The sequence below is a fragment of the Microbacterium lacusdiani genome, from assembly GCF_054779895.1.
Genome location: NZ_BAAGXJ010000003.1, coordinates 1 through 114630 on the forward strand (window position 1 = coordinate 1; position 114630 = coordinate 114630).

Consider the following 114630-nt stretch of genomic DNA (forward strand, 5'->3'; position numbering starts at 1 on the left):
CGGCCGGCGCGGCCTCGGCGGCCGGGGCCTCCTGCGCCGGCGCGTCGCCGGCGGGCGCGGCGCCCGAGCCGTCGCCGATCTTGGCCAGGACGGCGCCGACCTCGACGGTCTCGTCTTCCTGAACGAGGATCTCCTCGATCACGCCGGCGACGGGGGACGGGATCTCGGTGTCGACCTTGTCGGTCGAGATCTCCAGCAGGGCCTCGTCGACGGCGATCGTGTCGCCGACCTTCTTCAGCCAGCGGGTGACCGTTCCCTCGGTGACGCTCTCGCCGAGCTCGGGGAGGACCACGGAAGTACTCATGTCGGAGTCTCCTTCAGGATTTCGATGACGTGAACAGCTTAGTGAGTCGGTGTGGCGATCTGGTCGGCGCGGGCGGGCGCGGCGGGCGGCGGGGCCGCTCAGATGGTGTGGAGCGGCTTTCCGGCGAGCGCCAGGAACGCCTCGCCCAGCGCCTCGCTCTGCGTCGGATGGGCGTGGATCAGCGGGGCGATGTCCTCGGGGTGGGCCTCCCACGCGACGGCGAGCTGGCCCTCGGTGATCAGCTCGCCCACGCGGTCGCCGATCAGGTGGACGCCCAGCACGGGGCCGTCGACGCGGCGCACGACCTTGACGAGGCCGCCCGTGCCGATGATCTCGCTCTTGCCGTTGCCCGCGAGGTTGTACTCGTACGAGGTCACGCCGGCCGCGCCGTGCGCGTCCACGGCCTGCGCCTCGGTGAGGCCGACGGAGGCGACCTCGGGGTGCGAGTAGGTGACCTTGGGGATCTGGGTCTCGGGCACCGGCACCGGGTCGAGGCCGGCGATCGCCTCGGCCACGAACACGCCCTGCTGGAAGCCGCGGTGCGCCAGCTGCAGGCCCGGCACGATGTCGCCGACGGCCCAGACGCCCTCCGCGCCCGTGCGCAGGCGCTCGTCCACCACGACGAAGCCGCGGTCCAGCGCGACGCCGGCCTCCTCGAAGCCCAGACCGGCGGTCGCCGGCCCGCGCCCCACGGCCACGAGCAGGTAGTCGGCCTCCAGAGCCGTCCCGTCCTCGAGCGTCACCGTTACGGACGACGCGTCCTGCGTCGCGGACGCGAACCGCACCCCGAGCCGCGCCTGGATGCCGCGCTTGCGGTAGGCGCGCTCGAGGCCCTTGCTGAGGGCCACGTCCTCGTTCGGCACGAGGTGCTCGAGCGCCTCGACGATCGTCACCTCGGCGCCGAACGAGCGCCACACGCTCGCGAACTCCACGCCGATCACGCCGCCGCCCAGGATCACGACGCGCGACGGCACCTCGTCGAGGGCGAGCGCGGTCTCGCTCGTGAGGATCCGGCCCCCGGGCTCGAGGCCCGGCAGGGAGCGGCTGTACGAGCCGGTCGCGAGCACGATGTCCGGGGCGGTGTAGACCTCGTCGCCCACTCGGACGGCTCGCCCGGGCTCCAGGCGGCCCTCGCCGGCCACGACCGTGATGCCACGGCGCGCGACCAGGCCCTCGAGTCCCTTGAACTTCTTCGCGACGATCCCCTCGCGGTAGGCGCGCAGGCCCGCCGCGTCGACGCCGCCCAGCGAGGCCGTGATGCCGTATGCGGAGGCCTCGCGCACCGAGTCGGCGATCTCCGCGGCGTGCAGGAGCGCCTTGGTGGGGATGCAGCCGCGGTGCAGGCAGGTGCCGCCGAGACGGTCCTTCTCGATCAGCGCGACGCGCTTGCCGAGCTCGGCGGCGCGCAGGGCCGCGGCGTAGCCGCCGCTGCCGCCGCCGAGCACGACGACGTCGAACTCGTGCGCGCTCACTGGACCTCTCCGCCCGCCGCGACGAAGTCGATCAGGGCGCGCACCGTGGCCCCCGTCGGCCCCTTGTCCGTGAATCCGTACGCCGAGGTCGAGCTCATGGCCGAGCCGGCGATGTCGAGATGCACCCACGGGATGCGCGGGGCGTCGTCGGCGTCGCTCGTGCGGCCGATGAAGCGCTGCAGGAAGAGGCCGGCGAACAGCGAGCCGCCGTTGCGGTTGCCCATGTCGGCGTTGCGCATGTCCGCGATGCGGGAGTCGAGCTGCTCGGCGATGTGCTCCGGCAGCGGCAGCGGCCAGGCGAGCTCGCCGGTGCGGTCGGCCGAGCGCAGGAACGCGTCGACCGCGTCGCCGTGGCCCATCACGCCGGTGTGGCGCGTGCCCAGCGCCACCAGGATGGCCCCGGTCAGGGTCGCGACGTCGACGATCACGTCGGGATGCTCGCGGCTCGCCGCGACCAGGCCGTCGGCGAGCACCAGCCGGCCCTCGGCGTCGGTGTTCGTGACCTCGACCGTGGTCCCGTCGAGCATGGTGAGGACGTCGCCGGGGCGCGTCGCACGACCGGACGGCATGTTGTCGGCGATGCACATCCACGCCGTGACGCGCACGGGCAGGCGCAGCTGCGCGGCCGCCCGGATGACCGCCAGCACCTCGGCGGCGCCGGTCATGTCCTCGTTCATGCCGACCATCGATGCCGCCGGCTTCAGCGAGAGGCCTCCGGTGTCGAACGTGATGCCCTTGCCGACGAGCGCGATGTGGCGCTCGGCGTCCTCGGGGGCCCACTCGAGGCGCACCAGGCGGGGCGGCCGCTCCGAGCCCTGGCCGACGCCCAGGATGCCGCCGAAGCCGCCCTCGGCCAGCGCCTGCTCGTCATAGACCGTGACGTCGACGCCCAGCCCCTCGACCGCCGTGACGGCGGCCTCGGCGAGCTGTGCGGGGCTCTGCCGGTCCGCGGGCGTCGAGACGAGGTCCTTCACGAGCGCGACGGCCTCGGCGCCGGCGCGCACGGCCGCGAGCGCGGCGTCGTCCACGGGGCCGGGCACGTGGATCAGGAAGGAGGAAGCGCGGCGCCTGCGCGCGGACTTCTCGGCGCTCTCGCTCTTGTACCCCTCGAACCGGTATGCGCCGAGCGCGGCGCCCTCGGCCGCGGCGCGCCACGCGCCGTCGACGTCGGCGAGCACCGACACCGCGACGGTGTCGAAGCCCGTGAGCTGCCGTGCCCCGGCGCCGACGGCCTCGCGCACGGCGTTCGCGTCCGGCTCGGCGCCCAGCCCGACCACCGCGAGCGGGCGCGGCGACACGTCGGGCGCGTAGACCCGCGCGAACGCGTTCTTCGCGCCGGTGAACCCGATCGCCTCGAGCGCCGTGCGCAGCCCCGGGAAGCCCGCGGCGGGCTCGTCGCCCTCACCGAACGAGGGGATCGCCAGGATCGCGGCCTCGGCGCCGCCAGCGGGGAACGGATCGGTGGTCAGCGCGAGAGCGGGAATCGGCATGTCGTCCATCCTAGGTACGCGCCGTCCGCGCGGGCGGAGCGGGCTCGCGCGCGCCGCGTACGCGCTCAGCGGAACCGGACCCGGGGTCCGTCGCGGCTCGTAGCATGGATGCATGCCCTCGACTGGTGACATCTACGAGCGGGTCGCGAACGCCCCAGTGGTGCCGGACGGCCTGCCGCTGGTCATCCTGATGACCGGCTTCACGGACGCCGGGGGAGCGGTCGCAGGGCTGATCGACTTCGCCCGCGACGAGCTGGATCCACGGCCCGTCGTCGTGTTCTCGAACGACACCCTGCTGGACTACCGCGCGCGTCGTCCCATCGTCACCTTCGAGCAGGACCACCTGAGCGACTACCGGCCGCCGCGGCTGGAGCTCTCGCTGGTGCACGACGCGCTGGGGCAGCCGTTCCTGCTGCTGTCCGGGTACGAGCCGGACTTCGCGTGGGACGCGTTCGCGGAGGCCGCGCTGGACTTCGCCGACCTGTTCTCGGTCCGCTCCATGACCTGGGTCCATGCGATCGCGATGCCTGTCCCGCACACGCGCACGCTGGGCGTCACCGTGAGCGGCAACCGCGCCGACCTGATCGAGGCGCACTCCATCTGGCACCCGCGCACGCAGGTGCCCGCCACGGTGGGCCACCTGCTCGAGTACCGGTTCGTCGAGGCGGGCTTCGACACGGCGGGCTTCGTCCTGCTCGTGCCGCACTACCTCGCCGAGACCGACTACCCCGCCAGCACGATCGCCGCGCTCGACAAGGTCATGGCGGCGACCGGGCTCGTGTTCACGATGGACGACCTGTACGCCGAGAACCGCGAGTACCTGGGCAAGGTCGAGGAGCAGATCGCCGGGAACGACGAGCTGGGCCGCATGGTGCAGGGGCTCGAGGAGCGCTATGACGCCTACGCCGCGGGCCTCTCGGGCGGCGGGGTGCCGACCGGAGTCGGCGGCTTCCGCGAGGGCGAGCTCCCGAGCGCCGACGAGCTCGCGGCCGAGCTGGAGCGCTACCTGGCGACCCGCCAGACGGGCGACGAGGACAAGCGCGGCAGCTGACGCGCCGGCCGCGCGCGGGGAATACCGGAAGACGTGACGTCGTTCTCATCCGGTGACGCACCACGCGTCGTCCGGCGCGCCGCTCGACCTATGAGACAATGGATGTCCGACCCGTTGTCGAGGGGCGCGTGAGACGGCGCCGGACTTGACAAGGGTCTTACTAGTGCCCGAACACACCCGGGGGCGCGGCGCGCGGCGCCGCCGGTGAAAGGCGAAACGTGACTACTGCCACGAAGACTCCGCGGAGCACCGCGAAGAACAACGACACCGCCGAGGTGGACGAGGCCGCAGAGGCCGCCGCCCCGAAGAGCGCGGCCGCGAAGAAGCCCGCCGCGAAGACGTCGGCGCGCAAGACCGCCGCCGCGAAGGCGGAGGGCGAGGCCGCCGAGAAGCCCGCCCGCAAGGCGCCGGCGCGCAAGCCCGCCGCGAAGGCCGCTCCCAAGAAGGCCGCCGCCAAGAAGAAGTCGGACGAGCCCGAGGACGACGAGGCCGTCGAGATCGAGGACGTCGCGATCGACGACGTCGCCGACGACGAGGCCGGCAAGGACGAGTCCGCCGAGACGTCCGACGACGACGACGCGCCCAAGAAGGTGGTGACCGAGCCGCTGCCTACGGGTGCGATCGTCATCACGTCGAGCGACGAGGACGAGGTCCCCGTCTACTCGACGCAGATCACCGGCGCGACCGCCGACCCGGTCAAGGACTACCTGAAGCAGATCGGCAAGGTCCCGCTGCTGAACGCGGCGGAGGAGGTCGACCTCGCCATGCGCATCGAGGCGGGCCTGTTCGCCGAGGAGAAGCTCTCCAAGATGTCGGCGGCCGAGAGGTCGAGCCAGCTGGGCCTGGACCTGCAGTGGGTGGCCCGCGACGGCCAGCGCGCCAAGTCGCACCTGCTGGGCGCGAACCTCCGTCTGGTCGTCTCGCTCGCCAAGCGCTACACGGGCCGCGGCATGCAGTTCCTGGACCTGATCCAGGAGGGCAACCTCGGTCTGATCCGCGCGGTCGAGAAGTTCGACTACACCAAGGGCTTCAAGTTCTCGACGTACGCCACCTGGTGGATCCGGCAGGCGATCACGCGCGCCATGGCCGACCAGGCGCGCACGATCCGCATCCCGGTGCACATGGTCGAGGTCATCAACAAGCTCGCCCGCGTGCAGCGCCAGATGCTGCAGGACCTGGGTCGCGAGCCCACACCCGAGGAGCTCTCGAAGGAGCTCGACATGACCCCCGAGAAGGTCATCGAGGTGCAGAAGTACGGCCGCGAGCCGATCTCGCTGCACACGCCCCTGGGTGAGGACGGCGACAGCGAGTTCGGCGACCTGATCGAGGACACCGAGGCGGTCGTGCCGGCCGACGCGGTGGGCTTCACGATGCTGCAGCGCCAGCTCGAGAGCCTGCTCGACTCGCTGTCGGAGCGCGAGGCGGGCGTCATCCGCATGCGCTTCGGCCTCGGCGACGGCCAGCCGAAGACGCTGGACCAGATCGGCGACACGTTCGGCGTGACGCGCGAGCGCATCCGCCAGATCGAGTCGAAGACCATGGCGAAGCTGCGTCACCCCAGCCGCTCGCAGTCGCTCCGGGACTACCTCGAGTGAGCGCCGCGAACGAGGGCAAGGCCCTCGAGGTCGAGATCGACGGCGACCGCGTGCAGCGAATCCCGCTGCGCACGCGCGTGGTCATGCCCGAGGACGACCTCGACGAGATCATCACCACCTACGCCAAGGACGCGGTGCAGCCGGGCGACCTGCTGTTCGTCACCGAGAAGATCGTGGCGATCACGCAGGGCCGCTCGTACCTGCTGTCGGACATCAAGGTCCGTCCGCTGGCCCGCTTCCTCTCCCGGTACGTCGTCAAGACGCCGTACGGCATCGGCCTCGGCATGCCCGAGACGATGGAGATGGCGCTGCGGGAGTGCGGCACGCCGCGCATCCTGTTCGCGGCCGCGGTCGCGGCGGTGACGAAGGCGTTCGGGCGGAAGGGCGACTTCTACCGGATCGCCGGCGACAGGGCGCGCGCGATCGACGGCCCCACGAGCGGCACCATCCCGCCGTACAACCAGGCCGTCGTGCTCGGTCCCGAGCGGCCCCGCGAGGTCGCGACGCACCTCAAGGCGCTGCTCGGCGGCGACCTGGACGTCGCGGTGGTCGACATCAACGACATCGGCGGGAACATCCTGGGGTCGACCCTGGACAAGGCCGGCGAGAAGCGCCTCGTGCGCATCCTCGGCGACAACCCGCTCGGTCAGGGCCACCAGTCGACGCCGCTCGGCATCGTCCGGCCCGCCTGACCCGGTTCCACGCGAAAGGCCCCTCCTCGCGGAGGGGCCTTGTTCGTATGGGAGTGGGCCGTTTCGTCTCCGCTGCGCTCCGCTCAACGACCGGTCGTTGAGCGGAGGCGACGAAGGAGCCGGAGTCGAAACGGGCCGAATCCTGCCCGCGTCAAAACCCGATGGCCTTGCGGTAGCGGGGCTTGTGACCGGTGCGGATGCCGGTGACGCTGGGCTTGTTCTCGTACACGCCGGCGCCCCAGTTGCCCTCGACGAGGACCGGACCCTCGGGGGAGACCACGACGTCCCAGCCCACGTACTGCACCTCGGGCACCACGCGGGCGACCTGGTCGATGAACGCGCGCACCTCGTCCATCATCGGCAGGCGGAAGTCGGCGATCGGGAAGCCCGTGTCGGGGTGCTTCTCGTGCACGTGGCCGTGCGAGTCGTAGCCCGGCCCGAAGGCCTTTCCGTCGTCGTGCAGCATCGTGTAGAAGCCGCCGTACGACATCTGGTCGCTCACGGCACCTCGACCGAACTTCTGCGCGATCGCGAGGATGTGCACATCCGTGCCGTCGAAGAACGCCGTCACACGCGTCGTGTTCACGGTGCCGGGGCACACGGCCGCGAGGTCGGCGTGCTGCTCGATGACCTGCTCCAGGAGCACCTCGTCGCGCTCGATGAGACCGCGGTGGAACGCGTCCCAGTCGGACACGTCCGCCGCGTGATAGCGGCGCACGCCCAGGCCCATGTGGCTGACCGGGACCTTCGCGATGATCGTGCCGTGCTTCTGAGCGAACTCCCGCACGGCGTCGGCGCCGCCGGGCTCGACGATCATCCAGTCGCGCTTGAGGAAATCGGCGAAGACCTTGTTGAACTCGATCTTGTTCTCGAACAGCACGCGCTTGTCGCGGCGTGCGAAGCGTGCCGCGAGCTGCATCGAGACCGGGTGCGTCATGTAGGTCGCGCGCTCCTGCTTCGTGAGCATCGCGAAGTCGTAGTCGACGTAGTCCTGGAACGCGACGTCGTGTCGCGCGGCGGACCAGAGCATGTCGGCGAACACCTTCGGCGTCCAGGTGCCGTGCTGCTCGTGCACCTCCTTGGCGCGCTCCGCGACCGACTTGAGGTCGATGCGGCGGGCGCGCTCCGCGAGGTAGCGGAACTTGCCGGCGAGGCCGAGGCGGTTGTCAGTCATGCACACTCCGAAGGGGGTCGACGGGACCTGGTTAGTCTAGATGGGTGACCTGGCCGAACCCCCGGCGCCCCCTCTCCGAGGACGTGGCGCACCCGGATGCAGCGGCCGCCCTGTCGCCCTCCCGCAGCGCTCCGCTCGCGCGCGTCTCCCGCGCCGCTCTGCGGGCCAACGCGGCTCGGATGCGCGCCGCCGGCGGCGATCCCGTCGCGGATCTGCGGCGCGACGCGTGGGGCCACGGCGTCGAGACGGTCGGGCGCGCCGTCTGCGAGGCGGGCATCGTCTCGGTCGCCGTCGACGCGCGCGACATCCCGGTCGTCGAGGCCCTCGGCCTGCGCGCCGTGGACGTCGAGCCGGACCCGTCAGACGTGCTGTACGGCCTCCCGGGCACGGGCGGGGAGCCGGCGCTCGAGCTCGTCACGCCGGTCCTCTCGACCAAGCCGCTCCTCGCAGGGGAGGCCGTGTCGTACGGCTACACCCACCGCGCCACGGCGGACACCACGATCGCGCTGATTGCGGGCGGCTACGCCGAGGGCGTCGTGCGCGCGCTGGGCAACCGGGTCGGCGTGGAGCTCCGCGGGCGTCTCTGCCCGATCGTCGGCCGCGTGGCCATGGACGTGTGCGTGATCGACGTGGGCGACCTGGACGTGGCCCCCGGGGACGAGGCCGTGTATTTCGGGTCGGGAGCGGTGGCCGACGCCCTGTCGGCCTGGGCGGGCGCGACCGGGCTGACCCCGGCCGAGCTCGTGTGCGCGGTGGGGCTGCATGTCGAGCGCGAGGCGGTGTCCTGATGGAAGCCGAGCTGCGGATCTCCCGGTCGCGCCTCGCGGCGAACATCGCGGCCGTGCGCGCCCGGATCGCTCCCGCCGAGCTGCTCATGGTCGTCAAGGACGACGCGTACGCGCACGGCGTCGACGCGGTCGCGGCCGTCGCCGTGGAGGAGGGGGTGCGCTGGCTGGGCGCGATCGACCCGCGCAGCGCGCTGCGCGCGAAGGCGGTGGCAGGGGACCGGGCCCGCGTGTTCTGCTGGCTCACGCTGGGCGCCGACGAGGCGGCCGCGACGCTCGAGGCGGGCATCGAGCTCGGGGTGGGCGACGCGGGATACCTCGAGCGGATCGCGCGCGTCGCGCGGACCACCGCAGTCGTGCACCTCAAGATCGACACGGGCCTGCACCGCAACGGCGTCCGCCGCGAGGACTGGCCCGCGTTCACGGCGCGCGCCGCCGAGCTCGAGCGGGCCGGGCGCATCCGCGTGGCGGGCATCTGGAGCCACATCGCCGAGGCGAGCGACGAGGAGGACGACGTCGCCCGCGCCCTGTTCGACGCCGCGGTCGACACGGCCCGCGCCGCGGGCCTGGATCCCGAGGTCCGTCATCTCGCCGCGAGCGCGGCCGGCTGGGCGCGGCCCGAGTTCCGCTACGACCTCGTGCGCCTGGGCGCGTTCTGCTACGGCATCCGATCGGCCGACGGCCCCGAGATCCCGGGCATCGCGCCGGCCGCCACCCTGGTGGCGCGGGTCACCGCGGTGCGGGGCGGCGATGTCGAGATCGGCGTCGGCTCGCTCGACGGCCTGCCCTCGAGCCTGGGCGGCAGGGTCGACGTCGGCACGCCCGCCGGGCCGCGCGCGCTGATCTCGGTGGGGCTGACGACCAGCCGCGTGGCGGGCTGGCCGGACGCCGTGCCCGGCGACGACGTCGCGGTCTTCGGGCCGGGCGGCGCGGGGGAGTCGTCGCCCACCACGCTCGCCGAGGCGATCGGCACGGTGGGCGAGGAGCCGGTGCTGCGGGTCTCCCCGCTCATCCCCCGGGTCGTCACGCCCTGACCGCCGACGAAACGGACGAGCCCGCCGCCCTGAGGGCGACGGGCTCGTGAAGCCTGTGGGCTGTCGGGATCAGTCCGCCTCGGCGAGACGCGCGGTCTCGTCGTGCCACGAGGTCGCGACGGCGCGGAGCTTCTCCTCGTACTTGCGGCCGTGGTGCGCGCAGAACAGCAGCTCGCTGCCGTTGACCTCGGCGGCGATGTACGCCTGAGCGCCGCACGAGTCGCAACGGTCCATGGCCGTGAGGCGGTAGACAGCGGGGGCTTCGGGTGCGGTCGTCGTCATGTCTGCCTCCTCATTCGTTCGATCCATCCACGTGTGGCGGGATTCGTCACATACAACCACGGGATCCTGACATTCCTGCCCGCGTCGCGGCATGTTTCGCTCACCGCGTACGCGAGCGCCGATGGCCGGGCATGACGGTGTCTCCGAGGCGCCATGGAAGGGAGTGTCACCCCGGCGTTCCGGGCCCGCGCGGATAGCATCGAAGATTGTGACCGCCGAGTACTCCGCCCATCATCTCCAGGTGCTGGAAGGCCTCGAGGCCGTCCGCAAGCGTCCGGGCATGTACATCGGCTCGAACGGCTCGCCGGGCCTCATGCACTGCCTGTGGGAGATCATCGACAACGCCGTCGACGAGGCCGTCGCCGGCAACGGATCGCGCATTGACGTCATCCTGCACGCAGACGGCAGCGTGGAGGTGCGCGACCGGGGGCGTGGCGTCCCCGTCGACGTCGAGCCCCGCACCGGCCTGTCCGGTGTGGAGGTCGTGTACACCAAGCTGCACGCGGGCGGGAAGTTCGGCGGCGGCTCGTACGCGGCATCCGGTGGCCTGCACGGCGTCGGCGCCTCGGTCGTCAACGCGCTCTCGGAGCGCCTCGACGTCGAGGTCGACCGGGGTGGCAAGACGTGGGCCATGTCGTTCCGTCGCGGCGAGCCCGGCGTGTTCGCCGACAAGGGCGAGCCCCGCCCGGATGCACCGTTCACGCCGTTCGAGGAGCGCAGCGAGCTGCGTGTGGTCGGCAAGGTCGCCAAGGGCGTCACGGGCACGCGCGTGCGCTACTGGGCCGACCGGCAGATCTTCACGAAGGACGCCGCGTTCCAGCTCGATGAGCTCGTGACGCGCGCCCGCCAGACGGCGTTCCTGGTGCCGGGTCTCGAGATCGTCATCCGCGACGAGCGTGGCGAGGAGCCCAGCGAGACGGCCTACCGGTTCGACGGCGGCATCTCGGAGTTCGTGGACTTCCTCGCCACCGACGCCCCCGTCACCGACACGTGGCGTCTGACCGGGTCCGGCACGTTCACCGAGACCGTGCCGATGCTCCAGCCCAACGGCCACATGGTCTCGACCGAGGTCGAGCGAGAGTGCCAGGTCGACATCGCCCTGCGGTGGGGCACCGGCTACGACACGACCATCCGGTCGTTCGTGAACATCATCTCCACGCCCAAGGGCGGCACGCACCAGCAGGGCTTCGAGCAGGAGCTGCTGAAGCAGCTGCGCGATCAGGTCGCCGCCAACGCCCGGCGCCTCAAGGTCGGCAACGACAAGCTCGAGAAGGACGATGTGCTCGCGGGCCTGAGCGCCGTCCTCACCGTCACGGTGCCCGAGCCGCAGTTCGAGGGTCAGACCAAGGAGGTGCTCGGCACGCCCGCGGTCCGCTCGATCGTCGCGAAGGTCGTGCGCGAGGAGCTCAAGGCCCGCTTCGCGTCGTCCAAGCGCGACGACAAGAACCAGACGTCGATGCTGCTCGACAAGGTGGTCGCCGAGATGAAGGCGCGCGTCTCGGCGCGCGCCCACAAGGAGACGCAGCGCCGCAAGAACGCGCTCGAGAGCTCGTCGCTGCCGACCAAGCTCGTCGACTGCCGCACGCAGGACGTCGCGCAGTCCGAGCTGTTCATCGTCGAGGGCGACTCGGCCCTCGGCACCGCGAAGCTGGCGCGCAACAGCGAGTACCAGGCGCTGCTGCCCATCCGCGGCAAGATCCTGAACGTGCAGAAGGCGTCGATCAGCGACATGCTCTCGAACGCCGAGTGCGCGTCGATCATCCAGGTCGTGGGCGCCGGCTCCGGCCGCACGTTCGACCTCGAGTCGGCGCGCTACGGCAAGGTCATCATGATGAGCGACGCCGACGTCGACGGCGCGCACATCCGGACCCTCCTGCTCACGCTCTTCTATCGCTACATGCGCCCGCTCGTGGAGGCCGGCCGCGTGTTCTCGGCGGTGCCCCCGCTGCATCGCATCATCGTGATCAACCCCGGCTCGAAGCCCAACGAGACGATCTACACGTACAGCGAGGCCGAGCTGCACCGCCTGCTGGACAAGCTGCGCAAGGCCGGCAAGCGCTGGCAGGAGCCCATCCAGCGCTACAAGGGCCTGGGTGAGATGGATGCCGACCAGCTGGCCGAGACCACCATGATGCGCGACGGCCGCCTGCTGCGCCGCGTGCGCCTTGAGGACGCCGAGGCCGCCGGACGCGTGTTCGAGATGCTCATGGGCAACGAGGTCGCGCCGCGTCGCGAGTTCATCATCGAGTCCGCCGACCGCCTGTCGCGCGAGGCCATCGACGCCTGAGCGGATGCGCGATCGCGCTCAGTCGTCGGATCCGTCGCTCACTCGCAGGAGACGTGGGGCTGGTGTGACGCACGATGAGTCATGACGCAGCACCCGTCCCAGGGATCCGACCACTGAGCCGCTGATCCGGCGAGTGAGCCGCATCCATGGCGCTGCCGGATCAGACCAGCGTGCGGCCGATCGAGCCGACGACGGCCTCGAGCGGCTGGCCGGACGCGTCGCGGCGCGACAGCGACTCGGGCAGCTTCCGCACGGCGCCGGACGGGTCGACGGCGCGCGCCGGATCCGGTCCGACCCACGCCAGCGTCAGCCGGTCCTCGCCCTTCAGGAACGCGTGCGCGCGCACGCCGCCCGTGGCGCGTCCCTTGGCCGGGAACTCCGAGAAGTCGGTGATCTTCGCGCGGCCCGCGTCCATGCCCGGGAGGGCCTCGGACGCGCCCGACACCGTGACGACGACGGTCTCGTCGCCCGCCGCGGCGCCGAAGAACACGACCTCCGCCTTCGCCGCGAGCTTGATGCCCGCCATGCCGCCCGCGGGGGCGCCCTGGGGTCGCACCGAGGACGCCGCGAACCTCAGCAGCTGGGCGTCCGATGTGACGAACACGAGCTCGTCGTCGTCGCCGGCCTTCGCCGCGCCGACGACCGAGTCGCCGGGCTTGAGGCCGATGATCTCGAGCTCGGGCTTGGCCGGGAGGGCGGACGGCACGATGCGCTTGACGACGCCCTGCGCGGTGCCGAGCGCGACCGGCGTGTCGTCGCCGAGCGCGATCAGGGTCACGATGCGCTCGTTCCGGTCCGTCAGCCCGATGTAGTCGTGGAGCCTGGCGCCGACGCCCAGCTGCACGGAGTTGGCGGGGACCGACGGCAGATCGACGGGGGAGAAGCGCACCAGGCGCCCCTTCGACGTGACGGCCCCGACCTCGCCCCGGATGGTCGCGGGCACCGTGACCAGGATCGCGTCGTGCTTGCTCCGACGCGCGGGAGCCGACAGCACCTGACCCTCGGCCACCTCCACGCGCACCGCGCGCCCCGTGGTGGACAGCGCGATCAGCGTCGGGCCGTCGGCGATCTGCAGGTCGGGAGCGGCCTTGCCGGCGCCGCGCCGCGCCGCGGGCGCGGCGGGCCTGCCGTTCATGAGCAGCGTGCGGCGGGGCGTGGCGTGCTTGTCGGCGGTCGCCTCCAGCTCGCGCGCGACCTGCGCCCGCAGGAGCGCCTCGCTGCCGAGCAGCTCCTCCAGCTGGGCGATCTCGGCCAGCAGCGCGTCGCGCTCCTGCTCGAGCTCGATGCGCGAGAACTTCGTCAGGCGGCGCAGCCGCAGCTCGAGGATGTACTCGGCCTGCACCTCGTCCAGGTCGAACACCGTGCACAGCCGCGTGCGGGCCTGCTCGGACGTGTCGGACGAGCGGATGACCTGGATGACCTCGTCGATGTCGAGGATCGCGATCAGGAGGCCCGAGACCAGGTGCAGCCGCTCGCGGCGCCGTGCGAGACGGAACCGGCTGCGCCGGGTCACGACCTGCAGGCGGTGGTCGATGTAGACGCGCAGCAGGTCCTTCAGGCCCAGCGTGCGCGGCTGGCCGTCGACCAGCGCCACGTTGTTGATGTTGAAGGAGTCCTCGAGCGGCGTGAGCCGGTACAGCAGCTCGAGCACAGCCTGCGGATCGAAGCCGGTCTTGACGCCGATCACGAGCTTCAGGCCGTTGTTGCGGTCCGTGAGGTCGGTGACGTCGCTGATGCCCTGCAGCTTCTTGGACTGCACGGCGTCCTTGAGCTTCTCGATCACGCGCTCGGGGCCGACCATGTAGGGCAGCTCCGTGACGACGATGCCGGTCCTGCGCGGCGCGATCTGCTCGATCGAGACCTTGCCGCGCAGCTTGAACGCGCCGCGGCCCGTCTCGTACGCGTCGCGGACCCCGTCGAGGCCCACGAGGATGCCGCCCGAGGGGAAGTCGGGTCCCGGCACGGACTCCATGAGCTCCTCGGTCGTGGCCTCCGGGTGCTCGAGCAGGTGGGTGGCGGCCGCGACGACCTCGCTGAGGTTGTGCGGGGCCATGTTGGTGGCCATGCCGACCGCGATGCCGCTCGCGCCGTTGACGAGCAGGTTGGGGTACGCGGCGGGCAGCACGGACGGCTGCTGGAACTGGCCGTCGTAGTTCGGCACGAAGTCCACGACGTCCTCGTCGAGGTCCTCCGTCAGCGACAGGGCCGGCGACGCGAGCCGGGCCTCCGTGTAGCGCGCCGCGGCCGGGCCGTCGTCGAGGGAGCCGAAGTTGCCGTGGCCGTCCACCAGCGGGACCCGCAGCGCGAAGTCCTGCGCGAGGCGCACGAGCGCGTCGTAGATCGCGGTGTCGCCGTGGGGGTGGAGCTTTCCCATCACCTCGCCGACGACGCGGGCGCTCTTGACGTGGCCGCGGTCGGGGCGGAGCCCCATCTCGGCCATCTGGTACAGGATGCGCCGCTGCACCGGCTTGAGGCCGTCCCGGGCGTCGGGCAGGGCGCGCGAGTAGATGACCGAGTAGGCGTACTCGAGGTACGACCCCTGCATCTCCGCCTCGAGGTCGATGTCCTCGATGCGCTCCTCGACCGGGACGGCCGAGCTCGGGGATGCGGAGGACTTGCGGGCCATACTGCTCTCTCGACTGCTCTCTCGACGGAAGGCGGGGACTTCGGGTCCGGCGGCCCGTGTCCCTCACCAGGGGCGGGCGACGCGCGCTGTGCGAGACTTGCCCGGATGCCCCCCATCGTACCGACGGGCCCCGCCACCGCCCGGAGCCTCACCGGAGTTGCGCCGGAGATCCTCCTGTCGCTCTCCGGCGCGTCCGGGATTCTCGCTCCGGCGCGCTCGGCCGTCCTGTTCGTGATCGACGGCCTCGGCGCGCTGCAGCTGCGGGCGCACGCCGGGCACGCACGGCGCCTGGCGGCGGCGGGCGGGAAGAAGGACGTCGCCCGGTCGGTGTTCCCCTCGACCACGGCGGCCGCGCTGTCCTCGATCCTGACCGGCGCGGATCCGGGTCGGCACGGGCTGGTGGGGTATCGCGTCCTGGACCCCGCGCAGGGCCGGGTGATCAATCAGCTCAGCGGCTATGAGCGCGACGGCCTGGACCCGATGACGTGGCAGCGCCGCCCCACGGTGTTCGAGCGCGCGGTCGCCGAGGGGCGGCGCGCGTTCACCGTGGGCCTCGCCGAATACGCCCGCAGCGGGCTGACGGCGGCGATCCTGCGCGGCGCGGAGTACGTCGCCTCGGACGAGGTCCACGCCCGGGTGCGCCTCGCATACGAGCTCGCGGCCGCCGAGCCCGGCGCGCTCGTCTACTGCTACCTGCCGGAGATCGACAAGGCGGGGCACCGACACGGGGTGGACTCCGCGGAGTGGATCGCCGCGCTCGAGGAGGTCGACGCCGCCTTCGCGGCGCCGGTGCCGCCCGGCGTCGGCGCGATCGTCACGGCCGACCACGGCATGATCGACGTGCCGCGCCACCGCCATGTGCTGCTGCAGGACGGCGACCCGCGCCTCGACGGCGTGGCCCATGTCGGCGGCGAGCCGCGCCTCCTGCACGTGTACCTCGAGCCGGGAGCGGACGCGGCGGCGGCCGCCGCGGTCTGGTCCGCCGAGTCGGGCCGCAGCGCGGACGTGGCGACGCGCGACGAGGCGATCTCGGCCGGGCTGTTCGGCACGGTCGACGACGAGGTCCGTGCCCGGATCGGGGACCTGCTGGTCGCGGCCCGCGGCGCGTGGGCCTTCTACGACGACCGCCTCGAGGACAAGCGCCCGCAGGGCATGATCGGCCAGCACGGCTCGATCTCCCCGGAGGAGGTCACCGTCCCGCTCCTGCGCCTGGGCGCCTACGCGGCCTGAACGGCCGCGGGCGGGCTCGACCCTCTAATCCTCGCTGCGGGCGCCGAAGACGATCTCGTCCCACGAGGGCATCGAGGCGCGGCCGCGGCGGCGGGGCGTCTCCTCGGGCTCGGCCGGCTGCTCGGGCTCCTGCGGCTCCTCGGCGGCGGGGAGGGTCTCGAACAGCGCGACGGGGCTGCCGCCGCCGCGCTCGGGGCCGGGGCGCTCACCGCTCCGCTCGAGGTGCGGGCTCTCGGGGTGCGTGGGGTCGAAGGCGTCGAACGACGGGGCGGGCTCGCGCTGGCCGCGGCGGCGGCGCAGCGCCTCCAGCAGGTCGGCGGTGTCGGGGTTCGGCGCCGCGGAGGTCGTGCCGCGCTTCGTCGCGAGCTCGCGCACGGCGGGAGCCGACTCGGCGTCGGGCTCCGGGAGGCGGCGGGGGCCGAACGCCCCGGAGTCGAACCGCGCGTCCTCGCGCTCGGCGGGCTCGGCCGGCGCGACGGTGTCCAGCGCGCGCAGCCGGGGGATGAGCCCCTCGGGCATCGGCCCCTGGCGCGACAGCTGGGTGGCGTCGCTGTTCAGCGGCGAGAGCGCGCTGCGGCGCGGCTCGAAGGTCCAGCGCGCATCGTGGTCCACGTCGGACGCCGTGAACTCGAGCTTGACGATCCAGCCCGAGCTCTCCTTCCAGCTCGTCCACCGCTCGTTCACCGCGCCGAGCTCGGCGAGCTTCGCCCGGATCGCGACCCCGAAGGTGGGGTTCTCGTCGTGCTCGAGGTCCACGCCCATGAGCACGGGCACCGCGAGGGCCTGGTCCACGATGTGCTCGCGCTCGGCGATCACCGGGCCCTCGAAGCGGCGGATGTCCTCGACCCGCGCGCCCAGCAGCTGCGCGACGTCCTCGGCGGACATGCCGGAGCGGATGTGCGCCTGGATCTCGCGCGGGCTCGGCAGCGGGGGACGCGACTCGGCCGGCGACTGGTCGCGCTGCGCCTTGCGGATCTCGGAGCGCAGCACGTCGTCGATCGCGAGCGTGAAGCGCTGACCGGCCTCGGTGGCCAGGACGAGACGGCCGTCCTCGGTTCCGATGATGGTGAGCTGATCCATGCCCATGCTCCTCTGGCTTGCCTGGCGCCGCTGGCATTCACGACGTCGTCATGGTTTCACGGGCCCGCCGGAACAGCCGGGAATACCGTGGGCGTGCCGCGAGTTCCGTCGGGGAGTCCGCGCGCATTTGCCAAACCGGCGGAGGACGTGCAGACTATCGCCGCCCCGCCGCTCGGCGGGGCACGCACCGCAGCTGATGAAAGAAGCGTGACCCACTCACATGGCTACCGATTACGACGCCCCCCGCAAGACCGAGGACGACAGCAACGAGTCGATCGAGGCCCTGAAGGCGCGCGTGCCCGACAACCTGTCGGGGTCGGTGGATGTGGAGGACTCCGACAACCCGTCGAGCTTCGACCTGCCGGGCGCCGACCTGTCCAACGTGGAGCTCGACGTCGTCGTCCTCCCGCCGCAGGATGACGAGTTCACCTGCATGAACTGCTTCCTCGTGAAGCACCGCTCGCAGATCGACCACGAGGAGTCGGCCGGCCCTATCTGCCGCGACTGCGCAGCCTGAGCTGCTCGTGACGCACGGCCGCCGCGAGGCGGTCGGGCGTGCGCGACGACAGCGTCCACGACGTCACGGGATCGTCGGGATCCGAGTCCGGAAGGACCACGATCCCGGCGATCCCTCCGCGTATCAGGTGCCATCCGCGCGGGTCGAGCCCCGTGCCGCGCGCGGTGCGCGCGTCCTCATCCGTCAGCGCGACGGGATCGCCCAGCAGGGAGACGTCGATGTGGGCGCGTCCCGCGCGGAGCTCGCCGTCGCGCACCTCGATCACGGGCGAGAGCGCGATGAGCCCGGCGACGACGGCCACGCCGACCGCGAGGCCGATCGCGAGCGAGAGCGCCGCGTCGATCTGGACGAACACGAGGCTCGCCATCGGAGCGACGACGGCCGCGGATCCGAGGATCCACAGCGAGGGCGAGAGGCGCTCCCGATAGAGGGGAGCGGTCGAGGCGGGCTCCCTGACGGGCCGTTGTGTGTTCTGCATTACCCTCGTGGAGTGACCGAAACCGTGGACGTCCCCATCATCGCATCGGTGCCGCCGCTGTACGCCCACCCCGGAGACGCGGGCGCCGATCTGGTGGCGTCCGAGGCCGTCCGGCTGGAGCCGGGGGAGCGTGCCCTGGTCGGCACGGGCGTGCGCATCGCGCTGCCGGAGGGGTACGCGGCGTTCGTGGTCCCGCGCAGCGGCCTCGCGGCCAAGCACGGCATCACGATCGTCAACGCGCCCGGCACGATCGACGCGGGCTACCGCGGGGAGATCAAGGTCGCGCTGCTCAACACCGACCGGACCGAGGCCTACGACATCGAGATCGGCGATCGCATCGCCCAGCTCATCGTGATGCCGGTGCCGAGGGCCCGCTTCCTGCCGGTCGAGGAGCTGCCCGACAGCACGCGCGGCCACGGCGGCTTCGGCTCGACCGGCTACCAGTCCCAGGGAGGGAACCGATGAGCGACGAGCTCGAGATCAGCCGCAAGGCGGCGCCGGCGGACCGCGCGACCGCGGGCCCGCTGGACGAGAACGAGGCCAACCCGGTCCGCCCCTACATCGACCTGGGCGGCATCAAGGTGCTGCCGCGCGAGGGCCTCAACCTGCGCCTCGAGGTCGAGGAGCAGAGCAAGCGGATCGTCGCCGTGGGCCTCGACTACGCCGACTCCACGCTGCAGGTGCAGCCGTTCGCCGCGCCGCGCACGTCGGGCCTGTGGGACGAGACGCGCGCGCAGATCCGCGACCAGGTCCGCCAGCAGGGCGGCCGGGTCGAGGAGCGCGAGGGTCCCCTGGGCGCCGAGCTGCTGGCCGAGGTGCCGGTCGTGGCCGGCGAGGATCCGCAGATGCGCCTGGCGCGGTTCGTCGGCGTCGACGGCCCGCGCTGGTTCCTCCGCGGCGTGATCGGCGGGGCCGCGACCAGCGACCCGGCCGCCGCCGAGCAGGTCGAGGACCTGTTCCGCTCGATCGTGGTCGTCCGCGGCACGGCGCCCATGCCCCCGCGCGACCTGATCCCGCTCACGATGCCGTCGACTCCCGCGTCGGCCTGACGCGGCCGCATGACCACCCAGTCACCCGGTCCCGACGACGACCGGCCGGCCGACGAGCCGCGCGCGTCCGATCTCGTGGGCGCGGCGATCGGCGGCGCCGCGCGCCGTGCCGGGATCGACCCCGCCGCGGAGTCGACGACCGGGGGCGTCGTGTGGAAGGCGATGGGCGGCATCCGGGGCGTGCTCGAGTCCGTCCTGCCGAGCCTCGTCTTCGTCGTCGTCTACACGCTCGCGCCCGAGCCGCTCATCCTCTCCCTGGGGCTGTCGGTCGGAATGGCCGCGGTCTTCACTCTCGTCCGCCTCGCGCAGAAGTCGCCGCCGGCCGCGGCGCTGGGCGGTCTGATCGCGGCCGGCGCCGCGGCCGCGCTCGCGCTGTTCACCGGGCAGGGGCGCGACAACTTCGTGATCGGCCTCGTCACGAACGGGGTCTACGGCACCGCGTTCCTCGTCTCGGCGCTCGTCGGCTGGTCGCTGATCGGGCTCGCGGCGGGCTTCCTCATGAACGAGGGCACGTCGTGGCGCCGGGATGCGCGCAAGCGCCGCGTCTTCTTCTGGCTCGCGCTCGCCTGGGCCGCGCTGTTCTTCGCCCGGCTGGGGGTGCAGCTGCCGCTGTACCTGGCGAACGAGACCACGCTCCTCGGGACGCTCAAGCTCCTGATGGGGCTGCCGCTGTTCGCGCCGCTCGTCGCGGTGACGTGGCTCGCCGTGCGGGCTCTCTATCCCGCGCCGCGCGCGTGATAGATTTATCTTGATGTCAAGATAAATCTGCGCTCCTCGCGGGTCCGCTCGCGGCCCCGTCCGGGTTAGGCCCGCCTTGCTGGCCTGGTGCCCCGGATGCGGGCAGGATAAGGAGCGCAAGCGCGGTCGACCCAGGAGGAGACAGCCCGTGTCAACGGTGAACAGCTTCGGTGCCCAGAGCACCCTGACGGTCGGCAGCACCGACTACGAGATCTTCCGCATCGACGCGGTCGAGGGGTACGAGAAGCTGCCCTTCAGCCTCAAGGTGCTGCTCGAGAACCTGCTCCGCACCGAGGACGGCGCGAACATCACCAAGGAGCAGATCAGCGCGCTCGGCTCGTGGGACCCCTCGGCCGAGCCGAACACCGAGATCCAGTTCACGCCGGCCCGCGTGGTCATGCAGGACTTCACCGGCGTGCCCTGCATCGTCGACCTCGCGACCATGCGCGAGGCCGTCACCGCGCTCGGTGGCGACCCCGACCGGATCAACCCGCTCTCGCCGGCCGAGATGGTCATCGACCACTCGGTCATCGCCGACCTCTTCGGCACCGAGAACGCGCTCGAGCGCAACGTCGAGATCGAGTACGAGCGCAACGGCGAGCGCTACCAGTTCCTGCGCTGGGGCCAGACCGCGTTCCAGGACTTCAAGGTCGTGCCCCCGGGCACCGGCATCGTCCACCAGGTGAACATCGAGCACCTGGCCAAGGTCGTCTACGACCGCCAGGTGAACGGCGTGCTCCGCGCCTACCCCGACACGTGCGTCGGCACCGACTCGCACACGACCATGGTCAACGGCCTCGGCGTGCTCGGCTGGGGCGTCGGCGGCATCGAGGCCGAGGCCGCCATGCTCGGCCAGCCCGTGTCGATGCTCATCCCGCGGGTCGTCGGCTTCAAGCTCACCGGCGAGATCCCCGCCGGCGTGACCGCGACCGACGTCGTGCTCACGATCACCGACATGCTCCGCCAGCACGGCGTGGTCGGCAAGTTCGTCGAGTTCTACGGCGAGGGCGTCGCCTCGGTGCCGCTCGCGAACCGCGCCACGATCGGCAACATGAGCCCCGAGTTCGGCTCGACGGCCGCGATGTTCCCGATCGACGACGTCACGCTCGACTACCTGCGCCTGACCGGCCGCGACGAGCAGACCGTCGCGCTCGTCGAGGCGTACGCCAAGGAGCAGCACCTCTGGCACGACCCGGCCCGCGAGCTCGTCTTCAGTGAGTACATGGAGCTCGACCTGGCGACCGTGGTGCCGTCGATCGCCGGCCCGAAGCGCCCGCAGGACCGCATCCTGCTGTCGGAGTCGAAGCAGCAGTTCCAGAAGGACATCCTGAACTACGCCAACCACGCCGAGGAGGCGGTCGAGGTCGAGGGCACGTTCCCCGCCTCCGACCCCGGTGTCGCGCCCGGCGTGGAGCACGAGCACATCCAGCCGGACGGCGCGTCGTACCAGCACGAGCACGAGGAGTCGGTGGTCGTCGCGAGCGGCGAGCCGCACGCCGCGTCGAACCCCGTGCGCGTCACGACGCCCGAGGGCGACTCGTACCTGCTCGACAACGGCGCCGTGACGCTCGCGGCGATCACGTCGTGCACCAACACGTCGAACCCCTCGGTCATGATCGCGGCCGGCCTGCTGGCGCGCAACGCGCTCAGCAAGGGCCTCAAGCGCAAGCCCTGGGTCAAGACCACGCTCGGCCCCGGCTCCAAGGTCGTCACCGACTACTACGAGAAGTCGGGCCTCGACAAGGACCTCGAGGGCCTCGGCTTCTACACCGTCGGCTACGGCTGCACGATCTGCATCGGCAACTCGGGCCCGCTCATCGAGGAGGTCTCCGAGGCCATCAACGAGCACGACCTGGCCGTGACCGCGGTGCTCTCGGGCAACCGCAACTTCGAGGGCCGCATCAGCCCCGACGTGAAGATGAACTACCTCGCGTCGCCCCCGCTGGTCGTCGCCTACTCGCTGGCCGGCTCGATGAACTTCGACTTCGAGACCGACGCGCTCGGCAAGGACGCGGACGGCAACGACGTGTTCCTGAAGGACATCTGGCCCTCGCCCGACGAGGTCCAGCAGATCATCGACTCGTCGATCTCGCGCGAGCAGTTCATCAAGCAGTACGCCACCGTGTTCGACGGGGACGAGCGCTGGAAGAACCTGCCGACGCCGACGGGCCCGGTGTTCGAGTGGGACGAGAACTCGACCTACGTCCGCAAGGCGCCGTACTTCGACGGCATGACCATGGAGCTCACGCCGGTCGAGGACATCACCGGCGCGCGCGTCCTGGCCACGCTCGGCGACTCGGTCACGACCGACCACATCAGCCCCGCGGGCAACATCAAGGCGGGCACGCCGGCCGCGCAGTACCTGACCGAGCACGGCGTCGCGCAGCGCGACTTCAACTCGTACGGCTCGCGTCGCGGCAACCACGAGGTGATGATCCGCGGCACGTTCGCGAACATCCGCCTGAAGAACGCGCTCGTCAAGGCGGTCAACGACGGTCAGCAGATCGAGGGCGGCTACACGCGCGACTTCACGCAGCCCGAGGGCCCGCAGTCGTTCATCTACGACGCGTCGCAGAACTACCAGGCCCAGGGCACGCCGCTGGTCATCTTCGGCGGCAAGGAGTATGGCTCCGGCTCGTCGCGCGACTGGGCGGCCAAGGGCACGCGCCTGCTGGGCGTCAAGGCGGTCATCACCGAGAGCTTCGAGCGCATCCACCGCTCGAACCTCATCGGCATGGGCGTCGTGCCGCTCCAGTTCCCGGCCGGTGAGAGCTGGGAGTCGCTGGGTCTCGACGGCACCGAGATCGTGTCGATCCAGGGCCTCGAGCAGCTCAACGAGGGCGTCACCCCCAAGACGGTGCACGTCGTCGCCGAGCCGAGCGAGCACTCGCCCGAGGGCAAGCAGACGATCGAGTTCGACGCGATCGTCCGCATCGACACCCCCGGTGAGGCGGACTACTACCGCAACGGCGGCATCCTGCAGTACGTGCTGCGCAGCCTCGTCTGACGCACCGCATCGAACGGCCCCCGGGAGCTCCCGGGGGCCGTTCGGCGTTCCCGGGAATCCCGGGGACCGGCGTAGGCTCGGAGCATGAGTCTTCTCGACCGGATCCGCGGCCCGCGCGACCTGGACGGCCTCACCGAGGCGGAGCTGACGGACCTCGCCGCCGAGATCCGGGAGTTCCTCGTCGAGAACGTGGCGCGGACGGGCGGCCACCTGGGGCCGAATCTCGGCGTGGTGGAGCTGACGATCGCGCTGCACCGCGTGTTCGACTCGCCGGACGACCCGATCATCTTCGACACGGGACACCAGTCGTACGTGCACAAGCTCCTCACGGGCCGACAGGACTTCTCGGCCCTGCGAGCGCGCGGCGGGCTCGCCGGCTACCCGCAGCGCTCCGAGAGCGACCACGACGTGGTCGAGTCGTCGCACGCGTCCAGCTCGCTGAGCTGGGCCGACGGCATCTCCCGCGCGTTCCAGCGCACCGGCCGCAACGACCGCCACGTGGTCGCGGTGGTGGGCGACGGCGCCCTCACGGGCGGCATGACGTGGGAGGCGCTCAACAACATCAGCGACGACAACGACCGCAACCTGGTGATCGTCGTGAACGACAACGGCCGCTCCTACGCGCCCACGATCGGCGGCATGGCGCGCCACCTCAACCGGGTGCGGACCGCCGAGACGTACCGCGACCTGTCGCTGCGCTCGTCGCGCATCGCCGGCCGCTTCGGCGCGGTCGGGCGCGCGCTGTACCGCGGCGTCCGCGGAGGGACGCACGGCTTCCTGTCGCGCTTCACAAACAACACGTCGCTGTACTCGAACCTGGACGTGAAGTACCTCGGTCCGGTGGACGGGCACGACCTGGGCGCCCTGATCGAGACGCTCGAGCTGGCGAAGTCGTACGGCGCTCCGGTGATCGTGCACGCCATCACGGAGAAGGGCCGCGGCTACCAGCCGGCGCTCGACGACGAGGCCGACCAGTTCCACGCCGTGGGGCGCATCGACCCGGTCACGGGCGGGCCGCTCGGCTCCTCGATCGCGGGATGGACCGACGCGTTCGCCGAGGAGCTGGTCGCGATCGGCGAGCAGCGTCCCGACGTCATCGCGATGACGGCCGCCATGCTCCGGCCGACGGGCCTCGCGCCGTTCGCCGAGCGGTTCCCCGACCGCGTGTACGACGTCGGCATCGCCGAGCAGCACGCGGTCGCGTCCGCCGCGGGTCTCGCCTACGGCGGGCTGCACCCGGTCGTCGCCCTGTACTCGACCTTCGTGAACCGCGCATTCGACCAGGTGCTGATGGATGTCGCCCTGCATCGCGCGGGCGTGACGTTCGTGCTCGACCGCGCGGGCGTGACGGGCCCGGACGGCCCGAGCCACCACGGCATGTGGGACCTCGCCCTGCTGCACATCGTGCCCCGCATCCGGATCGCGGCTCCGCGCGACGAGGCCCGCCTGCGCGAGGAGCTCCGCGAGGCCGTCGACGTGCGCGACGCGCCCACGGTCATCCGGTTCCCGAAGGGGGCGGTGGCCGAGGACATCCCCGCGCTCGAGCGTCTGGCGGACGGCGTGGACGTGCTGGCCCGGGGTGACTCCTCGGACGTGCTGATCGTGGGCATCGGCCCGTTCGCGCGCCTGGGCCTGGACGTCGCGGAGCGGCTGCGCGCGCAGGGCATCGGGGCGACGGTCGTCGACCCGCGCTGGGTCGTCCCCGTGCCCGGATCGATCGTCGAGCTGGCCGCGCGCCACCGGCTCGTCATCACGCTCGAGGACGGCATCCGGGTGGGCGGCATCGGCACCCGCGTCCGGCAGGTGCTGCGTGAGGCCGGCGTCGACACCGCGGTGGACGAGCTGGGCCTCCCGGACGAGTTCCTTGACCACGCGACGCGCGAGCAGATCCTGGAGGACGCGGGCCTCACGCCCGCCAAGATCGCGCAGGACGTCGTCGCCCAGGTGCTCGGCACGCGCGTGCCGATGGCCCGCCGCGACGAGGGCCGCGGCCTGCCCGCGATCACGGGCGAGTTCGACCTGCACGCGCCCGGCCGCTAGGCACATCGGCCCGCGCGACGGCGCGAGTGTTACGCCGTGTTGGGAAGTGTTACCCCGGGTTTAGCGAGAGCGGCGGGGTCGCGCGCGAATCCATAGTGTCGGGCGCATGCAGACCATACTCGTCCTCGCATTCGTCGGACTCGCCGCCCAGCTCGTCGACGGGTCGCTCGGGATGGCCTACGGCGTGACGTCCACGAGCCTCCTGCTCGCGGCGGGGGTCGCCCCCGCGGCGGCCAGCGCCTCGGTGCACCTCGCCGAGATCGGCACGACGCTCGCCTCGGGCCTGTCGCACTGGCGCTTCGGCAACGTCGAGTGGCGCGTGGTCCTCAAGATCGGCATCCCCGGGGCGATCGGCGCCTTCGCCGGCGCGACGTTCCTGTCCGCGCTGTCGGCCGACGTCGCGGCACCGTACGCCAGCGCGCTGCTGCTGGGCCTGGGCCTGTACATCCTCGTGCGCTTCACGGTGCGCGGCCTGCCGCAGCGCCGCACGGACCGCCGCCTTCCGCTGGCGTTCCTCGCCCCGTTGGGCCTGTTCGGCGGCTTCCTCGACGCGTCGGGCGGCGGCGGGTGGGGACCCGTCGGCACGCCGGCGCTGCTGTCGAGCGGGCGCCTGGAGCCCCGCAAGGTGATCGGCACGATCGACGCCAGCGAGTTTCTCGTCGCGGTGGCCGCGTCGGTCGGCTTCCTCATCGGCCTGGGCGGCGCCGGCATCGACTTCACGTGGTTCCTCGCGCTGCTGCTCGGCGGCGTCGCGGCTGCGCCGATCGCGGCCTGGCTCGTGCGGCATCTCCCTGCCCGCATCCTCGGCTCCGCCGTGGGCGGCGTGATCGTCCTCACCAACCTGCGCACGATACTGATCTCGCTCGAGGTCGACGGCGGCGCGTTCGCGCTGTGGATCGCCGCCGCGGCCGTGCTGTGGGCTGCGGCGGTGGCGTGGTCGGTGCGCGCGCACCTGGCCTCCCGCGCCGCGGCACGCGCCGAGGCGGGGGCCGTCGCGGAGGAGATCGACGACCTCGACGACCGGGTGCTGGTCGCGGACTGACCATCCGCGCCGACCACGCACGGAAGGGCGGGACCGGATGATCCGGTCCCGCCCTTCCGTCGGTCTGTGGCGGCTGGTTCAGGCGTGTGCGTCGCCCTGCGGGGGCAGGGCCGCGATGATGGGGTGGTCCTTGGGGATCACGCCGACCTTGGCGGCGCCGCCGGGCGAGCCGATCTCGTCGAAGAACTCCACGTTGGCCTTGTAATAGTCCTGCCACTCGTCCGGCAGGTCGTCCTCGTAGTAGATCGCCTCGACCGGGCACACCGGCTCGCACGCACCGCAGTCGACGCACTCGTCCGGGTGGATGTAGAGGCTGCGCTCACCCTCGTAGATGCAGTCGACCGGGCACTCGTCGATGCACGCGCGGTCCTTGACGTCCACACACGGGAGCGCGATGACGTACGTCATGAGACGGCGAGCGCGCCGGCGCGCGCGATCTCGACCTGCTCCTCGCGCGGGACCAGCTTGACGCGCTGACGGGCATGCCGGTGCGTCTCGCCGAGGTGCCGCTCGTGCGCGTCCAGCGCGCGCCAGCCGTCCCACGTGGTGAACTCCACCTCGCGCTCCTCGAGCAGCGCCACCAGGTCGCCCTCGGCGGGAGCCGGCAGGAGCCCGGCGCGCGCGTCGGCGACGAGGTGGCCGACGGTCTCCATGGCGTCCGACTTGGTGTGGCCGATCAGGCCGACGGGGCCGCGCTTGATCCAGCCCGTCGCGTACAGTCCCGGGCTCTCGAGCACGCGGCCGGCCTCGTTCGGGATCACGCCGCGGGCCTCGTCGAACGGCGCGCCCTCCACGCGGGTGCCGTAGTAGCCGACCGCGCGGTACACGGCCTGCAGCGGATAGTCCACGAACTCGCCCGTGCCGACGACGGCGCCGTCCACGCTGCGCGTGCGCTCGAAGCGCACACCCTCGACCCGCTCGTCGCCGAGGACCTCGACGGGTGCGTGCCAGAAGTGCAGGTGCAGTCGGCGCGACGCCCCCGTGGGCTCCTTGCCGCGCCAGGACTGCAGGGTGCGCAGCATGACCTTCAGCTGGTTCGTCGGCGCGGCGGCCGGGTCGATGCCCTCGAAGTCCGCGTCGTCCAGCACGATGTCGACGTCGGGCACCTCGCCGAGCTCGCGCAGCTCGATCGGCGTGAACTTGATGTCGGCGGGGCCGCGGCGTCCGAACACGTGCACGTCGGTCACGGCCGACGCCTCGAGGCCCTCGAGGACGTTGTCGGGGATCTCGGTCGTGACGAGGTGGCGCGCGTGCTTGGCGAGCATGCGCGCGACGTCGAGCGCGACGTTGCCGTTGCCGATCACGGCGACCTGCCGGGCGTCCAGCGGCCACGTGCGCGGCACATCGGGGTGCCCGTCGAACCAGGCGACGAAGTCGGCCGCGCCGTGCGAGCCGCGCTTGTCGATGCCGGGGATGTCGAGCGCCGCGTCGCGGATCGCGCCGGTCGCCAGGATGACGGCGTGGTAGCGCGCCTTGAGGTCGTCGATCGTCACGTCGCGGCCCACCTCGACGTTGCCGAGGAAGCGGATCCGTCCGGAGTCGAGCATCTCGTGCAGCGAGTCGACGATGCCCTTGATGCGGGGGTGGTCGGGCGCGACGCCGTAGCGGATGAGTCCGTACGGCGCGGGCAGCGACTCGACGAGGTCGATCGTCACGCTGCCGCCGGCCGCCTCGACGGCGTCGGCGAGCAGGTTGCCGGCGTAGATGCCGGCCGGGCCCGCGCCGACGATCGCGACGCGCAGGTTCTCGAGGCTCATGTCAGGACCTTTCGATCGGGGAGGAGGTGCCGCACGTCGGCGGACAGGTCCTCGGGGGAGTAGGGGCTGAGGGTCACGACGTCGCCGACCACGACCACGGCGGGGTTGCGCACCTGGCGCAGGGCGGCCTGGTACGGGATGGTCGCGAGGGTGCCGAACGTGACGCGCTGGCCGGGGCCGTAGCCGTCCTCGACGATCGCGACCGGGCAGTCGGCGCCGCGCTCACCGGATGCGAGGACGTGCGCCGAGTGCGCGAGCGTGCCGACGCCCATCAGCAGGACGACCGTGTGGTCGCGGCCGCCGCCGACGACCTGCGTGAGCTGGTCGTGGCCGGTGACCACGGTGAACGCGGTGGCGAGGCCGCGGTGCGTCAGCGGGATGCTCGCGATGGCCGGCACGGCCACCGCGCTCGTCACGCCGGGCACCACCTCGACCACGAGACCCGCGGCGCGGCAGTGCAGCAGCTCCTCGCCGCCGCGGCCGAACACGAACGGATCGCCGCCCTTCAGGCGCACGACGTCGCGCCCGTCGCGGGCGAGATCGACCAGGAGCTGCGAGATCCTCTCCTGCGGCACGGGATGCAGGCCCGGGGTCTTGCCGACGTCGATCACCTCGGCGTCGATCCGGATGCCCTGCTCGCGCAGCTGATCGAGAACGGCGCGCGCGCCGAGGCGGTCGGCGACGATCACGTCCGCGGACTGCAGCGCCGCGAGGCCCCGCAGCGTGAGGAGGCCCGCGTCTCCCGGACCGGCGCCGACCAGGGTGACGCGACCCTCGCGCGCCTCATCCATCGACGGTGCCGGCCGCGATCGTGTGGCCGTCGGCCGGCCGGATCACGAGGAAGGAGCCCGACTCGCGCGACACGCGGTACGGCTCGACGGGGAGCGCCTCGGCGAGGCGGATACGCGCCCGCCCGATCTCGTTGACGTGGAGCCGGTCCGCGGGGACGTGGGCGAGCGTGTCGAGGTCGCGGCGCTCGGTGATCTCGGCGACGATCCCGGGCACGGTGCTCGTGCCGTGCTTGACGAGCACCCGATCGCCCGTGGCGAGCGGCCGCTCGTCGAGCAGGAACAGCTGCGCCGAGATCTCCTTGGACGGCTCGGGCGCGGTGCCCTCCGCCACGATCGTGCTGCCGCGGGCGACGTCGACGTCGTCGGCGAGGCGGATGGCGACCGACTGCGGCGCGGCGGCCTCGGCGAGCGGGACACCGCCGAGCTCGACGGCGGCGACGGTGGTCGCGATCCCCGAGGGGAGCACCTGGACGCGGTCGCCCACCCGGATCCGGCCCGACGCGATGCGACCGGCGGCCGCACGGTAATCGCGCAGCCGGTCGACGGCTCCGGGATCCGCGGCGACGAGCTCGGGCGACAGGGCGCCCTGCGGGCGCAGCACGATCTGGACGGGGAGGCGCAGCGGCTCCTCGTCGCGGTCGAGCTCGTCCGCGGAGGGCAGCGTCTCGAGCAGCTCTACGAGCGCGGGCCCGTCGTACCAGGGCGTGCGGCCCGAGCGATCCACGACGTTGTCGCCCTCGAGCGCCGAGACCGGCAGGACGTGGACGTCGGACAGGCCGAGCTCTCCCGCGACGGCGCGCACCTGCGCCTCGACCGGGCGGTACGCGGCCTCGGCGTAGTCGAGCAGGTCGATCTTGTTGACCGCCACGATCACGTGCGGCACGCGCAGCAGCGCGGTGACCGCGAGGTGCCGGCGCGTCTGCTCGAGCACGCCCTTGCGTCCGTCGATCAGCACGACGACCGCGTCCGCGGTCGTGGCGCCCGTGACCATGTTGCGCGTGTACTGCACATGGCCGGGGCAGTCCGCGAGCACGAAGCTGCGCTGCGCGGTGGCGAAGTAGCGGTACGCCACGTCGATCGTGATGCCCTGCTCGCGCTCGGCCCTCAGGCCGTCGGTGAGCAGCGCGAAGTCGATGCCGTCGGCGTGCGCGAAGCCGCGCCGGCGCGAGACGTGCGCGATCTGGTCCAGCTGGTCCGACAGGATCGCCTTGGAGTCGTGCAGCAGGCGCCCGACCAGGGTCGACTTGCCGTCGTCGACGGAGCCGGCGGTCGCGAAGCGGAACAGCGTCGCGGGGGCGAGAGTGGTCATCAGAAATACCCGTCCTTCTTGCGGTCCTCCATGGCGGCCTCGCTGATGCGGTCGTCCGCGCGCGTCGCGCCGCGCTCCGTGAGCGTGGACAGCGCCACCTCGGCGACGATGTCGGCGACGCCGGCGGCCGTGGACTCCACCGCGCCCGTGCAGCTCATGTCGCCGACCGTGCGGTAGCGCACGAGACGGGTCTCCACCTGCTCGCCCGCGCGGGGCGGCGACGCGGGGCCCTCGGCCATCCACATGCCGTCGCGGCGGAACACGCGGCGCTCGTGCGCGAAGTACAGCGGAGGCAGCGCGATGCCCTCGCGCTCGATGTACCGCCAGATGTCGAGCTCCGTCCAGTTCGACACCGGGAACACGCGGACGTGCTCGCCGGGGGCGTGCCGGCCGTTGTAGAGGCTCCAGAGCTCGGGGCGCTGGTTGCGCGGGTCCCACTGGCCGAACTCGTTGCGCAGCGAGATGATGCGCTCCTTGGCGCGTGCCTTGTCCTCGTCGCGGCGTGCGCCGCCGAAGACCGCGTCGTGGCGGCCGGCGGCGATCGCGTCGAGCAGCGGCAGGGTCTGCAGCGTGTTGCGCGTGCCGTCGGGGCGCTCGGCGAGCCGGCCGTCGTCGATCCAGTCCTGCACGCGCGCGACTTCGAGCGTGAGGCCCAGCCGTGCCACGGTCTCGTCGCGGAAGCGGATCACCTCGGGGAAGTTGTGCCCGGTGTCGACGTGGAGGACGGGGAACGGCACGCGCCCGGGCAGGAAGGCCTTGGCGGCGAGGTGCAGCACGACGACCGAGTCCTTGCCCCCGGAGAACAGCAGCACCGGGTTCTCGAACTCCGCGACCACCTCGCGGATGATGTGGATCGCCTCGGACTCGAGGAGGTCGAGCGAGCTGAGGCGCGTGCGCTCGAGCGTCGCGGCGGGGGTGAGGGGCTGGAGCGTCATACGTGGAGTCCGCATTCTGTCTTGTCGAGGCCCGACCAGCGGCCGGCGCGGGGGTCCTCGCCCGGCGCGACCGGGCGCGTGCAGGGGCGGCACCCGATCGACGGGTAGCCGTGGGCGAGCAGCAGGTTCATGGGCACGTCGTGCGCGGTCGCGTACGCGGACAGGTCATCCGCGGTCCAGGCCGCGACCGGGTTCACCTTGACCAGGCCGTTCTTCGCGTCCCACGTCACGAGCGGCGTGCGGGCGCGGGTCGGCGCCTCTTCGCGGCGCACGCCCGTGAACCAGATCTCGTAGCCGGCGAGGGCCGCGTTCAGCGGGGCGACCTTGCGCAGGGCGCAGCAGGCCGCAGCATCGCGCGCGAACAGATCCCTGCCGTGCGCCGCGTCCTGCTCGGCGACGGTCTGCTCGGGGAGCACGTCGACGACGCGCACGGGCAGCCGCCGCGCGACCTCGTCGCGCGTGGCGATCGTCTCCACGAAGTGGTAGCCGGTGTCGAGGAACAGCACGTCGACGTCCGGGATGCGCTCGGCCACGAGGTGCGGCAGGGCGGTGTCCGCCATCGAGCAGGCGACGGCGACCGCCTCGGGCGCGAACGTGCGGGCGACCCAGTCGACGACCTGCTCGGGAGTCGCTTCGGCGGCCGTGAGGCTGCCGAGCTCGGCCGCGCCGGCGGCGGCGATCGCCTCGAGCTCGGCGGCCGTGCGCCGGCGCGCGATGCGCGGGGCGAGGGAGACGGTCATCGCAGGGCCTCCTCGTCGGCGCGGTGCGCCCACTGCGCGAACGACTCGTCGGCGTCGCGCTCCTGCGCGTAGCGCTTCGCGACGCGCTCGACGTAGTCGGCGATGCCGTCCGCGGCGACCTTGAGGCCTCGCACCGTGCGCCCGAGGCCCGGCTCCTCGCGATCGTACGAGGCGAGGCCGCCGCCCAGGTGCACCTGGTAGCCGGGCACCTGCTTGCCCTCGTCGTCGGTGATCAGCTGGCCCTTGAGGCCGATGTCGGCGGTCTGGATGCGCGCGCACGAGTTGGGACAGCCGTTCACGTGCACGCTCAGCGGGGCGTCGAGCTCGACGCCGGCGAGGCGCTCCTCGAGGTCCAGGACGGCGCGCCGGGCGTTCGCCTTGGTCTCGACGATCGCGAGCTTGCAGAACTCGATCCCGGTGCACGCGATGGTGCCGCGCCGGATGAGGCTCGGGCGCGCGCTCAGTCCGATCGCGTCGAGTCCGCGGACGAGCGACTCGACGCGGTCCTCGGGCACGTCGAGCACGACGATCTTCTGATGCGGCGTCGTGCGCAGCCGGGTCGACCCGTGCTCCTCGATGAGGTCCGCCAGCTGCGCGAGCTCCGGTCCCGACACGCGGCCGACGATCGGGGTGGCGCCCACGTAGAAGAGGCCGTCCTTCTGCCGGTGGATGCCGACGTGGTCGCCGGGCGCGGTGGGGCGCGGCGCGGCGGGACCGTCGGCGAGGGCGTACCCGAGGTACTCGGTCTCGAGCACCTCGCGGAAGCGCTCGGGCCCCCAGTCCGCCAGGAGGAACTTCAGGCGCGCCTTGTTGCGCAGCCGCCGGTAGCCGTAGTCGCGGAAGATGCGGGCGACGCCGTGCCAGACGTCGGCGACCTGCTCGGGCGCGACCCACGCGCCCAGCCGCTCGGCGAGGCGCGGCACCGCCGACAGGCCGCCGCCGACCCAGACGTCGTAGCCGACGCCGAGCTCCGGGTGCCGCACCGCGACGAACGCGACGTCGTTGATCTCGTGCACGACGTCCTGGCTGGGGTGCCCCGTGATCGCGCTCTTGAACTTGCGCGGCAGGTTCGCCAGCTCGGGGTCGCCGATGTAGCGGCTCGTGATCTCCTCGATCTCGGGCGTGGGGTCGATCAGCTCGTCCGCGGCGATCCCGGCGACGGGGGAGCCCAGGACGACACGGGGCACGTCGCCGCACGCCTCCGTCGTGTGCAGCCCGACGGCCTCGAGCCGCCGCCAGATCTCCGGCACGTCCTCGACGCGCACCCAGTGCAGCTGCACGTTCTGACGGTCGGTGAGGTCCGCGGTGCCGCGCGCGAAGTCGTTCGAGATGTCGGCGATCACCCGCAGCTGCTCGGTCGTGAGCTGACCGCCGTCGATCCGCACCCGGAGCATGAAGTACTCGTCCTCGAGCTCGTGCGGCTCGAGCGTGGCGGTGCGGCCTCCGTCGATCCCGGGCTTGCGCTGGGTGTACAGCCCCCACCACCGGAAGCGGCCGTGCAGATCGGTCGGATCGATCGACGCGAACCCGTCGCGCGCGTAGACGCGCTCGATGCGCTCGCGGACGTTGAGACCGCCGTCCGCCTGTTTGAACTCCTCGTTGGCGTTCAGCGGGGCGGTGCCGTCGATCCGCCACTGCCCGTTCGGCTTGCTGGACGGTCGCGGCGCCCGGATCCGCGCGCCGCGCACGGGGACGGGCGACGCCTCGGTGTCGCTCGATGTCATCGGACGCTCCTCCTGGTCGGGTTCGCGCCACAGCCTAGGAAGAACGTGTCCGCGCGCGAGCGCAGGAGACGCGCTGTTACGGACCGAGTCGCGATGTTACGACGCGCCGCGTGTCGCGTCGCGGCGCGCATGACATGCGGTCGGCGGGTCCGTATCATGACGAGGCGCCGGACCCGTGGGATCCGGCGCCTCGTGCGACATCAGCGGTTTGCCGCTCCGCGGAGGGGCGGCGTGTGGAACGTGCCCCCGAACGCGCGCTCCGAGGCGCCCGAGCGGTCCAGGTAGGCCGAGGCGCCGCCGTCGATGAACGGCCAGCCGGCGCCCAGGATGAGGCAGAGGTCGATGTCCTCGACCTCGGGGACGACGCCCTCGTCGAGCATGAGCCGGATCTCGCTCGCGAGGCCGTCCTCGACGCGTCGCAGGATCTCCGCCTCGGCGGCGGGGCTCTTCCCGGTCACGAGCGTCTTCTGCGCCTGCTTGGTCCAGCCCGTCACGCGGCCGTTCCTGTCCTTCTCCACGACCTGGTCGAGCTCGGCGAGGCGATGGAGGTTCTCGGACGCGAAGAACCGGTCGGGGAAGTGGCGCACCATGGTGTCCTGGACGTGCGCCGCGACCTTCCAGCCGACCAGGTCGATCAGCTGGAACGGGGTCATCGGAAGCCCGAGCGGCGCGAACGCCTTCTCGACCGTGAGCAGCGGCGTGCCCTCGTCGACCGCGCGCGCGGCCTCGCCCATGACCTTCGCCAGCAGCCGGTTGACCACGAAGCCGGGTGCGTCGGCCGTGAGGACGGCGTTCTTGCGGAGGTTCTTCGCCACCACGAACGCGGTGGACAGCGCCACGTCGCTGGACTGCGGCGTCTTCACGATCTCGATCAGGGGCATGACCGCGACCGGGTTGAAGAAGTGGAAGCCCACGAGCCGCTCGGGGTTCGCGAGGACCGAGCCGATCTCCTCGACCGACAGCGACGACGTGTTGGTCGCCAGGATCGCCTCGGGGGAGACGATCGCCTCGATCTCGCGGAACACCTGCTGCTTGACGCCGGTCTCCTCGAACACCGCCTCGATCACGAAGTCGCAGTCGGCGTACTCGGCCTTGTCGATCGTGCCGCGCACGAGCGCGCGCAGCCGGTTCCCGGTGTCGGCGTCGATGCGCCCCTTGGCCTCGAGCGCGGCGATCTCGTCGCGGATGTACGCGAGGCCCTTGTCGACCCGAGCCTGGTCGATGTCCGTGATGAGCACGGGCACCTGCAGGCGCCGAGCGAAGAGCAGGGCGAACTGGCCGGCCATGAGGCCGGCGCCGATCACGCCGACCTTGGTGACCTTGCGCGCCAGCTCCTTGTCGGGTGCGCCGACCGGGCGCTTCGCCCGCTTCTGCACGAGATCGAACGCGTACATCGACGCCACGAACTGGTCGCCCGAGATCAGCTCGGCGAGAGCCTCGTCCTCGCGCTCGAAGCCCTCCTCGATCGAGCCGGAGCGCGCCTTGTCCATGAGCTCGAGCGCCAGGTACGGCGCGCGCGGCACCGTCCCGATCCGGCTCTCGAGCATGCCGCGGGCGACCTTGATCGCGATCGGCCACTTGGTGAGCCGCTCGATCCTGCCCGGAGCGTTCTTCCGCTCGACCTCGATCTCACCCGAGAGCACGCCGTCGGCCCAGCGCAGCGAGTCCTCCAGGTACGCGGCGGGCCCGAAGACCGCGTCGAACATCCCCAGCTCATAGGCCTGCTGGGGCTTGAGGGTCCGGTTCTGCTTGAGCGGGTTGGAGATGATCACCTCGAGCGCGTTCTCGATGCCGATCAGGTTCGGCAGCAGCGTGACGCCGCCCCATCCGGGCACCAGGCCGAGGAAGACCTCGGGCAGCGCGATCGCCGCCGCCGACGAGTCGACCGTGCGGTACGTCGAGTTCAGGGCGATCTCGACCGCGCCGCCGAGCGCGAGGCCGTTCACGAACGAGAACGACGGCACGCCCAGCTTCGACAGCCGGCCGAGGACGTGGTGCCCGAGCTGGGCGATCAGCCGCGCGACGTCCTTCGAGGGGAGGTCGCCGACCCCGGAGAGGTCGGCGCCCGCGGCGAAGATGTACGGCTTGCCGGTCACGGCCACCGCGTCGATCTCACCCGCGGCCGCGCGCTCCTTGAGCTCGTCGAGCCGTTCGCCGAGCTCGAGGAGGGTCGCGGGGCCCAGCGTGTTCGGGCGCGTGTGGTCCTTCCCGTTGTGCAGGGTGATGAGCGCGATGGTGCGGCCGCTCGGGAGCTTCACGTCGCTCACCAGCGAATGGGTGACGACCTCGTCGGCAGTGAGCTGCTGGAGGGGGGAGAAGTCGATGGTGGTGTAGTCGGTCACTGCAGGGCTCACTTCTGCTTCTTCTTCTTGCCGGTGTAGTGGGGGTTCTCCCAGATGACGGTGCCGCCCTGACCCAGACCGACGCACATGGCCGTCAGCCCGTAGCGCACCTCGGGGTGCTCCGCGAACTGCGCGGCGAGCTGGATCATGAGGCGCACGCCGGAGGCCGCGAGCGGGTGGCCGACCGCGATCGCGCCGCCCCACGGGTTGACCCGCGGATCGTCGTCGGCGATGTCGAAGTGGTCCAGGAGCGAGAGCACCTGGATGGCGAAGGCCTCGTTGAGCTCGAACAGGCCGATGTCGTCGATCGTGAGGCCGGCCTTGGCGAGCGCCTTCTCGGTCGAGGGGATCGGGCCGATGCCCATGATCTCGGGCTCGACGCCCGCGAACGCGAACGACACCAGCTTCATCTTCGGGGCGAGGCCGAACTCCTTCACGGCCGCGCCGCTCGCCAGCAGGCTCACGGTCGCGCCGTCCGTGAGCGGCGACGACGTACCGGCCGTGACGCGCCCGTGCGGGCGGAACGGCGTCGCGAGCGTCGCGAGCCCCTCCATCGTCGTCTCTGGGCGGCGGCCCTCGTCCTCGGTCGCCAGGCCCCACTGTCCGTCGGGGCCGATCACGGCGACCGGCACCAGGTCGGGCTGGATCTTCCCGGCCTCGTAGGCAGCCTGCAGCTTGTGCTGGCTGAGCATGCCGTAGCGGTCCGCCCGCTCCTTGGTCAGGTGCGGGAACCGGTCGTGGATGCGCTCGGCGGTGACACCCATGTTGAGCGCGCCGCTGTCGACGATGCGCTCCGCCACGAAGCGGGGGTTCGGGTCGGAGTTCGAGCCGATGGGGTGGCGCCCCATGTGCTCGACGCCGCCCGCGATGGCGACGTCGTACATGCCGACGCCGATCGACGCGGCCATGGTCGTCACGCTCGTCATGGCGCCCGCGCACATGCGCTCGACCGCCAGGCCGGGCACGGTCTGCGGAAGCCCCGCGAGGATCGCGGCGGTGCGCCCCAGCGTCAGGCCCTGGTCGCCCGTCTGCGAGGTCGCGGCGATCGCGACGTCGTCGATCCGGTCCTTCGGGATCTCCGCATTGCGCTCGATGAGACCCTTCATCGCCTTGACGACGAGGTCATCCGCACGCGTGTTCCAGTACATGCCCTTCTCGCCGGCGCGCCCGAACGGGGTCCGCGTGCCGTCGACGAAATAGACATCAGAGAGCTCGGCCACTCTGCCTCCCAGTGTTGATTGCTGTTCAGCCTAGGGAGCGGCCCGGTGCGCCTGGAACCGGTTGGCCAGGATCGACTAACGCGCTTCGACGGCGTCGTCGGGGGATTGAACGGCCCGCACAAACGCCTCCGCGATCAGCTCCGCGGTCTGCTCGATCTGCCACTCGCGGGCGCCGAGCGCGCGCAGCGCCCCGGCGATCGCGGCGGCATCGGCGGGCGCGGGCGGCTCCCACGCCACGCGGCGGAGCGTATCCGGCGTGAGCAGGTTCTCGGTGGGCATCGACAGCGCGGCGGCGCGCTCCTCGACCGCGGGACGCGCCTGCTTGAGGCGCGCGTCCGCCTCGGGATTGCGGTCGGCCCACGCCCGCGGCGGCGGCAGCGTGTCGCTCGGCACGCGCTCGACCGGGAGGTCTCCGCTCTCGCGCCCGGCGACGATCGCGTTCCACCAGCGGTCGAGCTGCGTCCGGCTCGCGCGGCCGTTGAACGCCTTGAGCGCGGCCAGCTCGCTCTTGGAGCCGGGCGCGGCCATCACCGCGGCGACCAGCGCGCGGTCCGGAACCAGGCGGCCGGGGGAGACGTCCTGCTGCTGCGCGTACTCCTCGCGGGCGAGCCAGAGCTGGCGCGCGATCGCGAGATTGCGCCGCCCGCGCACGGTGTGCAGGCCGCTGAGGCGGCGCCACGGCTCGGCGCGCGGCGGCTTGGGCTCGCGGTGCAGCGTGGCGTCGAACTCCTGGGCCGCGAACTCGGTCTTGCGGGCCTCCGCGAGCGCCGCCACGAGCGCGTCGCGGACGTCGACGAGGTGCTCCACGTCGAGCGCCGCGTACTCGAGCCACGCCTGGGGGAGGGGGCGCGTCGACCAGTCGGCCGCCGAGTGCTCCTTCTTGAGCGAGATCCCGAGCGTGGCCTCCACGACCGCCGCGAGGCCCACGCGCTCCCAGCCGAGGAGGCGCGCCGCCAGCTCGGTGTCGAAGATCCGGGCCGGAACCAGGTCGAGCTCGCGCAGGGAGGGCAGATCCTGGCTGGCCGCGTGGAGCACCCACTCCTCGCCGCCGATCGCCTCCTGGAGCGGGGCCAGGTCGTCGAGCGCCGGCGGGTCGAACAGGAAGACGCCGGCGCCGCGACGGAACACCTGCACGAGGTAGGCCCGCTGCGAGTAGCGGAAGCCCGAGGCGCGCTCCACGTCCACGGCGACGGGACCCTCGCCGGCTGACAGCGCCCGGCTCGCGGCCGCGAGCTCCTCCGGGGTGTCGATGACGTCGTAGTGCGCGGCCTCAGCCATGCAGGTTCCTCCGCTCTCCGAGGACCGCGATGCCCTCCGACCCGGGCGGGAGACCCGCCAGCATGCAGACCAGCTCGGCCCACGCCTCCACGTGCGCGCCGAACGGGCCGTCGGGCGTCCACGACGCGCGCAGCTCGATCTGGGCGCCATCGCCCTCGTCGGCCAGCGAGCCGAAGCCCTTGGACAGGATCTTGGTGGCCGTGCCCGAGGCGGAGTGGTACTGCGCGTGACGGGAGTCCAGCGCGTCGACCAGCCACGACCAGGCGACGTCGGCGAGCAGGGGATCGGTGCCGATCTCGGGCTCCAGCGGAGCCTGCGCGAACGCCACGATTCGCCAGGCGCCACCCCAGGCGTCGGGTTCGGCCGGGTCGTGCAGCAGGATGAAGCGGCCGGTGCCGTACGGCGACTCGCCCTCGGCGGTCGGCCGGACGTCGCCCGCGAGCGCGAGGCTGAACGGCGCGACGCCCTGCGGCGACGGGATCTCGCGCACCACGAAGTCGCTGCGGAACGTCGACGCGCGCAGCTGCTCCTCGGCCGCGGCGAACGCCGCCGGGGCGCCTCCTTCTCCACTCACGACGTCAGATTAGAGTGGGAGGGTCATGAAGCACCTCAGGCGCGCCGCTTCCCCAGCCGCCGCATCGGCGCTCGTCTCGATGGTGGGCCTCGGAGTGCTGTTCACCGGCGTTGCGACGGCGCTGAGCGTGCGGATCGCCGACGTGGCGCGCAAGGTCGTGACCCCGGCTCCCCGCGTCGCCGACGTCGAGATCGTGGGCATCGACCGCGCGGCCCAGACCATCACGCTCTCGCACACTCCCGACACGGTGCTGCCGGGGCGGTACGGGGTGTTCACGAACGGCGCGGGCTACGTGAAGCTGGGGGCGGTCCTCGCGCTCGACGATCGCGGTGTGACGCGCAAGCTGCTCAGCCACATCGCGGCCGGGACCAAGGTCGGCCCGTACGCGTCGTTCAGCGGCTGGTACTTCGACGCGCCGGAGCAGCTGCACCTTCCGTACACCGAGGAGTGGGTCGACACCCCCGTCGGCCACGCGCCGGCGTGGCTGTTCTCCGCCGGACGCGGCGACGTGTGGGCCGTGATCGTCCACGGCCGAGGCACCACGCGTGCCGAGGGCCTGCGCGCCGTGCCGGTCCTCCACGCGGCGGGGATCTCGTCGCTCGTCGTCTCGTACCGCAACGACGGCGAGGCGCCGCCGAGCCGCACGGGCAAGTACGGACTCGGGGCGCGGGAGTGGCGCGACGTGGACGCCGCGATCGGCTGGGCGCGCGAACACGGCGCACGGCGCATCGTGCTCATGGGGTGGTCGATGGGCGGCGCGATCGCGCTGCAGACCTCGGTCAACTCCGCGCACCGCGACGTGCTCGAGGGGCTCATCCTCGAGTCGCCGGTCGTGGACTGGCGTCTGGTGCTCCGCCACCACGCCCGGGAGCTGGGCGTGCCGCCGTTCGCCGCGACCGCCGCCATCGGCACGCTGTCCACGCCGCTCACGGCCCGCGTCGTCCGTGCCGGGCGCGGGATCCCGTTCGACGAGCTCGACATGGTCGCGCGCGCGGGCGAGCTGGACGTGCCGATCCTGCTCATGCACAGCGACGACGACGGCTACGTGCCGTCCGACGCCTCGCACGCGCTCGCTGCGGCGCGCCCCGACCTTGTCACGATGGAGACGTTCGAGGTCGCGCGGCACACGAAGCTCTGGAACTACGACGAGCGACGCTGGACCACCGCGATCCGCGACTGGCTCGCCGCGCGCGGGCTCGGCACCACCCGCTGAGCGCCGGCCGGATCGACGCGCTCAGCGCGCGTCGAGGCGTGCCTGGACCTGCCGCTTGGCTCGCATCAGCATCCCGGTCATGCCCGCGATGCGCAGCGGCGAGACCGCCCGCGTGAGCCCGAGGGACTGTGGATAGTCACCCGGCACGGCGAGCACCTCCTGGGCCGTGAGCCCGCTGATGCCCTGCGCCAGGATGCTCGCGAAGCCGCGGGTCGTGGGCGCCTCGGCGGGTGCCAGGGCGTGCATGGTCACGGTGTCGTCCTGCGCGACCTCCACCACGATGTACACGGGCGACTGGCACTCCGCCACCCGCTCCGTGAGCTCGGGGTGGTCGCGGTACTCCTCGGGAACGTCGGGCAGCTCCCGCGAGAACTCCAGCAGCAGCTGCAGGCGCTCGGGCTCGTCCAGCTCGAGGAACTCGTCGCGGATGTCGGCGAGCGGCGCGGGAAGGGACTCGGAGCTCATCCCCTCATCCTCCCACCGCCGCGGACCGGCCGGTCAGCGCGCGGGCGCCTCGCCGGGCTCGGCGCCCGTGACGATCGGCACGCGCACGGCCGAGCCCCACTCGGTCCACGATCCGTCGTAGTTGCGGACGTTCTCGAACCCGAGCAGGTGCTTCAGCACGAACCACGTGTGGCTCGACCGCTCGCCGATGCGGCAGTAGGCGACGATGTCATCGCCGTCGCGCAGTCCGACCTCGTCGCGGTAGAGCGCCTCCAGCTCGGCGCGGGGCTTGAAGCCGCCGTCCTCGCCGACCGCGCGGGCCCACGGCACGTTGCGGGCCGTCGGGATGTGGCCGGCGCGCAGAGCGCCCTCCTCGGGGTAGGCGGGGGCCGTGGTGCGCTCGCCCGTGTACTCCTCGGGGGAGCGGACGTCGATCAGCGGGCTCCCGAGGTGGACCAGGACGTCCTCCTTGTACGCGCGCAGCACGGAGTCGTCGCGCTCGACCACCGGGTACTCGGTCGCGGGGCGCGCGGCCGGCTCGGTCGTCAGGGGACGGCCCTCGGCGATCCAGCGGTCGCGCCCGCCGTCCATCAGCCGCACGTCCTCGTGCCCGAACAGCGAGAAGACCCACAGGGCGTACGCGGCCCACCAGTTGCTCTTGTCTCCGTAGATCACGACCGTGTCGTCGCGGGAGATGCCCTTGGCGCTCAGCAGCCGCGCGAAGCCCTCGCCGTCGACGTAGTCGCGCACGACGGGGTCGTTCAGCTCGGTGTGCCAGTCGATCTTCACCGCGCCGGGGATGTGCCCGGTCTCGTACAGCAGCACGTCCTCGTCCGACTCGACGACCACCAGGCCCTGCGCGCCCAGGTGCTCCTCGACCCACGCGGTCGACACCAGTCGACCGGGCTCGGCGTAGTCGGCGAAGGCGGGGGAGGGATCGAACTCGACGCTCACGTGTGCTCCTGGGATGTCGGTGGTGCGATGCCGGGTGGCGGGAGGCCGGATGGGCCGGCGGGCGGCGCGCGATTAGGCTGTGCACGTCCCTGTTCCGAGGGTAGGCGCCCCCGCGCGGGCGCGCATCGGGGCCCCGGCAGCGCGCGTAACGATCGGAAATCCATGACCTCCACCGCGACCGGCATCGTTCACCTCACCGAGCGTCAGCCGCAGCTCAGCGGCGAGGAGATGCTGGCGAGCCTCGTGCCGCCGCCGCAGTTCGACGACGCGACTTTCGACACGTACCGCGCGGATCCGTCGTATCCGTCCCAGCAGGAGGCGAAGGAGCTGCTCACGACCTTCGCGGTGGGCGCCCCGCCCGCCAAGCGGGGTGGGCTGTTCTCGCGCCGGCCGAAGACGCCCGAGATGAAGCCGGGCGTGTACCTCGACGGCGGGTTCGGCGTCGGCAAGACGCACCTGCTCGCGTCGATCTACCACGCGGTGCCCGCGCGCCGGAAGTACTTCGGCTCGTTCATCGAGTACACCGCCCTCGTGGGGGCCCTCGGGTACCGGCAGACCGTGGACCTCCTGCAGGGCTCCGCGCTGCTGTGCATCGACGAGTTCGAGCTGGACGACCCTGGCGACACCATGGTCATGACGCGGCTGCTCGGCGAGCTCGTGAAGGGCGGCACGCGCCTCGCGGCCACGAGCAACACTCCGCCGAACGCGCTCGGGGAGGGGCGCTTCGCCGCTCAGGACTTCCTGCGCGAGATCCACGCGATGGCCGACAGCTTCCAGACCATCCGCATCGACGGCGTGGACTTCCGCCAGCGTTCGCTGTCCGGGCACGCGCCCGTCCTGGACGGGGCGGCGTACGAGGCGGCGCTGGCAGCCTTCGGCACGGCCAGCGACGACGGGTTCGACGCCCTCATCTCCCATCTCGCGCGCGTGCACCCTTCGCGGTACATCCGCCTGATCGACGGGGTCGACGCCATCGGGCTGCGGGACGTCCGCCAGCTCACGGATCAGTCCGAGGCGCTGCGCTTCGTGGCGTTCGTCGACCGCGTGTACGACGCCGAGCTGCCGATCCGCGCGACCGGGCTGTCGCTCGACCAGGTCTTCGGCGACGACATGCTCGCCGGCGGGTACCGCAAGAAGTACCTGCGGGCGATCTCGCGCCTGGTGGCGTCGACGAACGCCTGAGCCCACGACCGGTCGCGGGGCCATCGTGAGGCCCGCGAAACGCGATGTTTACATCCGGGCGGGGTGCGTAACACCCGGGAAACATCCTTCGAGACCTCTGTGAAACGGGCGGGCGCAAGACTGCGGGGACCCGACGCTTCTCCCTGCGCGTCCCCTTCCAGAGAGGTACCCGCCCGATCATGGATCAAGGCAACACCGCATTCATGCTCATCGCAGCAGCCCTCGTGCTGCTCATGACCCCCGGACTGGCGTTCTTCTACGGCGGCCTCGTCAAGGCGAAGAGCGTCATCAGCATGATGATGCTGAGCTTCGGCGCGCTCGGCCTCATCGGCGTGCTGTGGGTGCTCTACGGCTACGCGATCGCGTTCCCCGGCGCCGAGGGCCTCCTGGCCCCGTGGTCGATCGACGCCAGCGCGTTCGGCCTGAACAGCCTCCTCGAGACCCCCGAGGACGCCGCCTACCCGCCCATGGCCTTCGTCTGCTTCCAGGCCACCTTCGCCATCCTGACCGTCGCGCTCGTCTCGGGCGCCATCGCCGACCGCGCGAAGTTCGGCGGCTGGATGGTCTTCGCCGGCCTCTGGGCCACCATCGTCTACTTCCCGGTCGCCAGCTGGGTGTTCAACTTCGGCCTCGCCGACGACGGCAGCTTCGCCTACGGCGGCTGGATCACCTACGGCCTGCAGGAGGCCTTCGGCGTCGGCGCGATCGACTTCGCCGGTGGTACCGCGGTCCACATCAACGCCGGTGCCGCGGCGCTCGCGCTCGCGCTGGTCCTCGGCAAGCGCGTCGGCTTCCAGAAGGGCGTCCACGTCCCGCACAACCCGCCGTTCGTGCTGCTCGGCGCCGCCCTGCTGTGGTTCGGATGGTTCGGCTTCAACGCCGGCTCGGAGCTCGCGGCCGACGGCGTCGCGGCGCTCGCCTTCATCAACACGATCGGCGCCCCGGCCGCGGCTATGCTCGGCTGGCTGATCGTCGAGAAGGTCAAGGACGGCAAGGCCACTTCGGTCGGCGCCGCCTCCGGTGCGGTCGCGGGCCTCGTCGCCATCACCCCGGCGTGCGCCTCGCTGCACCCGATCTGGTCGCTGCTGCTCGGCTTCATCGCCGGTGTCGCCTGCGCCTATGCGATCGAGCTGAAGTGGAAGCTCGGCTACGACGACTCGCTCGACGTCGTGGGCATCCACCTCGTCGGCGGTCTGATCGGAACGCTGTACCTCGGCTTCTTCGCCAACGGCACCGGCCTGTTCATGGGCGGCGACGGCACGCAGCTCCTCGTGCAGTTCATCGCGGCGGTCGCGGTGCTCGTGTACTCGTTCGTGCTGGCCTACGCGATCGGCTTCGCGGTCGAGAAGACGATCGGCTTCCGCGTCAAGAACGAGGACGAGCTGGCCGGCATCGACGCGGTCGTGCACGGCGAGACGGGCTACACGCTCGCGGACTGACCCCACCACCGGTGTCCCCAGCACCGGCCCCACCCCACCGAGCGGAGGGCGTCGCGGCTTCGGCCGCGGCGCCCTCCGTGTGTTGCGGCGCCACGCGAGGATCGGCGGCCGACCCGGCCGATAGGCTCGGGCCATGGCACGACAGAGCTTCCTCGGCACGCTCGCGAAGCTGGCGCTCGGCGCGCTGGAGACGGCGACCCGCCGGCCCAGGCGGGGGCGCGACGACGGCCTCCGCGGCCCGCGGCCCGGATCGCGCGGGCAGTCGGGCGGCCTCGGCGACGCGCGTGCGGAAGCGGCCCCGAGCGGCATCCAGACCGTGGAGCTGCGACCGGAGGACGTCCCCCGGCTGCGGCTCTCCTACGCGCCCCAGCACGACGGCGAGGCCGACGCCGGCGAGGTGGTGTGGACCTGGGTGCCGTACGCCGAGAACGACGGCCGGGGCAAGGACCGCCCGGTCCTGCTGATCGCCCGCCACGGCGCCGATCGCCACTACGCGGTCAAGCTCACCAGCAAGTCCAAGGACGGGGACCGCGAGTTCCTGCCCCTCGGCTCCGGACCGTGGGATCCAGCCGGCCGGGAGTCCTGGGTCGATCTCGACCAGCTGTACAGCGTGCACGCGGACGGCATGCGGCGCGAGGCGGCGGCTCTCGATCTCGACCGCTTCACGCGCGTCGCGGCCGCGCTGCAGCGGCGCTACGGATGGGGCGCGGGGAGCTGACGCGCGGCGCGCGCCACGCCCGGTGCGGGCGCGGTTCGGACGCGCAGGCAGGATCGGGTAGTATGACTTCTCGGCGCGCAAGGCCGAGGAACTGAACAGCACGGGCGATTGGCGCAGTTGGTAGCGCGCTTCCTTCACACGGAAGAGGTCATCAGTTCGAGTCTGGTATCGCCCACCGCAGAGAGCCCCCGGCACGCCGGGGGCTCTCGCCGTCTCCGGCGACGGTCAGGCCTCGGGATCCTCCGTGGGGTCGCCGGGTCGCACCGGGGCGTCGTCGGCGATGTCGATGCGCTTCACGCCGTCGTGCTCGGAGACCTCGATGCGGGGCCGCGCGTCGTCCTCGGTCGCGCCCGGGGCGGAGGTCAGCTGGTCGTGGCGCTTCTCTTCCGGGGTCATGTCATCCGTGGTTCCCATGGGCTCGAGGCTAGGCGTGGCCGCCGCCGCGGGGGAGCGGCTTGACACGGCGCCCCGGCCGTCGGCGGGCAGCCGCCGGACACGCCCGGACACCGGTGCTGGTTTGGCTCTGCCGCCGTCGTCGGCTAATGTGTAACAAGTGCCCGGCGCAATCGGGTGCGATGCGGATGTAGCGCAGTTGGTAGCGCATCACCTTGCCAAGGTGAGGGTCGCGAGTTCGAGTCTCGTCATCCGCTCGAGTGCAGGGGTCTCACGACCCCGGCATGCGGGTTTCGATCCCCCGCGGTGGCGTGGCCGAGAGGCGAGGCACCGGCCTGCAAAGCCGTTTACACGGGTTCGAATCCCGTCGCCACCTCGTCATAATTGAATACAGCTCTTGATGAGCGCGATTGGCGCAGCGGTAGCGCGCTTCCCTGACACGGAAGAGGTCACTGGTTCGATCCCAGTATCGCGCACGAGCGGATCCCGTATCCCGCTCATGCGGATGTAGCGCAGTTGGTAGCGCATCACCTTGCCAAGGTGAGGGTCGCGAGTTCGAGTCTCGTCATCCGCTCCACACCGAAGCCCGGCGGCCCTCAGGCCCCGGGCTTCTCCGCGTCCGGGGATGGTTGACTGAGGGCATGACGGATGAGATGCCGGCCGACGTCGCCGAGTTCGCAGACCGCCTGTTCGACATGGCGCGCACGGGTCAGTCCGCGCCGCTGCTCGACCGGATCGACTCCGGGGTGCCGGTCGATCTGGCGGACGCGCAGGGATCGACGCTCCTCATGCTCGCCGCGTACCACGGGCACGCCGAGCTGGTCGCGGCGCTCGCGGAGCGCGGTGCCGACGTGGACCGCGTGAGCGGCCGGGGGCAGACCCCGCTCGCCGGCGCCGTGTTCAAGCAGCACGACGACGTCATCCGCACGCTCCTGAAGGCTGGCGCCGATCCGGATGCCGGCAACCCGTCCGCCCGCGCCACCGGCCAGATGTTCGGGCGCACCCTGCCCGAGGTCTGAGGCCGCGTCGGCGGGGGAGCGCGCGACGGCGAACTAGGATTGACGGGTGACCACCGGATTCGATCTGCACCCCGAGAAGAACGTCGTCGCGATCCGCGTCGACGGTGAGCTGAAGGACCTCGCGACCGAGGTCACGGAGACGCAGACGGTCGAGCCGGTGACCATCGACAGCCCCGACGGGCTGAACATCCTGCGCCACTCGACCGCGCACGTGCTCGCGCAGGCCGTGCAGAAGCTGCGCCCCGGCGCGAAGCTCGGCATCGGCCCGTTCATCACCGACGGCTTCTACTACGACTTCGGCGTGGACGAGCCCTTCACGCCCGATGACCTGAAGGCGATCAAGAAGGAGATGCAGCGCATCGTCCGCGACGCGCAGCGCTTCCGCCGCCGCGCGGTCAGCGACGACGAGGCGCGCGCCGAGCTGGCCGACGAGCCGTTCAAGCTCGAGCTGATCGGGCTCAAGGGCGGCAAGAAGGAGGCCGCCGAGGGCGCCGGCGTCGAGGTCGGCGAGGGTGAGCTGACGATCTACGACAACATCGACGGCCTCACGGGCGAGACCGTGTGGAAGGACCTCTGCCGCGGGCCCCACGTGCCCTCCACGCGGATGGTCGGCAACGGCTGGGACATCCTGCGCGTCGCCGGCGCCTACTGGCGCGGCAGCGAGAAGAACCCGCAGCTGCAGCGCATCTACGGCACGGCGTGGCCGTCGAAGGACGAGCTGCGCGCCTACCAGGAGCGCCTCGAGGAGGCCGCGCGCCGCGACCACCGCAAGCTCGGCAAGGAGCTCGACCTGTTCTCGTTCCCCGACGAGATCGGCTCCGGCCTGTCGGTGTGGCACCCCAAGGGCGGCATCGTCCGCGGCGAGATGGAGCAGCACGCCCGCCGCCGCCACATGGCCGAGGGCTACAGCTACGTCTACACGCCGCACATCACGAAGAAGGACCTCTTCGTGACTTCGAACCACCTCGTGACCTACGCCGAGGGCATCTGGCCGCCGATCCGGATGGACGAGGAGCGCGACGAGCAGGGCAACGTCACCAAGCAGGGCGTCGACTACTACCTGAAGCCCATGAACTGCCCGATGCACATCCTGATCTACAAGGAGCGCGCCCGCAGCTACCGCGACCTGCCGCTGCGCCTGGCCGAGAACGGCACGGTGTACCGCAACGAGCTGTCCGGCGCGCTGCACGGTCTGACCCGCGTGCGCGGCTTCACGCAGGACGACGCGCACCTGTTCGTGACGCCCGAGCAGCTCGAGGCCGAGACCACGAAGGTCCTCGAGTTCGTGCTGTCGCTGCTGAAGGACTTCGGCCTCGACGACTTCCGCCTCGAGCTGTCGATGCGCGACGACGAGAAGGGCAAGTGGATCGGCGAGGAGGAGGTCTGGGCCACGGCGACCGACGCCCTGCGCCGCGTCGCGCTGAAGACGGGGCTCCACCTCGTGGAGGAGCCCGGCGAGGCCGCGTTCTACGGACCCAAGATCGACCTCAAGGTGACCGACGCGATCGGCCGCTCGTGGCAGCTGTCGACCGTGCAGCTCGACTTCAACCTGCCCGAGCGCTTCGACCTCGAGTTCACCGACCGCGACGGATCCAAGCAGCGCCCCATCATGATCCACCGGGCCCTGTTCGGATCCATCGAGCGGTTCTTCGCGATCCTGCTCGAGCACTACGCGGGCGACTTCCCGCTCTGGCTCGCGCCCGTCCAGGTCATGGGCGTCCCCGTAGCGGGCGAGTACGCGGACTACCTCGACGAGGCCGTGGCCCGGCTGCGCGCCGCCGGCGTGCGCGCCGAGGTCGACCACTCGGACGACCGCATGCAGAAGAAGATCCGCACGCACACGACCTCCAAGGTGCCGCTGCTGCTGATCGCGGGCGAGCAGGACCGCGCCGCCGGCACGGTGTCGTTCCGCTTCCGCGACGGCTCGCAGCGCAACGGCGTGCCGCTCGACGAGGCGGTCGCGCTCGTGACGGGGGCGATCGCGCGGCACGCGCTCATCCAGACGGCAGAGGACCTGGTGTGACCGCGGAGGCGGGCGCCGAGGGGCACGTCCACGTGGACGGCCGCCTCGAGCACGCCTCCGACTTCAGCGGGGTGCCGGATCAGTTCCAGCGCCTGTGGACCCCGCACCGGATGGTGTACATCGCCGCCGGTGCGGACGTGAACCGCGGGTCGGGCTGCCCGTTCTGCGCGGCGCCCGGCAAGGACGACGAGGCCGGCCTGATCGTCCACCGCGGCCGCACCGCGTTCGTGCTGCTGAACCTGTTCCCGTACAACTCGGGTCACCTGCTCGTGTGCCCATATCGCCACATCGGCATGTACGACGAGGCCACGCCGGAGGAGGTCGCCGAGATCGGCGAGCTGACGCAGACCGCCATGCGGGTGCTCAAGGAGGTCTCGCGCTGCGACGGCTTCAACATCGGCATGAACCAGGGCCACGTGGCGGGTGCGGGCGTCGAGGAGCACCTGCACCAGCACATCGTGCCCCGCTGGGCGAGCGACGCGAACTTCTTCCCGATCATCGCCCGCACCAAGGCCCTGCCGCAGCTGCTCGGCGACGTCCGCCGCACCCTGTTTGACGCCTGGCCGGTTTCCTGACTTCCTTGCTCGCGACGCTGGATGACGTGCGAGCGTAGCGAGCGTGGAGCGAAGCGACCCTGCGGGCGCGAAGCGCACGCCTCCGACGGAGCGGAGCGACGGCGTGTCGCTCGCCGAGCGGCATCCGCGAAGCGGGTGCCCGAGAGCGTGCGACGCGCGAGCGAAGCGAGCTAAAAGGAAGCCGTGACTGATGCCGCCAGGTCTGATGCGAGGGTCTTCATCTCGTCGTCCGTGAGGTCGTGGACCGTGACGCGCAGGTGCTGCGACGGGGGAGCGTCCTCGCGGAGCTGGAACTCGTCACCCGTGCGGGCGAGCCAGCCGCGGCGCATGAGCTGCTCGGCGACGTCGCGCGCGGGCGCGCCCACCGGAATCCAGAGGCTCAGGCCGTCGCCCGCGCTCGCCTGGATCCCCTGCGCGGCGAGCAGCCGCGTGAACGTCTCGTTCCGCTCCGCGTAATGCGCGCCCGCGCGGTCGATCTGCGCCAGCACGTCCGGATCCGACAGCATGGCGTGCGACAGTCGCTGGAGCAGGTGGCTCACCCACGTCGTGCCGGGGCTCAGGCGCATGGCGAGCCGGCCGGCGGTCTTCGGGTCCGAGGCCGTCACGGCCAGGCACATGTCGGGCCCGATGAACTTCGACACCGAGCGCACGAGCGCCCAGCGACGGTGGCCCGGCCCCACGATCGAATGGAAGGGGCGGCGAGAGAGCAGCGAGAAGTAGTCGTCCTCGATCACGAGCACGTACGGATGATCCGCCAGCACGTCGCGCAGCTCGGCCGCGCGCCCGGCGGTGACCGCGGCCCCGGTGGGGTTCTGGGCGCGGGGCGTGCAGACCACGGCGCGCACGCCGTCCTCGAGCGCGGCGCGCAGGCCGTCCGGCGTCATGCCCTCGGCGTCGACCGGCACGGGCACCGCCCGGTAGCCGCCCAGGCGGACCGTGTGGATGCTCGCGAGAAAGCACGGATCCTCGAGCGCGACGGCGTCGTCGCGCATCAGCGCCTGGGCGAGCAGGCGCTCGATCGCGTCGACGGCGCCGCTTGTCACCGTGACGCGGAAGTCGTCCGACGGCGTGTCCGGCGCGAGCCAGCCGCGCGCCCACTCCTCGACGGCCTGGTCGATCACGGGCTCGCCGTACAGCACGGGACGTCCCGCGGCGGCCTGCAGCGCGCGCGAGAGATCCGGGATGAGCGCCGGATCCGGGTTGCCGGTGGCCACGTCCCGCAGCGCCGAGCCGGGGGAGTAGCCCTCCTGCGCCACGCGGGCGCCGCCCGCGACGCGCGTGCCGGCGCGGCCCTGCGACACCACGAGCCCGGACCGGGCGAGCAGCCGGTACGCGGCGACGGCGGTGTTCCGGTTGACGCCCAGTCGCTCCGCGAGCGCCCGTACCGGGGGCAGCGCGTCGCCCGGGGCGAGGGCGCCGCGCTCGACGAGCTCGCGCACGCTCGCGCCGATCTCGGTGGCCGTACGGCCGTGGATCTCGTCCGTGCCGGTGGGGGATGTCATCCCGTCGAGTCTATGGTCTGGATCGTGGTACTTTTTGGCCTAGATCAAACCCACCCTGCGCGACCCTGACGCGCGTCCCCACCCCAGGAGATCCCATGTCGAACCCCACGGCGTCGAACCCGACCACGGGCACCGGCCGCGTCAAGCGCGGCCTCGCGGAGATGCTGAAGGGCGGCGTCATCATGGACGTCGTCACGCCCGAGCAGGCCCGCATCGCCGAGGACGCCGGCGCCGTCGCCGTCATGGCGCTCGAGCGCGTGCCCGCCGACATCCGGGCCCAGGGCGGTGTCTCCCGCATGAGCGACCCCGACATGATCGACGGCATCATCGAGGCCGTCTCGATCCCGGTCATGGCGAAGGCCCGCATCGGCCACTTCGTCGAGGCCCAGGTGCTGCAGCAGCTCGGCGTCGACTACATCGACGAGTCCGAGGTGCTCTCGCCGGCCGACTACGTGAACCACATCGACAAGTGGCCCTTCACGGTGCCGTTCGTGTGCGGCGCGACCAACCTGGGCGAGGCGCTGCGCCGCATCACGGAGGGCGCCGCCATGATCCGCTCGAAGGGCGAGGCGGGCACGGGCGACGTGTCCGAGGCGACCAAGCACATCCGGACCATCACGGGCGAGATCAACCGCCTGCGGTCGCTCACGAAGGACGAGCTGTACGTGGCCGCCAAGGAGCTGCAGGCGCCCTACGAGCTGGTCGCCGAGGTGGCCGAGACGGGCAAGCTGCCGGTCGTGCTGTTCACCGCGGGCGGCGTGGCCACCCCGGCCGACGCGGCCATGATGATGCAGCTTGGCGCGGACGGCGTGTTCGTCGGCTCGGGCATCTTCAAGTCGGGCGACCCGGCCAAGCGCGCCGCGGCGATCGTCAAGGCCACGACGTTCCACGACGACCCGTCCGTGATCGCCGAGGTGTCGCGCGGCCTGGGCGAGGCCATGGTCGGCATCAACGTCGCCGACCTGCCCGCGCCGCACCGCCTGGCCGAGCGCGGCTGGTGACGATGGCGGCCCCGCGCGTGGGCGTGCTCGCCCTGCAGGGCGACGTCCGCGAGCACGCCCGGGTGCTGGAGGAGCTCGGCGCGCGGGTGACCCTCGTGCGCCGGCCGTCGGAGCTCGCCGAGGTCGACGGCCTCGTGCTGCCAGGCGGCGAGTCGAGCGTGATCGACAAGCTCGCGCGCGCGTTCGACCTGCAGCAGCCCATCCGCGACGGGATCGCCCGCGGCCTGCCGGTCTACGGGACGTGCGCCGGGCTGATCCTGCTGGCCGATCGGATCCACGGCGCGATCGAGGGTCAGGAGACCTTCGGCGGTCTCGACGTCACGGTCCGCCGCAACGCGTTCGGCGGTCAGGTGGAGTCGTTCGAGACCGACCTCGACGTGCCCGTGCTGGGGGAGCCGCCGGTGCGCGCGGCGTTCATCCGAGCCCCCGTCGTCGAGGAGCTCGGCGCCGCGTCTGCGCTCGCTGCGCTGCCCGACGGGCGCGTGGTCGCGGTGGAGCAGGGCGCGCTGCTCGGCACCTCGTTCCATCCCGAGGCGACGGGGGAGCTCCGGTTCCACCGCCGGTTCCTCGACAAGGTCGCCGCGGCGGCCTGACGTCCCACTCGCATGTCTCACTTCGGGCCGGAATCCCAGGCGGATTCCGGCCCGAAGTGAGACACGGATCAGCGCACCTGGCGCGCCTCGAACTCCAGGCGCGGGTTCGCGTAGTGCTCCTGCGCCTCGACGAGCTGCAGCTCGCGCTCGCCCGACGCCAGGGTCTGCTCCAGCAGCCCGAAAACGCTGGACGCGGTGCGCGCGAGGGCCTCGGCCGCCGATCCCGTCGCCCGGTAGTGCGCGGTGAACAGCGCGGCGGTGACATCACCGGAGCCGTTCGCCTTGAATGGCAGGTGCGGCGTCTGGACGATCCAGGCACCCGCGTCGTCGGCCGCGAGCATCTCGATCGTGCCGTCCTCGCGGTCCGGGCGCTCGACGCTCGTGACGAGGACGGTGCGCGGGCCCATGTCGCGGGCCAGGTCCACGGAGGCGAGCGTCGACTCCAGATCGAGCGGGGTCGTGCCCGTCAGGTAGCCCAGCTCGAACTGGTTCGGCGTGATCAGGTCGGCCACCGGCACGACCTTGTCGCGCAGCAGATCCGGGATCGCCGGGGCGACGAAGCAGCCGGACTTCGCGTTGCCCATCACCGGGTCGCACGCGTAGATCGCATCCGGGTTCGCGGCCTTGACGCGGGCGACCGCGTCGATGATCACGTCCGCGATGCCCTCGCCGCCCTGGTAGCCCGACAGCACGGCGTCGATGCGCGGGAAGGCGCCGCGCTCCTCGATGCCCGTGATGACCTCGCGCACGTCGTCCGGCGCGATGAGCGGACCGCGCCAGGCGCCGTAGCCGGTGTGGTTCGAGAAGTTCACGGTGTAGACCGGCAGGACCTCGACGCCGATGCGCTGCAGCGGGAACACCGCGGCCGAGTTGCCCACGTGGCCGTACGCGACCGCCGACTGGATCGAGAGGATCTTCATCCCTCGATCCTCGCACCGCCGCGCGAGGGTCGCGACCGCGAGCCGGCCGACGGGTTCTCGTAGAATGTCCCGAGGCCCTCGGGCCACGTCAGCAGAGCGGGAGAGATATGTCCGGGCATTCCAAGTGGGCCACGACCAAGCACAAGAAGGCGGTCATCGACGCCAGGCGCGCGAAGTCGTGGGCGAAGCTCATCAAGAACATCGAGGTCGCGGCGAAGCTCGGCGGCCCCGACCTGGCGGGCAACCCGACGCTGTTCGACGCGGTGCTGAAGGCGAAGAAGACCTCGGTCCCGAAGGACAACATCGACCGCGCGATCAAGCGCGGCGCCGGCATCGGCGGCGAGTCGGTCGACTACACGACGATCATGTACGAGTGCTACGCCCCGGGCGGCGTCGCGATGCTGATCGAGTGTCTGACCGACAACAAGAACCGCGCGGCCGCCGAGGTCCGCACGGCCGTCACCCGCAACGGCGGCAACATGGCCGATCCGGGCAGCGTGTCGTTCAACTTCGAGCGCAAGGGCGTCATCGTCGCCTCGAGCGAGGGCACCACGGAGGACGACGTCATGCTCGCCGCGCTGGAGGCCGGCGCGCTCGAGGTCGAGCCCCACCCGTCCGGCTTCGAGATCGTGACCGAGGCGAGCGACATGGTCGCCGTCCGCACGGCGCTGCAGGACGCCGGGATCGAGTACGAGTCGGCCGACGCCGAGTTCGTCGCGAACGTCAAGGTCCCGGTCGACGCCGAGACCGCCCGCAAGGTCTTCAAGCTGATCGACGCGCTCGAGGACAGCGACGACGTGCAGAACGTCTTCACCAACATCGACCTCTCGCCCGAGGTGCAGGCCGAGCTGGAGCAGGACGACGAGTAACCACGCCTTCTGACTCCGCCCCATCCGGATCCCGGGTGGGGCGGCGTCGTTCTGCGCCGGCGGTTCCGAAAACCGGATGGGTGGTGCTCGTGAGGTGGGTGAGGTCCCATCCGTCGCTGTCGTCGCATACGTCCGGCGTTCGGAACGCTACGGTGGGCGCGTGGGCGAGGGCGAGGCGCTGGGCGGAGGCAACATCGCGCCCGTCGTACGCGTCGGGGACACGGTGCGCCGCGAGACCGGTCCGTGGACGCCCGCGGTCCATGCGCTCCTGATCAGCTGCGAGGAAGCGGGCGTGGACGGCACCCCGCGCGTGCGGGGAATCGACGAGCACGGTCGCGAGATCCTGTCTTTCCTGCCGGGGGAGGTGCTCGCCGGATCCGACGTCCAGTGGAGCCGGGACGCGCTCCGGGATGCGGCGCGGCTCCTGCGCCGGATCCACGACGCGGGCGCACCGCTCACCAGACGGTCCCTGACCTGGCGGGCTCCCGTGCACCGTCCTGCCGAGGTCGTCTGTCGCAACGACTTCGCGCCCTACAACCTCATCGTGCGCGACGGGCGCCTGGTCGGCGCGATCGACTTCGACTTCGCGTCGCCGGGGCCGCGGATCTGGGACGTCGCGTATCTCGCGTACCGCAGCGCGCCGTACGCCGCGGATGCCGAGAGGTTCGATCCCGGGCGGCACGGCTCGCCGGATGAACGCGTCGCAATGCTCGTGGAGGCGTACGGCGGCCCGTGGTCGGTCGCGGACATCCGGGCCGCGATCTCGCCCCGGCTCGACGAGCTGGCGGCGTGGACCGACGAGCACGCGCGCGCCACCGGCCGCGACGACCTCAGGGGCCACGCGGCGATGTACCGTCCCGACGCGGATCGACTGCGCGCCTGATCATCCGTGCCCGGTTCCGAAAACCGGATGGGTGTTGCTGGTGAGGAGGGTGGGGTCGCAGCCGCCGCCGTGGCCGCATCCGTCCGGTCTTCGGAACTGCGCGGCGCTTCGCGCGGGTCGCGTCGGATGCCGCGCCTACACTGGGCGGGTGAGCTCGCTGCGTGTGCTGGGCATCGACCCCGGCCTGACCCGCTGCGGCGTCGGCGTCGTCGACGTGGCGCGCGACCGCAGCGCGTCGCTCGTGCACGTCGATGTCGTGCGCACGTCGCCCGACATGCCCATCGCCGAGCGGCTCGCGGCCATCGCCCGCGGCATCCGGGCAGTGCTCGACGCGCACCGGCCCGACGTCGTCGCGGTCGAGCGCGTGTTCGCGCAGCACAACCTGCACTCGGTGACCGGCACGGCCCAGGCCAGCGGCGTCGCGCTCATGCTCGCGGCCGAGCGGGGCATCCCCGCCGCGACCCACACGCCGAGCGAGGTGAAGGCCGCCGTGACCGGCTACGGATGGGCCGACAAGCGGCAGGTGCAGACCATGATCGCGCGCGTGCTGCGGCTGGATGCGCTGCCGCAGCCGGCGGATGCGGCGGACGCGCTCGCGCTTGCGCTGTGTCACGCGTGGGGCGGGGGTTCGTCGGCCCAGGCCCACGCCGCGGACACCTCGCTGACCCCGGCGCAGCGCGCGTGGGCCGACGCCGAGAAGCGCTCGCGCCGCACGCGTGTCGCTCGAACATAGGTGCGAAGCGGCACGTAGGCTGGGCGCATGATCTCCTCCCTTCGCGGCACGGTCCTGCACGCCGGCGCCGACAGCGTCATCGTCGAGGTCGGGGGAGTCGGGTTCTCGGTCGCCGTGCCGCCGGATGTCGCGCGCACCGCGCGGGTCGGCGAGACCCTCGCGCTGCACACCAGCCTGATCGTGCGCGAGGACTCGCTGTCGCTCTTCGGCTTCGCGAGCCGCGACGAGCTCGAGGTCTTCGGCGCGATGCTGAGCGTGTCGGGCGTCGGACCGAAGTCCGCGCTCGGCGTGCTGTCCGCGCTCACGGTCGACCAGATCGCGGCGGCGGTCGCGGAGGACGACGATCGCCCATTCCGCAAGGTGTCGGGGATCGGACCGAAGACCGCCAAGCTGATCGTCGTGCAGCTGCAGGGCAGGCTCGCACCCCCCGCTCCCAGCGCGGCGCCCGCGGCGGCGCCGGACGACGTCGTCACGCGTGTCGTGACGGCGGTCGCGGGGCTCGGCTGGCCCGAGCGCGTGGCCGGCGACGCGGTGGCGCAGGCCGCCGAGGCGGCCTCCGAGGCGGACCGCGCCTCGGTGCAGGCCCTGCTGCGCCTGACGCTGGCGCTGCTGGGCCCCGCCAAGCAGGGAGCGGCCCGTGGCTGACGGCGACCTCGACGTGACGACGCCGGCCCCGATCGACGAGACCGAGCTCGCGATCGAGGGCGCGCTGCGCCCCGGGTCGCTGGCCGAGTTCGTGGGCCAGCAGAAGGTCCGCGGTCAGCTGCAGCTGCTGCTGGACGCGGCGCGCATCCAGCAGCGCCCCGCGGACCACATCCTGCTCGCGGGCCCGCCCGGGCTCGGCAAGACCACGCTCGCCATGATCGTCGCGCACGAGAGCGAGCGTCCGCTGCGGCTCTCGAGCGGCCCGGCGATCCAGCACGCGGGCGACCTCGCGGCGCTGCTGTCGAGCCTGACGCCGGGCGAGGTCCTCTTCATCGACGAGATCCACCGGATGGCGCGCTCCGCCGAGGAGATGCTCTACCTCGCGATGGAGGACTTCCGGATCGACATCATGGTCGGCAAGGGCGCCGGCGCGACCAGCATCCCGCTGGATCTCGCGCCGTTCACGCTGGTCGGCGCCACGACGCGCTCGGGCATGCTCCCGAACCCGCTCCGCGACCGCTTCGGCTTCACGGCCCACCTCGAGTACTACGAGCCGGCCGAGCTGGAGCGCGTGATCGGCCGCTCGGCGGCGGTGCTGGGGGTCGAGCTCAAGGAGCGGCAGCGCGCCGAGATCGCCCGCCGCTCGCGCGGCACGCCTCGCATCGCGAACCGGCTGCTGCGCCGCGTGCGCGACTACGCGCTGGTCCACACGGGCGGGTCGACGCCGCGCATCGACGAGGTGCGCGCCGCGCTGGACCTCTACGACGTCGACGAGATCGGCCTCGACCGGCTCGACCGCGCCGTGCTCGACGCTCTCGTGAAGCGCTTCCGCGGCGGACCCGTCGGCCTCTCGACCCTCGCGGTCGCCGTCGGCGAGGAGCCCGACACGGTCGAGAGCGTGGTCGAGCCGTACCTCGTGCGCATCGGCTTCATGGGCCGCACGCCGCGCGGCCGTGTCGCCACCCCGGAGGCGTACGCCCACCTCGGCGTGCCGCACCCGGACGGGGCGCTGAAATTCGATGACCTATAATCGCTGAAGGTCTGGCGGGCTCCCGCCGAATCCCCCCTCCTCGCGCCGAAGACGGTGCGTGCGCTGACGTGAAAGGCACACCCCGCCCCATGGATCCGAACCTCCTTCTTCTCGTCGTCCTGGCCGTGCTGCTGATCTGGATGTTCTTCAGCTCGCGCCGCCGCCAGCAGAAGATGCGCGAGGAGCAGGAGCGCAAGGCGCAGCTCATGGTCCCGGGTGCCCGCGTCATGACGCGCTCCGGCCTGTTCGGCACGCTCGTCGAGTACGACAAGGACGACCTGTCCAAGCCCGCGCGCGTCGAGATCGCGCCCGGCGTCGTCGCCGAGCTGCACACCCAGGCGCTCGACCTCGCGCCGGAGGCCACGGCCGACGCGGTCGTCGACCCCACGGACGCCGAGGCGGCCGACGAGCCGCTGATCGACACGACCCCGGACGCGACGCCGGAGCAGAAGCCCGCCGCCGACCGTCCCGACGCGGACGAGCTCCCGGGCGACGACAAGAAGGCCTGACCTTCCGCGCTCCCGTCCGCCCCCGCTGCAGAAAGCTGACACGCCAGTGGCGAGATCCTCTCCTGCGCGCCGTGCCTGGCGCGTCCTGACCGGTCTGCTGGTCATCACCGCGGTGCTGTTCGGGGCGAATGCTCTGGGCGCCCACGTTCTCAAGGGCGGCACCTGGGTGCCCGAGCTGGCGCTCGACCTCCAGGGCGGCACGCAGATCGTGCTGGAGGCGCAGACCGAGGACGCCGATCCGACGGCCGAGCAGCTCGCGCAGGCGGTGGCGATCATGCGCCAGCGCGTCGACGCCTCGGGCGTCGGCGAGTCCGAGATCTCGACCCAGGGCGCGTCGAACATCGTCGTCCAGATCCCCGGCGTGGCGGACGAGGCGACGCGCGAGCGCATCCAGGCCAGCGCCCAGCTCGAGCTGCGCGCCGTGATCTACGCCTCGGGCCCGACCAACACCTTCGTGGGCGAGGACGGCGAGGAGACGCCGTATCCGACCCCGGACCCGTCGCTGAACGCGACGCCGACCGCTGAGCCGTCGAACGGGTCGGACGCCGCGTGGGTGAGCGACCGCCTGTGGGCGGAGTTCCTGGCGTACAGCTGCGCCGACCCCGCCAACGACCCGTCGTCGGCGCCCGCGGACCAGCCGCTCATCACGTGCGACACGGCCGGGACAGCGAAGTACATCCTGGGACCGGTCGAGATGACCGGCGATTCGATCGTGGACGCCACCAACGGCGTCGACCCGCAGAACGGCCAGTGGAACGTGCAGCTCACGTTCGACGACGAGGGCGCGCAGACGTTCGGCGAGATCAGCCAGCGCCTCTACGGGATCGGGCAGCAGAACCCGAGCGACCCGCGCAGCCAGTTCGCGTTCGTGCTCGACGGCTCGATCATCTCGGCCCCGCAGATGAACGCGGTGATCACCAACGGCCAGCCCAGCATCTCGGGCGGCGGGATCGATCAGGACACGTCCAAGGTGCTCGCCGACCAGCTCAAGTTCGGCGCGCTGCCGCTGAGCTTCGAGGTCGTCAGCTCCGACACCATCTCGGCGACGCTCGGCTCGCAGCAGCTGCAGAGCGGCCTGATCGCGGGCCTGATCGGCCTGGCGCTCGTGGGCCTGTTCGTTGTGCTGGTCAGCTACCGCGCCCTCGGCTTCGTGATCATCGCGTCGCTCATCGTGATGGCGGTGCTCACGTACATCCTGCTGTGCCTGCTGTCGTGGCGCCTCGGCTACCGCCTGTCGCTCGCGGGCGTGGCGGGTCTGATCGTCACGATCGGCTTCACGGCGGACTCGTTCATCGTGTACTTCGAGCGCATCCGCGACGAGCTGCGCGATGGCAAGGCCGTGACCGTCGCGGTCGAGGACGGCTGGGCCCGCGCCAAGCGCACGATCTACATCTCGAAGTCGATCAACGTGCTCGCGGCCGTGGTGCTGTACATCCTCGCCGACGCGACCGTGAAGGGCTTCGCGTTCACGCTGGGCCTGACGACCGTGCTCGACATCCTGATCTTCGTGATGTTCACGCACCCCGTCATGCAGCTGCTCGTGCGCACGCGCTTCTTCGGCGAGGGACACCCGCTCTCGGGCCTCGACCCGAGCGCCCTCGGCGCCGTGTACCGCGGCCGCGCCCGCTTCCGCGAGCCGGTCGCGACCGGCGCGCGCGCCAAGCGCTCGCGCGGCGAGGCCGAGCGCCGCCAGACCATCGCCGAGCGCAAGGCCGCCGAGCTCGCGGCCGCGACCGCCGCATCGGACAAGCGCGCCGCCGGCGCCGAGGAGGACAACGTCTGATGCGCGCCATCACCCAGTTCGGCAACGACCTCTACACCGGCAAGGTGTCCTTCCCGTTCGTCGGGCGCCGTCGCACGTGGTTCGTCCTCGCGATCGTGCTCGTGGTGCTGTCGGCCCTGGCGCCGTTCGTGCGCGGCGTCGAGTTCTCCGTGGAGTTCACGGGCGGATCGCAGTTCCTCGTGTCCGCGCCCCAGTCGCGCGACCAGGCGGTCGCCACCGAGACCATCGACGAGGTCGTGCCCGGCACGACCACCAAGGTCACGACGGTCGGCGGCCGCGACATCCGCGTGCAGACCTCGCAGCTGACCGACGACGAGACGCAGCAGGTCACGAGCGCCCTCGCCGAGGCGTACGAGGTCGGTCCCGAGGAGGTCACGGCGTCGTTCATCGGCCCGAGCTGGGGCGCGGACGTCACGCGGCAGTCGCTGTGGGGCCTCGCGATCTTCCTGGCGCTGACCTTCCTGATCCTGGCGATCTACTTCCGCACGTGGAAGATGTCCGCCGCCGCGATCGTGGGACTGGTCGACGTGCTGATCATCACGATCGGCATCTACTCGCTGTGCGGCTTCGAGATCTCGCCCGCCGCGGTCATCGGCTTCCTGACGATCCTGGCGTACTCGCTGTACGACACCACGGTCGTGTTCGACAAGATCCGCGAGAACACGGCGGACGACGGCGAGGCGACGGGACGCACGTTCGGCGAGTCGGTCAACCTCGCGGTCAACCAGACGCTGGTGCGCTCGATCAACACGTCGGTCGTGGCCGCGCTGCCGGTCGCGGCGATCCTGTTCATCGGATCGTTCTGGCTGGGCGCCGAGACGCTGTCGGACATCTCGCTGTCGATCTTCGTCGGCATCATCGTCGCGACGTACTCCACGCTGTTCGTCGCGGCGCCGCTCTACTCGCTGTTCCGCGAGGGCGAGCCGGCGATCCGGCGGTCGGACGAGCGGGTCCTCGCCGCACGTGCGGGGGACTGAGCCGTCCGCGCCCGGGCGTAGGATGTTCGAATCCGCATCACCGGGTGGGAGGAGGCGCAGCATGGCCGATTCGGTGACGTCCCAGGCCCCGAGCCTTCGGCGCCTCGTGCCGCGCATCTTCTCGCGCGCGGCGCGCCACGCGGACCTCACGCGCCTCATCAACACGGTGCGGCTCAACCACCCGCGCGGCGACATGGCGATCGTCGAGCGCGCGTACGCGGTCGCCGACGAGAAGCATCGCGGCCAGAAGCGCCAGAGCGGCGAGCCGTACATCACCCACCCGCTCGCGGTCGCCCAGATCCTCGCCGAGCTCGGGCTGGGCCCGCGGGCGATCGCCGCGGCGCTGCTGCACGACACGGTCGAGGACACGGGCTACCCGCTCGAGGAGCTGCGGGCCGAGTTCGGCGACGAGGTCGCGCTGCTGGTCGACGGCGTCACGAAGCTCGACAAGGTCAAGTACGGCGAGAGCGCGCAGGCCGAGACCGTCCGCAAGATGATCGTCGCGATGTCCAAGGACATCCGCGTGCTCGTGATCAAGCTCGCCGACCGGCTGCACAACGCGCGCACGTGGGGCTTCGTGCCTCCCGAGAAGGCCAAGAAGAAGGCCACCGAGACGCTCGAGATCTACGCGCCGCTCGCGCACCGCCTCGGCATCCAGACCATCAAGTCGGAGCTCGAAGACCTCTCGTTCGCGGTGCTGCACCCGAAGATCTACAACGAGATCGACAGCCTCGTGAAGCAGCGCACGCCGCAGCGCGAGCAGTACGTGCAGAACGTCATCGACGACGTGAACCGCGACCTGCACGAGCTGCGCATCCGCGGCACGGTCGTCGGCCGCCCGAAGCAGCTGTACTCCGTCTATCAGAAGATGGTCGTCCGCGGTCGCGAGTTCGACGACATCTACGACCTGATCGGCATCCGCGTGATCGTCGGCACCGTGCGCGACTGCTACGCGGTGCTCGGCTCGATCCACGCGCGCTGGCGTCCGCTGCCGGGCCGTTTCAAGGACTACATCGCGACGCCGAAGTTCAACCTGTACCGGTCGCTGCACACGACTGTGATCGGCCCGGGCGGCCGCACGGTCGAGATCCAGATCCGCACGCAGGAGATGCATCAGCAGGCGGAGTTCGGCGTCGCCGCGCACTGGAAGTACAAGGAGCGGATGGCGGGCGGCAAGGCCGACCCCAAGTCGCTCGACACGGACATGGCGTGGCTCGCGCGGATCTCGGACTGGGAGTCGGAGACCAAGGACCCGGGCGAGTTCCTCGACTCGCTGCGGTTCGAGATCGGCGCCAAGGACGTCTACGTCTTCACCCCCAAGGGCAAGGTCATCGGACTGCCCGCGGGCGCGACCCCGGTCGACTTCGCGTACGCCGTGCACACCGAGATCGGGCACCGCACGATGGGCGCCAAGGTCAACGGCCGCCTCGTGTCGCTCGAGTCGACGCTGAACTCGGGCGACGTGGTCGAGGTGTTCACCTCGAAGAACCCGGATGCGAGCCCGAGCCAGGACTGGCTCACGTTCGTCAAGAGCACGCGTGCGCGCAACAAGATCCGCGGCTGGTTCACGAAGGAGCGCCGCGACGAGGCGATCGAGCAGGGCAAGGATGCGATCGCGCGCGCAATGCGCCGCCACCACCTGCCGCTGCAGCGCCTGAAGGACTCGCTCCAGGACGTGGCCGACCTCATGCACTACGAGGACGTCTCCGCGCTCTACGCCGCGGTGGGCGAGGGCCACGTCTCGACGCAGTCGGTGCTCGAGAAGGTCGCGTCCCTCGTGCAGACCAGCGAGGAGTCGTCGACCGAGCAGGTCGAGCTTCCGCCGACCGTCAGCCAGCGCCGCCCGCGCGGCGGCGACTCGGGCGTGCTGGTGCGCGGCGCCGACGACATCCTGGTCAAGCTCGCGAAGTGCTGCACGCCCGTCCCGGGCGACCAGATCGTCGGCTTCATCACGCGCGGCAGCGGCGTCTCGGTGCACCGCGCGGACTGCACGAACGTGGCGTCCCTCCGCTCCGACCCGGCGCGGATGATCGACGTGACGTGGGCCCCCACGACCAAGAGCGTGTTCCTGGTGCAGATCCAGGTCGAGGCCCTGGATCGCGCCGGCCTGCTGTCGGACGTCACGCGCGTGCTCACGGAGCACCACGTGAACATCCTGTCGGCGACCGTGTCGACCACGAAGGAGCGCCTCGCGCTCAGCCGCTTCGTGTTCGAGATGGGCGACGCCGTGCACCTGGACCGCGTGCTCAACGCGGTGCGGCGCATCGACGCCGTGTACGACGTCTATCGCGTCACGTCGTCGTAGCCGGCGGATCGCCCCGCAGCGACCGCAGGATCTCCGCGGCCGGGCGCCGGCCGCCGAAGCGGCGGTGCGCGTCGATCCAGGCGAGCGCCTGCTCGATCAGCGGCGGCGTCGCGAGGCGCCGCGCCGCGGCGGCCGAGTCGGGATCGTGGAACTCGCGCACGAGGTCGACCAGCGTGCGGGCGGGGTCGGAGACCCGCACCCCGCCGAGCAGAACCGTGTCCTCGACCGCGATGGGGGTGTCGCGGAACCGGATCCGCCGGTCCACGGGTCGCGCGACGCCGCGCGCGGCCGTGCGCTGCGCGTGGTGCACGCGAGGCGGCACGCCGGATGCGCCGTGGACCCACGCGGCCGTCAGCCCGATCGCCACGAGGCTCCCGCCGAGGATCCCGCGGAGCGTGGCGGCGCGCAGGGTCGGCGTCTCGAGCGCATCGGCGGGCACGTAGGCGTCGCCGACGGCGACCAGCTCGCCGTCCAGCCGCGCGGCGGACAGCTCGGCGGGGGAGAGGCCGTCATGGTCGAAGCGGGCGTACGTCATGGCGGCAGTGTGCCGCGAAACGCGAGGGGCGCGCCGCCGCGGTGTGGATAACCGCGGGCGGCGCGCCCCTGTGACCCTCGCGAGCTCAGCCGCCGATGGCCTTGAGCCAGGCGCGGCGGGCGTCGAGCGCCTCGCGCGCGGCCGACTCGGCCTTCTTGTCGCCCTTCGCCTGCGCGTCGGCGAGCTCGGTCTCGAGCTTGGCGATGGCCTCCTCGAGCTGGCGGGTCGCCTCGTTGGCGCGCGCCTTGGTCTCGGGGTTGTTGCGCTTCCAGTCGACCTCCTCGCGGGCGCGGAGGTCGTTCTCGATGCGGCGCAGCTGGTCGTCGAGCGCGCGCTCGGTGTCGCGCGGGAAGATCCGGCCGACCTCGTCCCAGCGGCGCTGGATGCTCGTGAGCAGCTGGCGCGCCTTGGTCAGGTCCGCGGTGTCGGCGACCGCCTTCGCCTCCTCGATGAGGGCCGTGCGCGCCTCGATGCGCGGGGCGGACTCCGCCTGCTCGGCGGCGTCGCGCTCGGCGCGGGCCGAGTACAGGGCGTCGCCCGCGGCCTTGAACCGCGCCCACAGCGCGTCGTCGACCTTGCGTCCGGCGCGGCCGGCGCCCTTCCACTCGTCCAGCAGCGCCCGGTAGGCGGGGATGCCGTCCTCGCCCTTGGAGGCCAGCGCCTCGGCACGCTCGATGATGCGCGTCTTGCGGTCGCGGGCGGCCTTGTGGGTCTCGTCGAGCTCCGCGAAGAACGCGCGGCGGTGGCGCTCGACGGTCGAGCGCGCGTCCCGGAAGCGCTTCCACAGCGCCTGACCCGTCGACTTGGGCAGCCGGGGACCGGTCTGCTGGTGCTGCTGCCACTCCTCGAACGCCGCGGTGAGCTCGGCCGTGGCCTGCTTCCACTGGATCGACTTGGGGTCGCGCGCCGCGAGGGCCTCCACGCGCTCCACGATCGACGTGCGGTGCGCGATCGCCTCCTCGACAGCCGCGCGGTGCGCGGCCGCCTCCTCGGCGCTGGCCTCGGCCAGCGTGCCGGTCAGCGCGTCGAGCCGCTCGGCCAGCCCGGCGAGGTCGCCGACCGCCGCGGCGCCCACGACCTCCTCCTTGAGCTTCTTGGCCTGGCCGCGCAGGTCGGCCGCGGAGGCGCCGCCGGCGAGGCGGCGCTGCTCGAGCGTGCGCACGCGCAGCGCGAGGTCGTCGAACTTGCGGCGGTAGTAGGCCAGGGCCTCGTCGGGCGTGCCGTCGGGGTACTCGCCGACCACGCGCCAGTCGTCGCCCTCGCGCACCGACACCACGCCGGCCTCGTCCACGCGACCCCACTCGGTCGTGTCGGCGGCGGGCGCCGCGGTCGCCGCCGGCGGGCGAGGCACGGGACCCGGCGTCGCGGGCGCCGGGGCGGGCGCCTCCGCGGGCGCGTCGGCGTCGGCGGTCTCGGCTGCCTCCGCCTCGGGCTCGGCGGGCGCGGCTTCGGTCTCTGCTGCCTCGGCTTCGGGCTGAGCGGTGTCATCCGCCGGCACGGCGTCGGCGTCGGCCGCGGCCGCGGCGGGCTCCTGGGCGTCGTCGGCGGCGGCCAGCTCCTGCGCGCCGTCGGGCGCGGTCTCGGCGACCTCGGGGACGGCGTCGCCGTCGCGGGTCGTGTCGTCAGCGGGGGTGTGATCGGGGCTCGTCACGGGAGGCTCCTTGCGCGGTGGCCGCGGGAGGGGACAGGACGCGCCCCAGCCTAGTACGCGCCCGCAGGGCGGGCCGGAGTCAGCCCTCGGGCGTCTCGGTCGGCGCGAGGGTCTCGGTGGGAGCGGGCGTTCCCGTCGGCCCGGGAGTGCCGGTGGGACCCGGCGTCGTGACCGGGGTCGTCGGCGACGGCGACGGCGCGGCGGCCCCCGGGCCGACGCCGTAGAACAGCGCCTGGCCGCCCACGGCGGCGGCGACGATCAGCGCGGCCGCGATCGTGGCGACCACGTTGTCGCGGCGCCGCCGGCGGCGCTGCTGCTCGTGGAGCTGCACGCGCGCCTCGTAGCGCCGCGCCCGCTCGCGCGCCTCGCGCTCCGCACGCTCCTTCGCGGAGCCCCTGCCGCCTGCCGCCATGGCAACGAATCCTCTCGACGTCCGGCGCCGTCCGCGGACGGCGCCCCAAGCTGAGCGGGAACGAGCCTACGCATCCGGCGCGCCCGGGCCGAAATCGCTGCGGCGTTCCGCGGAATCCGTCCGCGTCCCGTGTCGTCGGCCGCGGATACGCTGGTCGGATGATCTCGTCAGGCGGCGCATCCACGCTCGGCGGGGCGGGTCGCGCCCAGACGCCGCTCGCCGTCCGCATGCGGCCCGTGTCGCTCGACGAGGTCGCGGGCCAGGCGCACCTGCTCCGTCCCGGCTCGCCGATCGTCGCGCTCGCGGACCCGGATGCGCAGGCTCCCGGCACGGTGTCGGTGATCCTCTGGGGCCCGCCCGGTACGGGCAAGACCACGCTCGCTCAGGCCATAGCCCGCTCGTCGGGGCGCCGCTTCGTCGAGCTCTCCGCGATCACGGCCGGCGTCAAGGACGTGCGCGAGGTGATGCAGGAGGCCCTCAACCAGCGTGACCTGTACGGGCAGTCGACCATCCTGTTCCTCGACGAGATCCACCGCTTCACGAAGGCGCAGCAGGACGCGCTCCTGCCGGGCGTCGAGAACGGCTGGGTCATCCTGATCGCCGCGACGACCGAGAACCCCTCGTTCTCGGTCATCTCGCCGCTCCTGTCGCGCTCCCTGCTCCTCACCCTGCAGCCCCTCACGGACGACGACCTCGGCCTGCTCATCGACCGCGCGGTCGAGGATCCCCGGGGGCTCGCGGGCGAGATCCTGCTCACGCCCGAGGCGCGCGCCGCCCTCATCCGGCTGGCGTCCGGCGACGCGCGGCGCGCGCTCACGGCGCTCGAGGCCAGCGCGGGCGTGGCGGTGTCGGAAGCGCCGGAGGAGAGCGACGGCGCACCGGCCGTCACGGCCGAGCACGTGGCGCAGGCGGTCGACCGCGCGCTCCTGCGCTACGACCGCCAGGGCGACGAGCACTACGACGTCATCAGCGCCTTCATCAAGTCGATCAGGGGGTCCGACGTCGACGCGGCCATGCACTACCTGGCGCGCATGGTGGAGGCGGGGGAGGATCCGCGCTTCATCGCGCGCCGACTCGTGATCTCCGCCGCCGAGGACATCGGGCTCGCCGACCCGCATGCGCTGCAGATCGCGGTCGCGGCGGCCGACGCCGTCGCCTTCATCGGGATGCCCGAGGGGCGCATCCCGCTCGCGGAGGCCACCGCCTACCTCGCCACCGCGGCGAAGTCGAACGCCGCCTACAACGCCATCAACGCGGCGGTCGCCGACGTCAAGGCGGGCCGGATGGGGCCCGTGCCCAAGCATCTGCGCGACGCGCACTATCCCGGTGCCAAGCGGCTCGGGCACGGCCGCGGCTACGTCTACCCTCATGACCACGACCTCGGCGTGGTGCCCCAGCAGTACCTGCCCGACGAGCTGCGGGGGCGGCGGTACTACGAGCCGAAGCAGCACGGGGCGGAGCGCGACATCGCCGCGCGCCTGGAGCGGCTGCGCCGCATCCTCGACGCCTGAGGCGACGGGCCCGGTCTGGTAAGCTTGATCGGCTCTGAAATCGGGGCACATCCCTCTTCGCACATCCCCCAGGCGGGTAGACGTACGCCTGTGACCGGATGAAGCGGGACTGTACGTCCGAGCGTCGCGACAGTCGCGGCCTCGTGAAAGGAAATCATGACCACCAAGTCGCAGGACCGCCGCAAGGTCCGCCTCTCCCGCGCGCTGGGCATCGCGCTGACGCCCAAGGCCGCCCGCTACCTCGAGAAGCGCCCGTACGGCCCCGGCCAGCACGGCCGCACCAAGCGCAAGGCCGACAGCGACTACGCCGTCCGTCTGCGCGAGAAGCAGCGTCTGCGCGAGCAGTACGGCATCCGCGAGAAGCAGCTCCGCATCGCGTTCAACGAGGCGCGCCGCACCGAGGGCCTGACCGGTGAGAACCTGGTCGAGCTCCTCGAGATGCGCCTCGACGCGCTCGTGCTGCGCTCGGGCTTCGCCCGCACCACCGCGCAGGCCCGTCAGTTCGTGGTGCACCGCCACATCCTCGTCGACGGCAAGATCGTGGACCGCCCGTCGTTCCGCGTGAAGCCGGGCCAGACCATCGAGGTCAAGGCCAAGAGCGAGGGCCTCGAGCCCTTCCAGGTCGCGGCCGCCGGCGGTCACGCCGAGGTCCTCCCGAACGTCCCGGGCTACCTCGAGGTCGAGCTCGACAAGCTCCAGGCGAAGCTCGTGCGTCGCCCGAAGCGCGCCGAGGTGCCCGTCACGTGTGACGTGCAGCTCGTCGTCGAGTACTACGCCGCCCGCTGATCCAGCGTGTCGTCCGAGAGGGCGTCGGGGCCTCGGCCCCGGCGCCCTCTCGCCGTCTCGGGCCCGCGATCCGTCTACGATGGAACGACGCCGCGTCCCGCGGCGACCGACCGGAGGATGGGTGACATGAAGAACGTGCTGTGGTTCCTGCTCGGCATCGTCGGCGGCTTCGTCGCGGCCCACTTCCTGAACAAGGACCCGCGCGGGGCCGAGGTGCTGGCCGACATCGACGCGCGCATCGACGAGTTCGTCGAGCGCATCGGCGAGGCGTACCGCACCGAGGAGGCGCGCCGGTCGTCGGCGGGCGACCTGCCGGCCGCCTGACCCCCGCTCCTCGCCGGCCGCCGTCCCGAGGCGGCCGCTCCCGCATGCACGGCCGCACGCCCGATCCCGGGCCCCGCGGCACCCCTCAGTCAAGGACGAAGCACCCCAGATGAAGACCGCGGAGATCGCGCAGCGCTACCTCGACTACTTCGAGAAGAACGACCACACCATCGTGCCGTCGGCCTCGCTCGTGAGCGACGACCCGTCGATCATGTTCACGATCGCCGGCATGGTGCCGTTCATCCCGTACCTCACGGGAGTGGTGCCCGCGCCGTACCCGCGCGCCGCCGATGTGCAGAAGTGCATCCGCACGAACGACATCGAGGAGGTCGGCAAGACCGCCCGCCACGGCACGTTCTTCCAGATGCTCGGCAACTGGTCGTTCGGCGACTACTTCAAGGAGGGCGCGATCGCGTACGCCTGGGAGCTGCTGACCTCCTCGGAGGCCGACGGCGGCCTGGGCTTCGCCGAGCGCGACCTCTGGGTCACGGTGTACGAGGACGACGACGAGGCCGCCGCGCTGTGGCAGAAGGTCGCGGGCCTGCCGGCCGACCGCATCCAGCGGATGGGCCGCGCGGACAACTTCTGGACGACCGGTCAGCCCGGCCCCGCCGGCCCCTGCTCCGAGATCTACTTCGACCGCGGTCCCGCCTACGGCGCCGAGGGCGGCCCGGCGGTCGACGACAGCCGCTTCCTCGAGATCTGGAACCTCGTGTTCATGCAGAACGCGATCGAGAACGTCCGCTCGAAGACCGAGTTCGACATCGTGGGCGAGCTGCCCGCGAAGAACATCGACACGGGCATGGGGCTCGAGCGCGTCGCGTTCCTGAAGCAGGGCGTCGAGAACATGTACGAGACGGACCAGGTCCGCCCGGTGCTGGACCGCGCCTCGGAGCTGTCGGGCCGTCGCTACGGCGCCGTGCACGAGGACGACGTGCGCTTCCGCATCATCGCCGACCACGTCCGCTCGTCGCTCATGCTCCTCTCGGACGGCGTCACGCCCTCGAACGAGGGCCGCGGCTACATCCTGCGCCGCCTGATGCGCCGCAGCGTGCGCGCCATGCGCCTGCTCGGCGTCGAGGAGGCGACGTTCCCCGCGCTGTTCGAGGCGTCGCGCGACGCCATGAAGGACGCCTACCCGGTCGTCGAGACCGACTGGCAGCGCATCTCGTCGTACGCGTTCGCCGAGGAGGAGACCTTCCTGCGCACGCTGTCGTCGGGGTCTACCATCCTCGACACCGCGGTCGCCAAGACCAAGGCCGAGGGCGGCGCCACGCTCGCGGGCGACCAGGCGTTCCTGCTGCACGACACGTACGGGTTCCCGATCGACCTGACCCTCGAGATCGCCGAGGAGGCCGGGCTCGGCGTCGACCGCGCGGGCTTCGACTCCCTCATGCAGGAGCAGAAGCAGCGCGCCAAGGCGGACGCCCGCTCGCGCAAGCGCGCGATCGCGGACGTCAGCGTGTACCGCGAGTTCCGCGCGTTCGGCGAGACCGCGTTCACGGGCTACACCGACCTCGAGACCGAGACGCGCGTGCTCGGCGTGCTGGTCGACGGCGTGTCGGCCGGGCGCGCGACCGAGGGCCAGATCGCCGAGGTCATCCTCGCCGAGACCGCGCTCTACGCGGAGTCGGGCGGCCAGGTCGCGGACAAGGGCACGATCGTCGGCCCCGGCTACGAGCTCGAGGTGCTCGACGTGCAGCGCCCTGTGCCGGGCCTCGTCAGCCACACGGTCGAGGTCACGCGGGGCGAGGTGGGCGTCGACCAGCCCGCCACCACGATCGTGGACGCCGCCAACCGCCGCTCGGTGCAGCAGGCACACTCGGCCACGCACCTGGTGCACGCCGCGCTTCGCGACACGCTGGGCAAGGGCGCGACGCAGGCGGGCTCGCTCAACCGCGCCGGCTACCTGCGCTTCGACTTCAGGTGGGGCCAGGCCCTGAGCCCCGAGACCCGCTCGGAGATCGAGGAGATCGCCAACAACGCGGTCCGCGACAACCTCGAGGTCACGACGCGCGTGGTGTCGCTCGACGAGGCGAAGGCCGCGGGCGCCATGGCGCTGTTCGGCGAGAAGTACGGCGAGAAGGTCCGCATGGTCGACATCGGCGGCCCGTGGTCGCGCGAGCTCTGCGGTGGCACGCACGTGTCCGCGAGCGCCGAGATCGGGCTCATCAGCCTGATCGGCGAGTCGTCGGTCGGCGCCTCCAACCGCCGCGTGGAGGCCCTCGTGGGTCTCGATGCGTTCCGCGAGCTGACCGCCGAGCGCGCCCTCGTCGCGGAGCTGTCCGCGTCGCTCAAGGCGCCCAAGGACCAGCTGCCGGCCCGGATCGCGGAGCTCACCGCGAGCCTGAAGGCGGCGGAGAAGAAGATCGCGGCGTACGAGGCCCGTGCGCTCGCCGACCGCGTACCCGCGCTCGCCCAGACCGCGCAGCGCGCGGGCGCCGTGAACCTGGTCGCGCAGTCGGTCGGCGCCGTCGGATCGGCCGACGACCTGCGCAGCCTCGCCACGTCGGTGCGCGAGCGCCTCGGCTCCGATGCCGGCGTGGTCGTCCTGACCGGCACGGCCGGCGACAAGGTGCTCGCGATCGTCGCGACCAACGAGGCCGCCCGCGCCGCCGGCGCCAAGGCCGGCGCGCTGGTCAAGGTCGCGCTCGAGAAGCTGGGCGGACGCGGCGGCGGGCGCGACGACATGGCGCAGGGCGCCGGCGTAGACGCCTCGGCGGAGCCCGCGGCGCTCGACGCGGTCCGCGCGGCCCTTCAGGCCGCATGACCGGATCCGCCCGGATCGCCGGAGCCCGCTCATGAGCGGGTTCCGGCGCGGGGTGCGTCTCGGCGTTGACGTCGGCCGGGCCCGGATCGGCGTGGCGCGCAGCGATCCCGACGGCATGCTGGCCGTGCCGGTCGAGACCGTGCCGCGCGACGAGCGCTCGATCGCGCGCCTGGTGGAGCTGGCGTCCGAGTACGAGCCGCTCGAGATCGTCGTCGGCCTGCCGCTCAACATGCGCGGCGAGGACACCCCCTCGACCGCCGACGCCCGCGAGTTCGCCGCGCAGCTCGCGGCCGCGCAGCCGGCGCCGGTCCGGCTCGTCGACGAGCGGCTCAGCACCGTGAGCGCCCACACGGCGCTGCGTCAGTCCGGACGATCCCAGAAGGGGTCTCGTAGCATTGTCGATCAGGTCGCCGCGGTGGTGCTGCTCCAGCACGCCATCGACAGCGAGAAGCGCACCGGGGCGGCCGCCGGCAGCCCGGCCGGCCACCCGGAGGAGTAGACACCGCCCATGACCGATCCCTCGAGCGACCAGAGCACCCCGCTGACCCGCCGCCAGGCGCGGCTCGGCGGGAGCGCCCCCCAGGAGCCGGCGGCGCCGGGAGAGGGGACGCCCGCGGCGGTCGGTCCGTCGGCCGCGGATGCGGCGCCCGCCGACCCGGCGCCCGCGCCGTCGGAGCGGACGCGTCCCGCGACGCTCGCCGAGACGGCGGCGCGCGAGGAGAGCGAGCCGGCCCCGGACGCGCAGCTGCCGGCGTCTCTCGAGGACCTGTTCGTCCCCGAGAACATGGTCGACACCAAGCCGAAGAAGCGGGGGCGGGGCTGCCTCGTCGCGCTGATCGTCTTCGCGATCATCGCCGGCGGGCTCACCGCGGGCGGGTTCTGGGTGGCGAACACCTACGGCGGACGGATCGCGGCGTTCCTGGGCTGGGACGGCCCGTCCGACTACGAGCCCGGCGAGGCGACGGGCGAGGCCGTGGTCACGATCGAGGAGGGCGACGGCGGCGAGATCATCTCGCAGAAGCTGTACGACGCGGGGGTCACGCTCAAGCCGACGTCGTTCTACGACTACCTGGTCGAGAACGATCCCGCCCAGCCGTTCTACCCGGGCGCCTACCGGCTGCAGCAGAAGATGACCTCCGAGGCGGCGCTGGCCGCGATCGAGGACCCCGCAAACAAGCTCGAGAACGCCTTCGCGGTGCCGGAGGGGCTCACGGTCGACGCGACGCTGGAGGCGGCCGCCGCCGGCCTCGCGATGCCGCTCGATGAGCTGCAGGCCGCCGTCGAGGACCCCGCCGCCTACGACGTCGCCGCCGACAGCCTCGAGGGCTGGCTGTTCCCCGCGTACTACACGTTCGACCCGGGAGTCACGGCCGAGGACGTCGTGCGCACCATGGTCGAGCGCACGCGCGAGTCGCTCGCGTCGGCGGGCGTGCCCGCGGGGGAGGAGCAGCGCATCCTGACGGTCGCGTCGATCATCCAGCGCGAGGCGCGCTTCGAGGACGACTTCTACAAGGTCTCCCGCGTGATCTACAACCGCCTCGACGAGTCGATCTCCGACACGGACGGCCTGCTGCAGATGGACTCGACCGCGCAGTACGGCTACGGCGAGATGCACGATGGCACCGTGAGCAGCTCGGAGGAGGCGCTGCGCGACGACAACCCGTGGAACACGTATGTGCACCCGGGCCTGCCGGTCGGGCCGATCGCGAACCCGGGCGACCTCGCGATCGATGCCGCGATGAACCCCGCCGATGGCCGCTGGCAGTACTTCGTCACCGTCAACCTGGAGACCGGCGAGACGGTGTTCAGCGAGACGCTCGGCGAGCACGAGCGGGCGATCGAGCAGTGGCACGCCTGGTGCGAGGCGAACCCCAACTCGGGCTGCTGATGACGGGAGCGACCCGCCTCGCGGTCTGGGGCGATCCGATCGCCCACAGCCGCTCGCCCCAGCTGCACGGCGCCGCCTACGCCAGGCTCGGGCTCGACTGGACCTTCGAGCGCGTGCGCGTCCCCGCCGCGGAATTCGACGAGACGCTCGCCTCGCTAGACGGCTCGTGGCGCGGCCTCGCCGTCACCATGCCGCTCAAGGAGCGCGCGTGGGCCGCGAGCGGATGGCGCGACCGCCGGGCCGAGCTGACCGGCGCCGTGAACACCCTGCTCCTGCCGGCCGCCGACGTGCCGCGCCCGGACGGCGCGCCCGCGGGCGCCCCCGCGGGGTACAACACCGACGTGGGCGGGATCGTGGCGGCGCTCGGCGACGAGTCGATCTCGTCGCTGGGATCCGTGCGCATCGTCGGCGCGGGCGCCACCTCGGCCTCGGCCCTGGTCGCCGCCGCCGAGCTCGGCGCGCGCACCGCATGGATCGTCGCGCGCCGTCCCGAGCGCGCGGCCCCGCTCGTCGAGCTGGGGGAGCGGATGGGGATGGCCATGGTCGTCGAGCCGTTCGGCGGTCCGCATCCGGCCGTCGATCTCACGGTGTGCGCCCTGCCGGGCGGGACCGAGCTGCCGGAGCCGCACGCGGACGCCCTCGCGGCGGCGGGCGGGCCGCTGTTCGACGTCGCCTACCACCCGTGGCCCTCGCACCTCGCGGCGCGGTGGACGGGCGGCCCCGCGATCCCCGGTCTCGGCATGCTGCTGCACCAGGCGGTGCTGCAGGTGCGGATCTTCACGACGGGCTCCGCGGACGAGCCGCTCCGGTCCGAGGACGACGTGCGTGCCGAAATGCGCTCCGCGCTCATGGGAGACTAGGGGCATGCTCCGCGTGCTCACGGCCGGCGAATCGCACGGCCCCGAACTGATCGCCGTCATGGAGGGCCTCCCCGCGGGAGTGCCCCTGCTGGCCGCCGACATCCAGGCCGACCTCCAGCGCCGCAAGCTGGGCTACGGCCGCGGATCGCGCATGAAGTTCGAGCAGGACGAGCTCACCATCTCCGGCGGCGTGCGGCACGGGCTCACGCTCGGCAGCCCCATCGCGCTGCGCATCGGCAACACCGAGTGGCCGAAGTGGACCGAGGTCATGAGCGCCGAGCCGGTCGAGCTGACCGAGAAGTCGCGCGGCCGCGGCGCCGCGCTGACGCGCCCGCGTCCGGGCCACGCCGACCTCGTCGGCATGCAGAAGTACGGCTTCGACGAAGCCCGCCCCATCCTCGAGCGCGCGAGCGCCCGCGAGACCGCCGCGCGCGTCGCCCTCGGCGCTGTGGCGCGTGCGTTCCTGTCGGAGCTCGGCATCCGCCTCGTCAGCCACACGCTGTCGATCGGGCCCGTGCGCGTGCCGGACGGCGCCGCTCTGCCCACGCCCGATGACGTCGCGGCGCTCGACGCCGATCCGCTGCGCTGCTTCGACGCCGAGACGTCGGCCCGCATGGTCGAGGAGGTCGACGCCGCGCGCAAGGACGGCGACACCCTCGGCGGCATCGTCGAGGTGCTCGCGTACGGCCTCCCCCCGGGGCTCGGCTCGCATGTCCACTGGGACCGCCGCCTCGACGGCAAGCTGGCCCAGGCGCTCATGAGCATCCAGGCGATCAAGGGCGTCGAGGTCGGCGACGGTTTCGAGACCACGCGCCGCCGCGGCTCGCAGGCGCACGACGAGCTGTTCGCGACCGAGGCCGGCATCGCGCGCGGCACCGACCGCGCGGGCGGCACCGAGGGCGGCATGTCGACCGGCACCGTGCTGCGTGTGCGCGCCGGCATGAAGCCCATCGCGACGGTTCCCCACGCGCTGCGCACGGTGGACGTCGCGACCGGCGACACGGCATCGGCCCACCACCAGCGCTCGGACGTGTGCGCCGTGCCCGCCGCGGGCGTCGTGGCGGAGGCGATGGTCGCGATCACGCTCGCCGACGTCGTGCTCGAGAAGTTCGGCGGCGACTCGGTCGCCGAGACCCGCCGCAACCTGACGTCGTACGTGGAGTCGATCGCCGAGAGCCTGCGGACGTCGTCGGAGCCCGTCGACCTCGCACATGACCTCGCCCTCTGATCCGGCTGTCGGCGCGACGGGCGGACCCGCTCCGGCCATCGTGCTCGTCGGCCCCATGGGGGCCGGCAAATCGAGCATCGGACGACGGCTCGCGAAGGCCCTCGGCCGGCGCTTCCGCGACACCGACAGCCTGATCGCGAAGGCGCACGGTCCGATCCCCGAGATCTTCGCCGAGCACGGCGAGCCGCGCTTCCGCGAGATCGAGCACGAGACCGTGGTCGACGCCGTCCGGCGCGGCGGGGTCGTCGCGCTGGGCGGCGGGGCCGTGCTGCATCCCGGCACGCGGGAGGCGCTGCGAGCGCACCGGGTCGTTCTGCTCACGGTCGACGAGAAGGTCGTGGCCGGCCGCATCCAGAGCCAGAAGCGACCGCTCCTGGACGGCGAGGAGGACCCGGTCGCAACCTGGATCCGCATCCGCGACGCACGCGAGCCCGTCTATCGCGAGGTGGCCGACGTCGCGTTCGACACGTCGCGCGGGCCGCTGCAGGACGTCGTGACGGCGATCGCGGACTGGGTCCGACAGCACGAGGAGCCGGCGCACGCGCCGCACGAGGAGGAGCACGCATGAGCGACACCGGCCGGCAGACCGCCGCGGGGGACGAGACCGTCATCCACGTCTCGGGGACGCCCGGCTACGACGTGACGGTCGGGCACGACGTCCTGGCGCGTCTGGGCGAGGCGCTGCCGCCCGCGGCGCGCAAGGTGCTGATCGTGCACCCGCCCACGCTCGCGGCCCAGGCCGCCGAGCTGCGCGAGCGCCTGCTGGGCCAGCGCGAGGTCCTGCTCGCCGAGATCCCCGACGCCGAGGCCGGAAAGCGCATCGAGGTCGCGGCGTTCTGCTGGCAGATCATGGGCCAGGCGGACTTCACCCGCACCGACGCGGTCGTCGGCTTCGGCGGCGGCGCGGTCACGGACCTCGCCGGCTTCGTCGCGGCGAGCTGGCTGCGCGGCGTCGACATCGTGCACGTGCCCACCACGGTGCTCGGCATGGTCGACGCGTCGGTCGGGGGCAAGACCGGCGTCAACACGGCCGAGGGCAAGAACCTCGTGGGCGCCTTCTGGGCGCCGCGCGCCGTCCTCGCCGACCTCGACCTGCTGCGCACCCTGTCCGAGAACGAGGTGCTCGCCGGGTTCGCCGAGGTGATCAAGGCCGGCTTCATCCACTACCCCGAGATCCTGGACATCGTGGAGGCCGACCCGGCCCGCGCGGTGGACGTGACCACGCCGGAGTTCCGGCGCTGCATCGAGCTGGCGATCCGGATGAAGGCCGAGGTGGTCGGGGAGGACTTCCGCGAGGCCGGCCTGCGCGAGATCCTCAACTACGGCCACACGCTCGGGCACGCGATCGAGCACGCCGAGCGCTACCGCTGGCGCCACGGCGCGGCGATCTCGGTCGGCATGATGTTCGCCGCCGAGCTCTCGCGTCTCGCGGGGCGGCTCTCGGACGAGGCCGTCGATCGGCACCGCCGCGTGCTGGAGCTGCTGGGCCTTCCGACGACCTACCGCGCCGGCGCGTGGCAGACCCTGCTGGCGACCATGCAGCGCGACAAGAAGTCGCGCGGCGGGATGCTGCGCTTCATCGTGCTGGACGACATCGCCAAGCCGACCGTGCTCCAGGCGCCCGACGAGTCGCTCCTGTTCGCCGCGTACCAGGAGGTCGCGGTCGAGGACCAGGGGCGGATCATCAGCACGCGCCAGGGCTGACTCCTCCGGTCGGGCCGGGCGAGGCACGATAGACTCGACCTTCGGTCGCTTCCGGCCACGTACTTCCGCGTCCCCGATCCATCCGGGCGCGCGCCTCAATCGAACGAACGGAATCCCATGGCATCCACCGCAGACATCAAGAACGGCGTCGTGCTCTCGATCGACGGACAGCTCTGGAGCGTCGTGGAGTTCCAGCACGTCAAGCCCGGCAAGGGCGGCGCGTTCGTGCGCACCAAGCTCAAGAACGTCGTGACCGGCAAGGTCGTCGACAAGACGTTCAACGCGGGCGCCAAGGTCGACATCCAGAACGTCGACCGCCGCGACTTCACCTACCTGTACAACGACGGCGAGAACTTCGTGTTCATGGACGCGAAGGACTACGACCAGATCAACGTCCCCGCCGCCACGGTCGGCGACGCGGCCAAGTTCCTCCTGGAGAACCAGGAGGTCACGATCGCCACGCACGACGGCACGCCGCTGTACGTCGACCTGCCCGCGTCGGTCGTGCTCGAGATCACCTACACCGAGCCGGGCCTGCAGGGCGACCGCTCGTCGGCCGGCACCAAGCCCGCCACGGTCGAGACGGGCGCCGAGATCCAGGTGCCGCTGTTCCTCGAGACCGGCACGCGCGTCAAGGTCGACACCCGCACCGGCGAGTACCTCGGCCGCGAGAAGTGAGCGCACGGACCAAGGCACGCAAGCGCGCGCTCGACATCCTCTTCTCCGCGGACGTGCGCGGCGACGACCTGGCGGTCGCCCTCGCGGCCGAGGCCAAGCGCGCCGCGTCGGAGCCGGCGCGCCAGGCGTCGTGGCTCTACGCCCGCGAGATCGTGGATGGCGTGATCGACCACGCCGAGGAGATCGACGAGCAGATCACCACCCACAGCCGCGACTGGAAGCTCGAGCGCATGCCCACGGTGGACCGCGCCCTGCTCCGGATCGCCACGTGGGAGATCCTCTTCAACGATTCCGTCCCGACGGCGGTCGCGATCGACGAGGCCGTCGAGCTCGCCAAGGAGTTCTCGACGGACGACTCGGGCGCGTTCGTGCACGGCGTGCTCGCGCGCGTCGCCCGCTCGTCCTGACGCCCCGCGTCGAATGGGGCCGGATCCACCACCGTGATCCGGCCCTTTTCGCGTTGTGTGGCGATGAAGCCCGGCCTGTGGAGCCTCGTGCGAGCGAAGCGAGCTGTAAGATGAACTCACCTGCACCTTTAACACCGTCCCGTGAGGCGGAGAAGGGAGAGGCCGATGAGCACGCGCGCGACCGAACGCACTGTGCTGCAAGACGCCGACATCGCGCGGGCCCTGACTCGGATCGCACACGAGATCCTCGAGTCCAACAAGGGCCCCGATGGTCTGATCCTGCTGGGCATCCCGACCCGCGGCGTCACCCTGGCCCGCCGGCTCGCCGCGCTGATCGAGCGCTTCGCGGGCGTCGCGGTCCCGGTGGGCGCCCTGGACGTCACGATGTACCGCGACGACCTGGCGAAGCACCCGACGCGCACGCCGCACCCCACCGACATCCCTGCCCCGATCGACGGCAAGGTCGTGGTCCTGGTGGACGACGTGCTGTTCTCGGGCCGCAGCATCCGCGCGGCGCTCGACGCGCTGCAGGACATCGGACGCCCCGCCGCCGTGCGCCTCGCGATCCTCGTGGACCGTGGGCACCGCGAGCTGCCGATCCGCCCCGACTTCGTCGGCAAGAACCTGCCGTCCGCCCGCAGCGAGCGCGTCAACGTGCGCCTCTCCGAGGTCGACGGCGCCGAGGACGGCGTCTCGATCGAGACGCCCGCCGGCCGGGCCGAGGAGGCCGGCGCATGAGGCACGTGCTCGACACCCGCACGCTCGGGCGGGAGGACGCGATCCGCATCCTCGACGTCGCCGAGGACATGGCCGATACGCAGTCCCGCGAGGTGAAGAAGCTGCCGACGCTGCGCGGCAAGACCGTCGTCAACCTGTTCTTCGAGGACTCGACCCGCACGCGCATCTCGTTCGAGGCCGCCGCGAAGCGACTCTCGGCCGACGTGATCAACTTCGCGGCCAAGGGCTCGAGCGTGTCCAAGGGCGAGAGCCTGCAGGACACCGCCCAGACGCTGCAGGCGATGGGCGCCGACGCCGTGGTCATCCGGCACGGCGCGTCGGGCGCCCCGCGCACGCTCGCGACGAGCGGATGGATCGACGCTGGTGTCGTGAACGCCGGCGACGGCACGCACGAGCACCCCACGCAGGCGCTGCTCGACGCGTTCACCATGCGCAAGCGCCGGTACGGGGCCGACAGCCGCGGCCGCGACCTCGCGGGGTTCCGCGTCGCGATCGTGGGGGACATCCTGCACTCCCGCGTCGCGCGCTCGAACGTCTGGCTGCTGCACACGCTGGGGGCGGAGGTGACGCTCGTCGCCCCTCCGACCCTGCTGCCGCAGGACATCTCGCTGTGGCCCGTCACCGTGCGGTACGACCTCGACGAGGCGATCGCCGCCGGCCCGGACGCCCTGATGATGCTCCGGATCCAGCTCGAGCGCATGAACGCCGCGTATTTCCCCTCTGAGCGGGAGTATTCGCGCCGCTGGGGGCTGGACCCGGTGCGGCTGGCGGCCCTGCCGGCCGGTAGCATTGTGATGCACCCCGGACCCATGAACCGGGGCCTGGAGATCTCCGCCGAGGCGGCCGATTCGCCCCGCTCGACCGTGCTCGAGCAGGTCAAGGCGGGCGTGTCCGTGCGGATGGCGGTGCTCTACCTGCTGCTGGCGGGGGAGCGGACGAACGCGGAGCGAACGACGGAGGAGGAGCGATGAGCGAGGTGCTCCTCATCACCGGAGCGGCGATCGAGGGCGGGGACCGTGCGGACCTGCTGATCGAGGACGGCCGGATCGCCGAGGTCGGCAGCGGCCTGTCCCGCGCCGGCGCGCGCGTGATCGACGCCGACGGGCTGATCGCGCTGCCAGGCCTGGTCGACCTGCACACCCACCTGCGCGAGCCGGGCTACGAGGCGAGCGAGACGATCCTGACCGGCACGCGCGCGGCCGCCGCGGGCGGCTACACGGCGGTGTTCGCGATGCCGAACACCTCGCCGGTCGCGGACGTCGCGGGCGTCGTCGAGCAGGAGCTCGCGCTCGGCGAGGCGGCCGGCTACGCCACGGTGCAGCCCATCGGCGCGGTCACGGTCGGCCAGAAGGGCGAGCGGCTCGCGGAGCTCGGCGCGATGGCCGACTCGCGCGCCCGGGTGCGCGTCTTCAGCGACGACGGCTTCTGCGTGTGGGACCCGCTGATCATGCGCCGCGCGCTCGAGTACGTGAAGGCCTTCGACGGCGTCGTCGCGCAGCACGCGCAGGACCCCCGCCTCACCGAGGGCGCCCAGATGAACGAGGGCGTCGTGTCGGCCGAGCTGGGTCTCGCCGGATGGCCCGCGGTCGCCGAGGAGTCGATCATCGCCCGCGACGTGCTCCTCGCCGAACACGTCGGCTCCCGCCTGCACGTGTGCCACCTGTCGACGGCCGGATCGGTCGACATCATCCGCTGGGCGAAGAAGCGCGGGATCGACGTCACGGCCGAGGTCACGCCGCATCACCTGCTGCTGACCGACGAGCTCGTGCGCGACTACGACGCCCGCTACAAGGTCAACCCGCCGCTGCGGACCGCCGAGGACGTCGAGGCTGTGCGCGAGGGCCTCGCGGACGGCACGATCGACATCGTGGCGACCGACCACGCACCGCATCCGTCCGAGAGCAAGGCGTGCGAGTGGCAGGCCGCCGCGAACGGCATGGTCGGGCTCGAGAGCGCGCTGCGGGTCGTGCACCAGTCGATGGTCGAGACCGGCCTGCTCGACTGGGCGGGCGTCGCGCGCGTGATGTCCAAGACCCCCGCGCGCATCGGACGCCTCGACGGTCACGGCACCGACCTGGTCGCCGGCGCGCCCGCCGAGGTCGTGCTGTACGACCCGTCGCGCGGCGGCGAGTTCGGCCTCGAGGACCTGCGCGGCCGCAGCCGCAACTCGCCGTATCTCGGACGCGAGCTCCCCGGCAGCGTCCGGTGGACGATCCACCGCGGCTACGTCACGCTCGCCGACGGCGAGCTGGTCGAGCTCGGGGGCACCGCGTGAGCGGCGAGGTCACCGTCCTGGTGTTCGCCGGGATCGCGCTCGCGCTGATCGCGCTGATGCTGTGCGGCTGGCGCCGTCGCGCCCGCCGCGACGCGGGCATCGCGGCGCCGCTCGGGCCCGCCCGCGGCGAGAGCCGCGGGGTCTTCGGCGGCCTGTACGTGGCCACCACGCGCCACGATGCGCCGCTCGACCGGCTGGCCGTGCGCCACCTCGCGTACCGCTCGCGCGTGCAGGTCACCGTGACGGCCGCGGGCGTCGCCCTGGACATGCCGGGCCAACCCACGGTCTTCCTCGACGCGACGCGCATCGCGGGCGTCGGCCGGGCCACCTGGACCATCGACCGCGTCGTCGAGCCGGGCGGCCTCGTGCTGCTGGCCTGGACCGCCGACGACGGCACGATCTGCGACACCTACCTGCGTCTGCAGGACGGAGACCCCGACGCCCTCGTGGCCGAGGTCGACCGCCTGCGCACCGACTCCGCCTCCACCCCGACGGGAGCCCTGTGATGACATCCCTGCTCGACCGCACTTCGCTGCTGGACCGGGACCCTGCGGTCCTCGTCCTCGAAGACGGCACGCGCTACGCCGGCCACGCGTACGGCGCGCGCGGCACCACGCTCGGCGAGGTGGTCTTCACCACCGGCATGACCGGCTACCAGGAGACCCTGACGGATCCGTCCTACGCCGGCCAGATCGTGCTCCAGACCGCGCCCCACATCGGCAACACCGGCGTCAACACGGAGGACCCCGAGTCGCGCCGCGTCTGGGTCGCCGGCTACATCGTGCGCGACCCCTCGCGCGTCGTCTCGAACTGGCGCGCGGAGGAGTCGCTCGACGACGCCCTCGAGCGCGACGGCATCGTCGGCATCAGCGGCATCGACACGCGCGCGGTCACGCGCCACATCCGCTCGGCCGGCAGCATGCGCGGCGGCATCTTCTCGGGCGAGGCCGCGGGCCTGGACGCCGACGAGCAGCTGCGCCTCGTGAACGAGGCCCCGCAGATGACCGGACAGAACCTCTCCGGCCAGGTGTCGGTCGAGGTCGCCGCCGTGACCCCCGCCGAGGGCGAGAAGATCGGCAACGTCGCGGTGATCGACCTCGGCATCAAGCAGGCCACCGTGAACAACCTCGCGCGCCGCGGCTTCGAGGTGCACGTCCTGCCGCAGAGCGTCACCAAGGAGGAGCTGCTCGCGATCGACCCGGTCGCGGTGTTCTACTCCAACGGCCCGGGCGACCCCGCCGCGTCCGAGGGCCACGTGCAGCTGCTGCGCGGCGTCCTCGACGAGGGCCTGCCCTTCTTCGGCATCTGCTTCGGCAACCAGCTCCTCGGCCGCGCGCTCGGGCTGGGCACCTACAAGCTGCCCTTCGGGCACCGCGGCATCAACCAGCCGGTGCGCGACAAGCTCACGGGTCGCGTCGAGATCACGGCCCACAACCACGGCTTCGCGGTCGACGCGCCCCTCGAGGGCGAGTTCGACAGCCCCGCCGGCTACGGCCGCGTCGAGGTCAGCCACGTCGGCCTCAACGACAACGTCGTGGAGGGCCTGCGCGCCCTCGACATCCCGGCCTTCTCGGTGCAGTACCACCCCGAGGCCGCGGGCGGCCCGAACGACGCCAACTACCTCTTCGACCGATTCCGCGACATGGTCGTGGAGCACCTCAGCAAGAAGGACGCGAATGCCTAAGCGCGACGACATCTCCTCCGTCCTCGTCATCGGATCGGGCCCGATCGTCATCGGTCAGGCCTGCGAGTTCGACTACTCGGGCACCCAGGCGTGCCGCGTGCTGCGCGAGGAGGGCGTCCGCGTCATCCTCGTGAACTCGAACCCGGCCACGATCATGACCGACCCCGACTTCGCCGACGCGACGTACATCGAGCCGATCACCCCCGAGGTGATCGAGACGATCATCGCCAAGGAGAAGCCCGACGCGATCCTGCCGACGCTGGGCGGCCAGACGGCGCTCAACGCCGCCATGGCCCTGCACGAGCGCGGCATCCTCGAGAAGTACGACGTCGAGCTGATCGGCGCGAAGGTCGAGGCGATCCAGAAGGGCGAGGACCGCCAGATCTTCAAGCAGCTGGTGCTCGACGCCGGCGCCGACGTCGCGCGCAGCGTGATCGCCCACACCATGGACGAGGTGCTCGCCGGGGCCGCCGAGCTCGGCTACCCGCTGGTCGTCCGCCCCTCGTTCACGATGGGCGGCCTCGGCTCGGGCTTCGCGTTCGACGAGGAGGACCTGCGCCGCATCGCCGGCCAGGGCCTGCGCGAGTCGACCACCACCGAGGTGCTCCTGGAGGAGTCGATCCTCGGCTGGAAGGAGTACGAGCTCGAGCTCATGCGCGACACGGCCGACAACACGGTCGTGGTCTGCTCGATCGAGAACGTCGACCCGGTGGGTGTCCACACCGGCGACTCGATCACGGTCGCACCGGCGCTCACGCTCACGGACCGCGAGTACCAGAAGCTGCGCGACATCGGCATCGACATCATCCGCGCGGTGGGCGTCGACACCGGCGGCTGCAACATCCAGTTCGCCGTCAACCCGGCCGACGGCCGCATCATCGTCATCGAGATGAACCCCCGCGTGTCGCGCTCGTCGGCGCTCGCGTCGAAGGCCACGGGCTTCCCGATCGCCAAGCTCGCCGCCAAGCTCGCGCTCGGCTACCGCCTCGACGAGGTTCCCAACGACATCACGGGCGTGACGCCCGCGTCGTTCGAGCCCACGCTCGACTACGTCGTGGTGAAGGTGCCGCGCTTCGCGTTCGAGAAGTTCCCGGCGGCGGACCCGACGCTCACCACGACCATGAAGTCGGTCGGCGAGGCCATGGCGATCGGCCGCAACTACGCGACCGCGCTGCAGAAGGCGCTGCGCTCGATCGAGAAGCGCGGCTCGAGCTTCCACTGGGGCGACGAGCCCCGCTCGGCCGACGAGCTGCTGCTCGAGGCGCGCACGCCCACAGACGGCCGCATCGTGCTCGTGCAGCAGGCGCTGCGCAAGGGCGCCACGGTCGAGCAGGCGTTCGAGGCCACCGCGATCGACCCGTGGTTCCTCGACCAGATCGTGCTGATCAACGAGGTCGCCGAGGCGGTCGCCGACGCCGACCGGCTCGACGAGCGCGTGCTGCGCCTCGCGAAGGAGCACGGCTTCTCGGACGCCCAGATCGCGCAGCTGCGCGGCCTGAGCGAGGTCGAGGTCCGCGGAATCCGCCACGGATTCGGCCTGCGCCCCGTCTACAAGACGGTCGACACGTGCGCCGGGGAGTTCCCCGCGCTCACGCCGTACCACTACTCGAGCTACGACTTCGAGACCGAGGTCACGCCCTCCGACCGCAAGAAGGTCGTGATCATCGGATCGGGCCCGAACCGCATCGGCCAGGGCGTCGAGTTCGACTACTCGTGCGTGCACGCGTCGTTCGCGCTCTCGGCCGCCGGCTACGAGACCGTCATGGTCAACTGCAACCCCGAGACCGTCTCGACCGACTACGACACCTCCGACCGCCTGTACTTCGAGCCGCTGACGCTCGAGGACGTGCTCGAGGTGCTGCACGCCGAGTCGCTGTCGGGCGAGATCCACGGCGTCGTGTGCCAGCTGGGCGGCCAGACGCCGCTGGGCCTGGCCAAGGGCATCGAGGCGGCGGGTTATCGCATCCTCGGCACCAGCCCCGCCGCGATCGACCTCGCCGAGGACCGCAAGCTGTTCGGCGAGATCCTGGAGCGCGGCGAGCTCGTCGCTCCGCGCAACGGCACCGCGACCGACGAGGCCGAGGCCGTGCGCATCGCCGAGGAGATCGGCTACCCGGTGCTGGTGCGCCCGAGCTTCGTGCTCGGCGGGCGCGGCATGGAGATCGTGTACGACACCGCGAGCCTGCGCGACTACTTCGTGCGCATCGCGGAGCACGCGATCATCGGCCCCGACGCCCCGCTGCTCGTGGACCGGTTCCTCGACGACGCCGTGGAGATCGACGTCGACGCGCTCTACGATGGCCACGAGCTCTACATCGGCGGCGTCATGGAGCACCTCGAGGAGGCCGGCATCCACTCGGGCGACTCCAGCTGCGCGCTGCCGCCCATGTCGCTCGGCCGCACCGAGATCGACCGCGTCCGCCAGGCGACGCTCGCGATCGCGCAGGGCGTGGGCGTGCGCGGCCTGCTGAACGTGCAGTTCGCGATCAGCGCCGGCGTGCTCTACGTGATCGAGGCGAACCCGCGCGCCAGCCGCACCGTCCCGTTCGTGTCCAAGGCCCTGGGCATCCCGCTCGCCAAGGCCGCCGCGCGCATCATGGCGGGCGAGACGATCGACGCGCTGCGGACCGAGGGGCTGCTGCCCGCGGTCGACGGCTCCCGCGTGCCGATGGACTCGCCGGTGTCGGTCAAGGAGGCGGTGCTGCCGTTCAAGCGCTTCCGCACCCGCGACGGCCAGATCGTGGACTCCGTGCTGGGCCCGGAGATGCGCTCGACCGGCGAGGTCATGGGCATCGACCGCGACTTCCCGACCGCGTTCGCGAAGAGCCAGGCGGCCGCGTACGGCGGCATCCCGCTCGGGGGCACGGTGTTCATCTCGGTCGCCGACTCCGACAAGCGGGACGTGCTGCTCCCGGCGCACCGCCTGCAGCAGCTCGGCTTCACGATCCTCGCGACGGAGGGCACGGCCGAGATCCTGCTGCGCAACGGCATCCGCGCCGAGGTCGTGGGCAAGTACAGCGCGACGCAGGAGACCGGCGAGGAGAACATCGTCGACCTGATCAACGCGGGCCGCGTGGACATGATCGTGAACACGCCGAGCGGCATGTCGGCGCGCGCCGACGGATACGAGATCCGCGCGGCCGCGGTCGGCGGCGACAAGGCGCTGTTCACCACGATCGCGACGCTCGGCGCCGCGGTGAGCGCCATGGAGACCATGGCCGACGGCTTCCGCGTCAAGAGCCTCCAGGAGTACGCCGCCGAGCGCGAGGGCCGGACGGCCGCCGCGCCGGAGGCGGTGGCGGCCCGATGATCCGGGGACGGCTGTGACGACGTTCGGGGAGCGCGCCCGCGCCGCGATCGGGCGGCACGGGCACCTCTGCGTCGGCATCGACCCCCACGAGCCTCTGCTGGCGGCGTGGGGGCTGGCCGCGGACGCCGCGGGCGTGCGCGAGTTCGGCCTGCGCGTCGTGGATGCCGCCGCGACGCGCGCGGGCTTCGTGAAGCCGCAGGTGTCGTTCTTCGAGCGCCACGGATCGGCGGGGCTCGCGGCCCTCGAAGACGTCCTGGCGGCCGCGCGTGCGGCCGGGCTCGTGGTGATCGCGGACGCCAAGCGCGGCGACATCGGCTCGACCATGGACGCCTATGCCGCGGCGTGGCTGACGCCCGGCGCGCCGCTCGAGGCGGACGCGCTCACCGTGAGCCCTTACCTCGGGGTCGGCGCCCTGGCGGGCACCTTCGACCTCGCGCACGCCCACGGCAAGGGCGCTTTCGTGCTGGCCGCGACCAGCAACCCCGAGGCGACCGCGCTGCAGCGCGCCGTCACGGCCGGCGGCGCCACGGTGTCGTCCGAGATCGTCGCCGAGGTGTCGGACCGCAACGCGGCCGCGATCGCCGACGGCGCGTGGGGGAGCATCGGGTTCGTGATCGGCGCCACGGTCGACTGGGCCGAGGCGGGCCTCGCGCCGTTCGCGCCGCTCGCCCCGATCCTCGCGCCCGGCTTCGGCCACCAGGGCGCGCGCGCTGATCGGCTCGCCTCCATCTACGGGCCCATGGCGCCCGCCGTGATCGCGAGCGAGAGCCGCAGCATCCTGTCGGCCGGACCCGACGGGATCGCCGACGCGATCGCCGCGGCCGCCGCCTCCTACCCGCCCGCCGCCCCGTCACCCGCCCGAGGGGAGACCCCCGATGTCTGACGCCGCACCGAGCTCGCAGCGGCCGCCGGAGGTGGACCGCGCCGCCGCCTCGCGCAAGGCCGTCGCCGCCCGACGCGCCCGCGCGTCGCTCAAGCGCGACCTCGCGACCCGTGTCGTCACGCCGCAGGAGGTGCTGCGCCGCGCGGTCGCCGATCCGGCGTCGCCCGCCGGCACCCTGCGCGTGCCGGACTTCCTGACGGCCCTGCCGGCCATCGGCGAGGGCAAGCGCGACCGCATCCTGACCCAGCTGGGCATCTCGCCCGTCAAGCGCCTGGGCGGCCTCGGCACGCGGCAGCGCGCCGCGCTGCAGGAGTGGCTCGACCGCCGCATGCCCGAGCCGCGGCCGCGGCCCGCTCGCAGCCGGCTGCTCGTGCTCGCCGGTCCGACCGCGGTCGGCAAGGGCACGGTCTCGGCCCGCATCCGCGAGGAGCACCCCGAGATCCTGGTCTCGGTGTCGGCGACGACCCGCGCGCCGCGCCCGGGTGAGGTCGACGGCGTGCACTACTACTTCGTGGACGACGCCGAGTTCGACCGGATGATCGCGGAGGGCGAGCTTCTCGAGCACGCGGTGGTGCACAACAAGCACCGCTACGGCACGCCGCGCGGCCCGATCGACCGCGCGCTGGCGGAGGGGCGCACCGTCCTGCTCGAGATCGACCTGCAGGGCGCCCGCCAGGTGCGCGCCGCCGAGCCGAGCGCGTCGCTGGTGTTCCTGCTGCCCCCGAGCTGGGACGAGCTGGTCAACCGGCTCGTCGGTCGCGGCACCGAGGACGAGGAGGAGCGCGCCCGCCGGCTGCGCACCGCCAAGGTGGAGCTCGCGGCGCAGGGGGAGTTCGACTTCCACATCGTGAACGAGGACGTCGCCACCGCCGCGCGCCAGGTCGTAGACTTGACGCAGGCGTCCGAGCGCTGATCGCCGCGTGCCCACGCGGCCGCGCCCGGCCCCGACCGTCTTCCCGCGACTGCCGTCGCCCGCACAGGAGGTTCCGCATGACCACGGAGAACAAGGGCATCATCGACCCGCCCATCGACGAGCTGCTCGACAAGGTCGACTCGAAGTACCAGCTCGTGATCTACGGCGCCAAGCGCGCCCGCCAGATCAACGACTACTACACCGACCTGCACGAGGGGAACCTGTTCGACAACGTCGGCCCGCTGGTCGACTCGTCGGTCGAGGACAAGCCGCTCACGATCGCGCTGCACGAGATCCACCAGGACAAGCTGCGCCTGCGTCACGTGGAGTAACAGCACACTCGCGCTCCGCGCCGAGGACCGCACGGTGTCGGCGGGCGCCGCCAGAATAGGCGGCGACCGCCTTTCATTTGAGGAGAGCACATGAGCCTTCGGCTTTTCACGTCAGAGTCCGTGACGGAGGGGCACCCGGACAAGATCTGCGACCAGATCTCCGACAGCATCCTCGACGGTCTGCTGGCGCAGGACGCCGAGAGCCGCGTGGCGGTCGAGACCCTCGTCACGACCGGCCTCGTGCACGTCGCGGGCGAGATCCGCACGGAGGCGTACGTCGAGATCCCGGCGATCGTCCGCGGCGTCATCAACCGCATCGGCTACACGTCGAGCGACATGGGCTTCGACGGCGACTCGTGCGGTGTGAGCGTCTCGGTCGGCGAGCAGTCGAGCGACATCGCCGCGGGAGTCGACAAGGCCCTCGAGATCCGCGAGGGCTCGTCCGACGCGTACGACGCGCTCGGCGCGGGGGACCAGGGCATCATGTTCGGCTTCGCGACGAACGAGACGCCGCAGCTCATGCCGATGGCCGCCTGGACCGCGCACCGCCTGGCGGAGCGGCTGACCGAGGTGCGGCGCAACGGCGAGATGCCGTTCCTGCGGCCCGACGGCAAGACCCAGGTCACGCTCGGCTACGAGGGCTTCACGCCCAAGACCGTCGACGGGGTCGTGATCTCGGCGCAGCACCACCCGAAGATGACCCAGGACGAGCTGCGTGGCGAGATCGAGGAGCTCGTCATCCGCCCGGTGCTCGAGCAGACCGGCCTCGACCACGAGGGCGTCAAGCTCTACATCAACCCGGCGGGCCCCTTCGTGACCGGCGGCCCCAAGGGCGACGCGGGCCTCACGGGCCGCAAGATCATCATCGACACCTACGGCGGCGCCGCGCGTCACGGCGGCGGCGCGTTCAGCGGCAAGGACCCCTCCAAGGTCGACCGCTCGGCGGCCTACGCGATGCGCTGGGTCGCCAAGAACGCGGTCGCCGCGGGCCTGGCCGATCGGCTCGAGGTGCAGGTCGCGTACGCGATCGGCAAGGCGAACCCCGTGGGCCTGTACGTCGAGACCTTCGGCACGGGCCGCGTCTCCGACGACGCGATCGTCGACGCGATCCGGTCGGTGTTCGACCTGCGCCCCGCCGCGATCCTCGAGGCGCTGGATCTGAAGCGCCCGATCTACGCGCAGACCGCGGCGTACGGGCACTTCGGACGCGAGCTGCCGGACTTCACGTGGGAGCAGACCACGCGGGTCGACGAGCTGCGCCGCGCCGCCGGGCTCTGACCGGAGACAGCCGGATGCCGCGGCGCGTCGCGCGCGTGCTGATCGACTCGCCCCTGCCGCAGCTCGATCGCCTCTTCGACTACGCGATCCCGGACGAGCTGCGGGAGCAGGCCGTGCCGGGCGTGCGGATCAAGGCGCCGCTGCGCACCGCGGGGCGCGTGGTCGACGGCTACGTCGTCGAGGTGGGCGACGAGTCCGACGGGGACCGCGCGCTCTCGGAGATCGACGCGGTCGTATCGACGGCGGCGGTGCTGCCGGAGCGGCTCTACACGCTCGCGCGCCGGGTCGCGGATCGCGCGGCGGGCTCCGCCGTCGACATCCTGCGGCTGGCGACCCCGAAGCGCCAGGTGCGCGTCGAGAAGCAGTGGCTCGCGGGGGAGCGCGCGCCGGCCCCGGTCGTCGCGGCGGACTCCCTCGAGACGGCTCGCGCGGTGCTCGGCGCCTACCCCGGCCTCGCCGAAAGGATCGCCGCGGGCGGGCGGATCGCGCTGGACGCGCCGCCGCGGCTCGAGGGCGCGCGGCCGGCATGGACCTCGGTCCTCGCAGCCGCGGCGGCCGCCACGCTCGCGGCGGGACGCTCGGCCGTGCTGGCGGTTCCCGATCACCGGGATCTCGACCTGCTGCACGCCGCGCTCTCGGCGCTGCTCCCGGACGACGCCGTGGTGCGTCACGACGCCGGACAGACCGGGCCCGAGCGGTACCGCGGATTCCTGCGCACGCTGGAGGACGCGCCGTGCGTCGTGGTCGGCAACCGGTCGGCCGTGTACGCGCCGGTCGCCCGGCCGGGCCTCCTCGCCCTCTGGGACGACGGCGATCCGCTGCTCGAGGAGCCGCTGGCGCCGTACGTGCACGCGCGCGACGCCGCGCTCGTCCGCCAGGAGCTCGCGGACCCGGAGACGGGGGAGAAGCCGGCGCTTCTTCTCGCGGGGCACACCAGGTCGACGGACGTCGAGCGGCTGGTCGCGGTGGGATGGGTCGAGGACGTCCCGCCCGCGCGCCGCTACGCGCCGCGCGTGGTCCTCAGCGCGGTGACGGAGAGCGAGCGGCCCGGTGCGCGCATCCCGTCCGCGGCGTTCCGCGCGGCCCGCGAGGGGCTCGCCGAGGGGCCGGTCCTCGTGCAGGTGGCCAGGCCCGGGTACTCGCCCACGCTCGTGTGCGCCGACTGCCGGGCGCCGGCGCGATGCCGGCACTGCGGCGGGCCGCTCCACGCGCCCGGGCGCGGCGCCACTCCCGTGTGCGGGTGGTGCGGCCGGTCGGCGACCGCCTGGACGTGCCCGGCCTGCTCGTCGCCGCGCGTGCGCCTGGCATCCTCGGGCAGCGAGCGCACGGCCGACGAGCTGGGTCGCGCCTTCCCGGGCGTGCGCGTGATCGTGGCCGACGGCGCGCACCCGGTGCGCGAGGTCGACGCCCGCCCCGCGCTGGTGGTCGCCACGCGCGGGGCGGAGCCGATCGCCGAGGGCGGGTACCGCGCCGTGCTGCTGCTCGACGGCGACCGCATGCTGCAGGCGCCCGAGCTCCGCATCGGCGAGTCCTGCCTGCGCTGGTGGTCCAATGCCGCCGCCCTGGCGGCGCCGGACGCCCCCGTGCACCTGGTGGGCGTCACCGGCGCGGTCGCCCGCGCCCTCGCGACCTGGACCCAGGCGTCCTACGCGCGCGCCGAGCTGCACGAGCGCGCGCCGCTGCGGATGCCGCCCACCGCGCGCGTGGCCCGCCTCGAGGGCGACGTCTCGGCGGTCGACCGGGCGCTCGCCACCCTGCGGGCCGACGTGCCCGAGCTCGCCGCCGACGCCGTGCTCGGGCCGGTGCCGATCGACCGGCAGGGCTGGCCCGGCGCGCGTGCGCTGGTGCGCTTCGACTACGCGCGAGGCGCCGCGGTCGCGACCAGCCTGCGCGCGTCGGTCGTCTCGGAGGCCGTGAGCGCGCGCTCGGCGCGCAAGGGCTCGGCGAGGTCCCGGGCGCCGCGGAATATGCTTACGGCGAGGCTCGACATCGTCGAGCCCGAACTGTGAATGCGCCTGCTCCGTGGCGCGCGAGGCGAGGGATGCGGATGACCACTGATCGACGAGCTCCGCGGCTGAGGATCGTGTTCGCCGGGACCCCGTCGGTGGCGGTGCCGTCGCTGCACGCCCTCCACGCCGCCGGCCACGACATCGCCGCGGTCGTGACCCGCCCCGATGCGCCCCTCGGACGCAAGCGCGTGCTCACCCCGTCACCCGTCGCGGCCGCCGCGGAGGAGCTCGGCCTGCCCGTGATCAAGGCGGCCCGGCTCGACGCCGAGGCGACGGAGCGGATCGCGGCGCTGGACCCGGAGCTCGCGGTCGTGGTCGCCTACGGCGGGCTGGTGCGCGAGCCGCTGCTCTCGCTGCCGCCGCACGGCTGGATCAACCTGCACTTCTCGCTGCTGCCGCGCTGGCGCGGGGCGGCGCCGGTGCAGCGGGCGCTCATGGCCGGCGACCGCGTGACGGGGGCCGCAGTGTTCCGGCTCGTCCCGGAGCTGGACGCCGGGGACGTGTTCGACGAGCTGCGCTACGACGTGCCCGCGGACGCCACGGCGGGCGATGTGCTCGAGGCGCTCGCGGATCTCGGAGGGGGGCTCCTCGCCGACGTCGTCGACGGCATCGCGGCCGGAACGGCGGTCGCGGTGCCACAGAAGGGCGAGGCGACGCACGCCGCCAAGCTGTCGATCGACGACGGCCTGCTCGACTGGCGCGAGCCCGCGGACCGCGTCCTCGACCGGTTCCGGGGCGTGACCCCCGAGCCGGGCGCGCACACGCTGCTCGACGGAGCGCGCTTCAAGATCCTCGCGGCGCGGCCGGCGGACGCGGACGCGGACGAGCCGCTGCCGCCCGGCCGGGCGCGGGCGGTGAAGCGCGGCGTGCTGGTCGGCACGGGCACCGAGCCGATCCTGGTGGAGCGCGTGCAGCCCGCGGGCAAGGCCGCGATGGACGCCGCCGCCTGGGCGCGCGGCGCGCGCGCCGACGTCGTCTTCGAGACGCCCGAGGCGAACCGATGATGGTCGAGCACCGCGACGGAGGCGCGCGCCCCCGCCGGTCCGCGCCCGGTTCCGCGCGGCCCCGCCGCGCACCCGGCGGACCGCGCACGGTCGTCCAGCCCGCGCGTCGCGCCGCCTACGCGGTGCTGCGCGCCGTGAACGAATCCGACGCGTACGCCAACCTGCTGCTGCCGCGCGAGCTGGAGCGCGCCGGCCTGTCGGGCGGCGACGCCGCGCTCGCGACGGAGCTGACGTACGGAACGCTGCGGCGCCTCGGCACCTACGACGCCGTGATCGCCGCGGCGGCGGACCGCGACGCGGCGTCGATCGACCCGCCCGTGCTGGACGCGCTGCGCCTCGGGGTGCATCAGCTCATGGCCACGCGCGTCGCGTCGCACGCGGCCGTGAACGAGTCGGTGTCGCTCGCCCGCGAGGCCTCGGGCGCGGGCGCGGGGGGCTTCGCGAACGCGGTGCTCCGGCGCGTCGCCCGCGACACGCCGGACGAGTGGATGGCGCGGGTCGCGGACACCGCGCGCTCCGACGACGAGCGCATCGGCCTCGAGGCCGCGCACCCGGTCTGGATCGTCCGCGCGCTGCGCCGCGCCCTCGCGGCCGAGGGACGCGCGGACGAGCTCGACGACCTGCTCGATGCCGACAACGTGTCGCCCCGCGTGACCATGGCGGCGCTGCCGGGGCTCGCCGAGCCTGACGGGCTCCGCACCGCGTACTCGCCCGTGGGCTTCCGGCTGCGCTCGGGCGACCCCGAGCCGCTGGTGCGGGAGTCGGGCGGCACCGTGCGCGTGCAGGACGAGGGCTCGCAGCTCGTCGCGCTCGCGCTCAGCCGGCACGCGCCGGTCGAGCCGGGGGAGCGGTGGCTGGATCTCTGCGCCGGCCCCGGCGGTAAGACGGCCCTGCTCGCGGCCGAGGCGCTCGCACACGGCGCGCGGCTCGAGGCCAACGAGCTCGTGCCGGCCCGCGCGGGCCTGGTGCGGCGCGCGCTGGAGGCGGTGCCGCTCGAGGTCGTCGTGCACGAGCGCGACGGACGCGAGCTGGCCGCCGAGAATCGCGGCGTCTACGACCGGATCCTCGTCGACGCGCCGTGCACGGGGCTCGGCGCGCTGCGCCGCCGCCCCGAGGCGCGCTGGCGCAAGCAGCCGTCGGACGTCGCGGAGCTCGCCGAGATCCAGACCGGCCTGCTGCGCGAGGCGATCGGCGCCCTGAAGCCGGGCGGCGTCGTCGCTTATGTCACGTGCTCGCCGCACCTCGCCGAGACGGCCGCGATCGTGGCCCAGGTGCGGGACGAGCTCGGCGACGCGGTCGAGGAGCTCGACGCGCGGGCGGTGCTGCGCCGGGTGTCGCGCGGCGCGCTCGACCTGCCGGTCCCCGAGAGCGGTGCCGGGCATGCGCAGCTGTGGCCGCACCGCCACGGCACCGACGCGATGTTCCTGGCGCTCCTGCGCCGCCGCCGATAATGGACCACATGCCGCATCCCTCGGACCTCCCCGCGCCGCGCATCAACCCGAGCATCCTGTCGGCGGACTTCGTCAACATGCAGGACGAGCTCGCCCGCATCTCGGCGGCGGACTTCGTGCACGTGGACGTCATGGACAACCACTTCGTGCCGAACCTGACCTTCGGTCCGCAGATGGTGGCGCGCATCCAGGACACCAGCCCGGTGCCGCTCGACGTGCACCTCATGATCGACGACCCCGACCGCTGGGCGCCGGGATACGCGGAGCTCGGTGCGGCGTCGGTGACGTTCCACCTCGAGGCGGCGGCCGAGCCCATCGCGCTGGCCCGGCGGCTGCGGCACATCGGCTCCCGCGCCGGCGTCGCGGTGAAGCCCGCGACCGACGTCGAGCAGCTGTTCGAGCACCTGCACGAGTTCGACCAGATCCTCGTGATGACGGTCGAGCCGGGCTTCGGCGGCCAGTCGTTCCGCGCCGACACGATGCCCAAGCTCCGCCGCCTCGCCGACGAGACCCGCCGGCGCGGCGCCGACGTGTGGCTCCAGGTGGACGGCGGCATCTCGGCGTCGACCATCGAGCAGGCCGCCGAGGCCGGCGCGGACACGTTCGTCGCCGGATCCGCCGTGTACGGCGCCGACGACATCGACGTGGCGATCGATACGCTCCGCCACCTCGCCCGCCCGCATCTTCATTGATTTCTCACGCCCGCGTGAGGGCGCGCTTCGCGCGCAGTCGCTTCGCTCCACGCTCGCTGCGCTCGCACGACGGTCGAGGTCCAACGCCCGGTCGTTGAGCGGAGGCGAGGAACGAGCCGGAGTCGAAACGTGGCTGCACCCGCCTTACGGCCGCATGCCGGGGGCGTGGTGCCGACACTGACCCGGTGCGAGCGGAGCGGGCTCCGGATCCCCGGTAACCTTGACGGGTGAAGACTTTCGACGCGCTGTTCGCCGAGCTGAGCGAGAAGGCGCAGACGCGGCCCGAGGGATCGGGGACCGTGGCGCAGCTGGACGCCGGCGTGCACGCCATCGGCAAGAAGATCGTCGAGGAGGCCGCCGAGGTCTGGATGGCCGCCGAGTACCAGTCGGACGACGAGGCCGCCGAGGAGATCTCGCAGCTGCTGTACCACGTGCAGGTCATGATGCTCGCGAAGGGCCTGACGCCGGCCGACGTCTACCGACATCTGTAGGCCGCTCCCCGCCTCGTCGACCCCTCACCCGAAAGCACCCATGCTCCGCATCGCCGTCCCGAACAAGGGATCCCTGTCCGAGACCGCCGCCGAGATGCTCGCCGAGGCCGGCTACGCCGGCCGCCGTGACTCGAAGCAGCTGCACCTGATCGACGCCGCGAACGACGTCGAGTTCTTCTTCCTGCGTCCGCGGGACATCGCCACCTACGTGGCGCTCGGCGCCCTCGACGTCGGCATCACCGGGCGCGACCTGCTCCTGGACGTCCGGATGCCCGCGCGCGAGATCGAGTCGCTGGGCTTCGGCGACTCCACGTTCCGCTTCGCGGCCCCTCCCGGCCGCTTCGAGACGCTCGAGCAGCTCGAGGGCGTGCGCGTCGCGACCGCCTACCCGGGCCTCGTGGACGCGTTCCTCGACGAGCGCGGCGTCGCCGTCGACATCGTGCCCCTGGACGGCGCGGTCGAGTCCGCCGTGAAGCTCGGCGTCGCCGACGCGGTCGCCGACGTGGTGTCGACCGGCACCACGCTGCGCCAGGCGGGCCTCGAGATCTTCGGCCCCGTGCTGCTCGAGTCCGAGGCCGTGCTCATCACGGGCCCCAAGGACGTCGAGGGCACCGAGACGCTGCTGCGCCGCCTGCGCGGCGTCATGGTCGCGCGCCAGTACGTCATGGTCGACTACGACCTCCCGGCGAAGCTCGTCGACCGCGCGGTGGAGATCGCCTCGGGCATCGAGTCGCCCACCATCTCGCCGCTGCGCGACCCCGAGTGGGTGGCCGTGCGCGTGATGGTGCCCCGCAAGGGCGTCAACCGCGTGATGGACGACCTGTACGAGCTGGGCGCGCGCGCGATCCTCGTGACGGCCATCCACAACGCGAGGCTGTAGCCGTGGGCGTCGCGACCCGGGTCATCCCGTGCCTCGACGTGGCCGACGGCCGCGTCGTCAAGGGCGTCAACTTCGAGAACCTGCGCGAGATGGGCGACCCCGTCGAGCTGGCCCGCGCATACTTCGAGCAGGGGGCCGACGAGCTCACGTTCCTCGACGTGACCGCGACGGTCGACGCGCGCGCCACCATGTACGACGTCGTGCAGCGCACGGCCGAGCAGGTCTTCATCCCGCTCACGGTGGGTGGCGGCGTCCGCTCGGTCGACGACGTCGCGCGCCTGCAGGGCGTCGGTGCCGACAAGGTGGGGGTGAACTCGGCGGCCATCGCGCGGCCGGCGCTCCTCGACGAGATCGCGGACCGCTTCGGCGCCCAGGCGCTCGTGCTGTCCCTCGACGTGAAGCGCTCGCCCCGCACACCGTCGGGCTTCGTCGTGACCACGCACGGGGGACGCACCGAGACCGACCTGGATGCGCTCGCGTGGGCGCGCGAGGCGATCGAGCGCGGCGCGGGGGAGCTCCTCGTGAACTCGATCGACGCCGACGGCACGCGTCAGGGCTTCGACCTGGAGCTCATCCGCCTGATGCGCGAGCTGTCGACCGTGCCGGTGATCGCCTCGGGCGGCGCGGGCGCGCCCGAGCACTTCCCGCCCGCGGTGCAGGCCGGCGCCGACGCGGTGCTGGCGGCCAGCGTCTTCCACTCCGGCCAGCTCACGATCGACGACGTCAAGCGCGCGCTGCGCGCGGAGGGGATCGAGACCCGATGAGCGAGGCGACCACGCCCGCGGACCCCGAGCTCGAGCAGCGGATCGCCCGGGTCGCGTTCAACGCCGACGGCCTGGTGCCCGCGATCGTCCAGCAGTGGGATACGCACGAGGTGCTGATGCTCGCCTGGCTCGACGCCGAGGCGCTGCGCCGCACGCTCACGACCGGCCGGGTCACCTACTGGTCGCGGTCGCGTCAGGAGTACTGGCGCAAGGGCGACACGTCGGGCAGCATCCAGCGCATCGTCGAGGCGCGCATCGACTGCGACGGCGACACCGTGCTGCTCAAGGTCGACCAGACCGGGCCCGCCTGCCACACGGGCACGCGCGCGTGCTTCGACGACGGCGAGGGCTTCGACCGGGATCTGCGCGCGGTGTCGGGCATCGCCGACGAGGCGGCCGGATGAGCGTGCGCACCCGCGCACGGACCTTCACCGTCGTCGCGATCCTCGCGGCCGGCGCGCTCGGGCTGATCGGCTCGACCCAGACGTGGGCGCTGGCCGCCCTGGCAGACGGCGACGTCGAGGTGCCCGGCGCCACCGCGGTGCCGGTCCTGCAGCCCCTGATGCTGACGGCGCTCGCGCTCGGGCTCGTCCTGACGCTCGTCGGCCGCGCGCTGCGGTATGTCCTCGGGGCCCTGGCCGTCGCGGTGGCGGCAGCGGTCGCCGCGCTCACGGCGCCCCTGATCGGCCGTCCGCCTGCGTCGGCGGTCGCCCCCGCGGTCACCGAGCGCACCGGGCTCGCCGGCGAGGAGGCGATCGCCGAGGTCGTGCTCTCGACAGCGTCCACGGCCTGGCCGGCCGTGACGCTCGTCTGCGCGGTCGTGATCGGGTTCGCCGGCGTCGCCGTGCTCGTCACGGCGCACCGCTGGACCAGGGGAGGACGCCGTTACGACGGCGCCGCGGCCGCCGCGACCCGCGCCTCCGACGCGGGCCCGCTGGACGCGATCGACTCCTGGGACGACCTGTCCCGGGGCGACGACCCCACACGCTGACCGCCGCCCGCTGAACGGCATCCCGCGCCATCCTGGGTCCGAGCCGCCCGGGTGGGCCCGATAGACTTTCCCCGTCCCACGCATCGAAGGAGAACACACGAGATGAGCAACCAGATCGGCGACCCCGGCCACGGACACTCGCCCGCCGCGTGGACGGCCGTGATCATCATGCTGGTGGCGATCGCCCTCGGCACGGTCGCGCTGTTCCTCGACGCCATCTGGCTCGTGTGGGTCTCGGTCGGGCTTCTCGTCCTCGGTGCGGTCGTGGGCTGGATCCTGACGAAGGCCGGCTACGGCGCCAACGGACACAAGTACACCCCGAAAGCGCACTGATGCTGCTGGCCGACCTCACGGCCGGGTCGGTGGAGGACGCGGAGAACCGCCGGCTCAGCCGTCCCCTCGCGGAGGTCGAGCGCATCGCCCTCTCGCAGCCGCCCGCCCGTGACGCCCTCGCGGCGCTGGCGCCCGCCGAGCGCGTGCGCATCATCGCCGAGGTCAAGCGCGCGAGCCCCTCGCGCGGCGACCTCGCGGCCATCCCGGATCCCGCGCATCAGGCGCGGCTGTACGAGCAGGGCGGCGCCTCCGCCATCAGCGTGCTCACGGAGCAGCGGCGGTTCAAGGGCAGCCTGGAGGACCTGACGGCGGTGCGGTCGGCCGTGTCGCTGCCCGTGCTGCGCAAGGACTTCATCGCCACGCCGTACCAGGTGATGGAGGCGCGCGCCGCGGGCGCGGACCTCGTGCTGCTGATCGTCGCCGCGCTCGAGCAGCCGGTGCTGGCGGAGCTCTACGGCATGATCGTCGAGCTCGGCATGACGCCGCTCGTCGAGACCCACTCGGCCGACGAGGTGGCGCGCGCCGCCGACCTCGGCGCCAAGCTGATCGGCGTGAACGCGCGCGACCTGTCGACCTTCGAGCTCGACCGCGACCTGTTCGGCCGCCTGGCCGACAGCATCCCGACGGATGCGATCAAGATCGCGGAGTCGGCCGTGCTGCAGCCCGCCGACGTCGCGCACTACCGCGCCGCCGGTGCCGACGTCGTCCTGATCGGCGAAGCCCTCGTGACGGGCGATCCCGTCGCGACCCTCAACGCGTTCCTGGAGGCCGGATCTTGACGAGCCTGCGTGACCAGCCCGGCCCCTTCTTCGGGGAGTTCGGCGGTCGATTCATGCCGGAGTCGCTGATCGCGGCGATCGACGAGCTCGCCCTCGCTCATGCCGAGGCGATGGCCGACCCGTCCTTCACGGCCGAGCTGTCGGGCCTCCTGGCCGACTACGCCGGGCGACCGTCGGCGCTGACCGAGGTGCCGCGGTTCGCGGAGCACGCCGGGGGCGCGCGGATCTTCCTGAAGCGCGAGGACCTCAACCACACCGGCTCGCACAAGATCAACAACGTGCTCGGCCAGGCCCTCCTCACGCGCCGCCTCGGCAAGACGCGCGTGATCGCCGAGACCGGCGCCGGCCAGCACGGCGTCGCGACCGCGACCGCCGCCGCCCTGTTCGGCCTCGAGTGCACGATCTACATGGGCGAGGTCGACACCGAGCGCCAGGCGCTCAACGTCGCTCGCATGCGCCTGCTCGGGGCGGAGGTCGTCGCGGTCAAGACGGGCTCGCGCACGCTGAAGGACGCGATCAACGAGGCGTACCGCGACTGGGTCGCGAGCGTCGAGACGACCAACTACATCTTCGGCACGGCGGCGGGCCCGCACCCGTTCCCCGCCATGGTGCGCGACTTCCAGAAGATCATCTCGGAGGAGGCGCGCGCGCAGCTGCTGGAGCGCGCGGGCCGCCTTCCCGACGCCGTGCTCGCGTGCGTGGGCGGCGGCTCGAACGCGATCGGCATGTTCGACGCGTTCCTGGATGACGAGGGCGTCCGCCTGTACGGCGTGGAGGCCGCCGGGGACGGGGTCGACACCCCGCGTCACGCAGCGTCCATCGAGCGCGGCCGCCCCGGCGTGCTGCACGGGGCGCGCACCTTCGTGCTGCAGGACGAGGACGGCCAGACGGTCGAGTCGCACTCGATCTCGGCCGGACTGGACTACCCGGGCGTCGGCCCGGAGCACTCGTGGCTCGCGTCCATCGGCCGCGCGGAGTACATCCCCGCGACGGACGACGAGGCGATGCAGGCGCTGCGGCTGCTGAGCCGCACGGAGGGCATCATCCCCGCGATCGAGTCGGCGCACGCCCTGGCCGGGGCGCTGCGGATCGGGCGCGAGCTCGGCCCTGACGCGATCCTCGCGGTGTGCCTCTCGGGCCGCGGCGACAAGGACATGGACACGGCGGCGCGGTACTTCGACCTGTACGACGACGCCCAGACCGCCGACCAGCACGGCACGCAGGGAGCACAGGCATGAGTGTCATCGAGGACGCCATCGCGAAGGCCCACGCCGAGGGCCGCGGCGCCTTCGTCGGGTACCTGCCCGTCGGCTACCCCGACCTGCAGACCAGCATCGACGCGGCCGTGGCGCTCGCCGAGAACGGCGTCGACATCATCGAGCTCGGCCCGCCCTACAGCGACCCGGTGATGGACGGCCCGATCATCCAGGAGGCCACGCAAGCCGCGCTGGCCGCGGGCTTCCGCACGCGCGACCTGTTCACCGCGCTGCGCGAGATCACGGCGCGCACCGACGTGCCCGTGCTGGTGATGACGTACTGGAACCCCGTGGTGCAGTACGGCGTGGACCGCTACGCCGACGACCTGCTGGCCGCCGGCGGAGCGGGGCTCATCACGCCGGACATCACCCCCGAGGCGGCGCCCGAGTGGATCGCGGCGAGCGAGCGCACCGGCCTGGACCGAGTATTCCTGGCGGCGCCGACCTCGAGCGACGAGCGCCTCGACCTCGTGGTGCGCAACACCACGGGCTTCGTGTACACGGTCTCGACCATGGGCATCACGGGCGAGCGCGCCGAGCTGGACGCGGCCGCTCGCACGCTCGTCGAGCGCCTGCGTGAGCACGGCGCCGCGCGCGCGTGCGTGGGCATCGGCATCTCGACCGCCGACCAGATCGCGGGCGTGCTCGAGTACGCCGACGGCGCGATCGTCGGCACGGCGCTCGTTCGCGCCCTGCGCGACGGCGGCGTCGAGCAGCTCGCCGCCACGACGCGCGAGCTCGCCGCCGGCACGAAGCGCTGACCCCGTCCGGCATCCGCCTCGCGGAGAACTAGACTCGGGACCATGCTGTCTTCCGCCCTTGTGAGCGTCGTCACGAGCATCCCCAGCCCGCCGGTCAGCTACATCGACCTGGGCCCGGTGCGCATCCACTTCTACGCGCTGTGCATCATCGCGGGCATCGTGATCGCCACGCTGATGACGAACCGCCGCCTCACGAAGCGCGGCGCCGAGCCGTGGATCGTGATCGACATCGCGCTGCTGGCGGTGCCCCTGGCGATCATCGGCGCGCGCATCTTCCACGTCGCGACGCACCCGGGGTTCTACTTCGGCGAGGGCTCCAACCCGTGGAACCCCACGCAGCCCGGCTCGGTCTGGGCCATCTGGGAGGGCGGCATCGCGATCTTCGGCGCGCTCCTGGGCGGCGCGGTCGGCGCCTGGCTCGGCTGCCGGTGGACCGGCATCCGGTTCTGGACGTTCGCGGACGCGCTCGCGCCCGGGCTCCTCCTGGCGCAGGCGATCGGCCGATTCGGCAACTGGTTCAACCAGGAGCTGTACGGCTGGCCCACCGACCTGCCCTGGGGCCTCGAGATCGACCCCGACAACGCGGCGTTCCCGCCCGGGCTGGCCGAGGACACACTGTTCCACCCGACGTTCCTCTACGAGATGATCTGGAATGTCCTGGGCGTGGTCTTCCTGCTCTGGATCGGCAACCGCCTGCGTCTGCAGTGGGGCCGCCTGTTCGCGCTCTACCTGATCTGGTACGGCGCCGGACGCGTCGTGTGGGAGTCCATCCGGATCGACCCGAGCGAGATCTACTTCGGCCTGCGCACGAACGTGTGGGCGGCGATCGTCGGCATCGTGGTCGGCATCGTCATCCTGCTGGTGCAGCGCCGCCACTTCGGCCTCGAGCCGTCGCCGTACCAGCCCGGGCGCGAGCGCGCCGGTTCCGAGGCGGTACAATCGGGGGACCCCACTGAATTCGTCGACGTCAGCGAACCGCCCGCGTCGGAATTCTCACCCCATCAGGCCGCCGCCACAAGCACCGCAGCCGCGAAGTAGAACCGCTGCTCTCGAGGGGCGCGGTCGGTCCTTCGCAGGCGGCGTGCGGCGAGCACAGCTGCTGTATCCCATCGGGCCGACGTCGTCCCAGCAGAGCAACAACCACCTAGGACGGTAGGCATGGCATCGAGCCCCCGTTACGGCGCCGGCGGCGCCTTCCCCGCGAAGCAGGGGATGTACAACCCTGCGTTCGAGAAGGACGCGTGCGGTCTCGCGATGGTCGCGACCCTGCGCGGCGAGGCGGGCCACGACATCGTGGACCTCGCCCTCACCGCCCTGCGCAACCTCGAGCACCGCGGCGCCATCGGCTCCGACGCGGGCACGGGCGACGGTGCCGGCATCCTCACGCAGATGCCCGACGCGTTCCTGCGCGCGGTGGTCGACTTCGACCTGCCGCCGGTGGGGGAGTACGCGGCCGGCATGATCTTCCTGCCCCGCGACGACGAGGCCCGCGCCGCCATGAAGGCGTCGATCGAGAGCGTCGCCGCGAGCGAGGGCCTCGAGGTGCTCGGGTGGCGCGAGGTGCCGACCGAGGACGAGCACCTCGGCAAGCTGGCCTTCGACGCGCGTCCGGCGTTCGAGCAGGTGTTCATCACGTGCCCGGCCCAGGACGGCGAGGAGCCGCTCTCGGGCATCGCGCTCGACCGCCGCGTGTACCGCCTGCGCAAGCGCGCCCAGCACGAGCTCGAGGCGTACTTCGTGACCCTCTCGAGCCGCACGCTCGGCTACAAGGGCATGGTCACGACCCTCCAGCTCGAGCCGTTCTACCCCGACCTGCAGGACGAGCGCTTCGTGACGGAGCTCGCCGTCGTGCACAGCCGCTACTCGACCAACACGTTCCCGTCGTGGCCGCTCGCGCAGCCGCTGCGCATGCTCGCCCACAACGGCGAGATCAACACGGTCGGCGGCAACCGCAACTGGATGCGCGCGCGCCAGTCGCAGCTCGAGTCCGAGCTGCTCGGCGACATCCGCCCGCTGCTGCCGATCTGCGCCGACGGCCAGAGCGACTCCGCCTCGTTCGACGAGGTGCTCGAGCTGCTGACGCTCACCGGCCGCAGCCTGCCGCACGCGATGCTGATGATGGTCCCCGAGGCCTACGAGAAGCAGGCGGACATCGATCCCGACGTGCGCGCCTTCTACGAGTACCACTCGCTCCAGATGGAGCCGTGGGACGGCCCCGCGTCGCTGATCTTCACCGACGGCACGATCGTCGGCGGCATGCTCGACCGCAACGGCCTGCGTCCGGGCCGCTGGACCGTCACGAAGGACGGCCTCGTGGTCATCGGCTCCGAGACGGGCGTGCTCGACTTCGAGCCCGAGCGCATCGAGCGCCGCGGGCGCCTGCTGCCCGGCCGCATGTTCGTGGTCGACACGGCCCAGGGCCGCATCATCGAGGACGACGAGATCAAGCGCGAGCTCGCCGCCATGCACCCGTGGCAGGAGTGGCTCGACAAGGGCACGGTGCGCCTCGCCGACCTGCCCGAGCGCGAGCACATCGTCCACCCGATCGCGTCGATCAACCGGCGCCTGCGGACCTTCGGCTACACCGAGGAGGAGGTGCGCATCCTGCTGGCCCCGATGGGCCGCACGGGCGCGGAGCCCCTCGGCGCCATGGGCTCGGACACGCCGATCGCGGTGCTCAGCGAGCGCCCGCGCCTGCTGTTCGACTACTTCACGCAGCAGTTCGCGCAGGTCACCAACCCGCCGCTCGACTCCATCCGCGAGGAGGTCGTGACCAGCCTCAAGCTCGGTCTCGGCCCCGAGGCGAACCTGCTCTCATGGGGTCCGGAGCACGCCCGCACGGTCGGGCTGGACTTCCCGGTGATCGACAACGACGAGCTCGCGAAGATCCAGCACATCGACACCGCCCTGCCCGGGCGCTCGTCCGTGACGCTGCGCGGCCTCTACCGCGTCGCCGCCGGCCGCAAGGGGCTCGAGAAGCGCCTCGCGCAGCTCTGCCGCGAGGCCGACAAGGCGATCGAGGACGGCGCCGAGTTCATCGTGCTCAGCGACCGCGACTCGAACCAGGACCTCGCGCCCATCCCGTCGCTCCTCATGCTGTCGGCGATCCACCACCACCTCATCCGCAACGAGACGCGCATGAAGGTCGGCCTGGTGGTCGAGGCCGGCGACGTCCGCGAGGTGCACCACGTCGCGACGCTCATCGGCTACGGCGCGTCCGCCGTGAACCCGTACCTCGCGATGGAGACGGTCGAGAACCTCGTCCGCACCGGATCGATCCAGGGCGTCACGCCCGAGAAGGCCGTCAAGAACCTGATCTACGCGCTCGGCAAGGGCGTGCTGAAGATCATGTCGAAGATGGGCATCTCGACCGTCTCGTCGTACGCGGGCGCCCAGGTGTTCGAGGCCGTGGGTCTGTCCCAGGAGCTGATCGACGCGTACTTCACCGGCACCGAGAGCAAGCTCGGCGGCATCGGGCTGGACCAGATCGCGGCCGAGAACGCCGCGCGCCACGCGTTCGCATACCCCGAGGACCGCGCCCCCCGCGCGCACGAGCGCCTGTGGACCGGCGGCGAGTACCAGTGGCGCCGCGACGGCGCCCCGCACCTGTTCAACCCGGACACGGTGTTCCGCCTGCAGCACTCGACGCGCACGCGCCGCTACGACATCTTCCGCGAGTACACCAAGCTCGTGGACGACCAGGCGGCCGAGCTCAAGACGTTGCGTGGCCTGTTCCAGCTGCGCACGGGCGTGCGCCCCGCCGTGCCGATCGACGAGGTCGAACCGGTCTCGGAGATCGTGAAGCGCTTCTCGACGGGCGCGATGAGCTACGGCTCGATCTCGCGCGAGGCGCACGAGACGCTCGCGATCGCGATGAACCGCCTGGGCGGCAAGTCGAACACCGGTGAGGGCGGCGAGGACGTCGACCGCCTGCTCGACCCCGAGCGTCGCAGCTCGATCAAGCAGGTCGCGTCGGGCCGCTTCGGCGTCACCAGCCTGTACCTCACCGAGGCCGACGACATCCAGATCAAGCTCGCGCAGGGCGCCAAGCCCGGCGAGGGCGGTCAGCTGCCCCCGGGCAAGGTGTACCCGTGGGTCGCGCGGACGCGTCACGCGACCGCCGGCGTGGGCCTGATCTCGCCGCCGCCGCACCACGACATCTACTCGATCGAGGATCTCAAGCAGCTGATCTTCGACCTGAAGCGCGCGAACCCGAAGGCCCGCATCCACACCAAGCTGGTGAGCCAGTCGGGCATCGGCGCGGTCGCCGCGGGCGTGGCGAAGGCGCTGAGCGACGTCATCCTGGTCTCCGGCCACGACGGCGGCACGGGCGCGAGCCCGCTGAACTCGCTCAAGCACGCGGGCACGCCGTGGGAGCTCGGTCTCGCCGAGACGCAGCAGACGCTCATGCTGAACGGCATGCGCGACCGCGTCGTCGTGCAGGTCGACGGCCAGCTCAAGACCGGCCGCGACGTGATCATCGGCGCCCTGCTGGGCGCGGAGGAGTTCGGCTTCGCCACGGCTCCGCTCGTGGTCGAGGGCTGCATCATGATGCGCGTGTGCCACCTCGACACGTGCCCCGTGGGCGTCGCGACGCAGAACCCCGTGCTGCGGTCGCGCTTCACCGGCAAGGCCGAGCACGTCGTGAACTTCATGGAGTTCATCGCGCAGGAGGTGCGCGAGTACCTCGCCGCGCTGGGCTTCCGCTCGCTCGACGAGGCGATCGGCCACGCCGAGATGCTCGACATCAACCCGGCGGTGGAGCACTGGAAGGCCTCGAGTCTCGACCTGACGCCGATCCTCGAGGGCCCCCGCTTCGCGGAGGACGAGCCTCGCCGCCACCAGCGCGACCAGCTGCACGAGCTCGAGGAGCACTTCGACGTGCCGCTGATCGAGCGGGCGCAGGACGTGATCGCGAACGGCGGTCAGATCTCCATCCAGCTGCCCGTGCGCAACACCGCTCGCGCGGTCGGGACCATGCTCGGCCACCACGTCACGAAGGCGCGAGGCGAGCACGGCCTGCCGGCCGGGTCGATCGACATCACGCTGACGGGCTCGGCGGGGCAGTCGTTCGGGGCGTTCCTGCCCAACGGCATCACGCTGCGCCTCGAGGGCGACTCGAACGACTACGTCGGCAAGGGCCTCTCGGGCGGGCAGATCGTGATCCGCCCGCCGCGTGGCGCCACGTTCGACGCGTCGCAGAACGTCATCGCGGGCAACGTGATCGGCTACGGCGCGACCCAGGGCACGATGTTCCTGCGCGGCGTCGTGGGCGAGCGCTTCTTCGTCCGCAACTCGGGTGCGACCGCGGTCGTCGAGGGCGTGGGCGACCACGCGCTCGAGTACATGACCGGCGGCCTCGCGGTCATCCTGGGCCGCACCGGACGCAACCTGGGCGCCGGCATGTCGGGCGGCACGGCGTACGTGTACCGCCTCAACACGGATCTCGTGAACCGCGAGGCGCTCGCCTCGGGCGAGCTCACGCTCACCGAGCTGGGCTCCGGCGACGCCGAGATCCTGCGCGACCTGCTGGAGCAGCACGTCGCGCAGACCGAGTCGGAGCTGGCGCAGCGCCTGCTCGACGACTTCGAGAACGAGGTGGCGAACTTCGTGCGGGTCCTGCCGCGCGACTACGCCGCCGTCCTGCAGACCCGCCAGGAGGCGGTCGCCGAGGGCCTGGACCCCGACGGCGACGTCGTCTGGAACCGCATCCTGGAGGTGACCGGTGGCTGACCCCAAGGGCTTTCTGAAGGTGACCGAGCGGGAGCTCCCCGCTCGCCGTCCCGTGCCCGTGCGCATCCTCGACTGGAAGGAGGTGTACGAGCCGGGCGACTCGGCCGTGCTCCGCCGCCAGGCGAGCCGCTGCATGGACTGCGGCATCCCGTTCTGTCATCAGGGCTGCCCCCTCGGCAACCTGATCCCCGAGTGGAACGACCTGATGTGGCGCGGCGAGGGCCGCTCCGCGATCGAGCGCCTGCACGCGACCAACAACTTCCCGGAGTTCACGGGCCGCCTGTGCCCCGCGCCGTGCGAGAGCGCGTGCGTGCTGGGCATCAACCAGCCCGCCGTCACGATCAAGCAGATCGAGGTCTCGACGATCGACGAGGCGTTCGCGAACGGATGGGTCGAGCCCAAGCCGCCGGCGCGCCTGACCGGCAAGACCGTCGCCGTGGTCGGCTCGGGCCCCGCCGGCCTCGCCGCCGCCCAGCAGCTCACGCGCGCCGGCCACACGGTCGCGGTGTACGAGCGCGACGACCGCATCGGCGGCCTGCTGCGTTACGGCATCCCGGACTTCAAGATGGAGAAGAAGCACCTCGAGTCGCGCCTGCGCCAGATGCAGGACGAGGGCACGCGATTCCGCGCGGGCGTCGAGATCGGCAAGGACATCTCGTGGAGCGACCTGCGCGCGCGCTACGACGCGGTCGTGGTCGCCACCGGCTCCACGGTGCCGCGCGACCTGCCGATCCCGGGCCGGGAGCTCGCGGGCGTGCACTTCGCCATGGAGTACCTCGTCGAGGCGAACAAGGCGGTCGCGGGCGACCAGGTCCCGAACCAGATCACGGCCGAGGGCAAGCACGTCGTCGTGATCGGCGGCGGCGACACCGGCGCCGACTGCATCGGCACCGCGCACCGCCAGGGTGCGCTGAGCGTGACCAACCTCGCCATCGGAAAGCGCCCGGGCGACGACCGTCCGGAGCACCAGCCCTGGCCCATGATGCCGACGGTGTTCGAGGTCTCCTCGGCGCACGAGGAGGGTGGCGAGCGCCAGTACCTCGCCTCGACGGTCGAGTTCGTCGGAAACGACGCGGGCGAGGTGCGCGCCCTCGTGGTGGCCGAGACGGAGTTCGTCGACGGCCGCCGCGTGCCCAAGCCGGGCACGGAGCGCGAGATCCCGGCCGACCTGGTGCTGATCGCGATGGGCTTCACCGGCCCCGAGCGCGAGGCGCTCGAGCAGCAGCTGCAGGCGCAGTTCACGGCTCGAGGCAACGTCGAGCGCGACGGCGCCTTCCAGTCCACCGCTCCCGGTGTGTTCGTGGCCGGCGACGCCGGCCGCGGCCAGTCGCTCATCGTGTGGGCGATCGCCGAGGGCCGCTCTGTCGCGGCAGAGGTCGATTCGTACCTGATGGGGGAGACCTCTCTGCCCTCTCCGGTGCGTCCGACGGATGTCGCGATCGGTCTGCAGCCCGCGTAGGCTGAGCCCGAAAACCCCGAAGACGCCGACACGAGGATCGGAAGTTCCGTGCCGCCGTCTTATCACCCTGTGCGGAAGGTAATCAGTTGAGACGTGCCAAGATCGTCGCCACCCTCGGGCCCGCGACGTCGACACGCGAGAAGGTCCGTGAGCTCATCGAGGCCGGCGTCGACGTCGCCCGGCTCAACCTGAGCCACGGCGACTACTCGGTCCACGACGCCAACTACGAGAACGTGCGCGGCGCCGCCGAGGACGTGGGCAAGCCGGTCGCCGTCCTGGTCGACCTGCAGGGCCCGAAGATCCGGCTCGGCAAGTTCAAGGACGGCCCCCACTATCTGGCCGAGGGCGACATCTTCAAGATCACGATCGATGAGATCGAGGGCACGAAGGAGATCGCCGGCACGACCTACAAGGGCCTGCCCCAGGACGTGAAGCCGGGTGACTACCTGCTCATCGACGACGGCAAGGTGCGCCTGCAGGTCATCGAGGCCGACGAGCGGACCGTCACGACCAAGACGATCGTCGCGGGCAACGTGTCCAACAACAAGGGCATCAACATCCCGAGCGCCGCCGTCAACGTCCCCGCGCTGAGCGAGAAGGACGAGCAGGACCTGCGCTGGGCGCTCCGCAAGGGCGCCGACCTCATCGCCCTCTCGTTCGTGCGGAACGCGAAGGACGTGCAGCGCGCCCACGTGATCATGGCGGAGGAGGGACGTCGCGTCCCGATCATCGCGAAGATCGAGAAGCCGCAGGCGGTCGACGCCCTCGAGGACATCGTCGATGCGTTCGACGGCATCATGGTGGCCCGCGGCGACCTCGGCGTCGAGCTCCCGCTCGAGGCCGTGCCGATCGTGCAGAAGAAGGCCGTCGAGCTGGCGCGCCGCATGGCCAAGCCGGTCATCGTCGCCACGCAGATGCTCGAGTCGATGATCAGCAACCCCGTCCCCACGCGCGCCGAGACCAGCGACGTGGCCAACGCGGTGCTGGACGGCGCGGACGCCGTGATGCTGTCGGGCGAGACCAGCGTCGGCGAGTACCCCGTCGTCACGGTCGCGACCATGGCGCGCATCATCGAGTCGACCGAGGAGCACGGCCTCGAGCGCATCCCGCCGCTCACGACCAAGCCCCGCACGCAGGGCGGCGCCATCACGCTCGCGGCCGTCGAGGTCGCCGACTTCGTCGACGCCAAGTTCCTGTGCGTGTTCACGCAGTCGGGCGACTCGGTCCGCCGTATGTCGCGCCTGCGCTCGCACCGCCCGATGATCGGGTTCACGCCGGAGGTCGGCATCCAGCGGCGAATGGCGCTGACCTGGGGCGTGCGCTCGACCCTCGTCGAGATGGTGGAGCACACCGACCTGATGTTCCACCAGGTCGACGAGTACCTCCTCGAGAACGGCCTCGCGCAGATCGGCGACAAGGTCGTGGTGATCTCGGGCTCGCCTCCCGGCATCGCGGGCTCGACCAACGACCTGCGCGTCCACAAGGTCGGCGACGCCGTCCAGGGCGCCGCTCCGATCTACCAGGAGCGGTAAGCAGATCCGCCCGATACCGCCTCGCACGGGGTCACCCGCGCGAGGCGGTATCGTCGTTCCGGGCCGGTGTGGCGGAATGGCAGACGCGGCGCACTCAAAATGCGCTGTCCGTGAGGGCGTGTGGGTTCGAGTCCCACCACCGGCACCATGCGGCCACCACCGCACGAGCGGGGGAGCCGCGTGGCTCCCAGCCAGCCCAGACACGAAGACTTAGGATGGACACGTGACCGAAGAGCAGACCGGGCAGGCACCCGCGGCACCCCGCCGCGTCGTCGTGGCCGAGGACGAGTCCCTCATCCGCCTCGACATCGTCGAGATCCTCCGTGACAACGGGTTCGACGTGGTCGGCGAGGCCGGCGACGGCGAGACCGCCGTCCAGCTCGCGACCGAGCTGCGTCCCGACCTGGTGATCATGGACGTCAAGATGCCTCAGCTCGACGGCATCAGCGCGGCCGAGCGCCTCAGCAAGAACCACATCGCGCCCGTCGTGCTGCTGACGGCCTTCAGCCAGAAGGAGCTGGTCGAGCGCGCGAGCGAGGCCGGGGCCCTGGCCTACGTCGTCAAGCCGTTCACCCCGAACGACCTGCTGCCGGCGATCGAGATCGCCCTGGCCCGCTACGAGCAGATCATCACGCTCGAGGCCGAGGTCGCCGACATGGTCGAGCGCTTCGAGACCCGCAAGCTCGTCGACCGCGCGAAGGGCCTGCTGAACGAGAAGATGGGCCTGTCGGAGCCGGAGGCGTTCCGCTGGATCCAGAAGGCGTCGATGGACCGCCGCCTGACGATGCAGGATGTCGCCAAGGCGATCATCGAGCAGCTCGCGCCGAAGAAGGCGTGACCGAGCACCCGCTCACCGAGGACATCCGGCTCCGTCCCCTGCGTCTGGGGGACGGAGCCGCGCTCGCTTCGGCCTACATCCGCAACCGCGCCCACCTCGAGCCGTGGGAGCCGCTGCGCGATCCGGACTTCTACACCGTCGCGTCGCAGCAGGCGCAGACGCGCTACGCCGTCGCGGAGCACTCGCGCGGCGCGGCGCTGCGCTGGGTGCTCGAGGACGCGCAGGAGCGGATCGTCGGCCGACTCAACGTGACGGACATCGTGCGCGGCGCGTTCCAGAGCGCGAACGTGGGCTACTGGCTCGACGCCGAGCTCACCGGGCGCGGGCTGATGACCGGGGCCGTGCGCATCGCGGCGGATCACGCGCGCGACGAGCTGGGGCTGCACCGACTGCAGGCGGGGACGCTGCCGGAGAACACCGGATCCCAGGCCGTGCTCGAGCGCGCGGGATTCGAGCGCTTCGGCTTCGCGCCCCGCTACCTGCGGATCGCCGGACAGTGGCGCGACCACGTGCTGTTCCAGCGGATCCTGCACGACTGAGCGGCGGCCTGCCGCGCTCAGCCCTGCGTCGACAGGTCCTTGATCAGGTTCGTGATCCGCACCGTGGAGCAGCGGCGGCCGGCCTCGTCCACGATCACGATCTCGTGCACGGCGACCGAGCGGCCGAGGTGCAGGGCCGTGCAGGTCGCGGTGACGAGTCCGGAGCGGGCCGAGCCGGTGTGGGTGGCGTTGATGTCGAGGCCGACGGCGAGGCGCCCCGGGCCCGCGTGGTAGTTCGCGGCCATGGACCCCATCGACTCGCCCAGCACCACGTATGCCCCGCCGTGCATGAGTCCGACCGGCTGGGTGTTGCCCTCGACGGGCATCGTGGCGACGGAGTGCTCGGCGGTGAACTCGGTGAAGCGGACGCCCATGCGCTCGGCGAGCGCGCCGATGCCGCGGTGGCGGACCCACTCGAGTCCGGGGGAGAGGTCGGACATCGGGCTCCTGATTCGGTGTCCTGCGCAGCTCCGCACCGCGGCGGTGGCGTCGGCGGTGCTCGTTAGGCTGACAGGGTGACGGACTCCGCAAAGCCTACCCTCCTGGTCGTCGACGGCCATTCGCTCGCCTACCGCGCGTTCTACGCGCTGCCGGTCGACAACTTCTCGACCAAGGACGGGCAGCACACGAACGGCATCTACGGGTTCCTGTCGATGTTCGTCAACCTTCTGAAGGCCGAGAAGCCGACCCACCTCGCGGTCGCCTTCGACACTTCGCGGGAGTCCTTCCGGACGCGCGAGTACACCGAGTACAAGGCCAACCGCTCCGAGACCCCGGCGGAGTTCAAGGGCCAGATCCCGCTCCTGCAGGAGTGCCTCGCCGCCATGGGCGTCACGGTCCTGCAGAAGGCGGACTACGAGGCCGACGACATCCTGGCGACCCTCGCGACGCGGGGAGCAGCCGAGGGCTTCAAGGTGCTGGTCTGCTCGGGCGACCGCGACACCATCCAGCTCGTCAACGACGACATCACGCTCCTGTATCCGTCCGTGCAGGGTGTCTCGCAGCTCAAGCGCTACGACCCCGCGGCGGTCGTCGAGAAGTACGGCCTCGCGCCGGAGTTCTACCCCGACATCGCCGCTCTCGTGGGCGAGACCAGCGACAACCTGCCCGGTGTGCCGAAGGTCGGCGAGAAGACCGCGGTGAAGTGGCTCACGCAGTTCGGCTCGCTCGACGCGCTGCTGGACGGCGCCGACACCATCAAGGGCGTCGTCGGAGGCAACCTGCGCGAGCACATCGAGGACGTCCGCCGCAACCGGCGGCTGAACCGTCTGCTGCGCGACGTCGAGCTCGAGTTCGGCCCCGCCGACCTCGCGGTCAAGCCGCTCGACGCCCAGGCCGTGCGGGACATCTTCGCCCGGCTCGAGTTCAGGACGCTGCTGCCGCGCGTGTTCGAGGCCGCCGGCGCCGTGATGGACGACGAGCCCGCCGCCGACGCCGAGCCGATGCCCGCGCCGCGCGAGCTCCCGGCCGCCGAGCTGGCCGCCTGGGTCGCGGCCGCACCGGGCGAGATCGGCGTGACGATCACGACGGCGGCCGGGCTGCCCGACCGCATCGGGCTCTCCACCGGGTCCGACGCGGTGGAGGCCGGCTGGTCAGAGGACGTCGCCTCAGCCCTGCGCGACTGGTTCGCATCCGACGCGCCCAAGGTGCTCACGGACGCCAAGCCGCAGGTGAAGGCGCTCGGCCGCGCAGGCGTCGTCGTGGGCGGGCTCGCCTTCGACAACCTGCTCGCCGGCTGGCTGCTGCGTCCGAGCCTCCCTGACCGCTCCCTCGGTCACCTCGTGGAGCGCTACCTCGGAGAGAAGCTCCCCGAGGCCGACCCGTCGCAGCTCGTGCCGGAGACCGAGGGCGCCACGCCGGGTCAGCTCTCCTGGTACACGCTGCGGGTCGCGGAGGGACTGCGGGGCGAGCTCCCGGATGCCGTGCGCACGGTGCTCACCGACATCGAGCTGCCGACGCTCGTCGCCCTGGCGGACATGGAGCTCGCCGGTGTCGCGGTGTCCCACGGCAAGCTGTCCGGCTTCTCGTCCGAGCTGGGCGCCCGCGCCGAGGCGCTCGCTCAGGAGGCCTACGCGGCGATCGGCCACGAAGTCAACCTCGGATCGCCCAAGCAGCTGCAGGAGGTGCTCTTCGAGGAGCTGCAGCTGCCCAAGACGCGCAAGACCAAGACCGGCTACACGACCGACGCCGCGGCCCTCGCCGACCTCCAGGAGAAGGCGCACCACCCGTTCCTCGACGTGCTCCTGCAGCACCGCGAGGCCACCAAGCTCAAGCAGATCATCGACGGCCTCGACGCCGCGATCGGCGACGACGGGCGGGTGCACACCACGTACGTGCAGACCGGCAGCCAGACCGGCCGCCTGTCGAGCACCGACCCCAATCTGCAGAACATCCCTGTGCGCACCGAGGAGTCGCGACGCATCCGCGCCGCGTTCGAGGTGGGCGAGGGGTACGAGGCCCTGCTGACGGCCGACTACTCGCAGATCGAGATGCGGATCATGGCGCACCTCTCGGGCGATCCCGGCCTGATCGAGGCGTTCAACTCGGGCGAGGACCTGCACCGCTTCGTCGGCGCGCGCGTCTTCGGCGTCGCGCCGGAGGACGTCACCGCCGCGATGCGCACGAAGGTCAAGGCCATGTCCTACGGCCTCGTGTACGGCCTGTCGGCGTTCGGCCTGTCGAAGCAGCTGCGCATCGAGCAGGCCGAGGCGAAGTCGCTCATGCTGGAGTACTTCGCGCGGTTCGGCGCGGTCCGCGATTACCTGCGCTCGTCGGTCGAGCAGGCCCGCGTGGACGGCTACACCGAGACGATCTTCGGGCGGCGGCGTCCGTTCCCGGACCTGACGAGCCCGAACCGCGTGCTCCGCGAGAACGCCGAGCGCGCCGCGCTGAACGCGCCCATCCAGGGCAGCGCGGCCGACATCATGAAGATCGCGCTGTTCCGCATCCACGACGACCTGCGCGGAATGGCCTCGCGCGTGCTGCTGCAGATCCACGACGAGCTCGTGGTCGAGGTGGCGCCGGGGGAGTGGGACGCAGTCGAGCGCATCGTGCGCGACCGGATGGGCAGCGCCGCCGAGCTCTCGGTGCCGCTCGACGTGCAGGTCGGGCGCGGCGCGGACTGGAACGAGGCCGCGCACTGAGCGCGGCGGACGAGGAGCGAGGATGACCGAGCGCACGCCCACCGAGATCGACCGCATCGCCGAGGGATGGGTGGACCGGGTCGTCGAGCTGTCGCCGATAGCCGCCACGTACATCGGCCGCAGCGAGGCGAACGACCGCTTCGACGACTTCAGCCTCGCGGGCCACGAGCGTGCGCAGGAGGCCGCGCGCCGGACGCTGGCGGCGCTCGACGCCGCGACGCCGTCCGACGACGTGGACCGGGTTACGCAGGCCGATCTCGGCGCCGAGCTGCGTCTGTCCGCCGAGCTGCACGAGGCCCGCTGGCACCTGCGCGACCTGAACGTGATCGCCAGCGCGGCGCAGGACATCCGGCAGGTGTACGACCTGATGCCCACGGACTCGGCCGACGACTGGGACGTCATCGCCCGCCGCCTGCGCGCCGTCCCGGCGGCCATCGACGGGTACATCGAGACGCTTTCCGAGGGCATCCGCCAGGCCGTCGTGCCCGCGGTGAGGCAGGTCCGCGAGGTGGCGGCGCAGATCCCGCGCTACACGGCTGAGGACGGCTTCTTCGCCTCGCTCGTCGCGGGTGCCGCGCCCGCGGACGGCGACCTCGCGACGTCGCTGCGCGCCGACCTGCAGCGCGGTGCGGAGGAGGCCCGTCGCGCGTACGACCGTCTCGCCGAGTTCCTCACCGGCGCACTCGCACCGGCCGCCACGGAGGCCGACGGCGTCGGACGCGAGCTCTACGCACTCCACTCGCGGCGCTTCCTCGGCGCGGCGATCGACCTCGACGAGACGTACGAGTGGGGCATCGAGGAGCTCGCGCGGATGACCTCCGAACAGGAGGCGATCGCGCGCGAGATCCTGCCCGGGGCGACCGTGGCGGAGGCCGTCGCCCACCTCGAGGGCGACCGGTCCCGCAAGCTGGTCGGCACCGAGGCCCTGCGCACCTGGATGCAGGAGACCAGCGACCGCGCCGTGGCCGAGCTGGGACGCACCCACTTCGACATCCCCGAGCCGGTCCGCCGCCTGGAGTGCATGATCGCGCCGACGCAGGAGGGCGGGATCTATTACACCGGACCGACCGACGACTTCTCGCGGCCCGGGCGGATGTGGTGGTCCGTGCCGGAGGGTGTCACGGAGTTCGACACGTGGCGCGAGCTCACCACCGTGTATCACGAGGGCGTGCCGGGGCACCATCTGCAGATCGGGCAGGCGGTCTACAACCGGGCTCAGCTGAACGCCTGGCGGCGCCTGCTCGCGGGCACGTCGGGGCACGCGGAGGGCTGGGCCCTGTACGCCGAGCGTCTCATGGAGCAGCTCGGCTACCTCGACGACCCCGCCGACCGCCTGGGCATGCTCGACGGACAGCGGATGCGCGCGGCGCGCGTCGTGCTCGACATCGGCGTGCACCTCGGCAAGCCGCGCCCGGATGGCGGCGGCGTCTGGGACGCCGACTACGCGCTCGACTT

Annotated in this window: 103 protein-coding genes and 6 tRNA genes (1 of these 109 only partly in view); 81 read left to right on the top strand and 28 right to left on the bottom strand. The window is 72.1% G+C overall.

Going from position 1 to position 114630, the window contains the following annotated elements:
* From ACYVGN_RS02075 to ACYVGN_RS02085, 3 genes are all read right to left on the bottom strand, one after another.
* Positions 1–304, bottom strand: a 304-nt coding sequence (locus tag ACYVGN_RS02075) for a biotin/lipoyl-containing protein (RefSeq protein ID WP_460788458.1), incomplete at its 3' end; no start/stop codon positions are given.
* A gap of 98 nt (positions 305–402) precedes the next feature.
* Entirely contained in the window at positions 403–1776 is a 1374-nt protein-coding gene (gene lpdA / locus ACYVGN_RS02080) for a dihydrolipoyl dehydrogenase (protein ID WP_460788460.1), read from the bottom strand.
* Positions 1773–3266, bottom strand: a complete 1494-nt coding sequence (locus tag ACYVGN_RS02085; RefSeq protein WP_460788461.1) for a leucyl aminopeptidase — start codon at positions 3264–3266, stop codon at positions 1773–1775. The genes lpdA and ACYVGN_RS02085 overlap by 4 nt, the downstream gene beginning before the upstream one ends.
* Before the next feature lie 112 nt (positions 3267–3378).
* On the opposite strand from ACYVGN_RS02085, the gene ACYVGN_RS02090 reads away from it, so the two are divergent.
* The 3 genes from ACYVGN_RS02090 to ACYVGN_RS02100 all read left to right on the top strand — a co-directional run bounded on the left by ACYVGN_RS02090 (position 3379) and on the right by ACYVGN_RS02100 (position 6604).
* Positions 3379–4317 (top strand): proteasome assembly chaperone family protein, encoded by a 939-nt coding sequence (locus ACYVGN_RS02090; RefSeq protein ID WP_134746610.1) that lies wholly within the window; start codon positions 3379–3381, stop codon positions 4315–4317.
* A 218-nt stretch (positions 4318–4535) separates the two neighbouring features.
* The gene (locus ACYVGN_RS02095; protein WP_460788463.1) at positions 4536–5912 is read left to right on the top strand and encodes an RNA polymerase sigma factor; all 1377 of its coding nucleotides are present in this window, start codon (positions 4536–4538) and stop codon (positions 5910–5912) included.
* Entirely contained in the window at positions 5909–6604 is a 696-nt protein-coding gene (locus tag ACYVGN_RS02100; protein ID WP_055989259.1) for a coenzyme F420-0:L-glutamate ligase, read from the top strand. The genes ACYVGN_RS02095 and ACYVGN_RS02100 overlap by 4 nt, the downstream gene beginning before the upstream one ends.
* A 151-nt stretch (positions 6605–6755) precedes the next feature.
* Here the strand turns inward: ACYVGN_RS02100 and ACYVGN_RS02105 are convergent, their stop codons facing one another.
* The gene (locus ACYVGN_RS02105) at positions 6756–7778 is read right to left on the bottom strand and encodes a sugar-transfer associated ATP-grasp domain-containing protein (protein WP_460788464.1); all 1023 of its coding nucleotides are present in this window, start codon (positions 7776–7778) and stop codon (positions 6756–6758) included.
* A gap of 44 nt (positions 7779–7822) precedes the next feature.
* Here ACYVGN_RS02105 and ACYVGN_RS02110 point away from each other — a divergent pair, with 44 nt between their 5' ends.
* Both ACYVGN_RS02110 and ACYVGN_RS02115 read left to right on the top strand, forming a co-directional pair.
* The gene (locus tag ACYVGN_RS02110) at positions 7823–8566 is read left to right on the top strand and encodes an alanine racemase (protein ID WP_460788466.1); all 744 of its coding nucleotides are present in this window, start codon (positions 7823–7825) and stop codon (positions 8564–8566) included.
* On the top strand, positions 8566–9597 hold the full coding sequence (locus ACYVGN_RS02115) for an alanine racemase (RefSeq protein WP_134746616.1): 1032 nt from the start codon (positions 8566–8568) through the stop codon (positions 9595–9597). The genes ACYVGN_RS02110 and ACYVGN_RS02115 overlap by 1 nt, the downstream gene beginning before the upstream one ends.
* Before the next feature lie 69 nt (positions 9598–9666).
* Here the strand turns inward: ACYVGN_RS02115 and ACYVGN_RS02120 are convergent, their stop codons facing one another.
* Positions 9667–9879, bottom strand: coding sequence for a DUF7455 domain-containing protein (locus ACYVGN_RS02120; RefSeq protein WP_055989247.1), 213 nt, complete (start codon positions 9877–9879; stop codon positions 9667–9669).
* Positions 9880–10087: 208 nt separating this feature from the next.
* On the opposite strand from ACYVGN_RS02120, the gene ACYVGN_RS02125 reads away from it, so the two are divergent.
* On the top strand, positions 10088–12166 hold the full coding sequence (locus tag ACYVGN_RS02125) for a DNA gyrase/topoisomerase IV subunit B (RefSeq protein WP_460788468.1): 2079 nt from the start codon (positions 10088–10090) through the stop codon (positions 12164–12166).
* Positions 12167–12326: 160 nt separating this feature from the next.
* Here the strand turns inward: ACYVGN_RS02125 and ACYVGN_RS02130 are convergent, their stop codons facing one another.
* Positions 12327–14792: a DNA gyrase/topoisomerase IV subunit A gene (locus ACYVGN_RS02130; protein ID WP_460788470.1), complete on the bottom strand. Its 2466-nt coding sequence runs from the start codon at positions 14790–14792 to the stop codon at positions 12327–12329.
* Positions 14793–14897: 105 nt separating this feature from the next.
* Here ACYVGN_RS02130 and ACYVGN_RS02135 point away from each other — a divergent pair, with 105 nt between their 5' ends.
* Positions 14898–16022, top strand: a complete 1125-nt coding sequence (locus ACYVGN_RS02135; RefSeq protein WP_460788472.1) for an alkaline phosphatase family protein — start codon at positions 14898–14900, stop codon at positions 16020–16022.
* A 24-nt stretch (positions 16023–16046) separates the two neighbouring features.
* On the opposite strand, the gene sepH is transcribed toward ACYVGN_RS02135, so the two are convergent.
* Positions 16047–17102 carry a septation protein SepH gene (gene sepH, locus ACYVGN_RS02140; protein ID WP_055989238.1) on the bottom strand — a complete coding sequence of 352 codons (1056 nt, stop codon included), beginning with the start codon at positions 17100–17102 and terminating at the stop codon, positions 16047–16049.
* A gap of 220 nt (positions 17103–17322) precedes the next feature.
* Here sepH and ACYVGN_RS02145 point away from each other — a divergent pair, with 220 nt between their 5' ends.
* Positions 17323–17619 (top strand): DUF4193 domain-containing protein, encoded by a 297-nt coding sequence (locus ACYVGN_RS02145; protein ID WP_055989234.1) that lies wholly within the window; start codon positions 17323–17325, stop codon positions 17617–17619.
* On the opposite strand, the gene ACYVGN_RS02150 is transcribed toward ACYVGN_RS02145, so the two are convergent.
* On the bottom strand, positions 17594–18097 hold the full coding sequence (locus ACYVGN_RS02150) for a DUF3093 domain-containing protein (protein WP_460788474.1): 504 nt from the start codon (positions 18095–18097) through the stop codon (positions 17594–17596). The genes ACYVGN_RS02145 and ACYVGN_RS02150 overlap by 26 nt on opposite strands.
* 12 nt (positions 18098–18109) lie before the next feature.
* Here ACYVGN_RS02150 and dut point away from each other — a divergent pair, with 12 nt between their 5' ends.
* The 6 genes from dut to ACYVGN_RS02180 all read left to right on the top strand — a co-directional run bounded on the left by dut (position 18110) and on the right by ACYVGN_RS02180 (position 25973).
* Positions 18110–18562: a dUTP diphosphatase gene (dut, locus tag ACYVGN_RS02155; protein WP_200941069.1), complete on the top strand. Its 453-nt coding sequence runs from the start codon at positions 18110–18112 to the stop codon at positions 18560–18562.
* Positions 18559–19146, top strand: a complete 588-nt coding sequence (locus tag ACYVGN_RS02160) for a DUF3710 domain-containing protein (RefSeq protein ID WP_055989225.1) — start codon at positions 18559–18561, stop codon at positions 19144–19146. Before dut ends, ACYVGN_RS02160 begins: the two co-directional genes overlap by 4 nt.
* A 9-nt stretch (positions 19147–19155) precedes the next feature.
* Entirely contained in the window at positions 19156–19884 is a 729-nt protein-coding gene (locus tag ACYVGN_RS02165) for a DUF3159 domain-containing protein (RefSeq protein ID WP_055989223.1), read from the top strand.
* Between the two features lie 148 nt (positions 19885–20032).
* The gene (locus tag ACYVGN_RS02170; RefSeq protein WP_134746627.1) at positions 20033–22891 is read left to right on the top strand and encodes an aconitate hydratase; all 2859 of its coding nucleotides are present in this window, start codon (positions 20033–20035) and stop codon (positions 22889–22891) included.
* An 84-nt stretch (positions 22892–22975) separates the two neighbouring features.
* On the top strand, positions 22976–24931 hold the full coding sequence (gene dxs / locus ACYVGN_RS02175) for a 1-deoxy-D-xylulose-5-phosphate synthase (protein ID WP_460788478.1): 1956 nt from the start codon (positions 22976–22978) through the stop codon (positions 24929–24931).
* A gap of 106 nt (positions 24932–25037) precedes the next feature.
* The gene (locus ACYVGN_RS02180) at positions 25038–25973 is read left to right on the top strand and encodes a sulfite exporter TauE/SafE family protein (RefSeq protein ID WP_460788479.1); all 936 of its coding nucleotides are present in this window, start codon (positions 25038–25040) and stop codon (positions 25971–25973) included.
* A gap of 78 nt (positions 25974–26051) precedes the next feature.
* Here the strand turns inward: ACYVGN_RS02180 and fdxA are convergent, their stop codons facing one another.
* The 11 genes from fdxA to ACYVGN_RS02235 form a co-directional block, all read right to left on the bottom strand.
* The gene (fdxA, locus tag ACYVGN_RS02185) at positions 26052–26381 is read right to left on the bottom strand and encodes a ferredoxin (protein WP_230667474.1); all 330 of its coding nucleotides are present in this window, start codon (positions 26379–26381) and stop codon (positions 26052–26054) included.
* Positions 26378–27730 carry an FAD-dependent oxidoreductase gene (locus ACYVGN_RS02190; RefSeq protein WP_460788481.1) on the bottom strand — a complete coding sequence of 451 codons (1353 nt, stop codon included), beginning with the start codon at positions 27728–27730 and terminating at the stop codon, positions 26378–26380. Before ACYVGN_RS02190 ends, fdxA begins: the two co-directional genes overlap by 4 nt.
* On the bottom strand, positions 27727–28521 hold the full coding sequence (cobA, locus tag ACYVGN_RS02195; protein ID WP_460788483.1) for a uroporphyrinogen-III C-methyltransferase: 795 nt from the start codon (positions 28519–28521) through the stop codon (positions 27727–27729). Before cobA ends, ACYVGN_RS02190 begins: the two co-directional genes overlap by 4 nt.
* Entirely contained in the window at positions 28514–29830 is a 1317-nt protein-coding gene (locus tag ACYVGN_RS02200; RefSeq protein ID WP_055988401.1) for a sulfate adenylyltransferase subunit 1, read from the bottom strand. The genes cobA and ACYVGN_RS02200 overlap by 8 nt, the downstream gene beginning before the upstream one ends.
* A complete protein-coding gene (gene cysD / locus ACYVGN_RS02205) occupies positions 29830–30765 on the bottom strand; it encodes a sulfate adenylyltransferase subunit CysD (protein WP_134745029.1) in 936 nt (311 codons plus the stop codon). The genes ACYVGN_RS02200 and cysD overlap by 1 nt, the downstream gene beginning before the upstream one ends.
* A complete protein-coding gene (locus tag ACYVGN_RS02210; protein ID WP_460788485.1) occupies positions 30762–31505 on the bottom strand; it encodes a phosphoadenylyl-sulfate reductase in 744 nt (247 codons plus the stop codon). The genes cysD and ACYVGN_RS02210 overlap by 4 nt, the downstream gene beginning before the upstream one ends.
* Positions 31502–33229, bottom strand: coding sequence for a nitrite/sulfite reductase (locus tag ACYVGN_RS02215; protein ID WP_460788487.1), 1728 nt, complete (start codon positions 33227–33229; stop codon positions 31502–31504). The genes ACYVGN_RS02210 and ACYVGN_RS02215 overlap by 4 nt, the downstream gene beginning before the upstream one ends.
* 200 nt (positions 33230–33429) lie before the next feature.
* Positions 33430–35571, bottom strand: a complete 2142-nt coding sequence (locus ACYVGN_RS02220) for a 3-hydroxyacyl-CoA dehydrogenase NAD-binding domain-containing protein (RefSeq protein WP_460789205.1) — start codon at positions 35569–35571, stop codon at positions 33430–33432.
* 8 nt (positions 35572–35579) lie between these two features.
* The gene (locus ACYVGN_RS02225; protein WP_460788489.1) at positions 35580–36791 is read right to left on the bottom strand and encodes a thiolase family protein; all 1212 of its coding nucleotides are present in this window, start codon (positions 36789–36791) and stop codon (positions 35580–35582) included.
* A 75-nt stretch (positions 36792–36866) separates the two neighbouring features.
* A complete protein-coding gene (locus ACYVGN_RS02230) occupies positions 36867–38069 on the bottom strand; it encodes an HRDC domain-containing protein (protein ID WP_055988390.1) in 1203 nt (400 codons plus the stop codon).
* On the bottom strand, positions 38062–38643 hold the full coding sequence (locus ACYVGN_RS02235) for a DUF3000 domain-containing protein (RefSeq protein ID WP_055988387.1): 582 nt from the start codon (positions 38641–38643) through the stop codon (positions 38062–38064). The genes ACYVGN_RS02230 and ACYVGN_RS02235 overlap by 8 nt, the downstream gene beginning before the upstream one ends.
* A 25-nt stretch (positions 38644–38668) precedes the next feature.
* Here ACYVGN_RS02235 and ACYVGN_RS02240 point away from each other — a divergent pair, with 25 nt between their 5' ends.
* Complete coding sequence (locus ACYVGN_RS02240) at positions 38669–39856, top strand: alpha/beta hydrolase family protein (protein WP_460788492.1); 1188 nt, start codon at positions 38669–38671, stop codon at positions 39854–39856.
* Between the two features lie 21 nt (positions 39857–39877).
* Here ACYVGN_RS02240 and ACYVGN_RS02245 read toward each other — a convergent pair whose 3' ends face one another.
* On the bottom strand, positions 39878–40321 hold the full coding sequence (locus ACYVGN_RS02245; RefSeq protein WP_460788494.1) for a SufE family protein: 444 nt from the start codon (positions 40319–40321) through the stop codon (positions 39878–39880).
* A 33-nt stretch (positions 40322–40354) separates the two neighbouring features.
* Positions 40355–41254, bottom strand: a complete 900-nt coding sequence (locus ACYVGN_RS02250) for a sulfurtransferase (RefSeq protein WP_460788495.1) — start codon at positions 41252–41254, stop codon at positions 40355–40357.
* Positions 41255–41416: 162 nt separating this feature from the next.
* Between ACYVGN_RS02250 and zapE the strand changes: the two genes are divergently transcribed.
* The 4 genes from zapE to ACYVGN_RS02270 all read left to right on the top strand — a co-directional run bounded on the left by zapE (position 41417) and on the right by ACYVGN_RS02270 (position 44768).
* The gene (zapE, locus tag ACYVGN_RS02255) at positions 41417–42436 is read left to right on the top strand and encodes a cell division protein ZapE (RefSeq protein WP_460788497.1); all 1020 of its coding nucleotides are present in this window, start codon (positions 41417–41419) and stop codon (positions 42434–42436) included.
* A gap of 179 nt (positions 42437–42615) precedes the next feature.
* Positions 42616–43875 (top strand): ammonium transporter, encoded by a 1260-nt coding sequence (locus ACYVGN_RS02260; protein WP_460788499.1) that lies wholly within the window; start codon positions 42616–42618, stop codon positions 43873–43875.
* Positions 43876–44008: 133 nt separating this feature from the next.
* Positions 44009–44593 carry a type II toxin-antitoxin system PemK/MazF family toxin gene (locus ACYVGN_RS02265; protein ID WP_460788501.1) on the top strand — a complete coding sequence of 195 codons (585 nt, stop codon included), beginning with the start codon at positions 44009–44011 and terminating at the stop codon, positions 44591–44593.
* 102 nt (positions 44594–44695) lie between these two features.
* Positions 44696–44768, top strand: a tRNA-Val gene (locus ACYVGN_RS02270).
* 50 nt (positions 44769–44818) lie between these two features.
* Here ACYVGN_RS02270 and ACYVGN_RS02275 read toward each other — a convergent pair.
* Positions 44819–45007 (bottom strand): hypothetical protein, encoded by a 189-nt coding sequence (locus ACYVGN_RS02275; RefSeq protein WP_055988375.1) that lies wholly within the window; start codon positions 45005–45007, stop codon positions 44819–44821.
* A 163-nt stretch (positions 45008–45170) separates the two neighbouring features.
* Between ACYVGN_RS02275 and ACYVGN_RS02280 the strand changes: the two genes are divergently transcribed.
* The 7 genes from ACYVGN_RS02280 to ACYVGN_RS02310 all read left to right on the top strand — a co-directional run bounded on the left by ACYVGN_RS02280 (position 45171) and on the right by ACYVGN_RS02310 (position 48603).
* Positions 45171–45243: transfer RNA gene (locus tag ACYVGN_RS02280), tRNA-Gly, on the top strand.
* A gap of 48 nt (positions 45244–45291) precedes the next feature.
* Positions 45292–45362: transfer RNA gene (locus tag ACYVGN_RS02285), tRNA-Cys, on the top strand.
* Positions 45363–45390: 28 nt separating this feature from the next.
* A tRNA-Val gene (locus ACYVGN_RS02290) sits at positions 45391–45462 on the top strand.
* Positions 45463–45487: 25 nt separating this feature from the next.
* A tRNA-Gly gene (locus tag ACYVGN_RS02295) sits at positions 45488–45563 on the top strand.
* Between the two features lie 64 nt (positions 45564–45627).
* Positions 45628–46005, top strand: a complete 378-nt coding sequence (locus ACYVGN_RS02300) for an ankyrin repeat domain-containing protein (protein ID WP_460788503.1) — start codon at positions 45628–45630, stop codon at positions 46003–46005.
* A 46-nt stretch (positions 46006–46051) separates the two neighbouring features.
* Positions 46052–48028 (top strand): threonine--tRNA ligase, encoded by a 1977-nt coding sequence (thrS, locus tag ACYVGN_RS02305; protein ID WP_460788505.1) that lies wholly within the window; start codon positions 46052–46054, stop codon positions 48026–48028.
* Positions 48025–48603: an HIT family protein gene (locus ACYVGN_RS02310; protein WP_055988369.1), complete on the top strand. Its 579-nt coding sequence runs from the start codon at positions 48025–48027 to the stop codon at positions 48601–48603. Before thrS ends, ACYVGN_RS02310 begins: the two co-directional genes overlap by 4 nt.
* Before the next feature lie 170 nt (positions 48604–48773).
* Here ACYVGN_RS02310 and ACYVGN_RS02315 read toward each other — a convergent pair whose 3' ends face one another.
* On the bottom strand, positions 48774–50105 hold the full coding sequence (locus tag ACYVGN_RS02315) for an aminotransferase class I/II-fold pyridoxal phosphate-dependent enzyme (RefSeq protein WP_460788507.1): 1332 nt from the start codon (positions 50103–50105) through the stop codon (positions 48774–48776).
* Positions 50106–50200: 95 nt separating this feature from the next.
* Here ACYVGN_RS02315 and pdxS point away from each other — a divergent pair, with 95 nt between their 5' ends.
* On the top strand, positions 50201–51106 hold the full coding sequence (gene pdxS / locus ACYVGN_RS02320) for a pyridoxal 5'-phosphate synthase lyase subunit PdxS (protein WP_055988365.1): 906 nt from the start codon (positions 50201–50203) through the stop codon (positions 51104–51106).
* A gap of 2 nt (positions 51107–51108) precedes the next feature.
* Complete coding sequence (gene pdxT / locus ACYVGN_RS02325) at positions 51109–51699, top strand: pyridoxal 5'-phosphate synthase glutaminase subunit PdxT (protein ID WP_460788509.1); 591 nt, start codon at positions 51109–51111, stop codon at positions 51697–51699.
* A 68-nt stretch (positions 51700–51767) separates the two neighbouring features.
* Here the strand turns inward: pdxT and pdxY are convergent, their stop codons facing one another.
* The gene (gene pdxY, locus ACYVGN_RS02330) at positions 51768–52619 is read right to left on the bottom strand and encodes a pyridoxal kinase PdxY (protein WP_460788511.1); all 852 of its coding nucleotides are present in this window, start codon (positions 52617–52619) and stop codon (positions 51768–51770) included.
* A 107-nt stretch (positions 52620–52726) separates the two neighbouring features.
* On the opposite strand from pdxY, the gene ACYVGN_RS02335 reads away from it, so the two are divergent.
* From ACYVGN_RS02335 to ACYVGN_RS02375, 9 genes are all read left to right on the top strand, one after another.
* Positions 52727–53488: a YebC/PmpR family DNA-binding transcriptional regulator gene (locus tag ACYVGN_RS02335; RefSeq protein WP_055988359.1), complete on the top strand. Its 762-nt coding sequence runs from the start codon at positions 52727–52729 to the stop codon at positions 53486–53488.
* A gap of 160 nt (positions 53489–53648) precedes the next feature.
* Entirely contained in the window at positions 53649–54371 is a 723-nt protein-coding gene (locus tag ACYVGN_RS02340) for a phosphotransferase (RefSeq protein ID WP_460788513.1), read from the top strand.
* Between the two features lie 148 nt (positions 54372–54519).
* On the top strand, positions 54520–55104 hold the full coding sequence (gene ruvC / locus ACYVGN_RS02345; RefSeq protein WP_460788514.1) for a crossover junction endodeoxyribonuclease RuvC: 585 nt from the start codon (positions 54520–54522) through the stop codon (positions 55102–55104).
* A gap of 27 nt (positions 55105–55131) precedes the next feature.
* On the top strand, positions 55132–55749 hold the full coding sequence (ruvA, locus tag ACYVGN_RS02350) for a Holliday junction branch migration protein RuvA (RefSeq protein ID WP_460788516.1): 618 nt from the start codon (positions 55132–55134) through the stop codon (positions 55747–55749).
* Positions 55742–56779 (top strand): Holliday junction branch migration DNA helicase RuvB, encoded by a 1038-nt coding sequence (ruvB, locus tag ACYVGN_RS02355; RefSeq protein ID WP_460788518.1) that lies wholly within the window; start codon positions 55742–55744, stop codon positions 56777–56779. Before ruvA ends, ruvB begins: the two co-directional genes overlap by 8 nt.
* Before the next feature lie 89 nt (positions 56780–56868).
* A complete protein-coding gene (locus ACYVGN_RS02360; RefSeq protein WP_460788520.1) occupies positions 56869–57288 on the top strand; it encodes a preprotein translocase subunit YajC in 420 nt (139 codons plus the stop codon).
* 46 nt (positions 57289–57334) lie between these two features.
* A complete protein-coding gene (gene secD / locus ACYVGN_RS02365) occupies positions 57335–59071 on the top strand; it encodes a protein translocase subunit SecD (protein WP_460788522.1) in 1737 nt (578 codons plus the stop codon).
* A complete protein-coding gene (gene secF, locus ACYVGN_RS02370) occupies positions 59071–60048 on the top strand; it encodes a protein translocase subunit SecF (RefSeq protein ID WP_460788524.1) in 978 nt (325 codons plus the stop codon). The genes secD and secF overlap by 1 nt, the downstream gene beginning before the upstream one ends.
* Before the next feature lie 61 nt (positions 60049–60109).
* Positions 60110–62353: a RelA/SpoT family protein gene (locus tag ACYVGN_RS02375; protein ID WP_460788526.1), complete on the top strand. Its 2244-nt coding sequence runs from the start codon at positions 60110–60112 to the stop codon at positions 62351–62353.
* Here ACYVGN_RS02375 and ACYVGN_RS02380 read toward each other — a convergent pair.
* The 3 genes from ACYVGN_RS02380 to ACYVGN_RS02390 all read right to left on the bottom strand — a co-directional run bounded on the left by ACYVGN_RS02380 (position 62340) and on the right by ACYVGN_RS02390 (position 64951).
* Positions 62340–62888: an SAM-dependent methyltransferase gene (locus ACYVGN_RS02380; protein WP_460788527.1), complete on the bottom strand. Its 549-nt coding sequence runs from the start codon at positions 62886–62888 to the stop codon at positions 62340–62342. The genes ACYVGN_RS02375 and ACYVGN_RS02380 overlap by 14 nt on opposite strands.
* A gap of 85 nt (positions 62889–62973) precedes the next feature.
* A complete protein-coding gene (locus ACYVGN_RS02385; protein WP_460788529.1) occupies positions 62974–64539 on the bottom strand; it encodes a DUF349 domain-containing protein in 1566 nt (521 codons plus the stop codon).
* Between the two features lie 79 nt (positions 64540–64618).
* Positions 64619–64951, bottom strand: coding sequence for a dioxygenase (locus ACYVGN_RS02390; RefSeq protein WP_460788531.1), 333 nt, complete (start codon positions 64949–64951; stop codon positions 64619–64621).
* A 158-nt stretch (positions 64952–65109) separates the two neighbouring features.
* On the opposite strand from ACYVGN_RS02390, the gene ACYVGN_RS02395 reads away from it, so the two are divergent.
* The 42 genes from ACYVGN_RS02395 to ACYVGN_RS02600 all read left to right on the top strand — a co-directional run bounded on the left by ACYVGN_RS02395 (position 65110) and on the right by ACYVGN_RS02600 (position 110032).
* Positions 65110–66462: a replication-associated recombination protein A gene (locus tag ACYVGN_RS02395; protein ID WP_460788533.1), complete on the top strand. Its 1353-nt coding sequence runs from the start codon at positions 65110–65112 to the stop codon at positions 66460–66462.
* 156 nt (positions 66463–66618) lie between these two features.
* Positions 66619–67248 (top strand): 30S ribosomal protein S4, encoded by a 630-nt coding sequence (rpsD, locus tag ACYVGN_RS02400; RefSeq protein ID WP_055988338.1) that lies wholly within the window; start codon positions 66619–66621, stop codon positions 67246–67248.
* Positions 67249–67374: 126 nt separating this feature from the next.
* Complete coding sequence (locus ACYVGN_RS02405; protein ID WP_055988336.1) at positions 67375–67572, top strand: hypothetical protein; 198 nt, start codon at positions 67375–67377, stop codon at positions 67570–67572.
* 109 nt (positions 67573–67681) lie between these two features.
* Positions 67682–70342: an alanine--tRNA ligase gene (gene alaS, locus ACYVGN_RS02410; RefSeq protein ID WP_460788536.1), complete on the top strand. Its 2661-nt coding sequence runs from the start codon at positions 67682–67684 to the stop codon at positions 70340–70342.
* A 31-nt stretch (positions 70343–70373) separates the two neighbouring features.
* Positions 70374–70841, top strand: coding sequence for a Holliday junction resolvase RuvX (gene ruvX, locus ACYVGN_RS02415; RefSeq protein WP_055988333.1), 468 nt, complete (start codon positions 70374–70376; stop codon positions 70839–70841).
* Positions 70842–70850: 9 nt separating this feature from the next.
* On the top strand, positions 70851–72230 hold the full coding sequence (mltG, locus tag ACYVGN_RS02420; protein ID WP_460788538.1) for an endolytic transglycosylase MltG: 1380 nt from the start codon (positions 70851–70853) through the stop codon (positions 72228–72230).
* The gene (locus ACYVGN_RS02425) at positions 72230–73090 is read left to right on the top strand and encodes a shikimate dehydrogenase (protein ID WP_460788540.1); all 861 of its coding nucleotides are present in this window, start codon (positions 72230–72232) and stop codon (positions 73088–73090) included. The genes mltG and ACYVGN_RS02425 overlap by 1 nt, the downstream gene beginning before the upstream one ends.
* 4 nt (positions 73091–73094) lie before the next feature.
* Positions 73095–74318 (top strand): chorismate synthase, encoded by a 1224-nt coding sequence (gene aroC, locus ACYVGN_RS02430; protein ID WP_055988326.1) that lies wholly within the window; start codon positions 73095–73097, stop codon positions 74316–74318.
* Positions 74302–74886, top strand: a complete 585-nt coding sequence (locus tag ACYVGN_RS02435) for a shikimate kinase (RefSeq protein WP_460788543.1) — start codon at positions 74302–74304, stop codon at positions 74884–74886. The genes aroC and ACYVGN_RS02435 overlap by 17 nt, the downstream gene beginning before the upstream one ends.
* On the top strand, positions 74883–76022 hold the full coding sequence (gene aroB / locus ACYVGN_RS02440; RefSeq protein ID WP_460788545.1) for a 3-dehydroquinate synthase: 1140 nt from the start codon (positions 74883–74885) through the stop codon (positions 76020–76022). The genes ACYVGN_RS02435 and aroB overlap by 4 nt, the downstream gene beginning before the upstream one ends.
* Before the next feature lie 117 nt (positions 76023–76139).
* The gene (efp, locus tag ACYVGN_RS02445; RefSeq protein ID WP_055988320.1) at positions 76140–76700 is read left to right on the top strand and encodes an elongation factor P; all 561 of its coding nucleotides are present in this window, start codon (positions 76140–76142) and stop codon (positions 76698–76700) included.
* Positions 76697–77107, top strand: a complete 411-nt coding sequence (gene nusB, locus ACYVGN_RS02450; protein ID WP_055988318.1) for a transcription antitermination factor NusB — start codon at positions 76697–76699, stop codon at positions 77105–77107. The genes efp and nusB overlap by 4 nt, the downstream gene beginning before the upstream one ends.
* A gap of 165 nt (positions 77108–77272) precedes the next feature.
* Positions 77273–77845, top strand: a complete 573-nt coding sequence (pyrR, locus tag ACYVGN_RS02455) for a bifunctional pyr operon transcriptional regulator/uracil phosphoribosyltransferase PyrR (RefSeq protein WP_460788547.1) — start codon at positions 77273–77275, stop codon at positions 77843–77845.
* Positions 77842–78816, top strand: coding sequence for an aspartate carbamoyltransferase catalytic subunit (locus tag ACYVGN_RS02460; RefSeq protein WP_460788549.1), 975 nt, complete (start codon positions 77842–77844; stop codon positions 78814–78816). The genes pyrR and ACYVGN_RS02460 overlap by 4 nt, the downstream gene beginning before the upstream one ends.
* The gene (locus ACYVGN_RS02465) at positions 78813–80120 is read left to right on the top strand and encodes a dihydroorotase (protein ID WP_460788551.1); all 1308 of its coding nucleotides are present in this window, start codon (positions 78813–78815) and stop codon (positions 80118–80120) included. Before ACYVGN_RS02460 ends, ACYVGN_RS02465 begins: the two co-directional genes overlap by 4 nt.
* Positions 80117–80626, top strand: a complete 510-nt coding sequence (locus ACYVGN_RS02470) for a PH-like domain-containing protein (RefSeq protein ID WP_055988310.1) — start codon at positions 80117–80119, stop codon at positions 80624–80626. Before ACYVGN_RS02465 ends, ACYVGN_RS02470 begins: the two co-directional genes overlap by 4 nt.
* Positions 80626–81804, top strand: coding sequence for a glutamine-hydrolyzing carbamoyl-phosphate synthase small subunit (gene carA, locus ACYVGN_RS02475; protein ID WP_460788554.1), 1179 nt, complete (start codon positions 80626–80628; stop codon positions 81802–81804). The genes ACYVGN_RS02470 and carA overlap by 1 nt, the downstream gene beginning before the upstream one ends.
* The gene (gene carB, locus ACYVGN_RS02480; RefSeq protein WP_460788556.1) at positions 81797–85114 is read left to right on the top strand and encodes a carbamoyl-phosphate synthase large subunit; all 3318 of its coding nucleotides are present in this window, start codon (positions 81797–81799) and stop codon (positions 85112–85114) included. Before carA ends, carB begins: the two co-directional genes overlap by 8 nt.
* Positions 85115–85127: 13 nt before the next feature.
* The gene (pyrF, locus tag ACYVGN_RS02485) at positions 85128–85997 is read left to right on the top strand and encodes an orotidine-5'-phosphate decarboxylase (protein WP_460788558.1); all 870 of its coding nucleotides are present in this window, start codon (positions 85128–85130) and stop codon (positions 85995–85997) included.
* A complete protein-coding gene (gene gmk / locus ACYVGN_RS02490; RefSeq protein WP_460788560.1) occupies positions 85990–86910 on the top strand; it encodes a guanylate kinase in 921 nt (306 codons plus the stop codon). Before pyrF ends, gmk begins: the two co-directional genes overlap by 8 nt.
* 77 nt (positions 86911–86987) lie before the next feature.
* Positions 86988–87242, top strand: a complete 255-nt coding sequence (gene rpoZ / locus ACYVGN_RS02495; protein ID WP_460788561.1) for a DNA-directed RNA polymerase subunit omega — start codon at positions 86988–86990, stop codon at positions 87240–87242.
* Positions 87243–87332: 90 nt separating this feature from the next.
* Positions 87333–88520, top strand: a complete 1188-nt coding sequence (metK, locus tag ACYVGN_RS02500; protein ID WP_055988297.1) for a methionine adenosyltransferase — start codon at positions 87333–87335, stop codon at positions 88518–88520.
* A 14-nt stretch (positions 88521–88534) separates the two neighbouring features.
* Positions 88535–90529: a primosomal protein N' family DNA-binding protein gene (locus ACYVGN_RS02505; protein WP_460788563.1), complete on the top strand. Its 1995-nt coding sequence runs from the start codon at positions 88535–88537 to the stop codon at positions 90527–90529.
* A 65-nt stretch (positions 90530–90594) separates the two neighbouring features.
* Positions 90595–91533, top strand: coding sequence for a methionyl-tRNA formyltransferase (gene fmt, locus ACYVGN_RS02510; protein WP_460789207.1), 939 nt, complete (start codon positions 90595–90597; stop codon positions 91531–91533).
* Positions 91530–92984, top strand: coding sequence for an RsmB/NOP family class I SAM-dependent RNA methyltransferase (locus ACYVGN_RS02515; protein ID WP_460788565.1), 1455 nt, complete (start codon positions 91530–91532; stop codon positions 92982–92984). Before fmt ends, ACYVGN_RS02515 begins: the two co-directional genes overlap by 4 nt.
* Positions 92985–92992: 8 nt before the next feature.
* On the top strand, positions 92993–93676 hold the full coding sequence (rpe, locus tag ACYVGN_RS02520) for a ribulose-phosphate 3-epimerase (protein WP_460788567.1): 684 nt from the start codon (positions 92993–92995) through the stop codon (positions 93674–93676).
* Between the two features lie 227 nt (positions 93677–93903).
* Positions 93904–94167, top strand: coding sequence for a phosphoribosyl-ATP diphosphatase (locus ACYVGN_RS02525; protein ID WP_055988291.1), 264 nt, complete (start codon positions 93904–93906; stop codon positions 94165–94167).
* A 40-nt stretch (positions 94168–94207) separates the two neighbouring features.
* The gene (hisG, locus tag ACYVGN_RS02530) at positions 94208–95047 is read left to right on the top strand and encodes an ATP phosphoribosyltransferase (protein WP_055988289.1); all 840 of its coding nucleotides are present in this window, start codon (positions 94208–94210) and stop codon (positions 95045–95047) included.
* A gap of 2 nt (positions 95048–95049) precedes the next feature.
* Positions 95050–95811 (top strand): imidazole glycerol phosphate synthase subunit HisF, encoded by a 762-nt coding sequence (gene hisF / locus ACYVGN_RS02535; RefSeq protein ID WP_055988287.1) that lies wholly within the window; start codon positions 95050–95052, stop codon positions 95809–95811.
* A complete protein-coding gene (gene hisI / locus ACYVGN_RS02540) occupies positions 95808–96215 on the top strand; it encodes a phosphoribosyl-AMP cyclohydrolase (protein ID WP_460788570.1) in 408 nt (135 codons plus the stop codon). Before hisF ends, hisI begins: the two co-directional genes overlap by 4 nt.
* Positions 96212–96802 carry a Trp biosynthesis-associated membrane protein gene (locus tag ACYVGN_RS02545; protein WP_460788572.1) on the top strand — a complete coding sequence of 197 codons (591 nt, stop codon included), beginning with the start codon at positions 96212–96214 and terminating at the stop codon, positions 96800–96802. Before hisI ends, ACYVGN_RS02545 begins: the two co-directional genes overlap by 4 nt.
* Positions 96803–96904: 102 nt before the next feature.
* Positions 96905–97135, top strand: a complete 231-nt coding sequence (locus ACYVGN_RS02550) for a DUF6704 family protein (protein ID WP_055988280.1) — start codon at positions 96905–96907, stop codon at positions 97133–97135.
* Between the two features lie 2 nt (positions 97136–97137).
* On the top strand, positions 97138–97914 hold the full coding sequence (gene trpC, locus ACYVGN_RS02555) for an indole-3-glycerol phosphate synthase TrpC (RefSeq protein WP_460789208.1): 777 nt from the start codon (positions 97138–97140) through the stop codon (positions 97912–97914).
* Positions 97911–99152 carry a tryptophan synthase subunit beta gene (gene trpB, locus ACYVGN_RS02560; RefSeq protein WP_460788574.1) on the top strand — a complete coding sequence of 414 codons (1242 nt, stop codon included), beginning with the start codon at positions 97911–97913 and terminating at the stop codon, positions 99150–99152. The genes trpC and trpB overlap by 4 nt, the downstream gene beginning before the upstream one ends.
* Positions 99149–99931, top strand: a complete 783-nt coding sequence (trpA, locus tag ACYVGN_RS02565) for a tryptophan synthase subunit alpha (protein WP_460788576.1) — start codon at positions 99149–99151, stop codon at positions 99929–99931. Before trpB ends, trpA begins: the two co-directional genes overlap by 4 nt.
* A 42-nt stretch (positions 99932–99973) precedes the next feature.
* Entirely contained in the window at positions 99974–100969 is a 996-nt protein-coding gene (gene lgt, locus ACYVGN_RS02570; RefSeq protein ID WP_460788578.1) for a prolipoprotein diacylglyceryl transferase, read from the top strand.
* Between the two features lie 120 nt (positions 100970–101089).
* Positions 101090–105664, top strand: a complete 4575-nt coding sequence (gene gltB, locus ACYVGN_RS02575; RefSeq protein ID WP_460788579.1) for a glutamate synthase large subunit — start codon at positions 101090–101092, stop codon at positions 105662–105664.
* Positions 105657–107123, top strand: a complete 1467-nt coding sequence (locus ACYVGN_RS02580; RefSeq protein ID WP_460788581.1) for a glutamate synthase subunit beta — start codon at positions 105657–105659, stop codon at positions 107121–107123. The genes gltB and ACYVGN_RS02580 overlap by 8 nt, the downstream gene beginning before the upstream one ends.
* Positions 107124–107209: 86 nt before the next feature.
* A complete protein-coding gene (pyk, locus tag ACYVGN_RS02585) occupies positions 107210–108655 on the top strand; it encodes a pyruvate kinase (RefSeq protein WP_460788583.1) in 1446 nt (481 codons plus the stop codon).
* A 62-nt stretch (positions 108656–108717) separates the two neighbouring features.
* A tRNA-Leu gene (locus ACYVGN_RS02590) sits at positions 108718–108803 on the top strand.
* A 75-nt stretch (positions 108804–108878) separates the two neighbouring features.
* On the top strand, positions 108879–109493 hold the full coding sequence (locus tag ACYVGN_RS02595; protein WP_134745088.1) for an ANTAR domain-containing response regulator: 615 nt from the start codon (positions 108879–108881) through the stop codon (positions 109491–109493).
* Positions 109490–110032: a GNAT family N-acetyltransferase gene (locus ACYVGN_RS02600; protein ID WP_460788585.1), complete on the top strand. Its 543-nt coding sequence runs from the start codon at positions 109490–109492 to the stop codon at positions 110030–110032. Before ACYVGN_RS02595 ends, ACYVGN_RS02600 begins: the two co-directional genes overlap by 4 nt.
* Positions 110033–110049: 17 nt before the next feature.
* Here the strand turns inward: ACYVGN_RS02600 and ACYVGN_RS02605 are convergent, their stop codons facing one another.
* Positions 110050–110472: a PaaI family thioesterase gene (locus tag ACYVGN_RS02605; protein ID WP_055988265.1), complete on the bottom strand. Its 423-nt coding sequence runs from the start codon at positions 110470–110472 to the stop codon at positions 110050–110052.
* A 75-nt stretch (positions 110473–110547) separates the two neighbouring features.
* Here ACYVGN_RS02605 and polA point away from each other — a divergent pair, with 75 nt between their 5' ends.
* Both polA and ACYVGN_RS02615 read left to right on the top strand, forming a co-directional pair.
* Positions 110548–113175, top strand: coding sequence for a DNA polymerase I (gene polA / locus ACYVGN_RS02610; protein WP_460788587.1), 2628 nt, complete (start codon positions 110548–110550; stop codon positions 113173–113175).
* 22 nt (positions 113176–113197) lie between these two features.
* Positions 113198–114630, top strand: partial view of a DUF885 domain-containing protein gene (locus ACYVGN_RS02615; RefSeq protein ID WP_460788589.1) — the 5' portion only. It continues 235 nt past the right edge of the window; the window shows 1433 of its 1668 coding nt (coding positions 1–1433); it begins with the start codon at positions 113198–113200; its stop codon lies beyond the right edge, outside the window.

Bases quoted from the DNA above. Each gene is read 5' to 3' on its own strand.
- ACYVGN_RS02085 (WP_460788461.1), bottom strand. From the start codon at position 3,266: ATGCCGATTCCCGCTCTCGCGCTGACCACCGATCCGTTCCCCGCTGGC.
- ACYVGN_RS02090 (WP_134746610.1), top strand. From the start codon at position 3,379: ATGCCCTCGACTGGTGACATCTACGAGCGGGTCGCGAACGCCCCAGTG.
- ACYVGN_RS02105 (WP_460788464.1), bottom strand. From the start codon at position 7,778: ATGACTGACAACCGCCTCGGCCTCGCCGGCAAGTTCCGCTACCTCGCG.
- ACYVGN_RS02115 (WP_134746616.1), top strand. From the start codon at position 8,566: ATGGAAGCCGAGCTGCGGATCTCCCGGTCGCGCCTCGCGGCGAACATC.
- ACYVGN_RS02120 (WP_055989247.1), bottom strand. From the start codon at position 9,879: ATGACGACGACCGCACCCGAAGCCCCCGCTGTCTACCGCCTCACGGCC.
- ACYVGN_RS02130 (WP_460788470.1), bottom strand. From the start codon at position 14,792: ATGGCCCGCAAGTCCTCCGCATCCCCGAGCTCGGCCGTCCCGGTCGAG.
- ACYVGN_RS02135 (WP_460788472.1), top strand. From the start codon at position 14,898: ATGCCCCCCATCGTACCGACGGGCCCCGCCACCGCCCGGAGCCTCACC.
- sepH (WP_055989238.1), bottom strand. From the start codon at position 17,102: ATGGATCAGCTCACCATCATCGGAACCGAGGACGGCCGTCTCGTCCTG.
- ACYVGN_RS02145 (WP_055989234.1), top strand. From the start codon at position 17,323: ATGGCTACCGATTACGACGCCCCCCGCAAGACCGAGGACGACAGCAAC.
- ACYVGN_RS02150 (WP_460788474.1), bottom strand. From the start codon at position 18,097: ATGCAGAACACACAACGGCCCGTCAGGGAGCCCGCCTCGACCGCTCCC.
- ACYVGN_RS02160 (WP_055989225.1), top strand. From the start codon at position 18,559: ATGAGCGACGAGCTCGAGATCAGCCGCAAGGCGGCGCCGGCGGACCGC.
- ACYVGN_RS02165 (WP_055989223.1), top strand. From the start codon at position 19,156: ATGACCACCCAGTCACCCGGTCCCGACGACGACCGGCCGGCCGACGAG.
- dxs (WP_460788478.1), top strand. From the start codon at position 22,976: ATGAGTCTTCTCGACCGGATCCGCGGCCCGCGCGACCTGGACGGCCTC.
- ACYVGN_RS02180 (WP_460788479.1), top strand. From the start codon at position 25,038: ATGCAGACCATACTCGTCCTCGCATTCGTCGGACTCGCCGCCCAGCTC.
- fdxA (WP_230667474.1), bottom strand. From the start codon at position 26,381: ATGACGTACGTCATCGCGCTCCCGTGTGTGGACGTCAAGGACCGCGCG.
- ACYVGN_RS02190 (WP_460788481.1), bottom strand. From the start codon at position 27,730: ATGAGCCTCGAGAACCTGCGCGTCGCGATCGTCGGCGCGGGCCCGGCC.
- cobA (WP_460788483.1), bottom strand. From the start codon at position 28,521: ATGGATGAGGCGCGCGAGGGTCGCGTCACCCTGGTCGGCGCCGGTCCG.
- ACYVGN_RS02200 (WP_055988401.1), bottom strand. From the start codon at position 29,830: ATGACCACTCTCGCCCCCGCGACGCTGTTCCGCTTCGCGACCGCCGGC.
- cysD (WP_134745029.1), bottom strand. From the start codon at position 30,765: ATGACGCTCCAGCCCCTCACCCCCGCCGCGACGCTCGAGCGCACGCGC.
- ACYVGN_RS02210 (WP_460788485.1), bottom strand. From the start codon at position 31,505: ATGACCGTCTCCCTCGCCCCGCGCATCGCGCGCCGGCGCACGGCCGCC.
- ACYVGN_RS02215 (WP_460788487.1), bottom strand. From the start codon at position 33,229: ATGACATCGAGCGACACCGAGGCGTCGCCCGTCCCCGTGCGCGGCGCG.
- ACYVGN_RS02230 (WP_055988390.1), bottom strand. From the start codon at position 38,069: ATGGCTGAGGCCGCGCACTACGACGTCATCGACACCCCGGAGGAGCTC.
- ACYVGN_RS02240 (WP_460788492.1), top strand. From the start codon at position 38,669: ATGAAGCACCTCAGGCGCGCCGCTTCCCCAGCCGCCGCATCGGCGCTC.
- ACYVGN_RS02245 (WP_460788494.1), bottom strand. From the start codon at position 40,321: ATGAGCTCCGAGTCCCTTCCCGCGCCGCTCGCCGACATCCGCGACGAG.
- zapE (WP_460788497.1), top strand. From the start codon at position 41,417: ATGACCTCCACCGCGACCGGCATCGTTCACCTCACCGAGCGTCAGCCG.
- ACYVGN_RS02260 (WP_460788499.1), top strand. From the start codon at position 42,616: ATGGATCAAGGCAACACCGCATTCATGCTCATCGCAGCAGCCCTCGTG.
- ACYVGN_RS02265 (WP_460788501.1), top strand. From the start codon at position 44,009: ATGGCACGACAGAGCTTCCTCGGCACGCTCGCGAAGCTGGCGCTCGGC.
- ACYVGN_RS02275 (WP_055988375.1), bottom strand. From the start codon at position 45,007: ATGGGAACCACGGATGACATGACCCCGGAAGAGAAGCGCCACGACCAG.
- ACYVGN_RS02300 (WP_460788503.1), top strand. From the start codon at position 45,628: ATGACGGATGAGATGCCGGCCGACGTCGCCGAGTTCGCAGACCGCCTG.
- ACYVGN_RS02315 (WP_460788507.1), bottom strand. From the start codon at position 50,105: ATGACATCCCCCACCGGCACGGACGAGATCCACGGCCGTACGGCCACC.
- pdxS (WP_055988365.1), top strand. From the start codon at position 50,201: ATGTCGAACCCCACGGCGTCGAACCCGACCACGGGCACCGGCCGCGTC.
- pdxT (WP_460788509.1), top strand. From the start codon at position 51,109: ATGGCGGCCCCGCGCGTGGGCGTGCTCGCCCTGCAGGGCGACGTCCGC.
- pdxY (WP_460788511.1), bottom strand. From the start codon at position 52,619: ATGAAGATCCTCTCGATCCAGTCGGCGGTCGCGTACGGCCACGTGGGC.
- ACYVGN_RS02335 (WP_055988359.1), top strand. From the start codon at position 52,727: ATGTCCGGGCATTCCAAGTGGGCCACGACCAAGCACAAGAAGGCGGTC.
- ruvA (WP_460788516.1), top strand. From the start codon at position 55,132: ATGATCTCCTCCCTTCGCGGCACGGTCCTGCACGCCGGCGCCGACAGC.
- ACYVGN_RS02360 (WP_460788520.1), top strand. From the start codon at position 56,869: ATGGATCCGAACCTCCTTCTTCTCGTCGTCCTGGCCGTGCTGCTGATC.
- secF (WP_460788524.1), top strand. From the start codon at position 59,071: ATGCGCGCCATCACCCAGTTCGGCAACGACCTCTACACCGGCAAGGTG.
- ACYVGN_RS02375 (WP_460788526.1), top strand. From the start codon at position 60,110: ATGGCCGATTCGGTGACGTCCCAGGCCCCGAGCCTTCGGCGCCTCGTG.
- ACYVGN_RS02380 (WP_460788527.1), bottom strand. From the start codon at position 62,888: ATGACGTACGCCCGCTTCGACCATGACGGCCTCTCCCCCGCCGAGCTG.
- ACYVGN_RS02390 (WP_460788531.1), bottom strand. From the start codon at position 64,951: ATGGCGGCAGGCGGCAGGGGCTCCGCGAAGGAGCGTGCGGAGCGCGAG.
- ACYVGN_RS02395 (WP_460788533.1), top strand. From the start codon at position 65,110: ATGATCTCGTCAGGCGGCGCATCCACGCTCGGCGGGGCGGGTCGCGCC.
- rpsD (WP_055988338.1), top strand. From the start codon at position 66,619: ATGACCACCAAGTCGCAGGACCGCCGCAAGGTCCGCCTCTCCCGCGCG.
- ACYVGN_RS02405 (WP_055988336.1), top strand. From the start codon at position 67,375: ATGAAGAACGTGCTGTGGTTCCTGCTCGGCATCGTCGGCGGCTTCGTC.
- alaS (WP_460788536.1), top strand. From the start codon at position 67,682: ATGAAGACCGCGGAGATCGCGCAGCGCTACCTCGACTACTTCGAGAAG.
- ruvX (WP_055988333.1), top strand. From the start codon at position 70,374: ATGAGCGGGTTCCGGCGCGGGGTGCGTCTCGGCGTTGACGTCGGCCGG.
- mltG (WP_460788538.1), top strand. From the start codon at position 70,851: ATGACCGATCCCTCGAGCGACCAGAGCACCCCGCTGACCCGCCGCCAG.
- ACYVGN_RS02425 (WP_460788540.1), top strand. From the start codon at position 72,230: ATGACGGGAGCGACCCGCCTCGCGGTCTGGGGCGATCCGATCGCCCAC.
- aroC (WP_055988326.1), top strand. From the start codon at position 73,095: ATGCTCCGCGTGCTCACGGCCGGCGAATCGCACGGCCCCGAACTGATC.
- ACYVGN_RS02435 (WP_460788543.1), top strand. From the start codon at position 74,302: ATGACCTCGCCCTCTGATCCGGCTGTCGGCGCGACGGGCGGACCCGCT.
- aroB (WP_460788545.1), top strand. From the start codon at position 74,883: ATGAGCGACACCGGCCGGCAGACCGCCGCGGGGGACGAGACCGTCATC.
- efp (WP_055988320.1), top strand. From the start codon at position 76,140: ATGGCATCCACCGCAGACATCAAGAACGGCGTCGTGCTCTCGATCGAC.
- pyrR (WP_460788547.1), top strand. From the start codon at position 77,273: ATGAGCACGCGCGCGACCGAACGCACTGTGCTGCAAGACGCCGACATC.
- ACYVGN_RS02460 (WP_460788549.1), top strand. From the start codon at position 77,842: ATGAGGCACGTGCTCGACACCCGCACGCTCGGGCGGGAGGACGCGATC.
- ACYVGN_RS02465 (WP_460788551.1), top strand. From the start codon at position 78,813: ATGAGCGAGGTGCTCCTCATCACCGGAGCGGCGATCGAGGGCGGGGAC.
- carA (WP_460788554.1), top strand. From the start codon at position 80,626: ATGACATCCCTGCTCGACCGCACTTCGCTGCTGGACCGGGACCCTGCG.
- carB (WP_460788556.1), top strand. From the start codon at position 81,797: ATGCCTAAGCGCGACGACATCTCCTCCGTCCTCGTCATCGGATCGGGC.
- gmk (WP_460788560.1), top strand. From the start codon at position 85,990: ATGTCTGACGCCGCACCGAGCTCGCAGCGGCCGCCGGAGGTGGACCGC.
- rpoZ (WP_460788561.1), top strand. From the start codon at position 86,988: ATGACCACGGAGAACAAGGGCATCATCGACCCGCCCATCGACGAGCTG.
- metK (WP_055988297.1), top strand. From the start codon at position 87,333: ATGAGCCTTCGGCTTTTCACGTCAGAGTCCGTGACGGAGGGGCACCCG.
- ACYVGN_RS02505 (WP_460788563.1), top strand. From the start codon at position 88,535: ATGCCGCGGCGCGTCGCGCGCGTGCTGATCGACTCGCCCCTGCCGCAG.
- ACYVGN_RS02515 (WP_460788565.1), top strand. From the start codon at position 91,530: ATGATGGTCGAGCACCGCGACGGAGGCGCGCGCCCCCGCCGGTCCGCG.
- rpe (WP_460788567.1), top strand. From the start codon at position 92,993: ATGCCGCATCCCTCGGACCTCCCCGCGCCGCGCATCAACCCGAGCATC.
- hisG (WP_055988289.1), top strand. From the start codon at position 94,208: ATGCTCCGCATCGCCGTCCCGAACAAGGGATCCCTGTCCGAGACCGCC.
- hisI (WP_460788570.1), top strand. From the start codon at position 95,808: ATGAGCGAGGCGACCACGCCCGCGGACCCCGAGCTCGAGCAGCGGATC.
- ACYVGN_RS02545 (WP_460788572.1), top strand. From the start codon at position 96,212: ATGAGCGTGCGCACCCGCGCACGGACCTTCACCGTCGTCGCGATCCTC.
- ACYVGN_RS02550 (WP_055988280.1), top strand. From the start codon at position 96,905: ATGAGCAACCAGATCGGCGACCCCGGCCACGGACACTCGCCCGCCGCG.
- trpA (WP_460788576.1), top strand. From the start codon at position 99,149: ATGAGTGTCATCGAGGACGCCATCGCGAAGGCCCACGCCGAGGGCCGC.
- lgt (WP_460788578.1), top strand. From the start codon at position 99,974: ATGCTGTCTTCCGCCCTTGTGAGCGTCGTCACGAGCATCCCCAGCCCG.
- gltB (WP_460788579.1), top strand. From the start codon at position 101,090: ATGGCATCGAGCCCCCGTTACGGCGCCGGCGGCGCCTTCCCCGCGAAG.
- ACYVGN_RS02605 (WP_055988265.1), bottom strand. From the start codon at position 110,472: ATGTCCGACCTCTCCCCCGGACTCGAGTGGGTCCGCCACCGCGGCATC.